Source organism: Rhodoferax sp. TS-BS-61-7 (genome assembly GCF_002943465.1).
In the GTDB taxonomy this organism is placed as follows: Bacteria; Pseudomonadota; Gammaproteobacteria; order Burkholderiales; family Burkholderiaceae_C; genus Allorhodoferax.
On the sequence record NZ_PTQY01000006.1, the window covers coordinates 53,635 to 166,574 of the forward strand.

The 112,940-nt window shown below is 62.7% G+C and carries 104 protein-coding genes, 1 tRNA gene and 1 riboswitch (2 of these 106 only partly in view); of the genes, 54 read left to right on the plus strand and 51 right to left on the minus strand.

Features of this window, described 5'->3' with window-relative positions; all coding sequences use genetic code 11:
- Window positions 1-351, minus strand: the beginning of a protein-coding gene (locus C5F53_RS15715; protein WP_236635399.1) for a glutaminase. It extends 606 nt beyond the left edge of the window; the window shows 351 of its 957 coding nt (coding positions 1-351); it begins with the start codon at window positions 349-351; the stop codon falls past the left edge of the window.
- Between the two features lie 61 nt (window positions 352-412).
- Between C5F53_RS15715 and C5F53_RS15720 the strand changes: the two genes are divergently transcribed.
- Window positions 413-1,531 carry a DUF2157 domain-containing protein gene (locus C5F53_RS15720; RefSeq protein WP_201740871.1) on the plus strand — a complete coding sequence of 373 codons (1,119 nt, stop codon included), beginning with the start codon at window positions 413-415 and terminating at the stop codon, window positions 1,529-1,531.
- A 100-nt stretch (window positions 1,532-1,631) separates the two neighbouring features.
- Here C5F53_RS15720 and C5F53_RS15725 read toward each other — a convergent pair whose 3' ends face one another.
- From C5F53_RS15725 to C5F53_RS15770, 10 genes are all read right to left on the minus strand, one after another.
- A complete protein-coding gene (locus C5F53_RS15725) occupies window positions 1,632-2,774 on the minus strand; it encodes a branched-chain amino acid ABC transporter substrate-binding protein (RefSeq protein ID WP_105262347.1) in 1,143 nt (380 codons plus the stop codon).
- A gap of 215 nt (window positions 2,775-2,989) precedes the next feature.
- Window positions 2,990-3,580, minus strand: a complete 591-nt coding sequence (locus tag C5F53_RS15730; RefSeq protein ID WP_105262348.1) for a hypothetical protein — start codon at window positions 3,578-3,580, stop codon at window positions 2,990-2,992.
- Between the two features lie 24 nt (window positions 3,581-3,604).
- A complete protein-coding gene (locus tag C5F53_RS15735; protein WP_105262349.1) occupies window positions 3,605-4,765 on the minus strand; it encodes a branched-chain amino acid ABC transporter substrate-binding protein in 1,161 nt (386 codons plus the stop codon).
- A 122-nt stretch (window positions 4,766-4,887) separates the two neighbouring features.
- Window positions 4,888-5,619: an ABC transporter substrate-binding protein gene (locus C5F53_RS15740; RefSeq protein WP_105262350.1), complete on the minus strand. Its 732-nt coding sequence runs from the start codon at window positions 5,617-5,619 to the stop codon at window positions 4,888-4,890.
- A 26-nt stretch (window positions 5,620-5,645) separates the two neighbouring features.
- On the minus strand, window positions 5,646-6,476 hold the full coding sequence (locus C5F53_RS15745; protein ID WP_105262351.1) for a LytTR family DNA-binding domain-containing protein: 831 nt from the start codon (window positions 6,474-6,476) through the stop codon (window positions 5,646-5,648).
- Window positions 6,473-7,507 (minus strand): sensor histidine kinase, encoded by a 1,035-nt coding sequence (locus tag C5F53_RS15750; RefSeq protein WP_105262352.1) that lies wholly within the window; start codon window positions 7,505-7,507, stop codon window positions 6,473-6,475. Before C5F53_RS15750 ends, C5F53_RS15745 begins: the two co-directional genes overlap by 4 nt.
- Window positions 7,504-7,926 (minus strand): DUF2306 domain-containing protein, encoded by a 423-nt coding sequence (locus C5F53_RS15755; RefSeq protein WP_105262353.1) that lies wholly within the window; start codon window positions 7,924-7,926, stop codon window positions 7,504-7,506. The genes C5F53_RS15750 and C5F53_RS15755 overlap by 4 nt, the downstream gene beginning before the upstream one ends.
- Window positions 7,927-7,942: 16 nt before the next feature.
- Window positions 7,943-8,581 (minus strand): DUF2306 domain-containing protein, encoded by a 639-nt coding sequence (locus C5F53_RS15760; protein ID WP_105262354.1) that lies wholly within the window; start codon window positions 8,579-8,581, stop codon window positions 7,943-7,945.
- Between the two features lie 26 nt (window positions 8,582-8,607).
- Window positions 8,608-9,405, minus strand: coding sequence for a MipA/OmpV family protein (locus tag C5F53_RS15765; protein ID WP_105262355.1), 798 nt, complete (start codon window positions 9,403-9,405; stop codon window positions 8,608-8,610).
- A 12-nt stretch (window positions 9,406-9,417) separates the two neighbouring features.
- Complete coding sequence (locus tag C5F53_RS15770) at window positions 9,418-9,954, minus strand: DUF6622 family protein (RefSeq protein WP_105262356.1); 537 nt, start codon at window positions 9,952-9,954, stop codon at window positions 9,418-9,420.
- A 178-nt stretch (window positions 9,955-10,132) separates the two neighbouring features.
- Between C5F53_RS15770 and C5F53_RS15775 the strand changes: the two genes are divergently transcribed.
- From C5F53_RS15775 to C5F53_RS15790, 4 genes are all read left to right on the plus strand, one after another.
- Window positions 10,133-11,425 (plus strand): efflux RND transporter periplasmic adaptor subunit, encoded by a 1,293-nt coding sequence (locus tag C5F53_RS15775; protein WP_201740872.1) that lies wholly within the window; start codon window positions 10,133-10,135, stop codon window positions 11,423-11,425.
- 12 nt (window positions 11,426-11,437) lie between these two features.
- Window positions 11,438-12,142 (plus strand): ABC transporter ATP-binding protein, encoded by a 705-nt coding sequence (locus C5F53_RS15780; protein ID WP_370446740.1) that lies wholly within the window; start codon window positions 11,438-11,440, stop codon window positions 12,140-12,142.
- Window positions 12,139-13,374 (plus strand): ABC transporter permease, encoded by a 1,236-nt coding sequence (locus tag C5F53_RS15785; protein WP_105262358.1) that lies wholly within the window; start codon window positions 12,139-12,141, stop codon window positions 13,372-13,374. Before C5F53_RS15780 ends, C5F53_RS15785 begins: the two co-directional genes overlap by 4 nt.
- Window positions 13,375-13,440: 66 nt before the next feature.
- Window positions 13,441-14,277 carry an undecaprenyl-diphosphate phosphatase gene (locus tag C5F53_RS15790; RefSeq protein ID WP_105262359.1) on the plus strand — a complete coding sequence of 279 codons (837 nt, stop codon included), beginning with the start codon at window positions 13,441-13,443 and terminating at the stop codon, window positions 14,275-14,277.
- 423 nt (window positions 14,278-14,700) lie between these two features.
- Here the strand turns inward: C5F53_RS15790 and C5F53_RS15795 are convergent, their stop codons facing one another.
- Genes C5F53_RS15795 through mutS form a run of 5 tightly spaced genes read right to left on the minus strand, consistent with a single transcriptional unit; the run spans window position 14,701 to window position 22,495 of the window.
- Window positions 14,701-16,407 carry a bifunctional diguanylate cyclase/phosphodiesterase gene (locus C5F53_RS15795; protein WP_105262360.1) on the minus strand — a complete coding sequence of 569 codons (1,707 nt, stop codon included), beginning with the start codon at window positions 16,405-16,407 and terminating at the stop codon, window positions 14,701-14,703.
- 4 nt (window positions 16,408-16,411) lie between these two features.
- Window positions 16,412-18,202 (minus strand): GAF domain-containing sensor histidine kinase, encoded by a 1,791-nt coding sequence (locus tag C5F53_RS15800; protein WP_105262361.1) that lies wholly within the window; start codon window positions 18,200-18,202, stop codon window positions 16,412-16,414.
- Window positions 18,203-18,208: 6 nt separating this feature from the next.
- Window positions 18,209-19,012: an alpha/beta fold hydrolase gene (locus C5F53_RS15805; RefSeq protein ID WP_105262362.1), complete on the minus strand. Its 804-nt coding sequence runs from the start codon at window positions 19,010-19,012 to the stop codon at window positions 18,209-18,211.
- An 11-nt stretch (window positions 19,013-19,023) separates the two neighbouring features.
- Entirely contained in the window at window positions 19,024-19,851 is an 828-nt protein-coding gene (locus C5F53_RS15810; RefSeq protein ID WP_105262363.1) for a proteasome-type protease, read from the minus strand.
- A gap of 46 nt (window positions 19,852-19,897) precedes the next feature.
- Window positions 19,898-22,495, minus strand: a complete 2,598-nt coding sequence (mutS, locus tag C5F53_RS15815; RefSeq protein WP_105262364.1) for a DNA mismatch repair protein MutS — start codon at window positions 22,493-22,495, stop codon at window positions 19,898-19,900.
- A 121-nt stretch (window positions 22,496-22,616) separates the two neighbouring features.
- On the opposite strand from mutS, the gene C5F53_RS15820 reads away from it, so the two are divergent.
- Window positions 22,617-25,544: an EAL domain-containing protein gene (locus tag C5F53_RS15820; RefSeq protein ID WP_161499951.1), complete on the plus strand. Its 2,928-nt coding sequence runs from the start codon at window positions 22,617-22,619 to the stop codon at window positions 25,542-25,544.
- The gene (locus C5F53_RS15825) at window positions 25,541-28,522 is read left to right on the plus strand and encodes an EAL domain-containing protein (protein WP_105262366.1); all 2,982 of its coding nucleotides are present in this window, start codon (window positions 25,541-25,543) and stop codon (window positions 28,520-28,522) included. The genes C5F53_RS15820 and C5F53_RS15825 overlap by 4 nt, the downstream gene beginning before the upstream one ends.
- Here the strand turns inward: C5F53_RS15825 and C5F53_RS15830 are convergent, their stop codons facing one another.
- Window positions 28,523-29,431, minus strand: coding sequence for an inositol monophosphatase family protein (locus C5F53_RS15830; RefSeq protein WP_105262367.1), 909 nt, complete (start codon window positions 29,429-29,431; stop codon window positions 28,523-28,525).
- Between the two features lie 141 nt (window positions 29,432-29,572).
- Between C5F53_RS15830 and C5F53_RS15835 the strand changes: the two genes are divergently transcribed.
- Together C5F53_RS15835 and cysE are read left to right on the plus strand one after the other, a co-directional pair.
- On the plus strand, window positions 29,573-30,403 hold the full coding sequence (locus C5F53_RS15835) for an RNA methyltransferase (RefSeq protein WP_105262368.1): 831 nt from the start codon (window positions 29,573-29,575) through the stop codon (window positions 30,401-30,403).
- Between the two features lie 10 nt (window positions 30,404-30,413).
- Window positions 30,414-31,187, plus strand: coding sequence for a serine O-acetyltransferase (gene cysE / locus C5F53_RS15840; protein WP_105262369.1), 774 nt, complete (start codon window positions 30,414-30,416; stop codon window positions 31,185-31,187).
- A gap of 38 nt (window positions 31,188-31,225) precedes the next feature.
- Here the strand turns inward: cysE and mog are convergent, their stop codons facing one another.
- Both mog and yjgA read right to left on the minus strand, forming a co-directional pair.
- Window positions 31,226-31,822 (minus strand): molybdopterin adenylyltransferase, encoded by a 597-nt coding sequence (mog, locus tag C5F53_RS15845; protein ID WP_236635400.1) that lies wholly within the window; start codon window positions 31,820-31,822, stop codon window positions 31,226-31,228.
- Between the two features lie 83 nt (window positions 31,823-31,905).
- Window positions 31,906-32,568: a ribosome biogenesis factor YjgA gene (yjgA, locus tag C5F53_RS15850; RefSeq protein ID WP_105262371.1), complete on the minus strand. Its 663-nt coding sequence runs from the start codon at window positions 32,566-32,568 to the stop codon at window positions 31,906-31,908.
- A 23-nt stretch (window positions 32,569-32,591) separates the two neighbouring features.
- Here yjgA and pmbA point away from each other — a divergent pair, with 23 nt between their 5' ends.
- Window positions 32,592-34,013, plus strand: coding sequence for a metalloprotease PmbA (gene pmbA / locus C5F53_RS15855; RefSeq protein WP_105262372.1), 1,422 nt, complete (start codon window positions 32,592-32,594; stop codon window positions 34,011-34,013).
- Window positions 34,014-34,023: 10 nt separating this feature from the next.
- The gene (locus C5F53_RS15860; RefSeq protein ID WP_105262373.1) at window positions 34,024-34,821 is read left to right on the plus strand and encodes a DUF4399 domain-containing protein; all 798 of its coding nucleotides are present in this window, start codon (window positions 34,024-34,026) and stop codon (window positions 34,819-34,821) included.
- A gap of 9 nt (window positions 34,822-34,830) precedes the next feature.
- Here the strand turns inward: C5F53_RS15860 and C5F53_RS15865 are convergent, their stop codons facing one another.
- The 10 genes from C5F53_RS15865 to nirB all read right to left on the minus strand — a co-directional run bounded on the left by C5F53_RS15865 (window position 34,831) and on the right by nirB (window position 46,303).
- The gene (locus tag C5F53_RS15865; RefSeq protein WP_105262374.1) at window positions 34,831-35,277 is read right to left on the minus strand and encodes a GatB/YqeY domain-containing protein; all 447 of its coding nucleotides are present in this window, start codon (window positions 35,275-35,277) and stop codon (window positions 34,831-34,833) included.
- Between the two features lie 118 nt (window positions 35,278-35,395).
- Window positions 35,396-35,608: a 30S ribosomal protein S21 gene (gene rpsU / locus C5F53_RS15870; protein WP_105262375.1), complete on the minus strand. Its 213-nt coding sequence runs from the start codon at window positions 35,606-35,608 to the stop codon at window positions 35,396-35,398.
- A gap of 226 nt (window positions 35,609-35,834) precedes the next feature.
- Window positions 35,835-37,073 carry an NAD(P)/FAD-dependent oxidoreductase gene (locus C5F53_RS15875; protein WP_105262376.1) on the minus strand — a complete coding sequence of 413 codons (1,239 nt, stop codon included), beginning with the start codon at window positions 37,071-37,073 and terminating at the stop codon, window positions 35,835-35,837.
- A 183-nt stretch (window positions 37,074-37,256) separates the two neighbouring features.
- Entirely contained in the window at window positions 37,257-37,976 is a 720-nt protein-coding gene (locus C5F53_RS15880) for a methyl-accepting chemotaxis protein (protein ID WP_236635401.1), read from the minus strand.
- Window positions 37,977-38,024: 48 nt separating this feature from the next.
- Entirely contained in the window at window positions 38,025-38,813 is a 789-nt protein-coding gene (gene cobA, locus C5F53_RS15885) for a uroporphyrinogen-III C-methyltransferase (protein ID WP_105262377.1), read from the minus strand.
- Window positions 38,810-39,715 carry a DNA-binding protein YbiB gene (ybiB, locus tag C5F53_RS15890; RefSeq protein WP_105262378.1) on the minus strand — a complete coding sequence of 302 codons (906 nt, stop codon included), beginning with the start codon at window positions 39,713-39,715 and terminating at the stop codon, window positions 38,810-38,812. The genes cobA and ybiB overlap by 4 nt, the downstream gene beginning before the upstream one ends.
- A 42-nt stretch (window positions 39,716-39,757) precedes the next feature.
- Entirely contained in the window at window positions 39,758-42,571 is a 2,814-nt protein-coding gene (locus C5F53_RS15895) for a nitrate reductase (RefSeq protein WP_105262379.1), read from the minus strand.
- Between the two features lie 29 nt (window positions 42,572-42,600).
- Window positions 42,601-42,984, minus strand: coding sequence for a nitrite reductase small subunit NirD (gene nirD, locus C5F53_RS15900; RefSeq protein ID WP_105262380.1), 384 nt, complete (start codon window positions 42,982-42,984; stop codon window positions 42,601-42,603).
- Window positions 42,985-43,062: 78 nt separating this feature from the next.
- Window positions 43,063-43,854, minus strand: a complete 792-nt coding sequence (locus C5F53_RS15905; RefSeq protein ID WP_105262381.1) for a type IV pili methyl-accepting chemotaxis transducer N-terminal domain-containing protein — start codon at window positions 43,852-43,854, stop codon at window positions 43,063-43,065.
- 10 nt (window positions 43,855-43,864) lie between these two features.
- Window positions 43,865-46,303, minus strand: coding sequence for a nitrite reductase large subunit NirB (nirB, locus tag C5F53_RS15910; protein WP_105262382.1), 2,439 nt, complete (start codon window positions 46,301-46,303; stop codon window positions 43,865-43,867).
- Window positions 46,304-46,634: 331 nt separating this feature from the next.
- On the opposite strand from nirB, the gene C5F53_RS15915 reads away from it, so the two are divergent.
- Window positions 46,635-47,936, plus strand: a complete 1,302-nt coding sequence (locus tag C5F53_RS15915) for a type IV pili methyl-accepting chemotaxis transducer N-terminal domain-containing protein (RefSeq protein ID WP_105262383.1) — start codon at window positions 46,635-46,637, stop codon at window positions 47,934-47,936.
- A 59-nt stretch (window positions 47,937-47,995) separates the two neighbouring features.
- Complete coding sequence (locus tag C5F53_RS15920) at window positions 47,996-49,756, plus strand: bifunctional protein-serine/threonine kinase/phosphatase (RefSeq protein ID WP_105262384.1); 1,761 nt, start codon at window positions 47,996-47,998, stop codon at window positions 49,754-49,756.
- A gap of 16 nt (window positions 49,757-49,772) precedes the next feature.
- On the opposite strand, the gene katG is transcribed toward C5F53_RS15920, so the two are convergent.
- Complete coding sequence (gene katG, locus C5F53_RS15925) at window positions 49,773-51,977, minus strand: catalase/peroxidase HPI (RefSeq protein ID WP_105262385.1); 2,205 nt, start codon at window positions 51,975-51,977, stop codon at window positions 49,773-49,775.
- A 536-nt stretch (window positions 51,978-52,513) separates the two neighbouring features.
- On the opposite strand from katG, the gene C5F53_RS15930 reads away from it, so the two are divergent.
- Window positions 52,514-53,011 (plus strand): hypothetical protein, encoded by a 498-nt coding sequence (locus C5F53_RS15930; RefSeq protein ID WP_105262386.1) that lies wholly within the window; start codon window positions 52,514-52,516, stop codon window positions 53,009-53,011.
- 18 nt (window positions 53,012-53,029) lie between these two features.
- A complete protein-coding gene (locus C5F53_RS15935) occupies window positions 53,030-53,812 on the plus strand; it encodes a DUF3750 domain-containing protein (protein WP_201740873.1) in 783 nt (260 codons plus the stop codon).
- Between the two features lie 31 nt (window positions 53,813-53,843).
- On the opposite strand, the gene C5F53_RS15940 is transcribed toward C5F53_RS15935, so the two are convergent.
- The 6 genes from C5F53_RS15940 to C5F53_RS15965 all read right to left on the minus strand — a co-directional run bounded on the left by C5F53_RS15940 (window position 53,844) and on the right by C5F53_RS15965 (window position 59,865).
- Window positions 53,844-55,058 (minus strand): nitrate/nitrite transporter, encoded by a 1,215-nt coding sequence (locus C5F53_RS15940; RefSeq protein WP_105262387.1) that lies wholly within the window; start codon window positions 55,056-55,058, stop codon window positions 53,844-53,846.
- A 186-nt stretch (window positions 55,059-55,244) separates the two neighbouring features.
- Window positions 55,245-56,066: an ABC transporter ATP-binding protein gene (locus C5F53_RS15945; protein WP_105262388.1), complete on the minus strand. Its 822-nt coding sequence runs from the start codon at window positions 56,064-56,066 to the stop codon at window positions 55,245-55,247.
- A 52-nt stretch (window positions 56,067-56,118) separates the two neighbouring features.
- Complete coding sequence (ntrB, locus tag C5F53_RS15950; RefSeq protein WP_105262389.1) at window positions 56,119-57,048, minus strand: nitrate ABC transporter permease; 930 nt, start codon at window positions 57,046-57,048, stop codon at window positions 56,119-56,121.
- A gap of 26 nt (window positions 57,049-57,074) precedes the next feature.
- Window positions 57,075-58,319: a CmpA/NrtA family ABC transporter substrate-binding protein gene (locus C5F53_RS15955; protein WP_105262390.1), complete on the minus strand. Its 1,245-nt coding sequence runs from the start codon at window positions 58,317-58,319 to the stop codon at window positions 57,075-57,077.
- Window positions 58,320-58,701: 382 nt separating this feature from the next.
- Window positions 58,702-59,151 (minus strand): hypothetical protein, encoded by a 450-nt coding sequence (locus C5F53_RS15960; protein WP_146097380.1) that lies wholly within the window; start codon window positions 59,149-59,151, stop codon window positions 58,702-58,704.
- Window positions 59,152-59,217: 66 nt separating this feature from the next.
- Complete coding sequence (locus C5F53_RS15965) at window positions 59,218-59,865, minus strand: ANTAR domain-containing response regulator (RefSeq protein ID WP_105262392.1); 648 nt, start codon at window positions 59,863-59,865, stop codon at window positions 59,218-59,220.
- Window positions 59,866-59,993: 128 nt separating this feature from the next.
- Between C5F53_RS15965 and tsaD the strand changes: the two genes are divergently transcribed.
- Entirely contained in the window at window positions 59,994-61,049 is a 1,056-nt protein-coding gene (gene tsaD / locus C5F53_RS15970; RefSeq protein WP_105262393.1) for a tRNA (adenosine(37)-N6)-threonylcarbamoyltransferase complex transferase subunit TsaD, read from the plus strand.
- 69 nt (window positions 61,050-61,118) lie between these two features.
- Here the strand turns inward: tsaD and C5F53_RS15975 are convergent, their stop codons facing one another.
- Window positions 61,119-61,502 carry an Hsp20/alpha crystallin family protein gene (locus tag C5F53_RS15975; RefSeq protein WP_105262394.1) on the minus strand — a complete coding sequence of 128 codons (384 nt, stop codon included), beginning with the start codon at window positions 61,500-61,502 and terminating at the stop codon, window positions 61,119-61,121.
- Window positions 61,503-61,595: 93 nt separating this feature from the next.
- On the opposite strand from C5F53_RS15975, the gene C5F53_RS15980 reads away from it, so the two are divergent.
- From C5F53_RS15980 to C5F53_RS16095, 24 genes are all read left to right on the plus strand, one after another.
- Window positions 61,596-62,909: a branched-chain amino acid ABC transporter substrate-binding protein gene (locus tag C5F53_RS15980; RefSeq protein WP_105262395.1), complete on the plus strand. Its 1,314-nt coding sequence runs from the start codon at window positions 61,596-61,598 to the stop codon at window positions 62,907-62,909.
- Window positions 62,910-63,039: 130 nt separating this feature from the next.
- Complete coding sequence (gene rpsO / locus C5F53_RS15985; RefSeq protein WP_094478006.1) at window positions 63,040-63,306, plus strand: 30S ribosomal protein S15; 267 nt, start codon at window positions 63,040-63,042, stop codon at window positions 63,304-63,306.
- Between the two features lie 220 nt (window positions 63,307-63,526).
- Window positions 63,527-65,644 carry a polyribonucleotide nucleotidyltransferase gene (gene pnp, locus C5F53_RS15990; protein WP_105262396.1) on the plus strand — a complete coding sequence of 706 codons (2,118 nt, stop codon included), beginning with the start codon at window positions 63,527-63,529 and terminating at the stop codon, window positions 65,642-65,644.
- A gap of 66 nt (window positions 65,645-65,710) precedes the next feature.
- Window positions 65,711-66,706: an NAD(P)H-quinone oxidoreductase gene (locus C5F53_RS15995; RefSeq protein ID WP_105262397.1), complete on the plus strand. Its 996-nt coding sequence runs from the start codon at window positions 65,711-65,713 to the stop codon at window positions 66,704-66,706.
- Window positions 66,703-67,446, plus strand: a complete 744-nt coding sequence (gene tpiA / locus C5F53_RS16000; RefSeq protein ID WP_105262398.1) for a triose-phosphate isomerase — start codon at window positions 66,703-66,705, stop codon at window positions 67,444-67,446. Before C5F53_RS15995 ends, tpiA begins: the two co-directional genes overlap by 4 nt.
- Window positions 67,447-67,480: 34 nt before the next feature.
- Window positions 67,481-67,843, plus strand: a complete 363-nt coding sequence (gene secG, locus C5F53_RS16005; protein ID WP_105262399.1) for a preprotein translocase subunit SecG — start codon at window positions 67,481-67,483, stop codon at window positions 67,841-67,843.
- A 116-nt stretch (window positions 67,844-67,959) separates the two neighbouring features.
- Window positions 67,960-68,044 (plus strand) — tRNA-Leu (locus tag C5F53_RS16010).
- A gap of 65 nt (window positions 68,045-68,109) precedes the next feature.
- Window positions 68,110-68,469 (plus strand): NADH-quinone oxidoreductase subunit A, encoded by a 360-nt coding sequence (locus C5F53_RS16015; protein WP_105262400.1) that lies wholly within the window; start codon window positions 68,110-68,112, stop codon window positions 68,467-68,469.
- A gap of 4 nt (window positions 68,470-68,473) precedes the next feature.
- Window positions 68,474-68,953 carry an NADH-quinone oxidoreductase subunit B family protein gene (locus tag C5F53_RS16020; RefSeq protein ID WP_094478019.1) on the plus strand — a complete coding sequence of 160 codons (480 nt, stop codon included), beginning with the start codon at window positions 68,474-68,476 and terminating at the stop codon, window positions 68,951-68,953.
- Window positions 68,954-68,961: 8 nt separating this feature from the next.
- Complete coding sequence (locus tag C5F53_RS16025) at window positions 68,962-69,570, plus strand: NADH-quinone oxidoreductase subunit C (protein ID WP_105262401.1); 609 nt, start codon at window positions 68,962-68,964, stop codon at window positions 69,568-69,570.
- 12 nt (window positions 69,571-69,582) lie between these two features.
- Window positions 69,583-70,836, plus strand: a complete 1,254-nt coding sequence (locus C5F53_RS16030) for an NADH-quinone oxidoreductase subunit D (protein WP_105262402.1) — start codon at window positions 69,583-69,585, stop codon at window positions 70,834-70,836.
- Window positions 70,833-71,321, plus strand: coding sequence for an NADH-quinone oxidoreductase subunit NuoE (gene nuoE, locus C5F53_RS16035; protein WP_105262403.1), 489 nt, complete (start codon window positions 70,833-70,835; stop codon window positions 71,319-71,321). Before C5F53_RS16030 ends, nuoE begins: the two co-directional genes overlap by 4 nt.
- A complete protein-coding gene (gene nuoF / locus C5F53_RS16040; RefSeq protein WP_105262404.1) occupies window positions 71,321-72,694 on the plus strand; it encodes an NADH-quinone oxidoreductase subunit NuoF in 1,374 nt (457 codons plus the stop codon). Before nuoE ends, nuoF begins: the two co-directional genes overlap by 1 nt.
- A gap of 12 nt (window positions 72,695-72,706) precedes the next feature.
- Window positions 72,707-74,845, plus strand: a complete 2,139-nt coding sequence (gene nuoG / locus C5F53_RS16045) for an NADH-quinone oxidoreductase subunit NuoG (protein ID WP_105262405.1) — start codon at window positions 72,707-72,709, stop codon at window positions 74,843-74,845.
- Complete coding sequence (gene nuoH / locus C5F53_RS16050; RefSeq protein ID WP_105262406.1) at window positions 74,842-75,918, plus strand: NADH-quinone oxidoreductase subunit NuoH; 1,077 nt, start codon at window positions 74,842-74,844, stop codon at window positions 75,916-75,918. The genes nuoG and nuoH overlap by 4 nt, the downstream gene beginning before the upstream one ends.
- A 17-nt stretch (window positions 75,919-75,935) precedes the next feature.
- The gene (gene nuoI, locus C5F53_RS16055) at window positions 75,936-76,454 is read left to right on the plus strand and encodes an NADH-quinone oxidoreductase subunit NuoI (protein WP_105262511.1); all 519 of its coding nucleotides are present in this window, start codon (window positions 75,936-75,938) and stop codon (window positions 76,452-76,454) included.
- 25 nt (window positions 76,455-76,479) lie between these two features.
- Window positions 76,480-77,118: an NADH-quinone oxidoreductase subunit J gene (locus C5F53_RS16060; protein ID WP_105262407.1), complete on the plus strand. Its 639-nt coding sequence runs from the start codon at window positions 76,480-76,482 to the stop codon at window positions 77,116-77,118.
- Complete coding sequence (nuoK, locus tag C5F53_RS16065) at window positions 77,115-77,423, plus strand: NADH-quinone oxidoreductase subunit NuoK (protein ID WP_094478035.1); 309 nt, start codon at window positions 77,115-77,117, stop codon at window positions 77,421-77,423. The genes C5F53_RS16060 and nuoK overlap by 4 nt, the downstream gene beginning before the upstream one ends.
- A gap of 5 nt (window positions 77,424-77,428) precedes the next feature.
- Window positions 77,429-79,447 carry an NADH-quinone oxidoreductase subunit L gene (gene nuoL / locus C5F53_RS16070; RefSeq protein WP_161499952.1) on the plus strand — a complete coding sequence of 673 codons (2,019 nt, stop codon included), beginning with the start codon at window positions 77,429-77,431 and terminating at the stop codon, window positions 79,445-79,447.
- Between the two features lie 12 nt (window positions 79,448-79,459).
- Entirely contained in the window at window positions 79,460-80,935 is a 1,476-nt protein-coding gene (locus C5F53_RS16075; RefSeq protein ID WP_105262408.1) for an NADH-quinone oxidoreductase subunit M, read from the plus strand.
- Between the two features lie 24 nt (window positions 80,936-80,959).
- The gene (nuoN, locus tag C5F53_RS16080) at window positions 80,960-82,447 is read left to right on the plus strand and encodes an NADH-quinone oxidoreductase subunit NuoN (protein WP_105262409.1); all 1,488 of its coding nucleotides are present in this window, start codon (window positions 80,960-80,962) and stop codon (window positions 82,445-82,447) included.
- Window positions 82,448-82,490: 43 nt separating this feature from the next.
- Window positions 82,491-82,793 (plus strand): DUF2818 family protein, encoded by a 303-nt coding sequence (locus C5F53_RS16085; RefSeq protein WP_105262410.1) that lies wholly within the window; start codon window positions 82,491-82,493, stop codon window positions 82,791-82,793.
- Between the two features lie 13 nt (window positions 82,794-82,806).
- The gene (locus C5F53_RS16090; protein ID WP_105262411.1) at window positions 82,807-83,403 is read left to right on the plus strand and encodes an NUDIX domain-containing protein; all 597 of its coding nucleotides are present in this window, start codon (window positions 82,807-82,809) and stop codon (window positions 83,401-83,403) included.
- 15 nt (window positions 83,404-83,418) lie between these two features.
- On the plus strand, window positions 83,419-83,895 hold the full coding sequence (locus C5F53_RS16095; RefSeq protein WP_105262412.1) for a DUF1178 family protein: 477 nt from the start codon (window positions 83,419-83,421) through the stop codon (window positions 83,893-83,895).
- A 24-nt stretch (window positions 83,896-83,919) separates the two neighbouring features.
- On the opposite strand, the gene C5F53_RS16100 is transcribed toward C5F53_RS16095, so the two are convergent.
- The 8 genes from C5F53_RS16100 to C5F53_RS16135 all read right to left on the minus strand — a co-directional run bounded on the left by C5F53_RS16100 (window position 83,920) and on the right by C5F53_RS16135 (window position 91,644).
- Window positions 83,920-85,245, minus strand: coding sequence for a Glu/Leu/Phe/Val dehydrogenase (locus C5F53_RS16100; protein ID WP_105262413.1), 1,326 nt, complete (start codon window positions 85,243-85,245; stop codon window positions 83,920-83,922).
- A gap of 103 nt (window positions 85,246-85,348) precedes the next feature.
- Window positions 85,349-85,753, minus strand: coding sequence for a hypothetical protein (locus tag C5F53_RS16105; RefSeq protein WP_105262414.1), 405 nt, complete (start codon window positions 85,751-85,753; stop codon window positions 85,349-85,351).
- 21 nt (window positions 85,754-85,774) lie between these two features.
- On the minus strand, window positions 85,775-85,972 hold the full coding sequence (locus C5F53_RS16110; RefSeq protein ID WP_105262415.1) for a hypothetical protein: 198 nt from the start codon (window positions 85,970-85,972) through the stop codon (window positions 85,775-85,777).
- 85 nt (window positions 85,973-86,057) lie between these two features.
- The gene (locus tag C5F53_RS16115; protein WP_105262416.1) at window positions 86,058-87,836 is read right to left on the minus strand and encodes an ABC transporter transmembrane domain-containing protein; all 1,779 of its coding nucleotides are present in this window, start codon (window positions 87,834-87,836) and stop codon (window positions 86,058-86,060) included.
- Between the two features lie 148 nt (window positions 87,837-87,984).
- Window positions 87,985-89,073 (minus strand): lipocalin-like domain-containing protein, encoded by a 1,089-nt coding sequence (locus C5F53_RS16120; protein ID WP_105262417.1) that lies wholly within the window; start codon window positions 89,071-89,073, stop codon window positions 87,985-87,987.
- Between the two features lie 17 nt (window positions 89,074-89,090).
- The gene (locus C5F53_RS16125) at window positions 89,091-90,011 is read right to left on the minus strand and encodes a M48 family metalloprotease (protein WP_105262418.1); all 921 of its coding nucleotides are present in this window, start codon (window positions 90,009-90,011) and stop codon (window positions 89,091-89,093) included.
- Window positions 90,008-90,583: an SH3 domain-containing protein gene (locus C5F53_RS16130; protein ID WP_161499953.1), complete on the minus strand. Its 576-nt coding sequence runs from the start codon at window positions 90,581-90,583 to the stop codon at window positions 90,008-90,010. The genes C5F53_RS16125 and C5F53_RS16130 overlap by 4 nt, the downstream gene beginning before the upstream one ends.
- 59 nt (window positions 90,584-90,642) lie before the next feature.
- Entirely contained in the window at window positions 90,643-91,644 is a 1,002-nt protein-coding gene (locus C5F53_RS16135) for a LysR substrate-binding domain-containing protein (protein WP_105262420.1), read from the minus strand.
- Between the two features lie 113 nt (window positions 91,645-91,757).
- Here C5F53_RS16135 and C5F53_RS16140 point away from each other — a divergent pair, with 113 nt between their 5' ends.
- Window positions 91,758-92,291 (plus strand): DUF2917 domain-containing protein, encoded by a 534-nt coding sequence (locus C5F53_RS16140; RefSeq protein ID WP_105262421.1) that lies wholly within the window; start codon window positions 91,758-91,760, stop codon window positions 92,289-92,291.
- Between the two features lie 4 nt (window positions 92,292-92,295).
- On the opposite strand, the gene C5F53_RS16145 is transcribed toward C5F53_RS16140, so the two are convergent.
- A complete protein-coding gene (locus tag C5F53_RS16145) occupies window positions 92,296-93,318 on the minus strand; it encodes a LacI family DNA-binding transcriptional regulator (RefSeq protein ID WP_105262422.1) in 1,023 nt (340 codons plus the stop codon).
- Window positions 93,319-93,496: 178 nt separating this feature from the next.
- On the opposite strand from C5F53_RS16145, the gene C5F53_RS16150 reads away from it, so the two are divergent.
- The 4 genes from C5F53_RS16150 to C5F53_RS16165 are packed head-to-tail and all read left to right on the plus strand — an operon-like array spanning window position 93,497 to window position 96,889.
- Window positions 93,497-94,000, plus strand: coding sequence for a gluconokinase (locus tag C5F53_RS16150; protein WP_236635402.1), 504 nt, complete (start codon window positions 93,497-93,499; stop codon window positions 93,998-94,000).
- Window positions 93,997-94,512: a TRAP transporter small permease gene (locus tag C5F53_RS16155; RefSeq protein ID WP_105262423.1), complete on the plus strand. Its 516-nt coding sequence runs from the start codon at window positions 93,997-93,999 to the stop codon at window positions 94,510-94,512. The genes C5F53_RS16150 and C5F53_RS16155 overlap by 4 nt, the downstream gene beginning before the upstream one ends.
- Before the next feature lie 4 nt (window positions 94,513-94,516).
- Window positions 94,517-95,809 carry a TRAP transporter large permease gene (locus C5F53_RS16160; RefSeq protein ID WP_105262424.1) on the plus strand — a complete coding sequence of 431 codons (1,293 nt, stop codon included), beginning with the start codon at window positions 94,517-94,519 and terminating at the stop codon, window positions 95,807-95,809.
- Window positions 95,810-95,857: 48 nt separating this feature from the next.
- On the plus strand, window positions 95,858-96,889 hold the full coding sequence (locus tag C5F53_RS16165; RefSeq protein ID WP_105262425.1) for a TRAP transporter substrate-binding protein: 1,032 nt from the start codon (window positions 95,858-95,860) through the stop codon (window positions 96,887-96,889).
- 28 nt (window positions 96,890-96,917) lie between these two features.
- Here the strand turns inward: C5F53_RS16165 and C5F53_RS16170 are convergent, their stop codons facing one another.
- On the minus strand, window positions 96,918-99,503 hold the full coding sequence (locus tag C5F53_RS16170; RefSeq protein WP_105262426.1) for an FtsX-like permease family protein: 2,586 nt from the start codon (window positions 99,501-99,503) through the stop codon (window positions 96,918-96,920).
- A gap of 82 nt (window positions 99,504-99,585) precedes the next feature.
- Between C5F53_RS16170 and C5F53_RS16175 the strand changes: the two genes are divergently transcribed.
- The 8 genes from C5F53_RS16175 (at window position 99,586) to C5F53_RS16210 (ending at window position 108,345) form a co-directional block, all read left to right on the plus strand.
- The gene (locus tag C5F53_RS16175) at window positions 99,586-101,394 is read left to right on the plus strand and encodes a DUF1800 family protein (protein WP_236635403.1); all 1,809 of its coding nucleotides are present in this window, start codon (window positions 99,586-99,588) and stop codon (window positions 101,392-101,394) included.
- A gap of 9 nt (window positions 101,395-101,403) precedes the next feature.
- Window positions 101,404-102,888: a DUF1501 domain-containing protein gene (locus C5F53_RS16180; RefSeq protein WP_105262428.1), complete on the plus strand. Its 1,485-nt coding sequence runs from the start codon at window positions 101,404-101,406 to the stop codon at window positions 102,886-102,888.
- 5 nt (window positions 102,889-102,893) lie between these two features.
- Window positions 102,894-104,003: a saccharopine dehydrogenase family protein gene (locus C5F53_RS16185; RefSeq protein WP_236635414.1), complete on the plus strand. Its 1,110-nt coding sequence runs from the start codon at window positions 102,894-102,896 to the stop codon at window positions 104,001-104,003.
- A gap of 3 nt (window positions 104,004-104,006) precedes the next feature.
- The gene (locus tag C5F53_RS16190) at window positions 104,007-104,372 is read left to right on the plus strand and encodes a DoxX-like family protein (RefSeq protein ID WP_105262430.1); all 366 of its coding nucleotides are present in this window, start codon (window positions 104,007-104,009) and stop codon (window positions 104,370-104,372) included.
- Window positions 104,369-104,845 carry a DUF2269 domain-containing protein gene (locus tag C5F53_RS16195; RefSeq protein ID WP_105262431.1) on the plus strand — a complete coding sequence of 159 codons (477 nt, stop codon included), beginning with the start codon at window positions 104,369-104,371 and terminating at the stop codon, window positions 104,843-104,845. Before C5F53_RS16190 ends, C5F53_RS16195 begins: the two co-directional genes overlap by 4 nt.
- Before the next feature lie 41 nt (window positions 104,846-104,886).
- A riboswitch (TPP riboswitch) is annotated at window positions 104,887-104,980 on the plus strand.
- Window positions 104,981-105,040: 60 nt separating this feature from the next.
- Window positions 105,041-106,072, plus strand: coding sequence for a thiamine ABC transporter substrate binding subunit (locus C5F53_RS16200; protein ID WP_105262514.1), 1,032 nt, complete (start codon window positions 105,041-105,043; stop codon window positions 106,070-106,072).
- A 31-nt stretch (window positions 106,073-106,103) separates the two neighbouring features.
- Window positions 106,104-107,684, plus strand: a complete 1,581-nt coding sequence (locus C5F53_RS16205) for an iron ABC transporter permease (protein WP_201740874.1) — start codon at window positions 106,104-106,106, stop codon at window positions 107,682-107,684.
- A complete protein-coding gene (locus C5F53_RS16210; protein WP_105262432.1) occupies window positions 107,677-108,345 on the plus strand; it encodes an ABC transporter ATP-binding protein in 669 nt (222 codons plus the stop codon). The genes C5F53_RS16205 and C5F53_RS16210 overlap by 8 nt, the downstream gene beginning before the upstream one ends.
- Window positions 108,346-108,360: 15 nt before the next feature.
- On the opposite strand, the gene C5F53_RS16215 is transcribed toward C5F53_RS16210, so the two are convergent.
- The gene (locus C5F53_RS16215; protein WP_236635404.1) at window positions 108,361-109,098 is read right to left on the minus strand and encodes an ABC transporter substrate-binding protein; all 738 of its coding nucleotides are present in this window, start codon (window positions 109,096-109,098) and stop codon (window positions 108,361-108,363) included.
- 279 nt (window positions 109,099-109,377) lie between these two features.
- Here C5F53_RS16215 and C5F53_RS20610 point away from each other — a divergent pair, with 279 nt between their 5' ends.
- Window positions 109,378-110,115, plus strand: a complete 738-nt coding sequence (locus C5F53_RS20610) for a PEP-CTERM sorting domain-containing protein (protein WP_236635405.1) — start codon at window positions 109,378-109,380, stop codon at window positions 110,113-110,115.
- A gap of 65 nt (window positions 110,116-110,180) precedes the next feature.
- Here the strand turns inward: C5F53_RS20610 and C5F53_RS16225 are convergent, their stop codons facing one another.
- The 3 genes in view from C5F53_RS16225 to C5F53_RS16235 are tightly spaced (each overlapping or abutting the next) and all read right to left on the minus strand, a layout consistent with a single transcriptional unit that may run on beyond the window.
- Window positions 110,181-110,831, minus strand: a complete 651-nt coding sequence (locus C5F53_RS16225) for an ABC transporter ATP-binding protein (protein ID WP_105262434.1) — start codon at window positions 110,829-110,831, stop codon at window positions 110,181-110,183.
- Entirely contained in the window at window positions 110,828-111,799 is a 972-nt protein-coding gene (gene miaA / locus C5F53_RS16230; protein ID WP_105262435.1) for a tRNA (adenosine(37)-N6)-dimethylallyltransferase MiaA, read from the minus strand. Before miaA ends, C5F53_RS16225 begins: the two co-directional genes overlap by 4 nt.
- Window positions 111,796-112,940, minus strand: the 3' portion of a protein-coding gene (locus tag C5F53_RS16235) for an MATE family efflux transporter (RefSeq protein WP_236635406.1). It continues 271 nt past the right edge of the window; the window shows 1,145 of its 1,416 coding nt (coding positions 272-1,416); its start codon lies beyond the right edge, outside the window; the stop codon is at window positions 111,796-111,798. The genes miaA and C5F53_RS16235 overlap by 4 nt, the downstream gene beginning before the upstream one ends.

Here is a 112,940-nt window from a genome sequence, read left to right on the forward strand (position 1 = left end):
TGGAATGCCTTTTTCGGTTTCCAGTTGCACCATGGAGTTAAACGCCGCGCCGGACGGCTCGCGACCCACACGCCGCCACAGGTCGTCGCCCACCGTTTTGAGCGCCAGCACAAAGGTAAACAGCTTGGTGATGCTCTGCAGCGAAAACGGCGTGTGTGCATCGCCCACGTTGCAGGTGCTGCCGTCCACCAGCGCTACGGCCATGCCGAACTGGCGCGGCGCCACCTCGGCCAGCGCCGGAATGTAGCTGGCCACGCGGCCCTGGCCAAACAGAGCCTGGGCTTCGGTGTGGATCTGGTCCAGGATGGCGGGCAGGTCAGCGGTGTGGGCTGCGGGCATTGGGGTTTGCATGGGCGGATTCTAGGAGCCTGGCTGTGGTACATATGCGGCCAAACCACAGCAGGTATGCACCATGCACATCAAAGACTTTACGGACACCACCAATCTGGTGGTGGAGCTGCGTTTACAGGACCTGAAGGAGGCCGCCCGCGACGGCCTGGTCACCGAGGCCCAGGCCCAGAGCCTGTGGCAGCGCTGGAGCCACAGCGCCCCCGCGCACACCCAGCCGCCAGAGCGCACCGGCCCCACACCGGGGCCTGCGTTTGGCTTTGTGAACGTGCTGTATTACTTTGGCGGGCTGGTGGCCATTGGTGCCATGAGTCTCTTTATGACGCTGGGCTTCCAGTCGCTGGGGGCCGGCGCCTTGTTGGCGATTGCGCTGGGCTATATGGTGGCGTGCCTCAAGGTGGCAGACCATTTCAAGGCGCGTGGTCTGCATGTGCCTGCGGGCTTGTTGGCCACGCTGGCGGTATTTCTGGTGCCGCTGGCCGTGTGGAGCGCGCAGAGCCTAGCAGGGCTGTGGCCACCGGGTGGCTCCGATGTGTTTGCCAGCTACCACACGCGCATTGACTGGCGCTGGCTCACGCTGGAATTTGCCACGCTGGCCGCTGGTGTGGTGATGCTGTGGCGCTACCGCCTGCCTTTTATGGTGATGCCACTGGCCCTCACGCTCTGGTACATGAGCATGGATGTTGCCAACGCCCTGCTGAACGACCACGGCTGGGAATGGGAGTTCATGCGCGATGTGTCGCTGGTGTTTGGCATTGGCACCGTGGCGGTGGCGCTGTGGGTGGATGTGCGCAGCCGCCTGTCGCTGACCGCCGAGTGGCGGCAGGACTTTGCGTTTTGGCTCTACATTTTTGGCACCACCATGTTCTGGTGTGGCCTGAGCCTGCATGACTCCGATTCGGAGCTGGGCAAGTTCATTTACGCGTTGATCAACCTGGCGCTGGTGCTGGTGGGCGCGGCCATTGGGCGGCGCGTGTTCACTGTGTTTGGTGCACTGGGCGTGGCGCTGTACCTGGGCCACCTGTCGCACGAGGTGTTCCGCGACAGCCTGTTGTTCCCGCTGGCGCTGACGCTGCTGGGCTTGGGGGTGGTGGCGCTGGGCGTGTGGTGGCAACGGCACGAGGCAGCCATTGCTGCGCGGCTGGCGCGTTATGTGCCGCAGGGGCTGCAGCCGCGCAGCTGATGCCGTAAACAGGCATTGAAATGGGCATAAAAAAAGCGCACTGCAGGCAGTGCGCTTTTTTTGCGTCTGGCAACTTGCGTTGCCAGTGCAGTGAGGCGAATTAACGAATCACAGCCAGGTCGGTCAGCTTGCCGCCCTTGATGGTCTTCAGGGTCAAAGCGCCGTTCAGGATGTCGCCCTTGTTGTCAAAGGAGATGTTGCCTGTCACGCCTTTGTAGTCCTTAGTAGCGGCCAACACGGGCAGGTACTTGGCGGGGTCAGAAGAACCAGCCTTGACCATGGCAGCAACCATGACCTTCACGCCGTCGTACACGTAGGGTGCGTACACCTGAACGTCGGTACCGAACTTGGCTTTGAACTTGGTCTTGAATGCGTCCATGCCGACTTTGGCCTGGCCTTCAACGCCACCAGCTTCAGCGCAGAACACTTGGTTGTCAGACACTGCGTCGCCAGCCAGCTTCACCAGTTCGGTAGAGCAGATGCCGTCGCCGCCCATGAACTTGGCGTTGATGCCCAGAGACTTCATCTGGCGCAGCATGGGGCCGGCCACAGCGTCCATACCGCCGAAGAACACGACGTCAGCTTTCTTGCCCTTGATGGTGGTCAAGATGGCGTTGAAGTCGGTGGCTTTGTCGGTAGTGAATTCCTTGGCAACCACGGTGCCGCCAGCGGCTTCCACAGCCTTGGCAAACTCTTGTGCCACGCCTTGGCCGTACGCGGTACGGTCGTCGATCACGGCGATGGCCTTGCCCTTCAGGGTAGACACAGCGTACTTGCCCAGAGTGCCACCCAGTTGGGTGTCATCAGCCACCAGACGGAAGGCTGTCTTGAAGCCTTGGCGGGTGTACTTGGGGTTGGTAGCGGAAGGAGAAACTTGGGGGATGCCGGCTTCGGAGTAGATGCTGGAAGCGGGGATGGTGGTGCCGGAGTTCAGGTGACCGATCACGCCGGACACTTTGGCATCAGCCAGCTTTTGGGCGACTGCAGTGCCTTGCTTGGGGTCAGCAGCGTCGTCTTCGGTCATCAGCTTCAGGGTGACCTTTTTGCCTGCAATGGTCACGCCAGCGGCGTTGAGTTCTTCAACGGCCAAGATGGCGCCGTTTTCGTTGTCTTTACCCAGGTGGGCGATCGCGCCGCTGGTAGGGCCAACGTGAGCGATGGTGACAACAGCGTTTTGCGCAAATGCCATGCCGGTAGACAGAGCGATAGCTGCTGCTGCGACGGTTTTCAACTTCATCAACATAAGAACTCCAGGTAAAAAAATCGTGAATTAATTTCCACAACGCGGACGTTAGCGCAAGTCGCAGGTACTGGACATGAGGCTTGTACTTAGGACCTTGTTGTATTCAAAGATCTAATGATGCATGAATTTCATTACTCCCAAAAGCGGGATTGATAGGTAAAAACCCGTATTCATTTGGTGCCTCCGCCACTGCCGTGCACTGCACTAGTGCATGCTCATGCGAGCAGGGTTTTTGCAAAGGCGTTGATGGATTCCACATCGGGTGTCAGCGCGGTGTAGTGCAGGCCTTCGCGGACCAGCATGGCGCGCAAGCCGCGGTCCACATCGCGGGCCTGGTCTTCGTCCTGAAAGCGGCCGGTGTGCACATACTTCTTGTCGCCGCGCTCAACGAACACATTGATGTTGTCGTGCTGCCGGTACCACTCCAGAATTTGCGCGCGCGTCTTGGCCACGTCGCAGATGTTCTCGGGGTAGTTTTCGTTGTAGTACAGCACCTGGGGCAGCGAGCATTCGGTGATGAGGAACTGCACCTGCCCGTCCAGCAGATTGAGCATCTCGTACTGGCGCTGGGCAATGAAGTACTGGTTTTTGAGCACTTCAAAGTTTTGCTGCCACACCAGCGACTTGGCGAAGTCGGGGATGGTCTCTACCGTCTTGGTGTGCAGGTGCAAGTACAGGATGATGGCCGAGGAGATGAGCGATTTGTCACACCCTGGCCCACCGATGACGTTGATGACCTTGGTGGGGTACAGGCGCATCTTGGTTTCATGCAAGGTGTTGGGCACTGTGGTGTAACGCAAGGTCATGGGGTGTCTCCCGTTGGCTGGGGCTTACCAGTTGTCTGAGCGCATCTGCGATTCCCACAGACCGCCGTTGGCACTGTACACCCCAATCACGCCGTAGCGCTGCTCGCCCTGCGCATCCCACTTCATGGAGCCTGTCACGGGGGCGTAGCCGTCGATCTTCTTCAGTGTGGCGGTGATGTCTTTGGGCTTGGCCGATTCGGCACGGCGGATGGCGGCTGCCAACACGTACATGGCGTCGTAGGTGTAGTGGCCAGCGTAGGCGGGGTCGATCTTGTACTTGGCGCGGTACTTGTCGAGGAAGGCGCCACCGGCGGTGAACTCGCGCGCCTCCAGGATGGGGGAGGTGGCAAACAGGCCGCTGGCCACGCCTGCGCCCTTGAGCATCAGCGTGGTCTTGATGGTGTCGCCACCCAGCACCTTGATGTTGGTGTAGCTGATGGCCTTGAGCGCATCGAGCAGCGCCACGATCTGGAAGTCATTGAGGGTGGAAACCACCACTTCCACGCCGGTTTCCTTGATCTTGGCGGCCACTTCTTCAAACTTGGTGGTCTTGTCGTCAAACGACTGTTGCAGCACCACTTCTTTCTTGGCGGCTTTGAGCTGAGCACCAGCGCCGGCGGCCAGGTCTTTGCCGTAGGGGGTGCCATCGTCCAGCAGGGCGAACTTGGTGCCCGAGAACTGCGAGGCCGAGTAACTGCCAATGGCCTTGGCCTGCAGGGTGTCGTTGGCCACCAGGCGGAAGGTGGTGTCCAGGCCCAGTTGGGTGTACTTGGGGTTGGTAGAGATGGCCAGCTGGGCGATGCCCTTTTCGGCGTAAATGGGGGCGGCGGCAATGCTGACGCCCGAGTTCAGGTGGCCAATGACGGCCACTACGCCGGCGTCCACCAACTGCTGGGCCACTTCTTTGCCGGTGTCGGCGTTGGCGCGGTCGTCCACGGCCACCACCTCAAAGGTCACGGTCTTGCCTTTGACTTTGTAACCTTCCTTGTTGAGTTCTTCTACGGCCAGGTTCACACCGTTGAGCAAGTCCTGCCCGAGGGCCGAAAGGTTGCCTGTGAGTGGCTGGGCCACGCCAATCTTGATGACAGAGGGGACAGAATCGCAACCCTGGAGCAGGGCGCTGGAGAGAACGGCAGACAGGGCCAGCAGGCGCACAGCGCTGCGGCGCGAGAGATTCAGTTGCATCGTGGGGTTCCTAGTAGGAGAAGGGGGACATTGTAGGGAGCCGCCCTGTTCACGCAACCACCGTGCCACGCTTCCCCGCCTGTGGTTAACCCCTAGAGCCGCGGTGCGGGTCGTGGCGCAATTTAGCCGCACTGGGCCTGAAATTCCTTCAACGCGGCGGCTTGGATCTTCTTGATGCTGCCATCGCCCTCCATCTTGCGCAGCACCGCGGTGATGCGGGGCACCAGTGCCGCATGTTTGTTGTGCACAAAGTGGTAACCCGCCAGCACCTCCAGCGAGGGTTGCAGCAAGACCACCTTGTTCAGCCCCAGTTGCCGGACCAGGCAGCCGTTGAAACGCGACTCCACCGCCACATCGGTGCGGCCCAGTTCCAGTTTGCGAAACAGCGCCTCCAGGTTGGGCGCGGGGTCGGTGCGCATGCCCTGCAGGCGGTGCTCGAAATAACGGATGCCGGCGATATGGCCAACCAGAAAAGGTTGCAGCGAGGCAAAACCGTTGGGCACAAGATCCCGTCGCGTGGCCCAGACCGCGGTTTCTTCGTAAGAGATGGGCACATCAATCCGTAACAGGTTGGGCGCCAGCTCCAACGTCACGGTCATGCCCAGGCCGTCGACTTCTCCCGCCTCGGCTTGGGCATAGCCCCGCCGTATAGGCAAGGGCATAAACGCCACGTCGATCCCCAGCTCTTTGTAGGCGGCGCTGAGTACGCGCTGGGCCATCGTTTTGCTGAAGCGATCGTCAGTGGTGACTGCAAAAACCAGGCTGTTGCCCTGAGCCTGGGCTAGGGGGGTAGCAAGGCTGGTCAGCGCGGCCAGCACAACCAACCATATCCGTGCACTACGGAGCAGTGCCATGGGTCTCCTCCTTGTGATGTCGGCGCCTACATCGCCTTGAAGCGATGGGCATACAGCCGACTGACCGGGAGTTTTTCACTTCTGTGATGCAAGGTCAAGCTCAGGCGCCCAGCCTCGTCGCGGTTCACGCTGCGAATGGCCTGCACCCGCACCACGGTGCCGCGGTGGGTTTGCCAGAACAGCTGGGCGTCCAGCTGGGGCAGCAGCTCCTTGAGCGGGGTGCGCAGCAGGTACTCCTGCGTGGCGGTGAGCACGCGCAAGTACTTGTCGGCCGCTTCCAGGTACAGCACTTCGCCCACCGGGATGATGTGGATGCTGTTGCCGATGCTGGCTTGCAGCACCTGCAGGGGCGCACCGGCCAGCGTGCTGGCGGTGGGCGCCAGCAAACTGCGCAACTGGGCCAGTGTGGCTTCCAGTGCCGCATCATTTGCTCCTGTTTTAGGAGCTGCTTGCGCAGCATTGGTAAGGGCTAGCCGCAGTTTTGATACAGTTTTTTGCAGGCGGGCGCTTTGCACCGGTTTGAGCAGGTAGTCCACCGCCTGGGCCTCGAACGCCTGCACGGCGTACTGGTCATAGGCCGTGACAAACACCAGCGCAGGAAACGGTTTGGCCTGGGGCCCGTCGGTAGGCCAGGCGTCCACCAGCTCGGCCGCGGCCTCCAGGCCACTTTGGCCCGGCATGCGGATGTCAAAAAACAGCACGTCGGGCTGCAGCGCCAGCGCGGCCTCCACGGCCGAGGTCCCGTCGCCCACGGTACGCAGCACCTGCAGGGCGGGCCAGGCCTGGGCCAGCTCGGCCTGCAGGGCCTGCGCCAGCAGCGGTTCGTCTTCGGCAATCAGGGCGGTGGGCTGGTTCATGTTTTTAAAGGAAAAGTGATGCTAACTCTCGTCCCTTCTGCGCTGCTAGCTCCTATTTTGATAGTGCCTAAGGCGCCAAAGGTGGTGCTGAGCCGCTCGCGCACCTGCTGCAGGCCAAAGCCCGGGCGGTGGGTGTCGGCGGGGGGCAAGCCCAGTCCGGTGTCTTCCACCTCCAGGCACAGCAGCTCGCCCTGGCGGCTGGCGCTCACGCGAATGCTGCCGCCCTCCACCTTGGGCTCCAGCCCGTGCTGGATGCTGTTTTCCACCAGCGGCTGCAACAGCAGGGGCGGCACGGCTTGCTGGCGCAGGGCTTCGGGCAGGTCCAGCGTGTAGTGCAGGCGCGGCCCCATGCGGATGGCCATGAGCTCCAGGTAGTCCTGCAGGCGGGCAAATTCGTCTTCCAGGGTGTGCGGACGGTTCGGGTCAGTGCGGGAGGCGCTGAGCGTGGCGCGCAGGTAGGCAATCATGTGGTCCAGCATGGTCTGGGCGCGCGGCGGGTCCAGGGTGATGAGTGCCCGCAGATTGGCCAGGGTGTTGAACAGCATGTGCGGCTCCAACTGGGTCTCCAGCAGGCGCAACTGGGCCTCGCTGGCCTGGCGGCGTGCGGCCTCCGCTTTTTCGCGTTCAACCGCCAATACTTCGCGGCTGACAAATTCGTGGGTCAGTACGGCACCCGCCACCAGGCTCAGAAACAACATGCCCCAAGCCTTGTGGGGCGAGACCACCCAGTACTGGAAAGCGCTGCCGCCCAGCAGCCAGTCGGCCACAAAGTTGCCGAAGAAAAAGCCCAGCACCACCCCTACGGGAACAATGCCCACCAGGCGGCGCATCTGGGTGCGCCAGTCTTGGATAAAGAGAAAGCGGCCCGCATCAATGGCGGCGCCGATGCTCAGACCGATGCAGTGGGAGTAGACCAGGTTGCTCCAAAACCCGTGGTCGCCAAATAGGGTGATACCAATGGCAATCACGGTATTGATCGTGAGGGTCTTCCACAGGCCGTAGCCCAGTGTGGTGTAGTGGCGGCGGGTCATGCAGGCAAGTATGCCGCCAGCCACTGGCCCCAGACCAACTGGCCCAAGTAACGGCCCGGCAGCAGGGTGAACACACCGGCGCCCACGCAGGCCCCGAAGTAAAGCTGTTGCATGGTTTTGCGGTGGCCTACGATGTTTTTGCGCGCCAGAAACCAGAACGCACCGCACAGCGAAAACAGGGTGAAAGGCACCAGCAGGTGAATGGGCGTGTAGCCCGCGATATTGGGCAACTGAAAGTCGCGGATGAACAGGGCAGACACCGCAGTCACCACCATCAGCACCACCCAGGTGTAGCCCGCCATGCGATGCAGACGCGGGCGCTGGGTGGCGCCCTTGCGCGCCCACAGCGCAACCGGGCCAATGGCCAGCGCAGCCAGTGCAGCGCCCATGTGCAGGGCAATGACGGGGGTGAGTTGCATGGGGTGTCTCGCGGGTTCAGGCGGTGGCTGTGCTGCGCAGGCGGCGAATCAGCCACTCCGCCAGCAGCAGGTTGGGCACCCAGCACAACCAGGCGATGGCGCGGTAGGCATCTTCAAACGGCAGGCCGGCAATCTGGCTGGAGGGGATATAGATGCGCAGCGTGATGGCGGCCAGCGTGAGCGCGTAGCTGCGCAGCATCCAGTCACGGTGGGTGTTGCGCGCGCCACGGCGCATGGCCACAAAACCCAGGCTGGTGCTGAGGAGCCACAGCACTGCCAGCAGCCCAAAGCCCCATTCGGAGACCGGCCCGCCTTGGGCTTCAAACGCCATGGACAGGCCGCTGGCACCGCCCAGCAGGACCGCCAGCACATACAGGCGGCCCAGCCAGCGGTGCAGCACCAGGTGGCGGGTGCGAATGGCGCGGTTGACCTGCAAGGCCCCAGCCACCAGCGCCACTGGGCTGCACACCATGTGCACCAGCGCGCCCACGGGATGGCGGACAAACAGGCTCGCGGCAAAATCTGGCCGCTCGCTTGCCACCAGCAACCACAGGGCGTAGCCTGCCACGCCCAGCGCAAGCAGCATCAGGGTGGACCAGCCGGTCCATTGCGCCATGCCATACGGCGCAGGATGGAGGTGGGTTGCAGGGGTCATGGCAGAGGTCTTTCAGGGGCGGGGTTTCAGAAGGCGTAGGTCAGGGCCAGCACGGCCGCATTGGCATTGCTGCTGCGGGCGATGGGGCTGTTTTTGGCGCCATCGCCCAGCGTGCTGCCCGAGACGGCCGCCGTGACGAAGGTGCGCGGGTTGATGGCGTAGGTGAGGGATAGGCCCAGGCGTGTATCACGCAGGCCCGCGTCGGGCGTGTAGAGCGCATAGCCGCTGCGGGCGGCTTGCTGCACGTCCACCCCAAAGTAACTTTGCATGTACTGGCGGTCCACCAGCGTGGTGCCCAGCTTGGCGCCCAGGCGCCACTGGGGCGCCAGCGCCACCGAGTAGCCCACGCCCAGGTCCACCACCGTGCCATTGCTGCTCTGGCCCGAGCCCCAACGCACCGAGCCGGTGAAGGCCAGGCCGTCGGCAGTGGCATAGGTCACAAAACCGCCAAGTTCGGGCTTGGCGTCCACATCCCCCATGCCCCGCAGGGCGGTGCTGTCGCCGCTCTGGCGGCCCATGTCGGCCGTCAGGCGCAGGCCGTAATGCAGCGCTGGGTTTTTGGAAAAGTTGTAACCCACTCCGTTGTCCAGACCGGCAAACCAGCCATTGGCCCACTGGTAGCTGACGTTGGGGAACACCTGGGTTTTGCGCTGGTCACCGCCCAGGTACTCGGGGGTGGACACCGCGACCAGGCCCAGGCTGCCACCGTCGGCGCCGGGCGGGGTGTTGCGCAGTTGCACCGATTCAAAGGACTGGGCCATGGCCAGCGGGGTGGCGCCCAGCAGGGCGGTGGAGAGGGCGAGGCAGGGGAAGCGTGTTTTCATGGAAGGAACTCCTTAAGCCGTTGCACGGGGTGTATGGCCGCCATGGTGCCACTGGGCGTCGGTCTGTGCAGCCAGTTTCCACAGCCGCAGGCTGCGGCCCAGCAGCACGCCGCTGCACAGGCCATACAGCGCGGCAATGCCGTTGGCGGCAAGCGTGGTCTGCAGCAGTGCCGGTGCCAGGGCTTGGGTGGCACCCACGGCGTATTTGGTCAAGAAAATACCCATCATCAGCGCCAGGGGCACGGCGCTGCCCGGCACGGTGAAGCGCTGGTGGGCCAGGTCGTAGTGGGCACCGGCAGGCAGGCGCTGGCGCAGCACCAGGGTGGCCGCACCCAGCGCCACCAGGGCCCACAACAGCAGGGCCGCACCGGGTGCGCCGGCTATGGCCAGCGTGCCGTACACCGACAGGCCCACCAGCACCAGCGGCAGCACGGTCATCCGCATCCAGCTCATCTGCTGGGTCCGGGTTTGGCGCAGGCCCAGCACCAGCAAGCCCAGCAGCAGCGGCCAGACCCAGATGGGGGTGTTCGAGAGAAAAAGAGAGATCACAGCACGACTCCTTGGAAGTTCAACACGCGCAACAAGCGATGGGCGGACTGTGCCGGCCGGACGCCGCCCATGCGAGCGGCTTGCGACGAAATGACGCTTGGGCAGCGCCAAATGCCGGAAAACGGGGCCTTTGTGCCGCTGCCATCGTGCTGCCACCGTGGCTTTCTAGAATCGGGGGATGAACAGAACATTGATAGGTGGCGCTGCGGTGCTGGTCGCGGCGCTGGGTGGTGCGGCGTGGTGGGGCTTGTATGCCAGCGCGGGCAGCCAGGTGGAATACCGCAGTGCGGCCATCAGCCGCGGTAACTTGCAAGCCACGGTGGCGGCAAGCGGCGCCGTGAGCCCGGTGGCGCAGGTGAGTGTGGGCACCCAGGTGAGCGGGCAGATCCGCGAGGTGCTGGTGGACTTCAACAGCGAGGTGAGGGCCGGCCAGCTGATTGCCCAGATTGACCCCGAGACCTTTGAATACCGCGTGCGCTCGGCCCAGGCCGATGTGGACGCCGCCCGCGCCGCCGTGCTGACGGCCCAGGCCAATGTGGTGGCGGTGCAAACCCAGGTGTCGCGCGCACAGGTGGACCTGAACGAGGCCCAGCGCGACTTTGAGCGCAAACAAAGCCTGGTGGAAAAACAGTTCATCACCCAGAGCGAGGCCGACAAGGCGCGCGCGCTGGTGAACACCAGCACCGAGGCGATGAAGGCGGTGCAAGCCCAGGTGGGGGTGGCCCAGGCGCAGGTAAAAACCGCGCAGGCCAATGTGGCGCAGCGCGAGGCTGCGCTGGCCCAGGCCCGCATTGACCTGGCGCGTACACGCATCACTTCGCCGGTGAACGGCATTGTCATCAAACGCACCATCGAGCGCGGCCAGACCGTGGCCAGCAGCCTGCAGTCGCCTGAGTTGTTTGTGATTGCGCAAAACCTGTCGGACATGCAGGTGGAGGCCGCGATTGACGAAAGTGATGTGGGCCGCCTGCAGCCGGGGCAAAAGGCCAGTTTCAATGTGGACGCGTTTCCGGGCCAAACCTTTGAAGGCGAGATTCGCCAGGTGCGCAAGGCCGCCACCAATGTGGCCAATGTGGTGACCTATGTGGCCATCGTGCGTTTTGCCAATGTGCAGGGCAAGCTGTTGCCGGGCATGACGGCCAATGTGCGCGTGGTGACCGAGCAGCGCGAAAACGTGCTGAAAGTGCCCAACGCGGCGCTGCGCTTGCGTATCGAAGGGGTGGAACCTGCGGCACCCGCCGAAGCCCGCGGGGCCAGCCGTGGCCGGGTGTATGTGCTGGGTGCCGATGGCAAGCCGCAGGCGTTTGCCGTGCGTTCCGGTGTGTCGGACGGCAGCAACACCGAACTGATCCTGCCACCCGACTCACCGGCCGCCACGGCGCTGCGCGAGGGGGTGGAGGTGTTGGTGGGCACCAAGCCGCAGGGCGCCGCCAGTGCGCCGCGCAGCAACGGCCCGCGGCCACCGTTTTAAGGCGCACGCACTGTGCCGCAAACAGCATCCTTAGCGCCTGCGTTGATCCAGGCGCGCGACCTGACCAAGGCCTACACCATGGGCGACCAGACGGTGCACGCGCTGCGGGGTGTGTCGCTGGACATTGCCGAGGGCGAAATGGTGGCCATCATGGGCGCCTCGGGTTCGGGCAAGTCCACGCTGATGAACATTCTGGGCTGTCTGGACCAGCCCAGCGCCGGCAGCTACCGGCTGGCCGGTGAGCCGGTGCAGGACATGGCGCCCGACGCACTGGCCAGCATCCGCAACCGGCGCATCGGGTTTGTGTTCCAGCAGTTCAACCTGCTACCGCGCACCAGCGCACTGGAAAACGTGGAGCTGCCGATGGTGTACGCCGGCGTGCCCGCCGCCCAACGCCACCAGCGTGCACGCGCAGCGCTGGAGCGTGTGGGCCTGGGCCAGCGCACCCACCACACGCCGGCCGAGCTGTCGGGCGGGCAGCAGCAGCGTGTGGCGATTGCCCGCGCACTCGTCAACCACCCGCAACTCATCCTGGCCGACGAGCCCACGGGTGCACTCGACTCGCAGACCAGCGAAGACATCATGCAGCTGCTGACCGAGCTGAACCGCCAGGGCATGACCGTGGTGCTGGTCACGCACGAGGCCGACATAGCGGCCTGGGCGCGGCGCACCTTGGTGTTCAAGGACGGACACATCGTGGAGGACACGTTGCGATGAACACACTTGCCGCACTGCGCAGCGCGCTCAGATCGCTGGCGGCTAATACGTTGCGCAGCATCCTCACCATGCTGGGCATCATCATTGGCGTGGCCGCGGTCATCACCATGGTCGCCGTGGGGCAGGGCGCTACCAACCGCGTGCAGGAACAAATGAAGGGCCTGGGCTCCAACATCATGCTGGTGCTGCCTGGTGGGGTGTCGCAGGCCGGTGTGCGCCTGGGCGCACAAACCCGCCAGCGCCTGACCGAAGAAGACGCCACCGCCATCGCGCTGGAGATTCCCGAGGTGCAGGTGGCCGCGCCCACGTCCCGCACCAGCGGGCAGCTGGTGTTTGGCAATACCAACTGGGGCAGTAGCATCATTGGCGTGAACAACGACTACTTGGAGGCGCGCGACTGGCCGCTGGCCAGCGGGCGTGTGTTTGATGCGGCGGAGCTGTCGGGTTCGGCCAAGGTGGCCTGGATTGGCAGCACCGTGGCGCGCGAGCTGTTTGGTGAGCAGGACCCGGTGGACCAGGTGATCCGCGTGCGCAACATCCCCATCACCGTGATCGGCGTACTCGCACCCAAGGGCCAAAACTCCATGGGCCAGGACCAGGACGATGTGGTGATGATTCCGCTGGGCACGCTGCGCAACCGCATCTGGGGTGGTGACGCCACCAGCCGCCTCAAACGTGTGGGCGCCATCAGCGTGAAGGTGCGTGACGGCCAGGACATGAAGGCGGTGGAAGAGAACATCAAGGACCTGCTGCGCCAGCGTTTCAAGGTGCAGGAAAGCGGCGGGGATCCCTTTGTGGTGCGCAACCTCACAGAAATTTTGCAGGCGCAGGAAGAGTCCAGCCATGTGATGACGCTGTTGCTGGCCGCAGTGGCCGGCATCAGCCTGGTGATTGGCGGCATCGGCATCATGAACATCATGCTGGTCAGCGTGACCGAACGCACGCGCGAGATTGGCCTGCGCATGGCGGTGGGCGCACGCGGGCGCGACATCCTGGCGCAGTTCTTGATTGAAGCGGTGACGCTCAGTGTGCTGGGCGGTGCTGTGGGCGTGGTGCTGGGCGCGCTGGCCACCTGGGGCGTGGGCCACTTTGCGGGGTGGCAGGTGTCGCTGAGTGCTGGGGCGGTGTTGTTGGCGGTGGGATTTTCGGGCGTGGTGGGTGTGTTTTTTGGCTACTACCCAGCGCGGCGGGCCTCCAAACTGTTACCTATTCAGGCGTTGCGCTATGAATAAGTGAGCTGCTCGCGCAGATAATATGCGCCTTCTGGCTATTAATCGCTTATAAAAAGGGAGTGTGTTTTGGACATTACATTGCTGATCAAAGCGGCCATCATGGGCGTGGTCGAGGGGTTGACGGAGTTTCTGCCCATTTCCAGCACCGGCCATTTGATTCTGGCGGGCGCGCTGCTGGACTTTCTGGACCACGACAAACGCCAGGTGTTTGAAATCGCCATCCAGACCGGTGCCATCTTTGCCGTCATCCTGGTCTACTGGCAAAAGATCCGCGACACGCTGGTGGCCCTGCCGACCGAAAAACAGGCGCAGCGCTTTGCCTTGAATGTGGCCATTGGTTTTCTGCCCGCGGTGGTGCTGGGCCTCCTGTTTGGCAAGTTCATCAAGGCGCACCTGTTTACCCCCACCATCGTCGCCACCACCTTCATCGTGGGCGGATTCATCATCCTCTGGGCCGAGCGCCGCCAGGCCAACAACCCCAAGACCGTGCGTGTGGCCGAGGTGGACGACATGACGCCGCTGGATGCGCTGAAGGTGGGCCTGGTGCAGTGCCTGGCCATGGTGCCCGGCACCAGCCGCAGCGGCGCCACCATCATCGGCGGCATGCTGCTGGGCCTGTCGCGCAAAGCCGCCACCGACTTTTCATTCTTCCTCGCCATCCCCACCTTGATTGGAGCGGGGGTGTACAGCCTGTACAAGGAGCGTGCGCTGCTGTCGGTGGCCGATGTGCCGCTGTTTGGTGTGGGGCTGGTGTTCTCTTTTATCAGCGCGTGGTTGTGTGTGCGCTGGCTGCTGCGGTTTATCTCTACGCACAGCTTTGTGGGGTTTGCGTATTACCGCATCGTGTTTGGGGTTGTGGTGTTGGTTACTGCCTGGACTGGGGTGGTTACCTGGGCGGCCTGACGGGTTGCTTTTCTTTTGCGCCTGCACCGCTTTTTTAGACACCCACTCCCCCAGCCCCTCGCCCCGTCGGCGAGGGGAGCCTTTAACAGCCATATTTTTTGGTGGCACTCCGGCTACGGCGCTACACAAGAGCGGTTGCCAACGGGTGGGGGCGCCACGGCCCGTGCCAGCGGTTGTGGTGAGCGCCAATGGGCAGGGGCGGAGCCGCTGGCGGGAGCAGCCGCCAGCCGTGCCGAGTCGATATCTCCGAAGTTCCACAACCGTAGGCATTGGCCGTGGAGTGAGCCAACAGTGGCAACGTTACCCTTGTAGTCCGCGTCCGGCGCGCAGCCCAAAGATATGGCTGTTAAAGGCTCCCCTCGCCGACGGGGCGAGGGGCTGGGGGAGTGGGTGTTAAAAAAAGAAACTACCCGAAAACCAAAGCTACCCCCGATACCCCCCAAAACACTTCACTGCTTCCTCCGCAGGCACAGGCTTGCTAAAGAGATAGCCCTGAAACTCTTCGCAGTGCAGCCCGCGCAGAAACTCCAGCTGCTCCGCCGTTTCCACCCCCTCGGCCACCACCGTCATGCCAAAACTGTGCGCCATCGCCACAATCGCCTTGGTGATGGCCGCATCGCCCGCGTCCTGCGTGATGTTGCGGGTGAAGGCCTGGTCTATCTTCAGGGCGTCCAGCGGGTACTGCTTGAGGTAGGCCAGGCTGGAGTAGCCGGTGCCGAAGTCGTCCATCGCCAGCTTCACGCCCAGCGCTTTGCAGGCATGCAGCGTGGCCAGCGTGGAGGCCACGCTTTGCAGCGCCATGCTTTCGGTCACTTCCAGCTCCAGCATGTGGGCGGGCAAGCCGGTGCTCTGCAGCACCTGGGCCACCAGCGCCGGTAGCTCTTTGCCGGCAAACTGGCGCACCGACAAATTCACCGCCATACGGAAGTGGGTGTGGCCTTGGGCCAGCCACTGTGCAGCCTGGGCGGCGGCCGTGTGCATGACCCATTGGCCCAGTTGCACGATGACACCGCTTTGCTCGGCAATCGGGATGAACTCGGACGGCGGAATCCAGCCCAGCGTGGCATGGTTCCAGCGCAGCAGCGCCTCAAAACCGACGACAGCGCCACTTTGGATGTTGACTTGCGGTTGGTAATAAACCTGCAGGTCGCCCTGGGCCATGGCGCGGTGCAGCTCGTTGTGGATTTGCAGGGAGCGCGCCACCTGGCGGTTCATGGCGGCGTCGAAATACACATAGGTACCCGGGCCCGCAGGCTTGGCGTGGTGCAGGGCCGATTCGGCGTTGAGCAGCAGGGCGTGCGCGCTGTCGGCCTGCGCAGGGTAGAGGCTGGCACCCGCGCTGGCGGTGAGGAAGAGCGTGTGGCCGCTCACCTGGTAGGGCTGCGCTAAGCGGCGCAGCAGTTCGGCGGCACGCTCGCCAAGGGTGTCCTCATGGGCCAGGCCGGCCATACACACCGCAAACTGGTCGCCCCCGATGCGGCCCACCACGTCGTGGGCGCTGGGATGTTCCCATTGGGCGGAGTAGAGGTTCAGGCGTTTGCCCACCTCACGCAGCACCAGGTCGCCCACGCCGGTGCCCAGCGATTCGTTGATCTTGGCAAAACCGTCCAGGCCCAGGCACAGCAGGGCCACGCCAGCGTGATGTTGCAACGCCGATTCCAGTTGCTGCTCAAACAGGTCGCGCCCCGGCAGGGCCGTGAGCGTGTCGATCTGCATGGCGTAGCGGGTTTCGTTTTGCAGGCGCTGGGCCGCTTGTTCGAGGCTGCTGCTGCGCTGCAGGCGGGCCTGCACGGCTTCCAGCAGTTCGTCGCGCCGGCAGGGTTTGGTCAGGTAGTCGTCGGCGCCCAGGTTCATGCCGGCGCGTACATCGGCGCGGTCGGCCTTGGCCGTCAGCATGATGATGGGCACGGTGGCGGTGCGGGCGTCTTCGCGCAGCGCACGCACCAGGCCATAGCCATCCAGCGTGGGCATCATCACATCGGTCAGCACCAGGTCGGGCCGCAGGGCTTGCGCCTGGGCATAGGCGTCAGCACCATCACAGGCGGCCATCACCTCGTAGCCCTCCAGCTCCAGCATCCACTGCAGATTCTCGCGCAGCGAGGGCTCGTCTTCGGCAATCAGGATGCGCATGGCCTCAGTCCTCGGGGGTGCAGGGGTGGGTGGGCAGGGTGACGGTGAAGGTGCTGCCCTGGCCCACCGTGCTGTCGACACGGATGTCGCCCAGGTGGCAGGTCACGGCCTCTTTGACAATCGACAGGCCCAGGCCGGTGCCGGCAATCGGCCCCACATTGCTGGCGCGGTGAAAGCTCACAAACAGTGCGGCCTGGTCGGCCTCGGGGATGCCAATGCCCTGGTCGGACACGGTAAACACCAGCGCATCACCCTGGTCGCGCACGGCAAAGTGCACATCGCCGCCCTGTGGCGAGTACTTGATGGCGTTGGACAGCAAGTTGCCCACGATGTTGCGGATCAGGGTGTCGTCCAGCCAGAACAGTTGCTCGGCCGGTGGCAGCTCCAGCTGTAGCCGCACGCCCACCAGTTGGCGTGCCATGGCACTGCGCAGTTCGTCTACCAGGCCGTGGCAGAAGGTGGTGACGCTGAGTGTGCGTGGTTTGAATTCGAGCCGGCCGGCGTCGGTACGGCCAATTACCAGCACGTTTTCCAGCATGTGGGTCATGCGCTCCACCGCGTCGTCAATCTTCTGCAGGGTGTGCAGCTTCTTGTCGGCGGGCATACGGTCTTCGTAGTGCTGCAGCAGCTCCACCGAGCCGTGGATGGTGGCCAGCGGCGTGCGGAACTCGTGCGAGGCCATGGTGATGAAACGCGCCTTCATGTCGTTGAGCGCAATTTGCTGCTGCAGGGCGATCTGTTGGTTTTCTTCGGCTTGCATTCTGGCCGTGGCGTCGACGACGAACAGCAGCGTTGCGTCGCGCTGGCTCCACTGGATCAGAACGGCCGAGAGCTCCAGCGTGCGCACCTGCCCGGCTTCGGTGATGACGCGGAAGTTGTAGTTCACCTCCACCGCTTCCCCACGCAGGCGGCGTTGGTGGCGCTCCATCACCACGGGGACGTCCTCAGGGTGGATGGTGGCGGTAAAGGGATGCGCCAGCAGGTACACCAGCGAATGCCCGACGATGCGCACCATGCTGGGGTTGGCAAACACCATGCGTCCGTCCTGCACCACCACCACACCCACGCCCACGTTCTCAATCACCGAGCGATAGCGCGCTTCGGAGTTGCGTATTTCTTCCATGGCCTGCTGCCGCTCCAGTGCAGCGCCCACGTGGTTGGCCACAAAGCCCAGAATATCGGCATCGTTTTCGGTGTAGTGCACATGGGGCTCGTAGCCCTGCACCACCAGCACGCCGCGTACGCGCCCCTGCATTTGCATGGGCACGCCCAGCCAACTGCTGAAGGTCAGGTCACCCGAGGCCTGGGTGATTTCACCGCTGCTCTGCAGCTGCACAAAACGCGCAGCGTCAATCAGCTCCGGCTGTGCGGTGCGCAGCACAAACTCGGTCATACCGCGCTTGCGTGGCACGCCGTAGCGCTGCATGGTGTCGCCGTCTTTCTCGTCCTCGTAGTAGGGGTAGTCCACCGTGTTTTTGGACGGATGGCTCAGGCAGACATAGAAGTTTTTGGCATACAGCAGCTCGCCCAGCAGCTGGTGCACGGTTTTCAGAAAGTCGTAAAGCGTGAGCCCGGCGGTGGCCCGTTCTGCAATGCGGTAGAACACGCTTTGCAGTGCTTCTGCTTTCTTTTGTTCCAAGGCCTCGGCCTGCAGCTCGCGCGTGCGGCGCTCTACCCACTGGCTGGCCAGGGTTTGCTGTTCATCCAAGGCCGCTTGCAGCTGCCGGTTTTTGGCCTGCAAGGCCTGAACCTGCTCTTGCAGTCGGTCCAGTGGTGCTTGCGGGCTGTTGGACATCGGGCGTCAGCGCACCATATTGCGCAAGGCGGCTTCAATCGCCGCGGCGGTGGCCAGCGGCTTTTCCATGGGGAAGAGGTGGCTGCCGTCCAGCATCATGATGCGGCCCTTGGTCACCTTCTCGGTCATGGCCATGCCGACCTGTTTCATCTCGGCCGACTGGTCGCCACCGATGAAGGTCACCGGGCACTTCACCGGGTGGCGCGCCAGCAGGCGGTCCAGGTTGTCGGGCAGGGTGTTGTAGAAGGCGGTTTCCACTGCACGGTCAAAGGCCAGGCTGCGTTTGCCATCGGCGTCTTCGGCAAAGGCGTCCACATAGTCCATCAGCACCTGGGCATCCCACTGGGCAAAGACCTTTTTGTGGCGGAAGTGCTCAAACGCGGCCTGCACGCTGGGCCAGCTATGGCGTCGCTGGCGGCTCACCGCGCCGGGCGAGATGGAGCCCACCAGCTGCGTGGTTTTGGCCAGGCCTAGGGCCTTGGAGCGCCAGCCGCCCAGGATGGGCGAGTCGATCAGCACCACGCCCTTGGCCAGCTCGGGGTGGCGGGCTGCCGCCATCAGGCTCAAGAACCCGCCCAGCGAGTGGCCCACCAGCCACACGGGCTCGCCCACCTTGTCCACCACGCGTGTGGCGTAGTCCACCAGTTGCTGCACCACATGGGGCCAGTTGTCGGTCACCGGGAAGCGCGGGTCGTGGCCATATTTGTCGATGGCCTTCACGGCGTAGCCGCGGGCCCGCAGGCTCTTGAACAGCACCTTGTAGGTGCTGGCGGGAAAGCTATTGGCGTGGGAAAAAACGATGGTGGACATCAAGAACCGATTTAGATCAGTTTTTCATCAGGGGTGGTGATCTTTTTCAGCGGCAAGCTACGGGTGCTGGGCACCAGCAGGGGCACCGAGGTCTGGCCGCCGTTCCACATCGGGTCTTCAATGCTGTCAAACACCTCGCGCAGTTTTTGGCCCCAGCTGTTGTGCAGCATGGCGAAGTAGGGGTTGTTCTCGTCAATGCAGACCACCTTGTCGGTGGCAAAGCTGTTGGCCTCGTACACCACCATGTCCAGCGGCAGGCCGACCGAGAGGTTGGACTTGAGCGTGGAGTCCATGGACACCAGCGCGCACTTGGCGGCCTCGTCCAGCGGGGTGTGGGGGGTGATCACGCGGTCCAGCACCGGTTTGCCGTATTTGGACTCGCCGACCTGGAAGTAGGGCGTCTCGGGCGTGGCTTCAATGAAGTTGCCGGCCGAATAAACCTGGAACAGGCGCATGCCTTCGCCCTGGATCTGGCCACCAAAAATCAGCGACACGTTGAAGTCCACGCCCGCGTTTTTAAGGGCGGCGCCATCACGCTCCTGCACCTTGCGGATGGCCGAGCCGAGCACGCGCGCGGCGTCGAACATGCTCTTGGCATTCCAGATCGTGATGCCTTCGTCGTCTTCGTGGTCCTTTAGCCGCTCGATCTGCAAAATCTCGCGCACCGACTGCGAAATGCTGAGGTTGCCCGCCGAGAGCAAGACCATGAAGCGGTCGTTGGGCTTCTCGTACACGATCATCTTGCGGAAGGTGCTGATCTGGTCGAGTCCTGCGTTCGTGCGCGAGTCGGAGAGGAACACCAGTCCGGCGTTGAGTTTGATGGCGACGCAGTAGGTCATTTTTTCGTTCTGGAAGGCGTAAAGCTAGAGTGTATCGGGGGTGGGGCTAGCCTTTGGCCGCCAGCGCCTTCAACTGGTACAGCGCCTCCATGGCCTCCCGCGGGCTCAATGCATCAGGATTAATGCCTGAAAGCGCCGTCTCTACTGCGCTGCTAGCTTCCATTTCGATAGCAGGCGGTGCCGCAAACAGGTCCACCTGGGCCTGCGATGCCGTGGCCTGGGTCTCCAGCGCCTCCAGCGTGTGGCGGGCCTGGTTCACCACCGCAGCGGGCATGCCGGCCAGACGGGCCACCTGGATGCCGTAGCTGCGGCTGGCCGGGCCGGGTTCGATGGCGTGCAAGAACACGATGTCACGCCCTGCCTCGGCCGCGCTCACGTGCACGTTCATGGCGGCATGGTGGGTGGCCGGGAACTCGGTCAGCTCAAAGTAATGCGTAGCAAACAGCGTGAAGGCCTGCGTCTTGTCGTGCAGCTGGGTGGCAATGGCACTGGCCAGGGCCAGACCGTCAAAGGTGCTGGTGCCGCGGCCAATCTCGTCCATCAGCACCAGGCTGTGTGGCGTGGCGCTGTGCAGAATCTGCGCGGCCTCGGTCATCTCCAGCATGAAGGTGGACTGGGCGTTGGCCAAATCATCTGCCGCGCCAATGCGGGTGTGGATGGCGTCGATGGGCCCCAGGCGGCAGGCCTTGGCGGGCACATAACTCCCCATGCTGGCCAGCAGCACGATGATGGCGACCTGGCGCATGTAGGTGGACTTACCGCCCATGTTGGGGCCGGTGATGATCTGCATGCGCTGGCGGGCGCCGAGGCGGGAGTCGTTGGCAATGAAGTTGCCACTGGAGAGTTCTGCCAGGCGCGCCTGCACCACCGGGTGGCGGCCGGCTTCGATGTCGATACAAGGCTCGGCCACAAACTGCGGGGCGCTCCAGTCCAAAGTGAGCGCACGCTCGGTCAGTGCACACAGCGCATCCAGCGCGGCCAGCGCACGGGCTACGCGGGTCAGCTGTGGAATGTGGGCCTGCAACTGGTCCAGTACCTGCTCAAACAAATACTTCTCGCGTGCCAGGGCGCGTTCCTGCGCGCTCAGGGCTTTGTCTTCAAAGGCCTTGAGTTCGGGCGTGATGAAACGCTCGGCGTTTTTGAGCGTTTGGCGGCGGCGGTAGTCGTCGGGCACCTTGTCCACCTGGCCGGTGGTGACCTCGATGTAGAAGCCGTGCACCTTGTTGAACTGCACGCGCAGGTTGGCAATGCCGGTGCGGGCCTTCTCGCGCACTTCCAGGTCCAGCAAAAAGGCATCGCAGTTGGTCTGGATGGCGCGCAGCTCGTCCAGGTCGGCGTCAAAGCCACCGGCGATCACACCACCGTCGCGCACCAGCGCCGCGGGCTCGGGGTCAATCGCGCGAGCCAGCAGGGCGGTGGCGTCGCCGGGCGGCAGCAAATGTTCTGCAATATGGGCCAAATAGCCATCCAGTCCGCGTAGATGTTGCGCGAGCAGCTCTGTTTTTTGTAGCGTTACTACCAAGGCCACGAGTTCACGCGGGCGCACCTGGCGCAGTGCGGTGCGCGCGGTGATGCGTTCCACATCTGCGCAACCCTTGAGCTGGCCGCGCAGGGTTTGCCACAGGTTATTGCGTAAAACCCCAATGGCCTGCAGGCGGTGTTGCGCCTCGGTGCGGTCGCGCTGCGGCTCCAGCAGCCAGCTCTTGAGCATGCGGCTGCCCATGCCGGTCATGCAGGTGTCCAGCAGGCTGAACAGGGTGGGACTGTCTTCGCCGCGCAGGGTCTGCACCAGCTCCAGGTTGCGGCGCGTGGTGGTGGGCAGGTCGATCAGTGCGTCGTTGCGCTGCACCTGCACGCTGTGGATGTGGGTCAGCGCTCGGCCTTGCGTGTGCTCGGCATAGCCCAGCAGCGCGGCGCTGGCGGCGTGGGCCAGCGGCAGGTCTTGCGCGTTCCAACTGCTGAGGCTGGCGGCTTGCAGCGCGTCCAGCAGCTTGCGCTGGCCCAGTGCGCTGTCAAACTGCCACTCGGGCCGGGCCGTCAGGTACAGCGCGTGGCTGGTGGAGCGCAGGCGCTTGAGTTTGTCTTCAAAACTGGTGGTGCAGCCCGCGCTGTAGGTCAGCTCGCTGGGCGCCACGCGGGTGATCCAGCCGTTCACTTCATCGGGCGCACATTCAGCCAAAAACACCACACCCTGGGTGACCGACAACCAAGCCAGGCCGCAGCGGTTGCGCGGGCCCTGGTGCACGGCCATCAAGATGGATTCAGATTTTTCGTTCAGCAGCTCCGCATCGGTCAGCGTGCCGGGGGTGACGACGCGCACCACCTTGCGCTCCACCGGGCCCTTGTTGATCCCCACTTCGCCGGTCTGCTCGCAGATGGCCACGGACTCGCCATGGCGGATCAATTTGGCCAGGTAGCCCTCCATCGCGTGGAAGGGCACACCGGCCATCACCACGGGCTGGCCGGCGGACTGGCCGCGCTGCGTCAGTGTGATGTCGAGCAGCCGCGCAGCCTTCTCGGCATCGGCATAAAACATCTCGTAAAAATCCCCCATGCGGTAGAACAGCAGGGTGCCGGGGTACTGGGCTTTGAGGCCCAGGTACTGGATCATCATCGGGGTGTGGGGAGGGGCCGGTTCGCTCATCCCAAGAAGTCTATCAACTTCACTGGTCCGGCCGGGTCCACTAGGGGTTGCCCAGCGTGGCGGGCACCGCTTTGAGGCTCTATGATGGAAACACCCTTCACTCTGGCTAGCCCCTTTGCCCGTGTTGCCTTCACCCGAACAGCCCCAGTCGGCCTTGCCCGGCGCGCAGCCCGCGGTGCCTGGTGCGGCTTGGGGCGTGACCGATGGGGTGTTCAAAACCATTTTTGACCGCAGCCCGGAAGCGATTGCCCTGATACGGGAGCGCGACGGTGTGCTGGTGGAGGTCAACACCGAGTGGCTGCACCTGACCGGCTATTCCCGTGCTGAGGCACTGGGCCGGACGGCGGTGGACATGGGCCACTGGCTGGACCCGCAAGAGCGCAAGCGCGTGTTTGCTCCCTTGCATGAGGGGGGGCGTGTGGTGGATACCGATGTCACCCTGGTCATGAAAGACCGCAACCCCCGTGTGGTGCGCATGAACGCGGCACTGGTGCACGAGCAGGGCGAGGCCTACATCCTGCTGTACCTGCGTGACGTGACGGCCGAGCGCCTGGCCCACGAGGCTTTGCGGGCCGGCGAGCAGGCGCTGGAGCAGGCCAATGACAAGCTCAACCGCCAGGTCAAGCTCTACGAGCTGACCGAGTCCTTGGCCAAGGTAGGCCACTGGGTGGCCTACCCCGACTCACCGGACTTGCAGATATCGCGCGGTGCGGCCCACATTGGCGGCATGGATACCCAGACCCTGTTGCAACGCGGGCAGCTCATCCAGAGCCTGCAAGCCGAGGACCGGGCCCAGGTGGAACAGGCGCTGCAACGCATGGATGGTGAGGTGGTGGAGTACCGCTGGCGCCGGTCCGATGGGCAGCTGATCTGGGTGCGTGCGCGTTTTTACCGCCAAATGAAGGACGGTGTGATTCAGGCCGAGATGGGGGTGATCCAGGAGTTCACCGACGAGCATCGGGTGCGACAGAACCTGGAGAACCAGCTGGCCTTCATCCACAAGATCACCAGCCGTGCGCCGGGGTTGGTCTACGAGTACCAGATGTGGCCTGACGGGAAGTATGTGTTCCCCTTTGTCAGTGCGGGTGTGCAGCAGATTTATGGCGTGACGCCCGAGCAGGCCTATGCCGATCCGGTGTCCGTGTTCCAGTGCATCCACCCAGAAGACATGCGCCTGGTCATCAAGAGCACCTGGGCCGCCATGGGGGCGGTGGAGCCCTGGCGCTGCGAGTTTCGCGTGGGCCGGCCTGGCGAGCCCGATCGCTGGATGCTGGGCAACTCCTTGCCGGAGTTGCAGCCTGATGGGTCGGTGTTGTTCTGTGGTTCCATCACCGACATCACGGCCCAGAAAGAGGCGCTGGCCCGCTTGCAGGTCAGTGAGGAGCGTTTCCGCAGCCTGTCGGCCCTGTCCTCCGACTGGTATTGGGAGCAGGATGCGGACTTTCGCTTTGTCCGTATTGACGGCAATGGCTTGAGCAGCGCCAAGCTGGCCTCGGACGCGGCCATCGGCAAGACGCGCTGGGAGTCCGGCGCCCTGGGCGTGAGCCCGATGCAATGGGCGGCGCACAAGGCGCAGTTGCAGGCGCACGAGACCTTCCATGACTTCGAGATGCAGCGCATCCTGAAAGACGGCACTTACATGTGGGCGGCCATCAGTGGTGCGCCCATCTTTGATGCTGAGGGTGTGTTCTGCGGCTACCGGGGTACCGGGCGTGACATTTCGGCGCGCAAGCAGGCCGAGGCCGAAATCGAACGCCTGGCCTTCTTCGATGCGCTGACCAGCCTGCCCAACCGGCGCATGCTGATCGACCGGCTGGAGCATGCCGTGGCTGCCAGCGCACGCCATGGCCACCACGGTGCCCTGCTGTTCATTGACCTGGACAATTTCAAAATCCTCAACGACACCTTGGGCCACCACATGGGGGACCTGCTGCTCAAGCAGGTGGCCGCGCGCTTGCAGGAATGTGTGCGGGATGTGGACACCGTCGCCCGCTTGGGCGGGGACGAGTTTGTGGTCATGCTCGAAGAGCTGGGTGCGGTGGACACCGAGGCGGCCAGCCAGGCCGAGATGGTGTCCAAAAAAATCCTGCAAGCCCTGAACCAGCAGTTCGCGCTGGGCAGCCACCAGTTGCACAGCTCGCCCAGCATTGGCGTCACGCTGTTTTACCAGCACACCCACACGGTGGACGAGCTGCTCAAACGTGCCGACCTGGCCATGTACCAGGCCAAGGCTGCGGGGCGCAACACCCTGCGCTTTTTTGACCCCGAGATGCAGGCTGCCGCCTCGGCCCGGGCCGCCATCGAGGCCGACCTCCGCCAAGGCCTGCTGCGCAACGAGTTCATGCTGTATTACCAGCCCGTGGTGGACGATCAGGGCCACACCACCGGGGTGGAGGCCCTGCTGCGCTGGAAGCACCCCGAGCGCGGGCTGGTGCCGCCGGGAGAGTTCATCCCTGTGGCGGAGCAGACCGGGCTGATCTTGCCGCTGGGCCAGTGGGTGCTGGAGGCGGCCTGTGCGCAGCTGGTGGCCTGGAGTGCCAAGCCCCACACCCAGCGCCTGACCATGGCCGTCAACGTGAGTGCACGCCAGTTCAAACACCCCGATTTTTCCAACCACATCTTGAGCCTGCTACGCCTTTCGGGGGCCAACCCCTACCGGCTCAAGCTGGAGCTGACCGAGAGCCTGCTGCTGTCCGACTTTGACGAGGTGATCGTCAAGATGAGTGAGCTGCGCTCCATTGGTGTGGGTTTCTCGCTAGACGACTTTGGCACCGGCTACTCGTCGCTGGCCTACCTCAAGCGCCTGCCGCTGGACCAGCTCAAGATTGACCAGTCGTTTGTGCGCGATGTGTTGACCGACCCCAACGACGCGGCCATTGCGCGCACCATCCTCAACTTGGCGCGCAGCCTGGACTTGGGCGTGGTGGCCGAGGGCGTGGAAACTGCAGGCCAGCGGGACTTTTTGCTGCGCAACGGCTGCAAGGCCTTTCAGGGGTATTTCTTTGGTCGGCCGGTGCCGGTGGAACAGCTGGAGCTGCCCGCGCCATGAGTGCAGGGTTTGACTGGGCGCAGCGCACGGCTGCCGAGTGTGCACAGGAGATTGCACGGCTTGAGGACGCCCTGGCCTCTGCGGAATCGGGCGCGCGCCGACAGTACGACATGCTGGACGCGCTGTTTGTGCGCAGCCCGGCCGCGATTTCATTGACACGCATGAGCGATGGCTGTTTTGTGGATGTGAACGCGCATTGGGAGCAGGTCACCGGTTACCGCTGGGCCGATGCCGTGGGGAAAACGGCACTGGAGCTGGGCTTCTGGCCCAACGCTGCGGCGCGCGACGCGGCCTTTGCCCGCGCCGCGGAGCTGCGGGGCAAGCACCAGGTGGAGGTCCCTTTCACCACCCCGGACGGGCGCCAGGTCCTATTCCAGATGGAGGGCACCCGCCTGAGCCTGGCGGGGGAGTTGCATGTGGTGGTCTACCTGCACGACATCACGCTGCAGCGCCAGGCGCAGGAGGCGGTGCAGGTGAGTGAGCGGGCCCTGCAGCAGGCCAACCAGGAGTTGCGCGGACAGCTGGAGTTGTTTGAACTGACCGAGCGCCTGGCCCGGGTTGGCCACTGGACGGTGCCACAGGGCGCGAGCCGGCCGGTCTGGTCCAAAGGGCTGTATGCGCTGGCGGATCTGCCATGGCAGCCGGGCATGACCTTTGAGTCGGCGCGCCAGCACATCCACCCGGACGACCGGCCGGCTTTTTTGCAAGCGCGCGAGCGCATGGACGGCAGCGAGCTGGAGTACCGCTGGCTCAACCGGATTGGTGTGGTGCAGTGGTTGCGCACCCGCATGCGCCGCCAGCACCACGATGACGGATCTTTTGTCGACTTTGGGGTGGTGCAGGATTTTTCGGAAGAGGCACGTGCCAAGGAGGCCCTGCAGGAGCGGCTGGAGATGATCCAGCGCCTGACCAGCCGCCTGCCTGAGATGGTGTTCCAGTTTGTACGCCACAGCCCCACACATGGTGAGTTCACGTTTGTGAGCGATGCCTGTGAGGCGTTGTTTGGTGTCACGGCCCAGGAAGCCCGGTCCGACCCCCGCAGGGTGTTTCGCTGCGTGCACCCGGACGATCTGCCCGCCATGGTGGCCTCTATGAACGACACGGCCGAACACGGCGCCACTTGGGCCCACGAGTTTCGCGTGCACCGCCCTGACGGCACGGTGCGCTCGCTGTTCGGCAAGGCCATCACCATCTGGGAGCCTTCGGGTCACCACATTGCCTACGGCTCGGTGACCGACATCACGGCCATCAAGGCCTCCCAGGCCACGCTGATGGAAAGCGAGTCCCGCTTTCGCGCACTGACCGAGCTGTCCTCCGATTGGTACTGGGAGCAGGATGCGCAATTTCGTTTCGTGCGTTTTGATGGCAATTTGGCTGGTAAGTCGCAGCTGTACCGCATGGGCAAGACCCGGTGGGAGCTGGGGGCGCTGAACTTTAACGAGGCCGACTGGGAGGCGCACCGGCAGATCTTGCAGGACCGCCAGGTGTTTCGCGAACTGGAGTTGTGCGATCTGGATTCGCAGGGCAAACCCTACTGGGTGTCTGTCAGCGGGGCACCGTTTGTGGATGTCCAAGGCCAGTTTAGGGGCTACCGCGGTGTGGGCCGCGACATCACCGCACGCAAGCTGGCGGAAGAAAAGATCGAACGCCTGGCCTTCTACGATGTGTTGACCGGCCTTCCCAACCGCCGCTTGCTGATCGATCGCCTGCAACAGGCTTTGGCGCTGGCTGCCCGCGATGGTTTGCATGGCGCCCTGCTGTTCATTGACCTGGACAACTTCAAGGACCTCAATGACACACGGGGCCACGATGTGGGGGATTTGCTGCTGCAGCAGGTGGCGCAGCGCCTGCTGGCCTGCGTGCGCGGGGCTGACACCGTGGCGCGTTTGGGGGGGGATGAGTTTGTGGTGATGCTGCACAGCCTGGACGCCGACCCGGCCCAGGCCAGCGCCCATGTGGAGCTGGTGGGCAAAAAAGTGATCAGCAGCCTGAACCAGTCTTATGTGCTGGGTGCGGCAGAGCACCACAGCACGCCCAGCATCGGCATCACCCTGTTTGCGCAGCAGCATCAGACGGTGGACGAGCTGCTCAAGCAGGCCGATCTGGCACTGTACGAGGCCAAGGCCGCGGGGCGCAACACCATGCGCTTTTTTGACCCGGCCATGCAGGCGCTGGTGGCCCAGCGCACCGCGCTGGAGCTGGACCTGCGCCATGGCTTGCAGCGCCAGGAGCTGGTGGTGTACTACCAACCCGTGGTCGACGCTGCGCGCCGCATGGTAGGTGCCGAGGCACTGGTGCGCTGGCAGCACCCGCAGCGCGGCCTGGTGTCACCCATGGAGTTCATTCCGGTGGCGGAGCAGACCGGGCTCATCATTCCGCTGGGCGCCTGGGTGTTAGAGATGGCATGCCGGCAGTTGGCCCTGTGGGCACAGCAGGTGGAGACCGAGGCGCTCACGGTGGCAGTGAATGTGAGCGCACGCCAGTTCCGCCACCCCGATTTTGCCCAGCAGGTGCTGGACCTGGTGCACAAAACCGGCGCCAACCCGCAACGCCTGAAGCTGGAGCTGACCGAGAGCCTGCTGCTCAGCGATACGCAGGATGCGATCCTGAAAATGACTGCCCTGCAGGCTGCCGGAGTGGGTTTTGCGCTGGACGACTTTGGCACCGGTTACTCGTCCTTGTCGTACCTCAAGCTGCTGCCACTGCAGCAACTCAAGATCGACCAGTCCTTTGTGCGCGACGTATTGACCGACCCCAACGACGCGGCCATTGCCCGTACCGTGCTGGCGCTAGGCAAGAGCCTGGGCTTTAGCGTGGTGGCGGAAGGGGTGGAAACCGAAGGGCAGCGCGATTTCCTGTTGGACAATGGCTGCACCCTGTTTCAGGGCTATTTGTTTGGCCGCCCGGTGCCGGTTGCGCAGTTGCTGCTGTCACCCGAGGCGGCGGAAGCCGCATTGCCGCCCCTGTGGGAGATCTGATTACAGCAACGCGTCGCCTACGGAGCCGTTGTCGTCGGCGGCAGCAGCCGCCTCGGTCTGGGCCGCCGCGGCTTGGCGCAAGGCTGCTTTTTCACCGGCGGGGGCGAACTTGCTGTACTTGCCCAGGATGCTGACCATCTGGCCATAGATGCGGGGGCTGCCGGCCAGAATTTCGTTCTGTTCCAAAAACTCGGCCTCACCCGTGAAGTTGCCCACCAAGCCACCGGCCTCGGTCACCAGCAGGGAGCCCGCTGCCACGTCCCAGGGCTGCAGGCCCAGCTCAAAGAAGCCTTCGGTGTAACCCGCGGCCACATAGGCCAGGTCCAGCGCGGCGGAGCCGGGGCGGCGCAGGCCGGCGGTGCGCTGCATCACGTCACCCATCATCTGCAGGTATTGGTTGAAGTTGTCACCGGGGCGGAACGGAAAACCGGTGGAAATCAGTGCTTCGTTAAGCTGGGTGCGCTTGGAGACGCGCAGGCGGCGGTCGTTGAGGTAGGCGCCACGGCCCTTGGTGGCCGTGAACAGGTCGTTGCGGCTGGGGTCGTACACCACGGCTTGCTCGATCTTGCCTTTGACGGCCAGCGCGATGCTCACGCAGTACACGGGCAGGCCGTGGATGAAGTTGGTGGTGCCGTCCAGCGGATCGATGATCCAGACGAATTCGGAGTCTTTGGCGCCGTGTTCCTTGCCGGATTCTTCGGCCCAGATGCCGTGGCCGGGGTAGGCCGTCAGCAGGGTTTCAATGATCGCTTGTTCTGCAGCATGGTCCACTTCGGTAACGAAGTCGTTGGCCTTTTTTTGCGAAACGCGTACGGATTCGATGTCCAGCGCCGCGCGGTTGATGATATTTCCGGCAGTGCGGGCGGCCTTGATGGCCACATTGACCATGGGGTGCAGATTGAGCGTCATAGATTGTTGGGGGAAGAACTGGGAGGACCGGCTGGCGATGCAGGCGGCGACAATAGGCGTATTTTAACGGCAGGGCCTTGGTTGCGCACCCTAGCGGGCGCATATCACCCGCAACCTGCCTCTTTTGCCCCCATTTTTCGCATGCAAACCCGCTTCATCCTGATCAACACCAGCCACGCCGGCAATGTGGGCGCCGCCGCCCGCGCCATGAAAACCATGGGTTTTGACGACCTGGTGCTGGTAGCGCCACGCTGGGCCAATGTGCTGCGCCGCGAGGAAACCATCCAGCGCGCCAGCGGGGCGTTGGACGTGTTGGCCAAGTGCCGCATCGTGGACACGCTGGACGAGGCGCTGGACGGCATCAGCCACCTGTGCGCCACCGCCATGACACCGCGCGACTTTGGACCACCCACCACCACACCTCGTGAACACTTTGCGGCGCTATCAAAAGGTGAGCTGCTTGCGCAGGATCCACTTGGGCTAGAGGGCGATTTGGCATCAAAATCCACCCAATCCGGCGTAGGCTTCCTGTTTGGCTCCGAGCGTTTTGGCATGCGGAATGAAGACGTGTACCGCTGCCATGTCTGCCTCTCCATTCCCAGCAACCCGCTGTTTGGTTCGCTCAACATCGGCGCGGCGCTACAGGTGATCGCCTACGAGTGGCGACTGGCCTTGGGTGGCTTCGGCGTGGACGTGGCCGCCGCACCGAGCGCGCTTGCCGACGCAGCGCAGGTCAGCGGCATGCTCACGCACCTGGAGCAGTCGCTGGTGGCGCTGGGTTTTCTGGACCCGGCTGCGCCCAAAAAACTCATGCCCCGCCTGAACGCGTTGTTCAACCGCGCCCAGGTGACGCAGGAGGAGATTCACATCCTGCGCGGCATTGCCAAGGCCATCCTCCAGCAAAGCGGGCAAGCACCTGCCAAGGGTGCGGGTTTGGTGGCGATAGACGGCAAAGCAGACTTGAACGGGTAGACTCTTTCGCATGTTTTCCCGCATCCGCTCCGACATCCAGTGCATCCTCGACCGGGACCCGGCCGCCCGTACCACTTGGGAGGTCATCACCTGTTATCCGGGCCTGCATGCGGTGGTGGTGCACCGGGTGGCGCACTGGTGCTGGACGCACGGCCTCAAGTGGCTGGGGCGCTTTATCTCGCACCTGTCGCGTTTTTTTACCGGCATTGAAATCCACCCCGGCGCCAAGCTGGGCGAGCGCGTGTTCTTCGACCACGCCATGGGCACCGTGGTGGGCGAAACCGCCGAGATTGGCGACGGTTGCACGATCTACCAGGGCGTGACCCTGGGTGGCACCAGCCTGTACAAAGGCGCCAAACGCCACCCCACGCTGGGCAAGGATGTGGTGGTGAGCGCCGGTGCCAAGGTGCTGGGCGGTTTTGAGGTGGGTGATGGCGCCAAGATCGGCAGCAATGCCGTGGTCGTCAAACCCGTGCCCGCAGGCGCCACGGCGGTGGGCATTCCTGCGCGCATTCTCCCCAGCAAAGCCGGGGTGAGTGCTGATGTGACCACGGCCGACCGCAAGTTCACCGCCTACGGCATCACCCAGGAAGACGACCCGGTGAGCCAGGCACTGCGTGGGCTGGTGGATAGCGCCTCCAGCCAGGACCACCAGATCGCGCTGCTGTGGAAGGCCATCGAGCAACTGTCCGCCCGCGGTACAGCGGGCGACTGTGTGCCCAGCGATGCCTCGCGCAAAGAGTGTTTTGAGGCGGAGAAACTCAACCAGCTCATCGGAAAGTAAAAAAGGCCCCGAGGGGCCTTTTTTACGGCTGTGCGGTTTCAGCCGCGCGCGGGGCGCACCGCACTTTTGGGGCGGAAGCCCTTGCAGACCGCGTCCACGGTTTCCAGGTAGGGCCCGCCAATCAGGTCCACACAGTAGGGCACGGCGGCAAAGATGCCGGGCACGATCTGTTTGCCATCTGCGTCCTTCAGACCTTCCAGTGTTTCCGCAATCGCCTTGGGCTGGCCCGGCAGGTTGATGATCAGCGTCTGCTTGCGGATCACCGCCACCTGGCGCGACAGGATGGCCGTGGGCACAAAGTGCAGGCTGATGGCGCGCATCTGTTCGCCAAAACCTGGCATTTCCTTGTCGGCCACCGCCAGCGTGGCTTCGGGCGTCACATCGCGCAGGGCAGGGCCAGTGCCACCGGTGGTCAGCACCAGCGCGCAGCCTGCATCGGTCAGCGCGATCAGCGTGTCTTCAATGGTTGTTTGCTCGTCTGCGATCAGCCGGGCTTCGAACTGGATGGGGTTGTGCAGCGCACGCCCCAACCACTCTTGCAGGGCGGGCAGGCCCTTGTCTTCATAAACGCCGCTGGAGGCGCGGTCGCTGATGGAGACGATACCAATGCGCACCGGCTCAAATGATGCCCCCACGCTTGCCACTGCGTGTGCTGCGCTGCCCCCCGAGGGGGCCTTCGCGCCTTGGGACGGCCCGGCGGCACTCATCCCCGACCCACTCACGCCTCGTCCCCGTCGTAGTCGGCCTCATCGTCGGCGTCGTCAGCGCTGGGGCCATCCTGGTGGGCCTGCAGGGCCTCGCGCACCAGCTGAAAAATATCGCGGTAGGCGCGGCCATGGCGCAGGGCTTCGCCGGGTTTCTCGGGCTTGGCGTCCTTACGGGCCTGGCGCACCAGGGCACGCAGGTTCTGGCTGTCGGTGGCGGGGCTCAGGGTGATCCACTGGCCTACGGCATCGTCATCGGCAATCAGGCGGTCGCGCCATTGTTCGGCCTGGTGCAGCACCAGGGTCTCTTTGGCCGAAGGCATGTGCTGTTCTTCCAGCGCGGCACGGATTTCGTCCCATTTGGACGGCTCCAGTTTGCGCATCAGCTTGCCGATGAACTGCATCTGGCGGCGTTTGCCTTCGAAGTTGGTGATGCGTTTGGCTTCCGCCACGCCGTCCACCAGTTTGTCGGGCAGGTCCAACTTGGTCATGAGTTCGGTGCGCAACGTCAACAGGTCTTCGCCCAGCTTTTGCAGCTCGGTGCTTTCCTTTTTGAGGTCGGTGCGGGTCGGCTCATCCGTGCCCTTGAGTTCGCGCTTGTACTCCAAGTCCAGTGCGCTGCCTTCGGCGACGAACTGGCCCTTGACGTAATAGCCTTTTTTTAGTTTGCGTGACATAGCCAAGTATCATAGCCGTCGCCATGAAGAAACCCACCTCCGCCTCTGGGCGCACCTCCCCATCTCCTTCTTTGAAGGCCAAACCGGCCGATAGCGGCTTTGCCTACACCCGTGACTTTTTCGAGTCGCGCGTGGACGCCGCACTGGCCCAGGCCAAAAAACTGGGTGCGACGGACGCGGGCGCCGAAGTGTCGGAAGGCTGTGGGCTGAGCGTGTCCGTGCGCAATGGCGAGCTGGAAAACGTGGAGCGCAACCGCGACAAATCGCTGGGCGTGACCGTGTATGTGGGCAACCGCCGCGGCAATGCCAGCACCTCCGACTTTTCGGACGCGGCGATTGAGCAAACCGTGCGCGCGGCCTACGACATCGCGCGTTTTACCGCAGAAGACCCGTTTGCCAGCCTGCCCGACGCCGATGACATCGTGCCCGTTGCCGAGCGTGGCCGTAACCTCGATTTGTTCTTCCCCTGGGCCGTGACCAGCGAAGAAGCTGCCGAACTGGCCCTGGAATGTGAAGCCGCTGCCCTGGGCGTGAGCAAGCGCATCACCAATAGCGAAGGTGCGGCCGTATCGGCCCAGCAATCGCATTTTTTCAGCGCCCACACGCGTGGTTTTCGCGGTGGCTACGCCTCGTCGCGCCACTCGTTGTCGGTGTCGCCGATTGCGGGCAAAGGCCGTGACATGCAGCGCGACGCCTGGTACAGCTCCATGCGTTCTGCCGACGAACTGGCTTCGCCCCAGGCCGTAGGCCGCTATGCCGCTGAGCGTGCGCTGAGCCGCCTCAAGGCCCGCAAAATTGCCACGGTGGAATGTCCCGTGTTGTTCGAATCGCCGCTGGCGGCCGGGCTGGTGGGGGCGTTTGTGCAGGCCGTGAGCGGCGGTGCGCTGTACCGCAAGAGCACGTTTTTACTCGATTCACTGGGCAAACAGGTGCTGCCCAAACACATCGATATCCAGGAAGACCCGTTTGTGCTGCGCGGCAAGGGCAGCTCGCCGTTCGATGACGAAGGCGTGCGGGTGAAAGCCCGTAAGGTGGTGGATGCCGGCCGCGTGCAAGGTTACTTTTTGAGCAGTTATTCGGCCCGCAAACTGGGCATGCGCACCACCGGCAATTCGGGCGGTTCGCACAACCTGACCTTCACCTCGCGCCTGACCAAGGCCGGAGACGACCTGGACGCCATGCTGCAGAAGCTGGGTACCGGCCTGCTGGTGACCGAGCTCATGGGCCAGGGCGTGAACTATGTGACGGGTGACTATTCGCGCGGCGCCAGTGGCTTCTGGGTCGAGAAGGGCCGCATCGCTTTTCCGGTGCACGAAATCACCATCGCCGGCAATATGAAGGACATGCTCAAGGGCATCGAGGCGGTGGGCGCCGATACGTACAACTACGGTGCCAAAACCGTGGGTTCCGTGCTGATCAACCGCATGAAAGTGGCGGGAAGCTGAAGGAGCTTGTATGCGTACTTTTGTAAGCCTGATGTGCCTTGTCGTGTTGGCCGTCAGCGCCCGTTCGCAAACACCTGCGCCAGCCGCTCCCGCACGTGTGCTTCATCCTTGGCAGGCACCGATGCCTGCTGGTACGGCAGAGGCCTATTTCACCAACCTGAAGTCGGGCGACCGCATTGAAACGCCTTTTTTGCTGAAATTCGGTTTGTCGGGCGGCTGGGGCCTGGCGCCGATTGCCAAACCCCTGGGCGGCAAAAGCGGCCACCACCACCTGCTGGTGAACCGGGATTTGCCGCTGGATTTCAAGGCAGCCTTGCCCTTCAACGAACAGTACATCCACTTTGGCAAAGGCCAGATGGAGGCTGTGCTGACACTGGCACCCGGCACCTACACGCTGCGTATGTTGCTGGCGGACGATAAACACCTGCCGCACTTTGTTTACAGCAAGCCGCTCAAGGTTACGGTGACGAAGAAAAATGCGACGGATCCCAAGGCACTTGTTACCCAAGGTATTGCCATCCAAGTATCGGGCGCCGAAGTGAAAACGCCTTTTCGCGTCCAGTTCCATGCCTCGGGCCTGAATGTGGCCCATGCAGTGCAGCAGGAAAAAGACACGGGCCACTTCAAGCTCACGGTCGTCAGCAAGGCCGGTGCCGTGGCGGAAATGGATTTTGTGGAAGGCCAGACCGAGGCCTGGTTGGCCCCACCCGTGGGGGACTACACCCTCAAGCTGGAGTTTCTGGACAACCTGAACCCCAAACAGGTACTGGCCAGCGCCGCGCCCACGGCGGTGCGGGTCCAGCCCTAGTCGGGCAAATTAGCCAGCCAGCGCGGTCTTGACCGCGGCCGACACGGTGCCCATTTCGGCCTTGCCGGCCAGGCGGGTTTTCACCACGCCCATGACCTTGCCCATGTCGCCGGGTCCGGTAGCGCCCAGCTCGGCCACGATGGCTTTCACTTCAGCCAGCACTTCGTCGGCCGACATGCGTTGGGGCAGGTAGGCCTGCAGCACTTTCATTTCGGACGCTTCTTTGTCGGCCAGCTCTTGGCGCTCGGCCTTGACAAAGGCTTCGATGCTGTCCTTGCGCTGCTTGATCAGCTTGTCCACGATGGCGACCACCATCGCATCGTCCAGCTCCACACGTTCGTCCACTTCTTTTTGCTTGCAGGCGGCCAGCAGCAGGCGGATGGTGCCCAGGCGCTCGCTGTCCTTGGCGCGCATGGCGGTCTTCATGTCTTCGGTGATCTGGTCTTTGAGTGACATAACGGTGCTTCCTGAGAGAGGATGAAAGTGAGGCTACAGAATGAAAAAAGCCCGCCGGAGCGTCCCCAGGCGAGCTTTTTGTGGCCAGAAGCTGCGTACAGCTTCATGGGCCAGAAACTTAGAACAGTTTCTTGGGGAGCTGCATGCTGCGAATGCGCTTGTAGTTGCGCTTGACGGCGGCAGCCTTCTTGCGCTTGCGCTCTGCAGTGGGCTTCTCGTAGAACTCGCGGGCGCGCAAGTCGGTCAGCAAACCCAATTTTTCAATAGTGCGCTTGAAGCGACGCAGGGCGACGTCAAAGGGCTCGTTTTCTTTTACACGGATCGTTGTCATTACGTAATGAATTCCAAAATGTGCTGTCGCCAGTCATGGGGGGAGATCGAGACCCACATGCCACGTTCAGCGGTATTTCCCCATCTATAACTAGTATTGGCCGATGGGGAGACTGCCAGAATAGCCCGCGATTATAACGCGTTAATGCGCGCTGCCAAGCCCTGCCTGGGGCCGAATTGACCCCCTTGGGGGGCAGCGACCCGCGCAGCGGTGGAGCGTGGGGGCCTTATTGCCGCCGCTCGGCAAGTGCTTTTGCGCAAGCAAATGCACTTGCCCAGGCCCACTGGAAGTTGTAACCGCCCAGCCAGCCCGTCACATCGACCACTTCGCCAATGAAAAACAGGCCCGGTTGGCGGCTTTCCAGGGTCTGGCTGGACAGCACCTTGGTGTCCACGCCGCCGGCCGTTACCTCGGCCTTGCGGTAGCCCTCGGTGCCGGTGGGCGTGAGTTCCCAGCGGCTCAGGTGTTCTGCCAGGGCGTTCAGAGCCTTGTCGCTGGCCTCGTTCACCGGGCGCTGCCAGTCGTGGCCCCAGGTTTTGCCTTGCTCTACCCAGGTGTCCGCCAGGCGGCTGGGCACCAGGCCGGCCAGCTCGTTGGCAATGCGCTTGCGCGAGTTGGCTTTGGCCTCAGTCAGGTGCCGGGCCAGGTCGGTGGTGGGGGCCAGGTTCAGGCGAATCGTCGTACCTTCGGCCCAGTAGCTCGAGATTTGCAGCACACCCGGGCCACTGAGGCCGCGGTGGGTGAACAGCAGGTCCTCGCGAAAGGCCATGCTGGCCTTTTTGGCCCCGGTGGCAATGTCCACCGGCAGCGACAGGCCCGAGAGCTGGGAAAACGGGGCCCAGGCGCCTTCGTCAAAGGTCAGCGGCACCAGCGCGGGGCGCGGGGTGACCACAGGCAGGTCGAACTGCTTGGCCACGCGGTAACCAAAATCCGTCGCGCCAATCTTGGGGATGGACAAACCACCGGTGGCGATGACCACCGCCCCGCAGTGGATGGCACCGCGGTCGCTCTCAATTTCATAGCTGCTGGTGCATACGCCATATGGGTTAGAGGCTAAAAACCTTATATTTTTAACACTGCAGGGCTGCCAGCGCTCCACGCCGCCGGCGGTGCATTCGGCCAGCAGCATGGCAATCAAGTCTTCGGCCGAACGGTCGCAAAACAGCTGGCCTTTGTGCTTCTCGTGGAAGGCGATGTTGTGCTTTTTCACCAGGCTGATGAAGTCGGCCGGGGTGTAGCGCGAAAGGGCGGACTTGGCAAAGCGCGGGTTCTCGCTCAGGAAGTTGGCCGCGGTGACGTCTACATTGGTGAAGTTGCTGCGCCCGCCACCCGAGATGCGAATTTTTTCGGCCACCTTCTCGCTGTGGTCCAGCACCAGCACCTTGAGGCCCAACTGGCCCGCCACGCCGGCGCAAAACAAACCGGCAGCCCCGGCACCCACGATCACGACGTCAAAACTGTGCATGGCGGCAGTGTAGAGGACGTGACTTGCGCACACCACGTCGCAGCGTACCGGTGCCCGCAGTTCGGCGCGATTTTGCGACCAGCAGGGCGCCATGAGCGCCGGGCTGCGGGCACCGGCACGCTGCGACTTGGCCGGAGAAGAATGGGCTCAGGCGCGCTGCGACCCCTCCGGCGCGCGACCCCGTCAGGCGTGCTGCCGGTTCCGGTCCGCTAGGTCAATCGCCTTGCGGGACAAGCCATCAATTTCGGTGCTGATGCCCGAGAGCACATTGGCCACCACGGCAAACTCGCGGCCCTGCTGGCCCGCGCGTGCGGCCATCACCTGGGCGTTGAAGCTCACCACTTTGGCTTCGCGGGCGATGGTGTGGATGTCGGAAACGATGCCGGTGAGCTCCTTGAACAGCAGGTCAGCCTTGGCCTTGGTCACGGCGTCGAACACATTGGTGGCCGCGTTCAGTGCTTCGAGCACGGAGTCGGTGGTGTCCACAATGGCTTCGAGCACCGGCTGTATACGTGGCGACTGCCGAGCGATGTGGTCCAGCGCGCTGCGCATCAGCTCCATAAAAGCCTGGATCGTGGCGTTCACGCCCTGCGGGCCTTCGTACACCGCGTGCAGGCGCGCAGCGCTGGGCGTGTCGTAGTGCGACATGGTGCCCAGAAGCCGTGCATGGCTGTCGCAAAACAGCTGGAAGGTGGTGCGTGCCGCACTGAGCTGGCGTGCATCACCGCCGGCGGCCAGCAGGGTTTGCATGACCATGCGTTGCGACAGCATGCGCTGGCGGGCGGCGAGGTTCAGGTCGGAAATGGGGGCTGCCACGGCTGTTGTGGTGGGCCGGGTAAGGGGCTGCGTCTGCAGGGCCGTGGGGCGGGGAGAGGGGTTCTGGACTGGGGTAGGCATGAACATGGTGAACTCCTTTCGCGGTGGAGTTACACCAATGCAAAAACGATGCCGTTATGCCGCCTTGCTGTGGCTGGTTTCTACTGCGGCTTGCAGGCCCAGCACCACATCGCCCACCACGATCACGCTGGGGCTGGCCAGGTGCTCGCGGTGGATGGTGGCTTGCAGGGCCTGTAGGGTGCATGCCGCGTGGCGCTGCGTGGGCAGGCTCGCGTTCTGGATGATGGCCACCGGCGTGTCGGCGGGCAGGCCTTGCAGCAGGCCGGCTTCAATGTCGGCCGCACCACTCACGCCCATGTAGATCACCAGCGTGAGCTTGGCCTGCTTGGCCGCAGTGGCCAGGGCGGGCCAGTCGGTGCCCTTGTCGCCGGGCTTGGCGTGGCCGGTGACAAACACCACGCCGTGCGCATGCTCGCGGTGTGTGAGCGGCACGTTGAGCGACGTCACGGCAGCCAGGCCGGCGGTGATGCCGTTGATGACCGAGACGCGAATGCCCGCGGCTTGCAGGTGCTCCACCTCTTCGCCACCGCGGCCAAATATGAAGGGGTCGCCACCCTTGAGGCGCACCACGTTCTCACCCTCTTGGGCGGCGGTGATCATCAGGCGTTCGATGAAAGACTGGGGCGTGGACTTGCAGCCACCGCGCTTGCCCACATGCACCACGCGGGCAGTCGGGTTGGCGTGCGCCACGATGGCGTCGTTCACCAGGTCATCCACCAGCAGCACGGTGGCCTGCTGGATGGCCTTGAGCGCCTTGAGTGTGAGCAACTCCGGGTCGCCCGGGCCGGCGCCGACCAAGGTGACGTGGCCGCTGCTAAGGGTGCTGGAAAGATCGTGTGTCATAGGCTGCGGTGCAATTGCAAAATGTGCGCCACCTGGTGGGCAATGGGGGCTGGAACGGCCTGGCTGCCTGCCAGCACGGCCCCAATGTAGGCTGCGGTGCTGGCAGCGTCAATGGCGCCGGGGAGTTCGGGCAGTTCGGTCAGCGAGCCGGCCTGGTAGGCCTGCAAATCGGTGGCCTGGCCGGCCACAAAGGCCTGCATCTTGGGCGTGCGGCGCGGATCGGCCACCGACTCGCCTTCGGTGCCGCGGATCAGCAAGGCGTTGGCCTGCACCAGCGCAAAGGTGTCGGCCATGGAGATGGCGTACTCGGGGTGGGTGTAGCTGCTCACAAGGAGGGCGGGGCCGTTCACCGGGTTCATGAGCTTGACCAGGCTGTGCGCCGGGTTGCGCAGATTGACCACACGGCGCACGTCCAGCAGGCGCTGCAGGCCGGGGCTGAGCAGCGCCGTGGGCGCAAAGGCCACGCGGCCAGGTGCTATGGATTTGATAGCTTCTTGCGCATGTATATCAAGGGCTTCAAGCACTTTTGATACAAAAACACGGCGGTCCTCGGTGGCCGCGCCGTGGATCAGCACGGGCAGGCCTTCGCGCGCCAGCAGCAAGGCCAGCAGCGGCGTGAGCAGGGGCAGCTTGCGCGCACCGTTGTAGCTGGGAATCACCACCGTGGGCAGGGTGCTGGCGGGCAGCAAGGCCATGCGGCGGCGGGTGGCATCCAGAAAGCCGGCCATCTCTTCGGCTGTTTCGCCCTTGATGCGCATGGCCAGGCAGAAGGCGCCGACCTCCAGGTCGGTCACGCTGCCGTCCAGCACCTGGCCGAACAGATCGTCCGCCTGTTCGCGGGTGAGTGCACGGGCGCCGTCTTTGCCGCGCCCGATTTCCTTGATGTAGTTGCCAATAGCCATGGGGCGATTGTCTTTGATGCCAGATAACTTTCGGCTATGTGCTTATGCACCTGCCGCAGCCGGCGCCATGCTGGCACGCACCATGCGCTGCAACTGGGGCACACACGAGCCGCAATTGGTGCCGCACTTGAGCGTGCTTTGCAGCGTGGCCAGCCGGTCGGCGGCAAAACCGGTGCATTCGGCCAGCGTGGCGTCGATGGCGGTGTCGGTCACGTTGAAGCAGGTGCACACCGTTTTGCCACGCGACTGCACGGGCACGGGGGGTGTGGCACCGGGTGCCAGCAGCGCGCGGCCGTAACTTTGCGCGGGCTGCTCGTCCTGCAGCAGCGTGGTCATCCAGCTCTGCGCGCGGGTGTCACCGGCCAGCAAAAAACCTTCCAGCGTGGCGTTGGCCGTGCCGCGTTGCAGGCGCACGGCACGGCGCTGGCCGCGTTTTTTGTCGGCGTAACGCACCACATCGGCGCCGCCCAGTTGCAGCAGTGCTTCGATCTCCTGCAGCAGCGCATCGGGTGCGGCCTCCATGTCGGCCGCGCGGAACAACACACCACTGCGGCCATGGTCGTTGGCGGTGGCGTTGCCAAAGGGCACACAACTGGCGTAGGCAAAACGCTCCATCAGCGCCTGCAACTGGCCGCGCACCGCCAGCACGGTGTCGTCGGGCAGCCAGGCAATGGCCAGCAGGGTCCAGGGCATATCGGCCTTGAGCACCTTGACGGCAGCGTGTTTGAACTCGGGCTGTTTGGAGTCCGGGCAATAGGCCGAGGTGGTGAGCGCGTTGACACCCGCCAGGCGGGTGCCGGTGGCGCTCACGCCGCTCAAAAACTCTTCACCCCAGTGCATGGCCATGAAGACCTGGCTCAGGCCCACCTCGGGGCTGGCCTGCACCGGGACCAGGATGGAGCCACGCTTGCTGGTCACGTGCACCAGGTCGTTCTCGGCGATCAGGCGGCGCGCCATGTCCTGCGGGTGCATTTGCAACACGGGCTCGCGCACATGGCCAAACAGGCGGCCCAAGGTGCCGGTGCGGCTCATGCCGTGCCACTGGTCTCGCAGGCGGCCGGTGGTCAACGAAAACGGGTAGCGTGCCTCGCGCGGCTCGGCCACCGCTTTGTAGGCCACGTTGGCAAAACGGGCGCGGCCATCCGGGGTAGGAAACACGCCGTCTTCGTACAGGCGCACCTTGCCGGTGCTGGCGCCTGCGGGCATGGGCCATTGCAGGGGCGTGGCTTCCAGCTGGGCGTAGTCCATGCCGGTGATGTCCAGGTCGCGGCCGCGGGTGGATTCGCGGTGTTCGTTCCACACCGACTCGGCCGTGGGGTAGGGGAACAGTGTGGGCTGTGCGGGCGTGCGGCCCAGGGCGTGCTCCAAGCGCTGGGCAAAGTCGGTGGCAATGGCCCAGTCGTGCCGTGGTGCGGTGTCGGGTGCTCCAGGCGGCACTACGGCGGCGCGCACACGAGAGATGCGGCGTTCGCTGTTGGTGACCGTGCCTTCTTTTTCGCCCCAGGTGGTGGCGGGTAGCAGCAGGTCAGCGTAACGCGTGGTGGCGGTGGTGGCAAAGGCTTCCTGCACCACCACAAACTCGGCGCGCTCCAATGCGCGGCGCACGGTGGCCTGGTCGGGCATGCTTTGCGCGGGGTTGGTGCAGGCAATCCACAGCGCCTTGATCTCGCCATCGGCGGCGGCCTGGAACATCTCCACGGCGGTTTTGCCAGGCGTCTCGGGCACGCTGGGCACGCCCCACAACGCGGCCACTTCGGCGCGGTGGGCGGGGTTGGCCAGGTCGCGGTGGGCGCTCAGCAGGTTGGCCAGGCCGCCCACTTCGCGTCCGCCCATGGCATTGGGCTGGCCGGTGAGCGAGAACGGGCCGGCGCCGGCTTTGCCAATCTGGCCGGTGGCCAGGTGCAGGTTGATGAGCGCCGTGTTTTTGGCGGTGCCGCTGCTGGACTGGTTCAGGCCCTGGCAGTACAGGCTCAGCGTGGCCGGGCTCTGGGCAAACAGGCGTGCGGCTTCCAGCAGGTCGGCTTTGCTGATGCCGCAGGTCTGCGCCACCGCGTCGGGTGTGTAGTCGCGCACCGTGGCTTTGAGGTCGTCAAAACCTGTGGTGTGCGCGGCAATAAAAGCCGGGTTGATCCAGCCTTCCCACAGCATCAGGTGCAACATGCCGTGGAACAGCATCACGTCGGTGCCGGGCTGGATTTGCAAAAACAGGTCGGCCAGTTCCACCGTGTCGGTGCGGCGCACGTCGGCCACCACGATCTTCATGCCGGGGTTTTTGCGCTTGGCGTCTTCGATGCGGCGAAACAGGATGGGGTGGGCGAACGCGGTGTTGGAGCCGACGATAAAAATCGTCTGCGCGTGGTTCACATCGTCGTAACAGGAGGGCGGGGCGTCGGCGCCCAGTGTCTTCTTGTAGCCGGCCACGGCGCTGCTCATGCACAGGCGCGAGTTGGTGTCGATGTTGTTGGTGCCAATCAGGCCCTTGGCCAGTTTGTTGAAGACGTAGTAGTCCTCCGTCAGCAGCTGGCCGCTGACATAAAAGCCCACAGCGTCGGGGCCATGGTCGCGGATGATGCGGGCGAACTGGTCGGTGGCCAGCGACAGCGCGCTGTCCCAGGACAGGGGCTGGGGAGCCGCGCCGCGCTGCAGGCGCTGCAAGGGCTGGAGCAGGCGGGTTTGCAGCGTGACGGGGGCGCTGGCCGTGTGGTGCAGCGTGGAGCCCTTGGAGCACAGGCGCCCAAAGTTGGCCGGGTGGTCCGGGTCGCCGCGCACGCCGGTGATCTGCGCACCCTGGGACTCGATGATGACGCCACAGCCCACACCGCAGTAGGGGCAGGTAGAGCGTGTTTCCTTCTGCATGCAAAGACTCCCCGGACGGTTGTTCTTCTTCAGACGCTGGCGTTGCGGCGGGCGGGGCCAGCAATGGGGCGCACCAGGTCGGTGGCGTGACCTTGCAGTTCGGCCGACTTGAGAAACACCTGGCCGCCATCGACTTTGACTTCAAACTTGGGGGTGCAGCCTTCGTCGGGCGCGCTGGCCTGGCCGTCGCACAGGCCAATCGTCCAGTTGTGCAGCGGGCAAGCCACGCTGGTGCCAAACACAATACCCTGAGAGAGCGGGCCGCCCTTGTGGGGGCAGCGGTCCAGCAACGCAAACACTTCGTCCTGCGTGTTGCGGAACACCGCCACATCCAGACCCTGGGTGCGTTCCACACGGCGCGAGCCCAGCACGGGGATGTCTTCCAGCTTGCAGATGAGGGTCCATTCGGTCATTTTGTTCTTCCTAATGCTATTGTTTTAGTAGCTGCTTGCGCATATTCCATAAGCGCTAGAGGCCTGTTTTGCTTGTATTTACGTTTTGACGGCCGAATACAGGCCGGTCACCCGGTCCATCACGGTGAGCAGGTTTTCGCTGCTCACAAATACGTCGGCCATGGGTTTGGGGCGCTGGGTGCCTTCCTGCAGTTGCCGGAGCGCCATGTCAAAAAACACCCACTGCGCATCGGCCAGCAGCAACTCGTCCTTGATACGCAGCGTGGCTTCGGGTGCATTGCGCAGCAGCTCCATGGCGGCAGTGAATTCGCTGCGTGCCTTGCCAATCTCGGCGCTGGCCACCGCGGCGTCCACCGGCAGCGTGGCGGCCAGGTAAAACTTGGCCATGCGCTGGGTCAGCATGCGCTGGCGCCCAGCCACGTTGACCAGTTTGCCCACGGGTTTGGCCAAGGCGGCTTCGTATTGCACCGTGCCTTGGTGGGCCAGGGCCAGCACCTTGGCGTCCAGCTGCAGAAGGGCTGCTGCGCCGTCACGCGCGGGGGCTTTGCCCACCAGCGCGGTTTTGTAGTCGGACCAGGCGGCGTCCAGCTTGGTGTAGGTGGCCTGCACGTCGGGCGTGGGGGCAAAACCCTTGAGCTCGACCAGCTGGCGGTCAAACAGCGCCATGGATTTGTCCAGCACCATTTGGGCGCTGGTTTTTTCCACGTTTTGCAGCAGGGCCAGCCAGGCTTTGCCCATGCGCTGGCTCAGCATGCGCTGGCGCCCGGCCTTGTTGATGGCGTCGCTCAGGTCCGCCACCTGGGCGCGGGCGGGCAGGGCCAGGCCCACTGCGCCGGCAGCGGCCACAGACATCAGGGTTCTGCGTTGCATGGCGTGTGCCTCAGGCTTTGACGGCTTCGAACTGGCGGGTGTCGACCTGCGCGTCCTGGAAGTCAAACCAGGGATCGGGCTCACCGTCCAGCGCGAACAGCAGCTCCTCGTTCAGGGCCTTGCGGCCTTCGGCATCTTCCAGAATGCGCTTCTTCACATAGTCCAGGCCCACGCGGCTTACATAGTGCACCGTGCGTTCCAGGTACCAGCCTTCCTTGCGGTAGAGCTGCATGAAAGCGCCGGTGTACTCCAGCACTTCTTCGGTTGTTTTGAGCTTGACGAAGAAGTGCGCCACCTCGGTCTTGATACCACCGTTGCCGGCGATGTACATCTCCCAGCCGCTGTCCACGCCAATGATGCCCACGTCCTTGATGCCGGCCTCAGCGCAATTGCGCGGGCAGCCCGACACGGCGTACTTGACCTTGTGCGGTGCATACATGCGCCAGTGGGCGCGCTCCAGGTCCTTGCCCATCTGGGTGCTGTCCTGCGTGCCCATGCGGCACCACTCGGAGCCCACGCAGGTCTTCACCGTGCGCAGGGCCTTGGCGTAGGCGTGGCCGCTGGGCATGCCGATGTCCTTCCACACGCTCACCAGGTCTTCCTTCTTCACGCCCAGCAAGTCGATACGCTGGCCGCCGGTGACCTTGACGGTGGGGATCTTGTACTTGTCCACCGCGTCGGCAATCTTGCGCAGCTCGTTGGCCGTGGTTTCGCCGCCCCACATGCGTGGGATGACCGAGTAGGTGCCGTCCTTCTGGATGTTGGCGTGGCTGCGTTCGTTGATGAAGCGGCTTTGTGGGTCGTCTTTGGCTTGTTTGGGCCAGCTGCTGATCAGGTAATAGTTCAGCGCAGGGCGGCAGCTGGAGCAGCCGTTGGGGGTCTTCCAGCCCATGCCCTGTTGTACCGCGGCAATGGTGAGGTACTTGTTGGCGAAGATGGCATCGCGCACTTCCTGGTGGCTGTGCTCGGTGCAGCTGCACATGGCCTTCTTCTTGGGGGTGGCGGAGTAGTCACCACCGGCGGTGAACATGATGATCTGTTCCACCAGACCGGTGCAGGAGCCACACGATGCGCTGGCCTTGGTGTGCTTCTTCACCTCGTCCAGGGTGAACAGGCCTTTTTCCTTGATGGCCTTGCAGATGGTGCCCTTGTTCACGCCGTTGCAACCGCAGACTTCGTCGCTGTCGGCCATGGCGGCGGCCTTGTTCTGGCCCTGGTGGCCCACGTCACCAATGTTGGAGCCGCTTTCGCCAAACATCAGTTTGTCGCGGATGTCGGCAATGCTGCGGCCGTCGCGCAGCAGCTTGAAGTACCAGCTGCCGTCCACGGTGTCGCCGTACATGCAGGCGCCCACCAGTTTGTCGTTTTTGATGACCAGTTTTTTGTAGACGCCGCCAAAGGGGTCGCTCATCACAATTTCTTCGGTGCCTTCGCCGCCCTGGAATTCGCCGGCGCTGAACAGGTCGATGCCCGTGACTTTGAGCTTGGTGGAGGTGAGCGAGCCGGTGTAGCGGCCAATGCCGTACATGGCCAGGTGGTTGGCGGCCACTTTGGCCTGCTCAAACAGCGGGGCGACCAGACCGTAGGCAATGCCGCGGTGGGCGGCGCATTCACCCACGCTGTAGATACGGGCGTCGGTCACGGTTTGCATGGTGTCGGTCACCACAATGCCGCGGTCCACATGCAGACGCATGCTGGCGGCCAGTTCGGTGTTGGGGCGAATGCCCACGGCCATCACCACCAAGTCGGCCGGTACTTCGGTGCCGTCCTTGAACTTGATGGCCTTCACGCGGCCGTCTTCACCACCCACCAACTCCTGGGTTTGTGCACCCATCAGGAACTGCAGGCCACGCTCTTCCAGCGACTTGCGCAGCAGGCCACCGGCCACGGTGTCCAGCTGGCGTTCCATCAGCGTGGGCATCACGTGCACCACACTCACGGTCATGCCACGCAGCATCAGGCCGTTGGCCGCTTCCAGGCCCAGCAGGCCGCCGCCAATGACCACGGCATGTTTGTACTTGGTGGCCGCGTCGATCATCGCGTTGGTGTCGGCAATGTCGCGGTAGGCGATCACGCCTTGCAGGTCTTTGCCGGGGATGGGCAGGATGAAGGGGTTGGAGCCGGTGCAGATCAGCAGGCGGTCGTACTCGGCCTCAGTACCGTCGGATGCCTTGACGATGCGTTTGACGCGGTCCACTTCCACCACTTTTTTGCCGGCGTGCAGCGTGATGTTGTTCTCCGTGTACCACTCAAACGAGTTCAGCACGATCTCGTCCAGCGTCTGCTCGCCGGCCAGCACCGGGCTCAGCAGGATGCGGTTGTAGTTGGGGTGGGGTTCGGCGCCAAAGACGGTGATGTCGTACAGGTCCGGGGCCACCTTGAGCAATTCCTCAATGGTGCGCACGCCGGCCATGCCGTTGCCAATCATTACCAGTTTCGATTTTTTCATAGTGGCGACTCCAAAGAACGAGACAAACGCGGATGTGGCGGGGCCACATGCCAGAAATAAGGGGGTAGAGGAGATCCGCGCCTTAAGCAAAGGCGCACCAGCAAGCACTGGCCTTGGACAGCCCTGTGCTGCGCGACGTCGTTGTGCGCAGAACCTTGCCGGCTGTCATCTCGTTTGGACGCGTCGTTGCGCCCAGCTCAGCTAATGCAAGAGCTGTGCCATATGATCGGCGCCTGGCCACGCAGGCCTGCCACCCTGGCCCCCTGGTGCGCGAATTGCGTGACCTTGAGGGGCCGACCAGCCCCGTTTTCCCCAGCTACACCTGTTATTTATGACCTCCGCCCTGCTGTGCTCCTCCCGCCAAAAAACCGCACCCACGCTGGCCGCCGACCTGGCGGCGGCGGGCATTGCGGTGCTGGCCACGGTGGAGGATTGCAGCAAGTTGGTGCAGGCCTTGGTGCTGCACGCACCAGATGTGGTGATCTGCGACCTGCCGTTGCCCACGGCGGCCTGGCTCCAGGCGCTGCAGATGGTGGGGCAGACCGTACCCCGCCCGCTGATCGTTTTCACCCATGACACGGATGCCGCCCATATCCAGCAGGCCACCGACAGCGGGGTGCATGTGTACGTGGTGCACGGCTATGGCGCCAACCGCCTGCGCCCCCTGATCCACTTGGCGCAGGCCCGGTTTCAGAAAGAGCGGCAGCAGCGCGAGGCCTTTGAGGACATGGCCACCCGGTTTGAGGAGCGTAAGGCCGTAGACCGGGCCAAGGGCATCCTGATGCGGGCCCAGAGCCTGTCAGACGATGATGCTTTCCGCACGCTGCGCTCGGCCGCCATGAATTCCAACCAGCGCATGGGCCAGCTGTCGCAGCACATCATCCAGTCAGCCCACTTTGCCGAGGCGGTTAACCGCTCGGGCCAGTTGCGCATGTTGTCGCAGCGCCTGGTCAAGCTGCACCTGCTGCAAGCCGCGGGGGTGCAGCCGGTGCACCATGCGGCGCTGCTGAAAGACTCTTTGCAGTGGGTGGATAGCAACTTTGCCCTGTTGCGCAAAAACCTGTCCCAGCCCACCTATGGCGACCTGTTGGAGCAGGTGGCCCAAACCTGGGAGCTACTCAAGGCCGCCCTGGCCCAGGGCAGCACCGATGTGGTGGAGCAGCAGGCCGAGGCGCTGCTGCTGGGGGCCGAGCGCCTGACCACCAACCTGGAAAGCTCGGGCGCGGCAGCACCCCTGCATGTGCTGAACTTGGCCGGGCGCCAGCGCATGTTGTCCCAGCGCTATAGCAAATACGTGCTGCTGTCCCTGGTGGGCGAGGGCGCCGTGGTGGACCTGGCCCAGGCCAGCATGCGCGCCGCCCAGCGCGAGTTTGAAGACGCGCTCACGTACCTCAACGGCATTCCCCTGAGCACCCCCGACATCCATGGTGCGCTGGGTGCCGCCGGAGTGGCCTGGCTGCAAATGGTGGCTGCCGCCCAGGACGCGCAGCGCCTGGCGGGCAGCCCGCGCAGCGCACGCCTGCAAGAGCTGGCCACTGGCAGTGAGACCTTGCTGGGTCTGTTTGAACAGCTCTCCACCCATTACGAACGCAGCATGCAGATGCTGTTGGGTGAGCCGGAAGACAAGGGTTAACCCGCACAAATTTGGTGCGGTGCGGCATTCCTGGGCACCAAAATTGCTTATCTTGGTGCATGGCATTTGATATTGATATTGGTTTTGCTTCGCAAGCCGGGCGCAAGGCGCTGAACGAAGACTTTTGTGCGGCCATGTTGCCCACCCCAGGGCAAGAGGACCACGGCTCTATCGTGGCCATTGCCGATGGCGTGAGTGCCGGTGGCATGGGGCGCGAGGCGGCGCAGACCACGGTCACCAGTTTGGTGCGCGATTACTTTGGCACGCCCGAAACCTGGGACACCACGGTGGCGCTGGACCGCATCATTGCCGCGCAAAACGCCTGGTTGTGTGGCATCAACCGGCGCCGCCAGCCCGCCATGGGTCTGACCACACTCACCGCGCTGGTGCTGCGCGGCCAGTCTTACACGCTGGCCCATGTGGGCGACACCCGCTGTTACCTGGTGCGCGACGGTAAGGCCACCCAGCTCACGCAAGACCATGTGGTCAACCACCCCGATTTCAAGCACCAACTGCTGCGTTCTGTGGGCGCCGAAGACCGCTTGGTGGTGGACTACCTGCAAGGCGACCTGCAGGTGGGCGATGTGTTTATCTTGATGACGGACGGTGTGCACGGTGAGGTGTCTGCCCGGCGCCTGCCCGAGGTGGCCGCCATGCCGGACGCGCGCGAGGCCAGCGAAAAACTGGTGGACCAGGCCCTGACCAAGGGCAGCAACGACAACGTGTCTGCCATCGTGGTGCGTGTGCGCGGCTTGCAGGAGGCCACGCTGGCTGATGCCAACCGCATGGCCCAGGCCCTGCCGATTCCCCCGCGCCTGAAGGTGGCCGATGTGCTGGACGGCTTCACTGTGACGGCGCCCATTGCCGACAACGGCATCAATGTGCTGTACCAGATTCGTGACCCCGCGACCCAGACCTTGTACGCCCTCAAAACGCTGAACACGGCCCGCGCCCATGACCAGGAAGAACGCGCCATGTTGGCCCACGAGGCCTGGCTGGCGCAGCGCATGCAAAGCTCACGCGCGGCCGACAACCTGGTGGCGGTGCACGACACGCTGCCCACGGGCCGCGAGCGCTCGGCGTTTTATGTGTTGTACGACTGGCATGGTGGCGAAACACTGCAGCAGCTGCTGGACAAACAGACGCGTGTGGCGCCGGCCGTGGCACTGGGGTATGCCATGCAGGCCCTGCGCGCGCTGGGCCGCCTGCACCGCCAGGGTGTGGTGCACCGCGACATCAAACCCGCCAACCTGCACCTGGGCGACGACGGTGTGTTGCGTGTGCTGGACCTGGGCGTGGCCCTGAGCGGGCGCGAGCCCGCCGCCATGCGTGCGTTACACGCCGGCACGCCCAGCTACGTGAACCCAGAGCAGTGGGGCTTTCGCACCAAGGCGGCCAATGGCAAGGGCGAGGCGGAGGAGGGCGAGGCCCAACTGCCCAACGCGCAGAGCGACCTGTTTGCACTGGGCGTGACGCTGTACCAGCTGCTCACCGGCAAGCTGCCGTATGGCGAGGTGCTGCCCTACCAGGTGGGCCGCTACTACCGCGACCCCACCGCCCCCAGCCGCCACAACCCCGAGGTGCCGATCTGGCTGGACCACGTGTTGCAAAAAGCCGTGGCGCGCGACCAGCGCCAGCGCTTTGAGACCGCCGAAGAGTTTTTGCTGGCACTGGAGCGCGGTGCTTCACGCCCGCTCAACGCTCCCCAGGGCACGCCGCTGATGCAGCGTGACCCCAGCTTCGTCTGGAAGCTGGCCACTTTCGTGTTGGGGCTGGTCAATCTCTTGCTGGTGTACTGGCTGCTCTTCCTGCCCAAGTAGGCAGGAAGCGCTTGGTTTACGCCAGGTCGAAACGGTCCAGGTTCATCACCTTGGTCCAAGCCGCGGCAAAGTCGCGCACAAAGGATTGCTGTGCATCACTGCTGGCATAAACCTCGGCCAGCGCACGCAGCTGGGAGTTGGAGCCGAAGACCAAGTCGGCCACCGTGGCCGTCCATTTGACCTGGCCCGTTGCGCGGTCCCGCCCTTCCAGCACACCGGGGGCGGTGGTGGATTTTTGCCACTGTGTGCCCATGTCGAGCAGGTTGACAAAGAAGTCATTGCTCAGCACTCCGGCGCGTTGGGTGAAGACACCTTGCGGCCCCTGGCTCACACCCAGGGCACGCAGGCCCCCCACCAGCACTGTCATCTCGGGCGCGCTCAGGGTCAGCAGCTGGGCCTTGTCCACCAGCAGCTCCGCAGCCGAACCTTCCAGTCCTTTGCGAACGTAGTTGCGGAAACCGTCGGCGGCTGGCTCCAGCACGGCGAAGGACTCCACATCGGTCTGCTCCTGCGCCGCGTCCATGCGGCCCGGGGTGAACGGCACCTGCACCGGGTTGCCCGCCTGCTGGGCGGCGGCTTCGACGGCGGCGCCACCGGCCAGCACGATCAGGTCGGCCAAGGAGATGCGCTTGCCGCCCGATTGCGCGGCGTTGAATTCCTTCTGGATGGCTTCCAGTGCCGACAGTATCTTGGCCAGTTCGGCGGGCTGGTTGGCCTCCCAGTCTTTTTGTGGCGCCAGGCGGATGCGTGCGCCGTTGGCACCGCCCCGTTTGTCACTGCCCCGGAAGGTGGACGCCGAGGCCCAGGCCGTGCTCGCCAACTGGGAGATGGACAGGCCGGATGCCAGCACTTTGGCTTTCAAGGCGTCCACGTCCTGTGCATTCACCAGTGGGTGGTTCACAGCTGGAATCGGGTCTTGCCAGATCAGGGTTTCCTGGGGCACCAGCGGGCCAAGGTAGCGGGCCACCGGTCCCATGTCACGGTGGGTGAGCTTGAACCAGGCGCGCGCAAAGGCTTCGGCAAACTCGGCGGGGTTTTGGTGGAAGCGGCGCGAAATTTTTTCATAGGCCGGGTCAAAGCGCAGCGACAGGTCGGCCGTGGTCATCATGGGCGCGTGTTTCTTGGACGGATCGTGCGCATCGGGAATCATGTGCTCGGGCTTCACGTTTTTGGCCACCCACTGGTGCGCGCCGGCGGGGCTCTTGGTCAGCTCCCACTCGTAGCCCAGCAGCATGTCGAAATAGCCGTTGTCCCAGGTGGTGGGGTTGGGTTTCCAGGCACCTTCAATACCGCTGGTGGTGGTGTGCACACCCTTGCCGCTGCCCAGCTTGTTGATCCAGCCCAGGCCTTGTTCTTCGATGCCTGCAGCTTCGGGCTCGGGGCCTACCAACGTGGGGTCACCGGCGCCGTGCGCCTTGCCAAAGGTATGGCCGCCGGCCACCAAGGCCACAGTTTCTTCGTCGTTCATGGCCATGCGTGCAAAGGTCTCGCGCACGTCGCGGCCACTGGCCACCGGGTCGGGTTTGCCGTCCGGGCCTTCTGGGTTCACGTAGATCAGCCCCATCTGCACGGCAGCCAGCGGGTTCTCCAGATTGCGGTCACCGGAGTAACGGCTGTTGGGCTTGTCGCTGGTGGCCAGCCAGGTTTTTTCGGCGCCCCAGTAGATGTCTTCTTCAGGTTCCCAGATGTCGGGGCGGCCGCCGGCGAAACCAAAGGTCTTGAAGCCCATGGATTCGAGTGCCACATTGCCGGCCAGGATCATCAGGTCGGCCCAGGAAATCTTGCGGCCGTACTTTTGTTTGATGGGCCAGAGCAGGCGGCGTGCCTTGTCCAGGTTACCGTTGTCGGGCCAGCTGTTCAGCGGGGCAAAGCGCTGACTACCACTGCCTGCGCCGCCGCGGCCATCGGCCGTGCGGTAGGTGCCGGCCGAGTGCCAGGCCATGCGGATCATCAGGCCGCCGTAGTGGCCCCAGTCGGCCGGCCACCAGTCTTGCGAATCCGTCATCAGGGCATGCAGGTCCTTGACCACGGCATGCAGGTCCAGGCTCTTGAACTCTTCGGCATAGTTGAAAGCGTCGCCCATGGGGGTGGACTGAGCGGAGTGCTGGTGCAGGATGGTGAGCTTGAGCTGGTGGGGCCACCAGTTGGTATTGGACTGCGCGGCCACGGTGGTGGTGTTACGCGCTGCGTGGGGGAACGGGCACTTGGCTTCTGTCGACATGTTTATCTCCTTGGGCGGTTGAAAATCGTTTGGCCAAGTCAGTGTAGGGTTTGCGCATGAATCGCTCAAATAGGTTTTTCTAATGCGATTCATAGTGCGGCAGACGCACTGTTGGCGCCTGCACAGCGCGCTGCTGTGGTATCCGTGCGGCGCGTGTGGAGAGAACCCCACAGTTCCATGTCTCGCTTCAAAAACTTCGCTCACGGAGCATGGTTTTGTCAAAACAAGCCGCTAGGATGGACTCACCACTCGAAGGGACACAGCCAATGAGAAAAGTTCGGCAGCCTGTGAAATCCTTGACACCTCCGATGCAGCAGAAACAGCCGCGTCTGACGTCATTCCAGCGAGATTTGCAACGGCACATGAAGTGCAGCGCCCAAAGCGCCGCCTGGTTTGATGCCTTGCTGAGCCGAGAGAGCCCCTCCAAGCTGGACCACTGAGCGGTTTGGGGTTTTCGCTGTTGTGTGGGGGTGAGTGCCCGGCATGCGCTAAAGTGCTCCAACGCACTTTGGAGCCCCCGTATGCACCCTGACACGATGAAACACAAAGCGAGCCTCTGGTTCGGCGAGTTTGGTACTTCCGTGCACATCACCGATGTGCACTGGGAAGGTGACATCAGCCAACAGGAGCTGATCGCGGTTGCCGACCAGATTTCCCCGGATTGGCAGACGATTGATCTGGAGCTCGACCCTCACCACCCCTGCCACGGGCAGACCTACCGCCTGGCCCGCCCCTGGCCCAACCCCGAAGAGGCCGAAGATGCCCTGCGTGCCATCGAGATGGAGGACGCGCTGGATGGCCAGTACGTGTGGGTGCACTGCTGCCAGATCGTCATCGACCCGCGCGGCGAACTGATCGACGAAGCCGGGCGCGCATACCGCCAGAGTTTCAGCACCGTGATGTTTTGCACCGAGTTCACCTCGTTCGAGGACATTGCATTGCAATGTGACGAACACTTTGGCAAAGGCGAGTGGGACGAGTATGAGCTGTACCTGGACGACGAGTTGCCGACGCCCGTGGCCTCGTTTGGCTAACACCACACACAGGCCACTGTGAAACTGCTGTCGCGTCTGGGCCTTACGGTCTTTTTGGGGGGGCTGGTGTGGGTCGCCCAAGGGGTGCACGCACAACAGAACCCCACCCGCAACTGGGCGACGGCGCCCCGACATTCCTCGGGCATGGCACCAGACCCGGTGCAACAAGCCGGTCTGGCGATCGTGCAGGTGTATGCGGCGCCCACCTACGGCTGGCGGGGTAACTTTGCAGTGCACCCGTGGATCATTTACAAACGCAAGGGCGAGGTGGCCTACACCCGTTACGACGTGGTGGGGTGGCGTGCACCGCAGGTAGTGCAGCGCAACTATGCGATTCCCGACGGGCTCTGGTACGGCTCGGTCCCTGCGCTGCTGGTGGACCACCGGGGTGCGGAGGTGGAGGCCATGATTGATGGCATTGAAGCCGCCGTGGCCAGTTACCCCTTTTCCGACCAGTACCGCAGCTACCCGGGCCCCAACAGCAATACCTTTCTGGCCCACATCGGGCGCGAGGTGAAGGCGTTGCAGCTTGACCTGCCCGCCAACGCCATTGGCAAGGACTACCGGCCGCTGACCAACCCGGTGGGTGTATCGCCCTCGGGCTCCGGCCTGCAAATCTCTTTGCTTGGTTTGCTGGGCGTGAGTGTGGGGCTGCAGGAAGGCCTGGAGATGAATGTGCTGGGCCTGAATTTCGGCATTGACCTCAACGCGCCGGCACTGCGTTTGCCGTTTGTGGGGCGTATGGGTATGCGGGATACGCCTGCACCCGACGACACCGCCCGCGCGGCGGCGGGCGGTTAATTCCTGCGGTATCCGCTACAGCGAAACGTCCTCACGCCGTGCGCGCACGGCCTCCCTTTTCTGCCCAGGTGCGGGTCCAGCGCAGTTGCATGCTGCGCATCATGAACAGCACTGCCAGGGACAACACGGCAAACAAGGCAAAGCCCCAGAAATAGGTGCCGGTGTGCTGCTTGGACAGGCCCATGGCGTTGGGCACCAGGCCACCGCCCAGGGCGCCGATTTCACCAATCATGGAGCCGGCCACGGCGGTGGACAGCGGCCAGCGCAGCGGCACCAGTTGGAACAACGCGCCGTTGCCCGCACCCAGGGCCGCAAAACACAGCATGAGCAGCAGGGTGGTAAGCACCAGCGAGCCACCCGCCAGGCCACAGGCCAACAAGGACAGGGTGATGATGACCAACACCGCGGTGAGGGTGTTGATGCCGCCCCAGTGGTCAGAGATCCAGCCGCCAAACACACGCAGCGCAGCCCCCATGAAGGCCGCCAGCATGGTGAGTTGACCAGCCTGCACCTTGCTCACGCCAAACTGGTCGTAGTAGTAGCTAGGCAAAAAGGTGGTGAGGCCGATGAAGCCGCCGAAAGTGATGGCGTAAATGATGGAGAAGGCCCAGCCGTCTTTTTCGAACAGGCAGGCAATGTGTTCGCGAAAACTTGCGTGTTTGTCCACGTCATCGGGTTCTTTGGCAAACACCAGCATCACGATTACGGGAATCAGCAGGCCCACGGCAGCGATGCCGTACACCGTCTTCCAGCCATAGGCCTGGGCCAGCATGGGGGCAAGCAGGGCCGACACCGAGGTGCCTACGTTGCCCGCACCGACCAGGCCCATGGCCAGGCCCTTGTAACGCGCCGGGAAGGAGCCCGAGCCCAGCGAGAGCGCGACACCAAAACTGGCGCCGGCAATCCCCAGCAACACGCCCATGGCCAGCAGGTCGTTGAAGGTATCGACAAAAAAGTAGCCAAACAACAGGGCGATGGCAATGCCGCCCATCTCGACCAGGGTGGCGTTTTTGCGGCCAATGTACTGGGCCAGGATGCCCAGCGGGAAACGCATGAGGGCGCCCGCAAAAATGGGGATGGACAACATCAGCCCGATTTGCGAGGGGCTGAGGTTCAAGGACTCCTTGATGAAGGGCGCCATGGCGCCGTTGGTGACCCAGACACCGCAGCAGTAGGAGAAATAGACAAAGGCTGCGGCCAAGGTTGGTGCATGCCCTGATTTGAGAAAGGTGCGGAAGCCCGCCATGGTGCAAATCCTTCAAAAGGGAGTGGTATTCCCACAAACAGTGCAAAAAACGGGCCAACTTGGGGCGCAGTTTTGCGGTGTTTTGGAGCGATTTGCAGGCCTGAAATGGTGCGGCGCACAACTTGTGTGCGCCGCAATGGGAGGTGCCGTGCTGGCCTGGGGCATTTGCCGCGGGCCAGGAGGGGGTCAGGCTGCCTTTTCGACGTGGGCCTGGCGTGTATACAAAAAGTCGATCACGGCCTTGCGGTACTGCAGGTACTGCGGGCTGTCGGCCAGGGCCACGCGGTTGCGTGGGCGCGGCAGGTCCACACTCAGCACCTCGCCAATGGTGGCGGCCGGGCCGTTGGTCATCATCACGATCTTGTCGGACAGCAGCACGGCCTCGTCCACATCGTGTGTCACCATCACCACGGTGCTTTGGGTGCGCGCCACGATCTCCAGCAGCTCATCCTGCAGTTTGGCGCGGGTCAGGGCGTCCAGCGCACCAAAGGGCTCGTCCATCAGCAGCACCTTGGGCTCCATGGCCAGGGCGCGGGCAATGCCCACGCGCTGCTTCATGCCACCGCTGATTTCGCCCGGGCGTTTTTGCGCCGCAGCGGTCAGGCCCACCAGGGCCAGCGCGGCATCGGTGCGCGCCTTGAGCTGGGCCTTGTTTTCCGACGCTGCGCCGGTGCTCTTGGAGCCTGCACCAAACACGCGCTCCACGCCCAGGTAGACGTTCTCAAAACAGGTGAGCCACGGCAAGAGCGAATGGTTCTGGAACACCACCGCGCGTTCCGGGCCGGGGCCGGCGATTTCGCGGTTGGCGCACAGCAGGTTGCCAGCGGTGGGGGTGGTGAGGCCGGCAATCAGGTTCAGCAGCGTGGACTTGCCGCAGCCGCTGTGGCCGATCAGGGCCACAAACTCGCCTTTGGCGACGGTGAGGTTGATGTCGCGCAGTGCGGGGAACAGGCCCTTCTTGGTTTTGAAGGTTTGTTCGACGCCCTGGATTTCGATGTACTTTTGCATGGTTTTTCCTAATCAGTTGAGGACAGAGCTAAAGATCTGTCCCGCAAAGTTGCTAGCTTTTCACCTCTTCAAACGTAAATGCGGTAGCCAGTTTGATCAGGGCGTACTCCAGCAGCAGGCCCACGATGCCGATCACAAAGATCGCGATGATGATGTTCTTGACGTTCAGGTTGTTCCACTCGTCCCAGACCCAGAAGCCAATGCCCACGCCACCGGTCAGCATCTCGGCCGCCACAATCACCAGCCAGGCCGTGCCCACCGCCAGGCGCACGCCGGTCAGCATGTAGGGCAGCACCGAGGGGAACAGGATCTTGGTCACGATCTTCCACTCGCTCAGGTTCAACACACGCGCCACGTTCATGTAGTCCTGCGGTACGCGCTGCACACCCACCGCGGTGTTGATGATCATGGGCCAGATGGAGCAGATGAAGATGGTCCAGATGGCGGCGGGGTTGGCACCCTTGAACACCAGCAGGCCAATCGGCAACCAAGCCAGCGGCGACACCGGGCGCAGCAGGCTGATCAGCGGGTTGAACATACGGCTCAAGAATTCAAAGCGGCCGATCATGAAACCCGCAGGAATACCCACCGCAGCGGCCAGGCCAAAGCCCAGCGCCACACGTTCCAGCGAGAACAGCACGTTCCAGCCCACGCCCTGGTCGTTGGGGCCTTTGCTGTAGAACGGATCGCTGAACAAGACGACGGCTTGTTTCCAGGTCTCCAGCGGGCCGGGGATGCTGGCTCCGGTCCCCACACTCACCAGGGCCCAGATGCCGACCAGCAGGGCGATGCCACACAGGGGCGGTACCACCTGTAGCAGCAGGCCGCGCCAGTCAAAACCCGGTGTGCTCGGTTTGGAGGCCGCGGTTTGCACAGATTTTTGGGCTGCAGCCCTTGTCGTATCTGCGGGAGCAGCTTCTGTTTTGATAGCAGGCCCCTCGGCCGAGGCGGCCAGGGGAGAGTGAAAGACAGCACTGACCATGGTGGTCTCCTTGCAGTTGATTGGGCTTAGGCCTTGACCTTGAATCCGTCGGCGTACTTCTTGGGATCTTTGCCATCCCAGACCACACCGTCCATGAGCTTGCTGCTGCGCATATCGCTCTTGGGCACGGGTGTCTTGCTGGCAGTGGCGGCCTGTTTGTAGATGTCGATCTGGTTGATCTGTTTGGCCACGCCCAGGTAGTCGGGGTGGTCTTTCAGCAAGCCCCAACGCTTGTGCTGGGTCAGGAACCACATGCCGTCCGACAGGTAGGGGAAGTTCACCGCACCGTCGTTGTAAAACTTCATGTAGTTGGGGTCGTCCCAGGTCTTGCCCATGCCGTTTTGGTAGCGGCCCAAGATGCGCTGGTTGATCGCGTCCACACTGGTGTTCACGTAGCTCTTGTCGGCAATGGTTTCGGCCATCTTGTTTTTGTTGGACAGGCCTGCATCGATCCAGCGGCCGGCTTCCAGAATCGCGGCGGTCACGGCGCGTGCGGTGTTGGGGTACTTTTTGACGAAGTCGCCCGTGGTGCCCAGCACCTTTTCGGGGTGGTCTTTCCAGACGTCCTGGGTGGTGACTGCGGTCACACCAATGCCGTCGATGATGGCGCGGTGGTTCCAGGGTTCACCCACGCAGAAGCCGTCCATGTTGCCCACACGCATGTTGGCCACCATCTGGGGTGGCGGCACGGTGATGACCTTGGAGTCTTTCATGGGGTTGATGCCATGCGCAGCCATCCAGTAGTACAGCCACATGGCGTGGGTGCCGGTGGGGAAGGTTTGTGCAAAGGTGTATTCGCGCTTTTCGCTGGCCATGAGTTTGGCCAGGCCGGCACCGTCTACCGCGCCTTTTTCAGCCAGCTTCTTGGACAGGGTGATGGCCTGGCCGTTGTTGTTGAGCGTGGCCAGCACGGCCATGTCTTTCTTGGGGCCGCCAATACCCAGGTGCACGCCGTAGACCAGGCCGTACAACACGTGGGCAAAGTCCAGCTCGCCGTTGACCAGCTTGTCGCGCACACCGGCCCAGCTGGCTTCTTTGCTGGGGATGATGGTGACGCCATATTTCTTGTCGATGCCCAGCACCGAGGCCATGACCACGCTGGCGCAGTCGGTCAGCGGGATGAAGCCGATCTTGACTTCGGTTTTCTCGGGAGCGTCCGAACCCGCGGCGTACACCGCGGCGCGCAATGCAGGGTCGATGCCAATAGCACCTACGGCGGCAGTTTGCAGAACAGCACGGCGGCTGAGTTTGGCTTTCAAAAGGTCTGTCATGGCACAAGCTCCAAAAGTGAAAAACACAAAACGAAAAACAAAAAAGGCGTCCGCACTGGGTTCGCTGCGCGGTGCGCAAGTGAACCCGTGGGGACGCCTTTGTCCTGTTGCATGGAACCCACCCGCCGTTAGGTGGAGCCCGGTGCATGACCGTTGCCGGTCTCGCAGGGATTAACGCAATGTCTGTGCCAGCTTGTTTGGGTGTTGGGTTGCTATGAATTAAGGAGCTGCTTGCGCAATGAATACGGGCTCTAGAGGCCTATTTCATTTCAAAATGGGCGTGGTGCACCGGTTTTGTGCACTGCACCAAATCAGGAAAATGCCCCATGGGCAGGCGCCTACGCCGTAGTTTGGGGCGGGGGCGGGCGGGTACCTGGCGCGCTTAGCCGCGGTGTTCGGTGCGGCGGTCTGCGCGGCTGCGCTGCACCAGAATATGGACCAGCAGCGCGGCGGCTGCGGAGGTGGCCATCACTGGCGAGGCCATGACGACCCGGGCCAATCCGTCCAGCACATGCACACTGACCTGCTGCGCATAGTGCGTCAGCGCCACCACGTCCTGGGGTTCCACATTTTTCACATCGTCGGGCAACACCTGCACTTCGGGCCAGCCGCTGCGAAAGCGGATCTTGGCAAAGATGCCGTCGGCCACCGCCACCAGGGACAACACGCCCAACGGTTTCATCAGGTGCAGGATGAGTGTGCTGCGCACCGGGACGGGTGCGGTTTCGTAGATTTTTCCCACCAGTTGCGACACCATGCGTTCCTGCACTGCAGCGGGCGCGGCGTCGTACACCTCGGCGGCCAGTTGTTCAATGGGGATTTCGTGTGACATGGCTTCCAGCATAGTCCGCGAATGTTCCCGATGTGTTAACCAGGCGTAACCAGTTGTGTGCCCGTGTCAGGACAACAGGTCGGCCACATCCAGCATGCGCTGGGCCACTTCCACAATTTTGAGGTTTTTGTCCATGGCCGTTTTGCGCAACTTGGCGTAGGCGGCTTCTTCGCTGAGCTGCTGGCGCTGCATCAGCAGGGCCTTGGCGCGGTCAATTACCTTGCGGTCTTGCAGGGCGGCTGAGAGTTCGTGCAGTTCGCTGCGGGTGTTGGCCAGCTCCTGGCGCAAGGCCTGCTCATGCTGGAAGCGGGCCATGGCCACATCCAGAATCGGGCGGATGCGCTCGGCCTGCAGGCCTGCCACGATGTAGGCTGACACACCAGCCGCCACCGCGGCACGCGCGTTGCCACTGTCGTTGTCGTTGGTGAACATCACGATGGGGCGGCGTTCGTCGCGCGTGGCCATCACGACATGTTCCAGCGCGTCACGCGCGTCGCTTTCGGCGTCCACAATGATCATGTCCGGCTGCAACTGGGCCAGGCGCTCGGTCAGGTAGACATCGGCGGGCAGCGAGGCCACCAGATTGAAACCGTTTTCCAGCAGCCCGATGCGCAGGCTGCGCGAGCGTTCGGCCTGGTCCAGCGCGTGGGTGTCCTGCGGGTCGTCGACCTGCAAGTCTGAGTTGATCACGACGATGCGAAGCGGCTCGGTCATATGGGCATCATGGCATGCAAAAGTCGCGCCAGTCTGCGTTGCGGCGCACCAGTCTAGTGCGCAAGGCTGCGGTTTTGGGGCTGTGAAAGCCCATCCTCTAAACTCGGTGGCTCTGAAGGAAACAAGCAATGCTGGTGTTGGGAATCGAGTCCTCGTGTGACGAAACAGGCGTGGCCATGGTGCAGTCGCAAGGCATGGCCGTGCCCACGCTGCTGGCCCACGCGCTGCACAGCCAGATCGAGATGCACCAGGCCTATGGCGGCGTGGTGCCCGAGCTGGCCAGCCGTGACCATATTCGCCGCGTGTTGCCGCTGACCCAACAAGTGCTCAATGACAGCGGCCACAGCCTGCAGGACGTGGACGTGGTGGCCTACACACGTGGCCCTGGCTTGGCCGGTGCCTTGCTGGTGGGCGCCGGAGTGGCCTGCGCCCTGGGCGCGGCGCTCGACAAACCCGTGCTGGGCGTTCACCATCTGGAAGGGCATTTGCTCTCGCCTTTCCTGAGCGCAGATCCCCCCGAATTTCCGTTTGTGGCCTTGCTGGTGTCTGGCGGCCACACCCAGCTCATGCGCGTGGACGGCGTGGGCCGTTACGAGCTGCTGGGCGAAACCATTGACGATGCCGCGGGCGAAGCCTTCGACAAGTCCGCCAAACTCATGGGCCTGGCCTACCCCGGTGGGCCGTTGCTGTCCAAGCTGGCAGAGGAGGGCAGCCCCACGGCTTACCAGTTGCCACGCCCGCTGCTGCACAGTGGCAACCTGGACTTTTCATTTGCAGGCCTGAAGACCGCTGTGCTGGTGCAAAGCCAGCGTATGGTGGCTGCGGGTGCGGTCACGGTGTTCGACGCACTGCCGCGCCAGCAGCAGGCCGATTTGGCGGCCTCTACGCAGGCGGCGATTGTGGAAGTGCTGTTGAAAAAATCGATGGCGGCCATCAAACAAACCGGCCTGAAGCGCCTGGTGGTGGCCGGTGGCGTGGGCGCCAACCGCAAGCTGCGCGAACTGTTGAATGCCGAGTGCGCCAAACGCGGCGTACGCGTGCACTACCCCGAGCTGCACCTGTGCACCGACAACGGCGCCATGATTGCCATGGCTGCGGCGATGCGCCTGCAAAGTGGTTTGCAACAGGCCAGCAAGACCTACGCGTTTGATGTCAAACCGCGTTGGCCCCTGCATTCACTTTAAAAACAAGCTGTAGCCCCCGTGGAATAAGCGCCAGCAGCTATTCAATTCATAGCTGCTGGCGGTCGGGGTTTACTGGATGGTCAGTTCGGTGGCGTTGTTCACCGGTACTTTTTTGGCCAGCTTCAGGGTTAGTACGCCGTTTTCCAGCTTGGCTTCACTCAATGCGCTGTCCACGTCCTGGGGCAGTTCGTAAGCAGCGCGGTAGCGGCGGGGGGCGTCTTCCTTGCTCTGGATGCGAACGACCGCACCGTCGATGGCAATGCTGAGCTGCTCCTTGGCAATGCCGGGCATGTCCAGGGTCAGTGTGAAAGCGGTTTCATCCTGGGTGTAGGCGTTTTGGCGTGCGCCGAACATGGCGTCATCGAGAAAACGCTCGACGGAACGGCCTGCGTGGGCATAAGCTGGGCGGCGCACGGCGGACTGGAAAGCGGAAGGTGCAGAGGCAAAAAACATGGTGTGACTCCTAGTACACTGCGCGGCTCTCACAGCGATCGCCGCATGTTCCCAAGCTGAGCGCTTTCCCTCTCATTTCAAGAGAAATTTCCCATGTTTATTCTTTCCCGCAAGGCCTTGAAATTGGGCGCAGCAGCGCTATTTGCGTCCACTTTGTCGCTCGCCAGTGCCTTCGCCCAAACCCCCTCGGCCCTCAAGATCGCCATCATCGAAGGCTTTAGCGGCGCCAACGCCAGCGGTGGTGAAGCCGGGTTCCGCAACTTCGTCTGGGCGGTGGAGCGTGTGAATGCCCGCGGTGGTGTGAAACTGCCCGCCAGCGCCGGCGGCAACCAGCTGCTGCAGCTGGAGCGTTTTGACAGCAAGGGTCAGACTGAAGAGGCCTTGTCTGCCTTGCGCTCGGCCATCGATGGCGGCGCACGCGTCATCCTGCAGGGCAACTCGTCGGGCGTGGCGGCTTCGCTGATCGACGCCATCAACAAACACAACGAACGTGACCCGGCGCGCCGCGTGTTATTCCTCAACTACGCAGCCGTGTTGCCCGAGCTGACGAACGAAAAGTGCAGCTTCTGGCATTTCCGCTTCGACGCCCACTCCGACATGCGCATGGCGGCGCTCATGGATGTGCTCAAGGACGACAAGGCCCTCAAAAGCGTCTACATCATTGGCCAGGACTACAGCTTCGGCCAGGCCGTGGGCCGCGAGGCCAAACGCCAACTGGGTGTGTTGCGCCCCGATGTGCAGGTGGTGGGCGACGAACTGCACCCCCTGGGCCGTGTGAAAGACTTCTTGCCCTACGCGACCAAGATCAAAGCCAGCGGTGCGGGCGCCGTGATTACGGGCAACTTTGGCAACGACCTGAGCCTGTTGATCAAAGCCGCCAAAGACGTAGGTTTTGACGGCAAGTTCTACACCTTTTACGGCAACGCCCTGGGCGCCCCCGCCGCGATTGGTGATGCCGGCATTGGCAAGGTGGTGGCCGTGGCCGACTGGCTGCCCAATGTGCAGACCGCTGCCAGCGAGGCGTTTTACAAGTCTTTCCGCGTGCGTTACCCCAAGCCGGAAGACGACTATGTGCACATGCGCATGCAGTTGTTGGTCGAGGCGCTGGCCCAAAGCCTGGAGGCCGCCGGCAAGCAGGGCGGGGTGGGCGCCAATGGCGCTATCGATATGGTAGCTGTCGCCGCACAACTGGAGCGGACTAGCGTCACTTTCAGTGGTCAAACGGGCACCATGCGCGCTGCCGATCACCAATTCCAGCAAACGCTGGTGGTGGGCACGATGGAGCGCCAGGGTACGCCGGGCGTCAAATTTGACGTGGAAGGCTCGGGCTACGGATTTCGCGTGGTGAAAACCGTGCCCGCGGCGGCGGCCGAGCAGGCCACCAGCTGCAAGATGGTGCGTCCCTGACGCGACCGGGTTATAATCGAGCGGCTTTGCATTCGGCAGGGCGCACGCCAGGCGCAGTTCCAGCACCTGGCGCAAGTTGTACAAACCGGGGCGGCACTTGTGGTGCAGTCCCAAAATCTTAGGAAAACACATGATTGCATCTAGCATCAAAGCCGCTGTTGTCAAAGACAACGCACGTCAAGCTGGCGATACCGGCAGCCCCGAAGTCCAAGTGGCTTTGTTGACCGCCCGTATCAACGAACTGACCCCCCACTTCAAGACCCACGCCAAAGACCACCACGGTCGCCGCGGTCTGCTGCGCATGGTGAGCCGTCGCCGCAAGCTGCTGGACTACCTGAAGAGCAAAGACGCTGACCGCTACGTTGCTCTGATCGCCAAGCTGGGTCTGCGTAAGTAATCGGTCCCACGAATGTGAAGCGCCTGAGTTAGGTCACTAGCTCAGGCGTTTTTTACTTCGGAGACGGCAAAAACAGAACGAAGCTGTGTCATTCCAAAGCAATTCCAGTCAGAACTGGAGTTTTTCTGGAATGGCATCGTGGACTGTGATGTTGACTCCGGGCTCGGGTGAGGTGGCCCAAACCTCCCAAACATGACCCCTAACTCACAGGAGATAAGACATGAGTATTTTCAACAAAGTTACCAAGACCTTCCAATGGGGCCAACACACGGTCACTATGGAAACCGGCGAAATCGCTCGCCAGTCCACCGGCGCTGTACTGCTGGACATGGACGGTACCGTGGTGCTGGCCACTGTGGTCGCCAAGACTGAAGGCAAGCCCGGTCAAGACTTCTTCCCCCTGACGGTCGACTACCTGGAAAAGTCCTACGCCGCAGGCAAGATCCCCGGTTCCTTCTTCAAGCGCGAAGGCCGCCCCAGCGAGTTTGAAACGCTGACTTCCCGCCTGATCGACCGCCCGATCCGCCCTCTGTTCCCCGAAGGTTTCTTCAACGAAGTGCACGTGGTGATCCACACCGTGTCGTTGAACCCTGAAGTCGATGCCGACATCGCCGCCATGATCGCCGTGTCCGCCGCACTGTCCGTCTCTGGCGTTCCGTTCAACGGCCCCATCGGCGCAGCCCGCGTGGGTTACGTCAATGGCGAATATGTGTTGAACCCCGGCCAGACTGCTCGCAAAGACTCCATCATGGATCTGGTCGTTGCCGGTACCGAAGCCGCTGTGCTGATGGTCGAGTCCGAAGCGCAACAACTGTCCGAAGAAATCATGCTCGGCGCCGTGGTGTTCGGTCACGAACAAGGTGCGATCGCCATCAACGCGATCCACGAACTGGTGCGTGACGCTGGCAAGCCCGTGTGGGACTGGAAAGCCCCTGCCAAGGACGAAGCCCTGATCGCCAAGATCGACGGCCTGGCCAAGGACAAGCTGGTTGCTGCCTACCAAATCCGCAACAAGCAAGCCCGTACCCAAGCCTGCCGCGCTGCTTACTCCGAAGTCATGGCTGCCCTGAAGGCCGACGGCGCTGCATTTGACAGCGTGGCGGTGGAAGGTCTGCTGTTCGACATCGAAGCCAAGATCGTGCGTAGCCAGATTCTGGCCGGCGAACCCCGTATCGACGGCCGCGATACCCGCACCGTGCGCGCGATTGAAATCCGCAACGGCGTGCTGCCCCGCACCCACGGTTCCGCCCTGTTCACACGCGGCGAAACCCAGGCCCTGGTGATTGCCACCCTGGGCACCGAGCGCGATGCCCAGCGTATCGACGCTCTGAGCGGCGATTACGAAGACCGCTTCATGCTGCACTACAACATGCCTCCGTTCGCCACCGGCGAAACCGGTCGCGTGGGCACGCCCAAGCGCCGCGAAATCGGCCACGGCCGTCTGGCCAAGCGCGCACTGGTTGCCGTGTTGCCTACCAAAGAAGAGTTCCCTTACACCATGCGTGTGGTGTCGGAAATCACTGAATCCAATGGATCTTCGTCGATGGCTTCGGTGTGCGGCGGCTGCCTGTCCTTGATGGACGCTGGTGTGCCTTTGAAGGCGCACGTGGCCGGTATCGCCATGGGCCTGATCAAGGACGACAACCGCTTTGCCGTGTTGACCGACATTCTGGGTGACGAAGACCACCTGGGCGATATGGACTTCAAGGTCGCTGGTACCACCAACGGTATTACCGCGCTGCAGATGGACATCAAGATCCAGGGCATCACCAAGGAAATCATGCAAGTTGCGTTGGCCCAGGCCAAGGAAGCCCGCATGCACATCCTGGGTGAAATGCAAAGCGCCATGGCCGAAGCCAAGACCGAAGTGTCCAACTTCGCACCGCGCCTGTTCACCATGAAGATCAACCCCGAGAAGATCCGTGACGTGATCGGCAAGGGCGGCTCCGTGATCCGTGCGCTGACTGAAGAAACCGGCACGCAGATCAACATCGACGAAGACGGCACCATCACCATCGCATCCGCCGATCCAGCCAAGGCCGAAGAAGCCAAGCGCCGTATCGAGCAGATCACCGCTGAAGTGGAAATTGGCAAGGTCTACGAAGGCCCGATCACCAAGATCCTGGACTTCGGTGCACTGGTCAACTTGCTGCCCGGCAAAGACGGTCTGCTGCACATCAGCCAGATCGCCCACGAGCGTGTCGAGAAGGTCACCGACTACCTGTCCGAAGGCCAGATCGTCAAGGTCAAGGTCATGGAAACGGATGAGAAGGGCCGCATCAAGCTGTCCATGAAGGCACTGCTGGACCGTCCCGCCCACAACGGCGAGCAAGGTTAATCCACCTTGCTATTGAATTGGTAGCTACTCGCGCAATAAGCACGGGGGCTACCGGTTGATTTGGCTATGAAAGCTGTCGAAATCTCCTCCTTCGGTCCACCCGACGTTTTGCGTCTGGTGGACCGTCCTGCGCCTGTTGCCGGCGTGGGGGAGGTGTGCATTCGTGTAACCGCCAGCGGTATCAACCGGCCTGACGTATTGCAGCGTGCCGGACATTACCCGGCGCCCGCAGGAGCTTCCGACCTTCCGGGGTTGGAAGTGGCGGGGACCATTGTGTCGGGCGACGCCGAGGCCATGGGAGCTGCCGGCTTCCAGTTGGGGGACCGCGTGTGCGCCCTGGTGGCCGGTGGCGGTTATGCCGAGTTTTGCGTAGCGCCTGTAGGCCAGTGCCTGCCGGTGCCCGCGGGGTGGAGCGACGTGGAGGCGGCGAGCCTGCCCGAGACGCTGTTCACTGTGTGGAGCAATGTGTTCGATCGGGGCCGTTTGCAAGCCGGGGAAACCTTGCTGGTGCAGGGCGGAACCAGCGGCATTGGTGTGACCGCCATCCAGCTGGCCAAGGCTCTGGGTGCTACGGTGATTGCGACGGCGGGTAGCGACGAGAAGTGTGCGGCTTGCCTCGCGCTGGGCGCGGACCATGCCATCAACTACAAAACCCAGGATTTCCAGGCGGAGGCCTTGCGCCTCACGCAGGGGCGTGGCGTGGATGTGGTGCTGGACATGGTGGCAGGCGCTTATGTGGGCAAGGAAGTGCAGTGCCTGGCGGACGATGGCCGGCTGGTCATCATTGCCGTGCAGGGCGGTGTGCAGAGCGAGATCAACGCCGGGCTGGTGCTGCGCAAGCGGCTGACCATCACGGGGTCCACCTTGCGTGCGCGGCCGGTGGCGTTCAAGGCTGCGATTGCGGCCTCCTGTTTGCGCGTGGTCTGGCCTTTGTTGGTCGCCGGGCGCATCAAGGCGGTGATTCACAGTGTGTTTGCCCCAGCCGATGCAGCGAAAGCCCATGCGCTGATGGAGAGCAACCAGCACGTTGGCAAAATTGTTGTGAAGTGGGATGCAGCATGAAAAAGAAATTGATTGCGGGCAACTGGAAGATGAACGGCTCTACTGCCGTCAACGCCGCGCTGGTGCAGGAGCTGCTGGCCGGTGTGGGCCAGGCGGCCTGCGACATTGCTGTGTGTGTGCCTGCGCCGTATCTGGCAGAGGTGGGTGCCTTGGTAAAAGGCTCCGCCATTGCCGTCGGTGCGCAAGACGTGTCGGCGTACGATGCTGGCGCCTATACGGGTGAAGTGTCTGCTGGCATGTTGCGCGACCTGGGTGTGCGCTATGCCATCGTGGGCCACTCCGAGCGCCGCCAATACCATGGTGAGACCGATGCTGTGGTGGCCAACAAAGCCCAAAAGGCATTGGCCGCCGGTATCACGCCCATCGTGTGTGTGGGTGAGACGCTGCAGGAGCGCGAAGCTGGGCTGACCGAAGAGGTGGTGAAGCGCCAACTGGCTGCTGTCATCCACACTAACGGCCATTGCATCAGCGAGATCGTGGTGGCGTATGAGCCGGTGTGGGCCATTGGTACCGGCAAAACCGCCAGTCCCGAGCAGGCGCAGCAGGTGCATGCCGTGTTGCGTGCCCAGTTGCATGCCGCCACGGAGCATTCGGACCGCGTGCAGATCCTGTACGGTGGCAGCATGAATGCCGCCAATGCCGCCCAGTTGCTGGGCCAGGCAGACATTGACGGTGGGCTGGTGGGGGGGGCCTCGCTGAAGGCACCTGACTTCCTGTCCATCATTGCCGCAGCCGTTTGACGCTGCGCAGATTTTTTATATTGAGGAGTAGTTCATGAGTTTTATCGTCACCATCATCCTGACTGTGCAAATGCTGTCGGCCCTGGCCATGATTGGCCTGATTCTGGTTCAGCACGGCAAGGGTGCTGACATGGGTGCAGCCTTTGGCAGCGGCGGATCCGGCAGCCTGTTCGGCGCCAGCGGCAGTGCCAACTTCCTGTCGCGCACCACGGCCATCCTGGCCACAGTGTTTTTTGTGTGCACCTTGGCGCTGGCTTATTTTGGCAATTTGCGTCCTGCCAGTTCCGGTTCGGTGCTCGAAGGCGCTGCCGTGGTCGCTCCCGCTGCCGCGCCTGCTGCAGCCGAATCTGCACCTGCGGCGCCCGCAACCGGTGCCGCCCAAATTCCGGCCAAGTAACCGGGTTTTAAATGCCTTGTCCCTGCCGGCGGCAGGGTAAATTCAGGGTAAACTCTAGGGCTGGTGAATAAGCAAATGCCGCAAGGCTCCTCACGCAAATTCACCAACTGAGAGCCGCCTTCGTGGTGAAATTGGTAGACACGCTATCTTGAGGTGGTAGTGGCGAAAGCTGTGCGAGTTCGAGTCTCGCCGAAGGCACCAGAAAAATATCCGCTCAGCCAAGGCCTACTGCTTGGCTGGGCTGTAACGGTGATCAGAATCTCAAGATGAACCTTGATCAATATCTCCCCGTACTCTTGTTCATCCTGGTCGGTGTCGGTGTGGGCGTTGTGCCCCAGGTACTCGGCTACATCTTGGGGCCCAATCGCCCCGACCCTGCCAAAAACTCCCCCTACGAATGTGGCTTCGAAGCTTTCGAAGACGCACGCATGAAGTTCGATGTGCGCTACTACCTGGTGGCTATCCTCTTCATTTTGTTCGACCTTGAAACAGCTTTTCTGTTTCCGTGGGCCGTGTCCTTGAAAGAAACCGGAATGCTGGGTTTCCTCATCGGTGCAGAGTTTGTGGTGGTGCTCACCATCGGCTTCGTGTACATGTGGAAAAAAGGCGCGCTGGACTGGGAGTGATCCAATGATTGAAGGTGTTCTCAAAGAAGGGTTTGTCACCACGAGTTACGACTCGGTGATGAACTGGGCCAAAACGGGCTCCATTTGGCCGATGACGTTTGGCCTGGCGTGCTGTGCGGTGGAGATGATGCATGCTGCTGCAGCGCGTTATGACCTCTCGCGTTTCGGCTCGGAAGTGTTTCGCGCCAGCCCGCGCCAGTCCGATCTGATGATCGTGGCGGGTACCTTGTGCAACAAGATGGCTCCTGCCTTGCGCAAGGTCTACGACCAGATGTCCGAGCCACGCTGGGTGATCAGCATGGGTTCGTGCGCGAATGGTGGTGGTTACTACCACTACAGCTATTCCGTGGTGCGTGGCTGTGATCGCATTGTGCCGGTGGATGTGTATGTGCCTGGCTGCCCTCCCACTGCCGAGGCGCTGGTGTATGGCATCTTGCAGTTGCAGCAAAAAATCCGTCGCACTGAAACCATTGCCCGGGCCTGAGGATACATATGACTGTTTATTCCATTCGGCCTGAAGCGACGCAGGAAGCGGTGCAGCGTGTTTTGGGTGACAAGGTCAAACGATTGACCACTGCCTTGGGTGAAGTCGAGTTGGTGGTGTCTGCTGCCGACGTGCTGACGGTGGCCAAATTGTTGCGTGATGCGCCAGGATGCCAGTTTGAGCAATTGGTGGACCTGTGTGGTGTGGATTACTCTGACTACAAAGCCGGCGCGTACGAAGGTCCGCGTTTTGCCGTTGTCATGCACTTGCTGTCGGTGAGCTTGAATCAGCGCCTGCGTCTCAAGGTATTTGCACCCCATGACGACATGCCTTCTGTGTCTTCCGTCAACGAAATCTGGAATTCTGCGAACTGGTTCGAGCGCGAAGCCTTTGACCTGTTTGGCATTGTGTTCGAAGGCCATAACGACTTGCGTCGTATCCTGACCGACTACGGTTTTATCGGCCATCCTTTCCGCAAAGATTTCCCGACCACGGGCCATGTGGAGATGCGTTTTGATGCCGAGCAGGGCCGTGTGGTCTACCAGCCCGTCACCATTGAAGCCCGCGAAATCACGCCCCGCATCATCCGCGAAGACAATTACGGAGGCCTGCAGTAAGCAGTTGAATGCATGGCTGAAATTAAAAACTACACCCTGAACTTTGGTCCGCAGCATCCTGCCGCACACGGTGTGTTGCGCTTGGTGCTGGAGCTGGACGGCGAAGTCATCCAGCGCGCAGATCCGCATATCGGTTTGCTGCACCGTGCCACCGAAAAACTGGCCGAAAGCAAGACCTACATCCAGGCGCTGCCCTACATGGATCGTCTGGACTACGTGTCCATGATGTGCAACGAGCACGCGTACTGCTTGGCCATTGAAAAATTGCTGGGCATTGACGTGCCGGTGCGTGCGCAGTACATCCGCGTGATGTTCTCCGAAATCACACGCTTGCTGAACCACCTGATGTGGTTAGGTTCACACGGCAACGATTGCGGCAGCTCCACCATCCTGATCTACACCTTCCGCGAACGTGAAGACCTGTTTGACATGTATGAGGCGGCCAGTGGCGCGCGTATGCATGCGGCCTACTTCCGTCCCGGTGGTGTGTACCGTGATCTGCCTGACACCATGCCTCAGTTCAAGGCAAGCCGCGTGCGCAATGCCAAAGGTGTGGAAGAGCTGAACAAGAACCGCCAAGGTTCCTTGTTGGATTTTATCGAAGACTTCACACAGCGTTTCCCCGCGTGCTTGGAGGAATACCACACCCTGTTGACCGAGAACCGCATCTGGAAGCAGCGCACCGTGAATATCGGTGTGGTGACGCCAGAGCGTGCGCTGAACCTGGGCTTTACCGGTCCCATGTTGCGTGGCTCCGGTATTGCTTGGGACCTGCGCAAGAAGCAGCCCTATGAGGTCTACGACCAACTGGACTTTGACATTCCCGTGGGCAAGACCGGTGACGTGTACGACCGTTACTTGGTTCGCATGGAAGAGATGAAGCAGTCCAACCACATCATCAAGCAGTGTGTGGACTGGCTCAAGGCCAACCCTGGCCCGGTTATCACCGACAACCACAAGGTGGCACCACCTTCGCGCGAGTCCATGAAAACCAGCATGGAAGAGCTGATCCACCACTTCAAGCTGTTCACCGAAGGTTTTCGTGTGCCCGAAGGGGAAGCCTACGCGGCTGTGGAACACCCCAAGGGGGAGTTTGGCATTTACATCGTCAGCGATGGTGCCAACAAACCTTACCGCCTGAAGATTCGTCCGCCGGGCTTTGCCCATTTGGCGGGTCTGAACGAGATGGCCACTGGGCACATGATTGCCGATGCGGTGTCCATCATTGGCACCATGGACATTGTTTTTGGAGAGATTGACCGATGATCTCTGACGCTACCAAGGCGCGTTTTGACCGCGAAGTGGCCAAGTACCCGGCAGACCAAAAGCAGTCTGCGGTGATGGCTTGTTTGTCCATTGTTCAGCAAGAGCTGGGCTTTGTGAGTGCCGAGAGTGAGAAGGTGATTGCCGAGCATTTGGGCATGGCGCCCATGGCCGTGCACGAAGTGACCACCTTCTACAACATGTACAACCAGCGCCCGGTGGGCAAGTTCAAGCTGAACGTGTGCACCAACCTGCCATGCCAGCTGCGCGATGGCCAGAAGGCCTTGCACCATCTGGAGCACAAGCTGGGCATCCACATGGGGGAAACCACGGCCGACGGCCTGTTTACCCTGCAACAGAGTGAATGTTTGGGTGCCTGCGCCGACTCCCCCGTGATGCTGGTCAATGACCGCGCCATGTGCAGCTTCATGACCAACGACAAGCTGGACCAGTTGGTGGATGGCCTGCGTGCCACGGAGGGCAAGTGATGACCGTTGAGAACCTTCTCTCCCAGTTTCGCGCCACCGGCGTGCAAACCTGCTTCCATGATCGCCACATCAGCCCCCAGATCTACGCAGGACTGGACGGCAACAACTGGCGCCTGAAAGACTATGAAGCGCGCGGCGGCTACCAAGCCCTGCGCAAGATTTTGGGCAAAGACGGCGCGGCACCGAACGACGCTGGCGTCGTGGGCATGACCCAAGATCAGGTGATTGCTACGGTCAAAGAGTCCGCCTTGCGCGGCCGCGGCGGTGCCGGTTTTCCTACCGGCCTGAAGTGGAGCTTTATGCCGCGCCAGTTCCCGGGACAGAAGTACCTGGTGTGCAACTCGGACGAGGGTGAACCCGGTACCTGCAAGGACCGTGACATTCTGCAGTTCAACCCCCATATCGTGATCGAAGGTATGGCCATCGCGGCCTATGCCATGGGCATTAGTGTGGGCTACAACTACATCCACGGTGAAATCTTCTCGGCCTACGAGCGTTTTGAAGAAGCGCTGGAAGAAGCCCGTGCGGCAGGCTTGCTGGGTAACAACATTCAGGGCAGCAATTTCAGTTTCCAGCTGCATGCGGCCCACGGTTTTGGTGCCTACATCTGTGGCGAGGAAACCGCCTTGCTGGAATCGCTGGAAGGCAAAAAAGGCCAACCGCGTTTCAAGCCGCCGTTCCCTGCCAGTTTTGGCCTGTACGGCAAACCCACCACCATCAACAACACCGAAACCTTTGCGGCGGTCCCCTGGATCATCCGCAACGGCGGCCAGGCCTATCTGGAGTGTGGCAAGCCCAACAACGGTGGTACCAAGATCTATTCGATCAGCGGTGATGTAGAGCGCCCTGGCAACTACGAAATCCCCATGGGTACACCCTTTGCCAAGCTGTTGGAGCTGGCTGGCGGTGTGCGTGGTGGTAAGGCACTGAAGGCCGTGATCCCCGGTGGATCGTCGTCACCCGTGTTACCCGCTTCCATCATGATGGAATGCACCATGGACTACGACTCCATCGCCAAGGCGGGTTCGATGCTGGGTTCGGGTGCCGTGATCGTGATGGACGAAACCCGTTGCATGGTGACAGCTTTGCAGCGCCTGAGTTACTTCTACATGCATGAGTCCTGCGGCCAGTGCACGCCCTGCCGTGAAGGCACGGGTTGGCTGTCGCGTATGGTGGACCGTATTGTGGAGGGCCAAGGTCGCCCCAGCGATATGGCGCTTTTGGACAACGTGGCTGAGAACATCATGGGTCGCACCATTTGTGCCCTGGGTGATGCGGCAGCCATGCCTGTGCGCGCCATGATCAAACACTACCGACACGAATTTGAGCACCTCGTAGAGCACAAGACCAGCATGGTCGCGGCCTCCGTTTAAGCAAAGCCCAAGATGATTGAAATCGAACTCGACGGCAAGAAGGTGGACATTGTTGAAGGCAGCATGATCATGCATGCCGCCGACAAAGCGGGCACCTACATCCCCCACTTTTGTTACCACAAGAAATTGAGCATTGCGGCCAATTGCCGCATGTGCTTGGTCGATGTGGAAAAGATGCCTAAGCCGATGCCCGCCTGCGCTACGCCGGTGACCCAGGGAATGATTGTGCGCACCAAGAGCGACAAGGCAATCAAGGCCCAAAAGTCGGTCATGGAGTTTCTGCTGATTAACCACCCCCTGGATTGCCCGATTTGCGACCAGGGCGGCGAATGCCAGTTGCAGGATTTGGCCGTGGGTTATGGCGGCTCTTCTTCGCGTTACGAAGAAGAAAAACGCGTGGTCTTTCACAAGGATGTTGGTCCGCTGATTTCCATGGAGGAAATGAGCCGCTGCATCCATTGCACCCGTTGTGTGCGTTTTGGTCAAGAAGTTGCCGGTGTGATGGAGTTGGGCATGTCCCACCGTGGTGAGCATGCCGAGATCGAGACTTTCATCGGCGACACGGTGGACTCCGAGTTGTCCGGCAACATGATCGACATTTGTCCCGTGGGTGCCTTGACGAGCAAGCCTTTCCGCTACAGCGCCCGCACGTGGGAGCTGTCGCGTCGCAAATCGGTCAGTCCGCACGACTCCACCGGCGCTAACCTGATTGTTCAGGTCAAGAACCACAAAGTGCTGCGAGTGGTGCCGCTGGAGAACGAAGCCGTCAATGAATGCTGGATTGCAGACCGCGATCGTTTCTCGTACGAATCTTTGAACAGCGAAGAACGCTTGACCTCTCCCATGCTCAAGCAGGGCGGCGAGTGGAAAACGGTGGATTGGCAAACGGCTTTGGAGTATGTAGCCAACGGTCTAAAGCAGATCAAAACCAACCATGGCACTGCAAGCATTGGTGCGCTGGTCAGCCCGCACAGTACGCTGGAAGAGCTGCAATTGGCGGGTGCCTTGGTGCGTGGCTTGGGCAGTGACAACATCGATTACCGTCTGCGCAATAGCGAGTTTGCGCCTGCTGCGGGTGTGCGGTATCTTGGTACTGCTATTGCTTCCCTGTCGCAGTTGCAGCGTGTTTTGGTGGTCGGCTCCAACCTGCGCAAAGACCATCCTTTGTTTGCCCAGCGCATACGCCAGGCGGTCAAGCATGGCTGCGTTGTCAGTGCAGTGGTGTCCGAATCCAACGATTGGGCTTTGCCAGTGGCAAACCTTGCCACATCGCCTGCTGCGTCTTGGGTTCAAACATTGGCAGACATTGCCACGGCGATTGCCGCCGAGACCTCGGTTGCCGCGCCAGTAGCGGGAACCGCAACCCCTGCAGCCCAGGCCATTGCACGTTCCCTGTTGTCCGGAGAGCGCAAAGCGGTGCTGTTGGGCAATGCCGCTGCACACCATGCGAAGGCGTCCAGCCTCTTGGCCCTGGCCAACTGGATTGCTGCCCAAGTCGGCGCCACCGTGGGCTACCTCACCGAGGCTGCCAATACCGTGGGCGCCCAAGTGGCGGGTGCTGTGCCCCAAGGTAATGGGTTGAATGCGGCGCAAATGCTTTCTGGCGGTTTGAAAGCGGCCTTGCTGCTGAATACCGAGCCTGAGTTTGACAGTGCGTTGGGTCGCGATGCTCTGCTTGGCCTCGCCAAGGCAGAGATGGTGGTCACCCTGAGCCCCTTCAAGGCCAACCTCGACATCAGTGATGTGATTCTGCCGATCGCTCCTTTCACAGAAACCTCTGGTAGTTTTGTGAATGCCGAAGGACGCGTGCAGAGTTTCCATGCGGTGGTCAAACCTGCTGGTGAAGCGCGCCCTGCTTGGAAAGTGCTTCGTGTGTTGGCGAACCTGTTGGATGTGTCGGGTGTGGACTACGACGCGTCCCAGGATGTGCTCAAGGCGATGGCCCTGGAAGCGCAGGGTGACGCCCTGTTTGTGCCCGCCGCACGTTTGAGCAATGCATGCGACGCAACCATTGATACGCAGGCGGCGGAAGTTCTCCCCGTTGTGGCATCCATTTACCAACTGGATGGCATGGTTCGCCGTGCGACATCACTCCAATTGACCGCGGATGCGAAACGGGCCGCCCAATCGCAAGAAGAGGCTTTGTCATGATTGACATGATTTACAACACCGGTTTGGGCCTGAGCCCCGCAACTTGGTGGGCGGGCTTTCTCTGGCCCGTAATCTGGACCTTGTTAAAAATTGTAGTGGTGGTGTTGCCCTTGATGGGGGCCGTGGCCTACCTTACCTTGTGGGAGCGTAAGTTCCTTGGGTGGATGCAAGTGCGTGTGGGCCCCAACCGGGTTGGGCCTTGGGGTTTGCTGCAGCCTATTGCCGATGCCCTGAAGCTGCTCACCAAAGAAATTTTGGTGCCAACCCAGGCTAGCAAAGGGTTGTTTTTCATCGGACCGATTCTGACCATCATGCCGGCCATGGCTGCCTGGGCTGTGATCCCTTTCGGCCCGGATGTCGCCTTGGCAAATATCAATGCCGGCCTCTTGTTTGTGATGGCGATCACGTCCATGGAAGTTTATGGCGTGGTGATTGCTGGTTGGGCTTCCAATTCCAAGTATGCATTTTTGGGTGCGTTGCGGGCTTCTGCCCAGATGGTGAGTTACGAAATTGCCATGGGGTTTTGCCTGGTGATCGTTCTCATGATTTCCGGCAGCATGAACCTCACCGAAATCGTGATGGGGCAGGGCAAAGGGCAATTCGCTAACATGGGCTGGGGCTTTTTGTCTTGGAACTGGTTGCCCCTGCTGCCGATTTTTGTGGTGTATGTGATTTCCGGTTTGGCGGAAACCAACCGCCACCCCTTCGACGTGGTCGAGGGTGAAGCCGAGATTGTGGCTGGCCACATGGTGGAGTATTCCGGCATGTCCTACGCCATGTTCTATTTGGCCGAATACGCCAATATGTGGCTGATTTCTATTCTGGCCTCCATCATGTTCTTGGGTGGCTGGTTGTCGCCTTGGGCAGCGTTGGACTTCATCCCCGGTTGGATCTGGCTCGGTATCAAGACCTGTGCCGTGGTCAGCCTCTTCATCTGGGTGCGCGCCACCTTCCCGCGCTTTCGTTATGACCAGATCATGCGTCTGGGCTGGAAAGTGTTTATCCCTGTCACTTTGGTGTGGCTGCTGGTGGTGGGTGCCTGGATGCAAACCTCCTTCAACATCTGGCTGTGAAGGACTACACCATGACAATGTCCGCTGCTACCCGTACCCCTAGCCCCGCTTTTTCGCTGTGGGACTTTCTGTCCAGTTTTTTGCTGATCGAACTGTTCAAGGGCCTCGCGCTGACCGGTCGTTACCTGTTCCGTCGCAAGGTAACTGTGCAGTTTCCGGAAGAAAAAACCCCTTTGTCGCCACGGTTCCGTGGTCTGCACGCCTTGCGTCGCTACGAAAACGGTGAAGAGCGCTGTATTGCCTGCAAATTGTGCGAGGCTGTCTGCCCTGCGATGGCGATCACCATCGAATCCGATGTCCGTGACGATGGTTCACGTCGTACGACGCGTTACGACATTGATCTCACCAAGTGCATTTTCTGCGGCTTCTGCGAAGAAAGCTGCCCCGTCGACTCGATCGTGGAGACCCATATTCTGGAATACCACGGAGAGAAGCGGGGGGACCTGTATTTCACCAAGGAAATGCTGTTGGCCGTGGGTGACCGCTATGAGCCGGAAATTGCCGCCAACAAACAAGCGGACGCTAAGTACCGCTGATCTGTCGCAAGAAAGTGTTTGAATCATGAGTGTTACGACTGGTCTTTTTTATGCCTTCTCCGCGGTGCTGCTGTTTGCAGCCTTCCGCGTGATCACGGCGCGCAATCCGGTGCATGCTGCCCTGTATTTGGTACTGACCTTTTTTCAGGCCGCGCTGATCTGGATGCTGCTCAAGGCTGAGTTTTTGTCCATCGCACTGGTCCTGGTGTATGTGGGCGCGGTAATGGTGTTGTTCTTGTTTGTCGTGATGATGATGGACGTGAATGTGGAGAACTTGCGGCTCGGGTTTTGGAAACATTTCCCCTTGGCAGCCTTGGTGGGTGTAGTGATTGCGCTGGAGATGGCTGCCGTATTGATGGGCGGTTTCCGCATTATTGAGGATCCATCTGTGGTGGTGGCCCCAGGTAGTTCCAATACCAAAGAGCTTGGCATTTTGTTGTTTACCCAGTATTTGCTTCCACTGGAAGTCGCAGCAGCCATTTTGCTCGTGGCCATGATTGCCGCCATTGCCTTGACCCTGCGTGCTCGCAAGGATAGCAAATACGTGAGCCCCGGCGACCAAGTGCGTGTGAAGTCGCGTGATCGCATGACCGTGGTGAAAATGGCGGCCACGCAAGCAGCCCCGGCCGTGATTGCCGACGCAGATGCGGAGAAAAAACAATGACTTTGACTTTAGGACATTTCCTGTCGCTGGGAGCCATGCTCTTTGCGCTGTCGGTGGTGGGTATCTTCCTCAATCGCCGTAACCTTATCGTATTGCTCATGGCCATCGAATTGATGCTGCTCGCGGTCAACACCAATTTTGTAGCGTTCTCGCACTATCTCAATGATCTGCATGGCCAGATTTTTGTGTTGTTCATCATGACGGTGGCTGCCGCTGAGGCCGCGATTGGCCTGGCGATTTTGGTGCTCTTGTTCCGCAACAAGAACAGCATTAGCGTGGACGAACTCAATTCGCTCAAGGGTTAATCACAATGAGTCAAACCCTTTCTGCATCGACGTTGTTGGCCGTGCCCTTGGCCCCCTTGGTGGGGTCTGCGTTGGCCGGTATTTTTGGCACCCGATTTGGTGGTAACTGGATCGGCCGCAAGCTGAGCCACACGCTGACTATCCTCGGTGTGCTGGTGGCTTTTGTTCTGTCCGCCGCGACACTCAAATCGGTTGCCTTGGATGGTGCCCGCTTCAACGAGACCCTCTACACCTGGATGGTGGTGGGTGGGCTCAAGATGGAGGTCGGTTTTCTGGTCGACGGCCTGACCGCCATGATGATGTGTGTGGTGACCTTCGTCTCACTGATGGTGCACCTCTACACCGTGGGTTATATGGAAGAGGACGAAGGCTACAACCGCTTCTTCTCGTATATCTCCCTGTTCACCTTCTCCATGCTTATGCTGGTCATGAGCAACAACCTGCTGCAACTTTTCTTCGGTTGGGAGGCTGTGGGTCTGGTGTCGTATCTGCTGATTGGTTTCTGGTTCAACAAACCTACGGCCATCTTCGCCAATATGAAAGCCTTTCTGGTCAACCGCGTGGGTGACTTTGGCTTCATTTTGGGTATCGGCCTCATTGTGGCGTATGGGGGCACTCTGAATTACAGCGAGGTGTTTGCCAAGTCTGGTGAATTGGCCCAACTGGGCTTTCCGGGCACCGAGTGGATGCTGGTCACCGTGATCTGTATTTGCCTGTTTGTGGGCGCCATGGGCAAATCGGCCCAGTTCCCCTTGCATGTCTGGTTGCCAGACTCCATGGAGGGTCCTACGCCTATTTCTGCGCTGATTCACGCTGCAACGATGGTGACTGCCGGTATCTTTATGGTGGCCCGTATGTCGCCATTGTTCGAGCTCAGTGACACAGCCTTGAACTTCATTTTGGTCATCGGTTCCATCACGGCCTTGTTCATGGGTTTTCTGGGCATTATTCAGAACGACATCAAACGCGTGGTGGCCTACTCCACCCTGTCGCAGCTGGGTTACATGACTGTGGCTTTGGGTGCCTCCGCCTACTCGGTGGCAGTGTTTCATCTGATGACCCATGCGTTCTTTAAAGCCTTGCTGTTCCTCGGCGCAGGCTCGGTGATCATGGGGGTGCATCACAACCAGGACATTCGCTGGATGGGTGGTTTGCGTAAGTACATGCCTATTACCTGGATTACTTCCTTGCTCGGCTCGTTGGCGTTGATCGGAACCCCCCTGTTCGCTGGCTTCTACTCCAAAGACAGCATCATTGAAGCAGTGCATTTCAGCCAATTGCCCGCGGCTGGTTTTGCCAACTTTGCCGTGCTGGCGGGTGTGTTCGTGACCGCGTTTTATTCGTTCCGCATGTACTTCTTGGTGTTCCACGGCAAAGAGCGTTTTGACCAGAACCCTGACGCACACCATGATGACCACCACGGTCACCACGGGGATGCGCATCACCATCCGCATGAGTCGCCCTGGGTCGTCACCGTACCTCTGGTGTTGCTAGCCATTCCTTCGGTCCTGATCGGTTATCTGACGATTCAGCCCATGCTGTTTGGCGATTTCTTCAAAGACGTGATTTTTGTCAATGCTGAGAAGCACGGTGCAATGGCAGAACTAGCGGGCATCTTCCACGGCCCCTTGCAGATGGCGGTCCATGCCTTCTCCACGGCCCCTTTCTGGTTGGCGCTGGCAGGTGTTGTGACGTCTTACCTGATGTACATGGTGTTCCCCGCGGTTCCGACCGCGATCAAGCGTAACGTCATGCCACTGTTCAACTTGTTGGAAAACAAGTACTACCTGGACTGGATCAACGAAAACATCTTGGCCCGTGGCGCACGTGCGTTGGGCACTGGTCTCTGGAAGGTGGGTGACCAGGCGGTGATTGATGGCACTGTCGTGAATGGTTCCTGGAAGCTGGTGGGCTGGGTGTCCTCCATCGTTCGCAAGGGACAGTCGGGGTATTTGTACCACTATGCCTTGGTCATGATCCTTGGCATCTTTGTGCTGATGACGTACTTCGTTTGGCTCAAGTAGGAGAAAAATAAAATGGGTTTGTTGAGCCTCGCTATTTGGGTTCCCATCGCTTTCGGCGCGGTGTTGCTGGCCTGCGGTCGTGATGAACATGCCAAGGTGGTTCGCTGGATTGCTTTGGTCGGAGCCGTGATCAGCTTCCTACTGACCTTGCCCCTGTACGGCCAGTTTGACACCACGACCGCGGCCATGCAGTTTGTGGAGAAAGCGGGCTGGATCAGTCGCTTCAATGTCAATTACCACCTCGGTGTGGACGGCATTTCGTTCTGGTTCGTACCGCTGACGGCATTCATCACCGTGGTGGTGGTGATTGCAGGCTGGGAGGCCATTACCCAGCGCGTCAACCAGTACATGGGCGCCTTTCTGATCTTGAGTGGACTCATGATTGGTGTGTTCACCGCACTGGATGGCTTGCTGTTCTACGTGTTCTTCGAAGCCACACTGATTCCGATGTACCTCATCATCGGTATCTGGGGCGGTCCCAACAAGATCTACGCGGCGTTCAAGTTTTTCCTCTACACCTTGCTCGGCTCCTTGCTGATGCTGGTGGCCTTGATTTATCTGTACACCAAGTCGGGTGGCAGCTTTGACCTCGCCACCTGGCACGCACTGCCTTTGGGAAGCACGGCGCAGACTTTGTTGTTCTTTGCTTTCTTTGCGGCATTCGCCGTGAAGGTTCCCATGTGGCCAGTGCACACTTGGTTGCCCGATGTGCACGTGGAAGCGCCTACCGGCGGCTCTGCCGTGCTGGCCGCCATCATGCTGAAGTTGGGTGCATACGGCTTTCTGCGTTTCTCCATGCCTATTGCGCCCGATGCTGCCCACGAATGGGGTGGTTTCATGGTGGCGCTGTCCCTGATTGCCGTGGTCTACGTGGGCTTGGTGGCCATGGTGCAGCAAGACATGAAGAAGCTGGTGGCGTATTCGTCGGTGGCGCACATGGGTTTTGTTACATTGGGCTTCTTCATCTTCAATGACCTGGGTGTGTCCGGTGGTCTGGTGCAGATGATTGCGCACGGGTTTGTGTCCGGTGCCATGTTCCTGTCGATTGGTGTGTTGTATGACCGCGTGCATTCGCGCGAAATCTCCAGCTATGGTGGTGTGGTCAACACCATGCCCAAGTTCGCAGCCTTTGCCCTGTTGTTTGCCATGGCCAATTGCGGCTTGCCAGGCACCGCCGGTTTTGTGGGCGAATGGATGGTGATTTTGGGTGCGGTCAAATTCAACTTCTGGATCGGGTTTGCCGCCTCCAGTGCGCTGATTTTCGGTGCAGCCTACACGCTGTGGATGTTCAAACGCGTTTACCTGGGCCCGGTGACCAATGACGACGTGAAAGGCCTCTCGGATATCAATGCGCGTGAATTTTTCATGCTGACGCTTTTGGCGGTGGCCGTGCTCTACATGGGCCTGTACCCCAAACCCTTCACCGATGTGATGGACGTTTCTGTGGCCGAGCTGCTCAAGCACGTGGCCGTGTCCAAGTTGAACTGATCCAACTGAATTGCGAGACGAACGATGATAGACAAACTCAGTTTGATCACGGTACTGCCAGAGCTCATTTTGCTGATCATGGCGTGTGTCATTGCCCTGGTGGATTTGCGGGTGAAGTCCCCCCTGCGCGGTGTGACCCATGTGCTTACCTTGCTCACTTTGGCGGCAGTTGCTTTGTTGCAAGCGTCTTATGCCTCCACAGGCCAGACGCAATACGCCTTCAGTAACATGGTGGTCAGCGACTCCATGGGCAACTGGCTCAAGTGTTTTGCCACCTTGGCGGTGATGGTGACGTTGGTGTACGGGCGCTCTTACGCCAGCCAGCGCGACATGTTGCGCGGCGGTGAGCTGTTCACGTTGAGCATTTTTGCGCTGCTCGGCATGTTTGTCATGATCTCCGGCAACAACTTCCTGGTCATCTACATGGGCCTGGAGCTGCTGACCCTGTCCAGCTACGCCTTGGTGGCCCTGCGCCGTGACCATGTGGCTGCCACAGAGGCCGCCATGAAGTACTTCGTGCTCGGCGCCATGGCCTCGGGCTTCCTGTTGTACGGCATGTCCATGTTGTACGGTGCTACCGGTTCCCTGGACGTGAACGAAGTGTTCAAGGCCATTGCTTCGGGCCAGATTCGTCACATGGTGCTGGTGTTTGGCTTGGTATTTCTGGTGGCCGGCCTGGCGTTCAAGCTGGGTGTGGTGCCCTTCCACATGTGGATTCCCGATGTCTACCAGGGTGCACCTACTGCCGTGACTCTGATGATTGGTGGTGCGCCCAAATTGGCAGCCTTTGCCATCGTCATGCGCCTGCTGGTGGAGGGCATGTTGCCCCTGGCTGGTGACTGGCAGCAGATGCTGATGGTCTTGTCGATTGGCTCCTTGCTGATCGGTAACTTGGCTGCCATTGCGCAGACCAACATCAAACGCATGCTGGCGTTTTCCACCATCGCCCAGATGGGCTTTGTGCTGCTCGGGTTAATGTCCGGCGTGGTGAACGGCAACACCGCCTCTGGTGCCAATGCTTACAGCTCTGCCATGTTTTATGTGGTGAGTTATGTGCTCACCACCTTGGCCAGCTTCGGTGTGATCTTGCTGTTGTCACGCGATGGTTTCGAGAGTGAAGAAATCGCAGACTTTGCCGGCCTGAACCAGCGCAGCCCGCTGTACGCCGCCATCATGGCGATTTGCCTGTTCTCTCTGGCTGGCATTCCACCCATGGTGGGTTTTTACGCCAAGCTGTCGGTGTTGCAAGCCCTGATTGCGTCGGGTGACAATTTCTACTTGGCCTTGGCTGTGTTTGCGGTGTTGATGTCCCTCATCGGCGCCTTCTACTACCTGCGCCTCATCAAGGTTATGTACTTTGACGAGCCCACTACGACTGCCCCCGTGACAGCGCCCGCCGATGTGCGTGTGGTGTTGTGTCTCAACGGCGGTTTGGTGTTGTTGCTGGGTATCTTCCCCAGTGGCTTGATGACCGTGTGCGCCAATTCTGTGCGCCAAATGCTGGGCAGCTAAGCGCTGCGGCGCTTGGTTCCGGCATTGCCTTGGCGCATCACCGATGATGAATTCTTTTGCGGCAGGCTTGGTCGTTGTGTTGGCCTTGGTCTGTGCCAACCTTCCTTTTTTCACGGAGCGGCTGCTGGGTTTTTACCGCCTGGCGGCCGAGAAGTCGCTTGGCTGGCGTTTGCTCGAATTGTTGTTTCTGTACGCCGTGACCGGTGCCGTCGGCTTGGGTCTTGAGCATCGTGCTGGGCAGATCAGCCCACAGGGGTGGGAGTTTTATGCCATCACCTTTGCGCTGTTCGTCACCTTTGCCTTCCCCGGTTTTGTCTACCGCTACCTGCTCAAGCGGGCAGGGTAAACCGCGCACTGCCATGGAAGACGACAGCCACCTCATCGAACGCAAGACGTCTGGCGAGGAAATTTTCAAAGGCCATTTCCTCCATGCCTTTCGCGACCAGGTGTTGCTGCCTAGCGGCCGACCCGCGACGCGTGAGTATGTGGTGCACCCCGGTGCGGTGATGGTTATCCCCCTGCTGGACGATGGCAGTGGAGAGGTCAAGTTGGTGCTGGAACGCCAGTACCGTTACCCCGTAGCGCGGGTGATGATCGAGTTTCCGGCCGGCAAACTGGACGCAGGGGAAAGTGTGCAACGCTGTGCCCAACGCGAACTGCTGGAAGAAACTGGTTACACCGCACGCGCCTGGGCCCGGGCCGGCGTCATGCACCCGGTCATTTCGTATTCCACCGAATTCATTGACATTTGGTTCGCACGCGACTTGCAGTTGGGCGAGCGCAAGCTCGATGACGGGGAGTTCCTCGACGTGGTGACCGCCAGCCCCGCCGAATTTCTGCAATGGTGCCAGCAAGGTCTGGTGACCGATGCCAAAACCCTGGCCGGTGCACTCTGGGTACAGAACGTACTGCGTGGCGACTGGCCCCTGGAGTGGACCACTCCAGTGTCTGCCTGAGCGCAGCATTCCGCCATGAAAGTCCTGGACCTCCAATGCAGCCAGCACCACCTGTTTGAAGGCTGGTTTGCGTCGGAAGACGACTTCGTTTCACAGTGCCTGCGTGGCCTGGTGCAGTGCCCCGTGTGTGCAGACCCCACTGTGGTGAAAAAACTCAGCGCGCCGCGGCTGAACTTGTCGGGCGCCCGTGAGCCGCCAGCAGCCAAGTCAGAGCCCACACCATCCGCCAGTCCGGCGATGCCTGCGCGCATGGGTGAGGTGGAGACGGCTCTCGCTGCCGCCTGGATGGCCGTGGCCCGCCATGTGGTGGCCAACACCACCGACGTAGGTGGCCAGTTTGCCGAAGAGGCCCGCAAGATGCATTACGGCGAAGCCGAAGTTCGCAACATACGCGGGCAAACCACCCCGGAGCAAGCCAAAGAGTTGGTAGAGGAGGGCATTGAAGTCATGCCCCTCTTGTTACCCGAAGCACTGAAAGGGCCTTTGCAATAAGCTTGCAAAAGCCCTTGGCCTGCATCAGGGATACAAGCCGCGCAGTTCCCGCGCATGCAGTATGCGCTTGCAGGCCACGATAAAGGTGGCGGTGCGCAGACTCACCTTATGGTCCTGCGCCACATTCCAGACGCCGGCAAAGGCTTCTTTCATGATGCGCACCAGGCGGGCGTTGATCTCGTCTTCGCTCCAGAAGAAGCTGGAGAAATCCTGCACCCATTCAAAGTAGCTCACCGTCACACCACCCGCGTTGGCAATCACGTCGGGTAAGACCAGCACATTGCGTTCTTGCAGAATGTCATCTGCCTCGGGCGTGGTCGGGCCATTGGCGCCTTCGATCACCAGCTTGGCTTTGATGCGCCCTGCGTTGGCCTTGGTAATCTGCTGCTCCAGGGCCGCGGGAATCAGGATGTCGCAGTCCACATCCCAGAAGGTATCGTTGGTAATGGTCTCGGCCGGGGTGAAGCCCGCCACCGTGCCATGGGCCGCCACGTGGGCCAGCAGGGCCGGTACATCCAGGCCAGACTCTTGGTAGATGGTGCCACCATGGTCCTGCACGGCCACCACACGGGCCCCCGCTTGGGCAAACAGCTTGCCGGCGATACCGCCCACATTGCCGAAGCCCTGCACGGCCACGCGTGCTTTGGAAATATCCAGCCCAATGTGCTGCGCTGCTTCCACGCCCACGGTGTACACGCCGCGGCCCGTGGCCTCGCGTCGGCCCAGTGAGCCACCCAGGTCAATCGGCTTGCCCGTCACCACGCCGGTGGCGGTAGCGCCTTCGTTCATGGAGTAGGTGTCCATCATCCAGGCCATGATCTGCTCGTTGGTGTTCACGTCGGGCGCCGGGATGTCTTTGGTGGGGCCGATGATGATGCCGATCTCGCTGGTGTAGCGGCGCGTCAGGCGCTCCAATTCACCGCGTGACAGGGTCTTGGGATCGACGCGGATACCGCCCTTGGCGCCGCCGTAGGGCACGTTCACCGCCGCGTTTTTGATCGACATCCAGGCTGACAGCGCCATCACTTCAGACAGGGTCACGTCCTGGTGAAAACGCACACCGCCCTTGCCGGGGCCGCGTGAGGTGTTGTGCTGCACGCGGTAGCCTTCGAAGTGGGCCACGGTGCCGTTGTCCAGCTGGATCGGCACATCCACGATCAGCGCACGCTTGGGGCGTTTCAGCGTTTCGGCCCAACGTGCCAAGTGGCCCAGGTAGGGCGTGACGCGGTCGACCTGTTGCAGGTAAATGCCCCAGGGGCCGAGGTGGTCGGCCTGCAGGTAAGAGGGCAGCGCATGGGTGGTGGCTGCGGGGTGCGCGGGGGACGCCGGGTTAGCGTGGTGTTGCGACATGAATGCTCCTTGTGGTTGTCGTCATGGCCCGCAATGTAGGCTTGCCATGGCGACCTGTCCAAGGCCACTTCATTTGCAAACTATGCAAAAAATTAATAACGAGCTAGGCGCTGACGTCCAGGATGCGTCCGGTTGCCTGTCCTTGGCTGTTCACCACGGGCGCCGTGTCGCTGTCGGTTTTGAGGGCGTTGCCGCTGGCGGCAAACTTGGGGCTGACCGCGGTGTACATGCGCTCCAGAAAGTTCTGGGTCGCCGGTGGCACTTCGCTTTTCTGCTGGCGCAGGGCGCTGTCGTAGGTGCTGTCGCTGTTGGTACTGGCGGTGCTCAGCTTGCGGGCTGTCTGGTTGCGGTCCTGGGCCTCACGCTCGGCTTCGTCGGCCTGTGCACGCAGGTCGCTGGCCCGCGCTTCGGCAGAGTCGGCTTCGCGCCGTGCCTGCTCGATGCGCGTCTTGCTCAGCGTCGCCTGCAGAGAAGGCGATGCCGAGTTGGTGGCTGTGATGGCGACCATGGCCGCAGCTCCGGTGGCAGGTCAGGCTGTGACGTTGAGCAGGCGGCCGGTGGTTTGGCCTTGGGTGTTGACCACCGGTTGGGGTTTGGGCTCTTCGGTCTTTTTGGGTTCGGCCGCCTTGGCCTGCAGCTCGCGCTGCTGTGTTTCCCGCACTTCCTGGGTGCGTTTGGTGGCTTGGGCCTGTTGCACCTGCTGCGGCTTGGCTTTGCTGACGTCCATACGAGTCTCCAGGGGGTTGAATGCCTTGATTTTAGGTACTTCACTCCCGCATTTCAATGCTTTACACAGCTGCGTTTCTGCTAGCTCAGGCGTTAAATTGCAGCGCCGCCAGCCCGGCGTACACGCCGCCGCGTGCCACTAGCTCGGCGTGTGTGCCCTGTTCCACCAGCTTGCCGTGGTCCAGCACCACGATCAGGTCGGCCTTTTGCACCGTGGCAAGGCGGTGCGCGATGACCAGCGTGGTGCGGTCGCGCATGGCCGATTCGAGTGCGGCCTGCACCATGCGCTCGCTCTCGGCGTCCAGCGCGCTAGTGGCTTCGTCCAGCAGCAGCAGCGGCGGGTTTTTCAGCATAGCGCGCGCTATGGCAATGCGCTGGCGCTGACCGCCCGACAGGCGCACACCGCGCTCGCCCAGAAAGGTGTCGTAGCCCTGAGGCAGGGCGCTGATGAACTCGTGCGCGAATGCAGCTTGTGCTGCGGCCTTCACTTCAGCGTCAGTGGCATCCGGCTTGCCGTAGCGGATGTTTTCCAGCGCGCTGCTGGAGAAGATCACCGCGTCCTGTGGCACGATGCCCACGCGCTGGCGCAGTGCGTCCAGCGCCATGTCGCGCGTGCCCACGCCGTCCAGCACAATGCCGCCGCTTTGCGGGTCGTAGTAACGCAGCAGCAGCTGGAACACCGTGCTCTTGCCCGCCCCGCTGGGCCCGACGATGGCCACGGTCTGGCCGGGCTGCACATCCAGGCTGAAGTTGTGCAGTGCAGGCTGCAAGGGGCGCGAGGGGTAGTGGAAATCAATCGCTTCAAATTTGATAGCGCTTCCCGCAGTGGGCATGGGGGCTAGCAGTGGTTTTGAGGGTGAAGTGATGGGTGACTGGGTGCCCAGCAGCTCCATCAGGCGCTCGGTGGCACCGGCGGCACGCAGCAGGTCGCCATACACCTCGCCCAGCACCGCAAACGCGCTGGCCAGGATGATCACGTAGACCACGGTCTGGCCCAGGTGGCCGGCCGTGATGCGGCCTTCGGCCACGGCCTGCGTGCCCTGGTACAGGCCCCACAGCAGTGCCGCACTGGTGGCGATGATGATGAAGGCGACCAGCATCGAACGCATCAGGCTGCGTTTGGTGGCGGTCTCGAAGGCGTTGTCGGTGGAGGTGACAAAACGCGCGGTCTCGCGCCCCTCGGCGGTGTAGCTTTGCACCACGGGGATGGCGTTCAGCACCTCGGCGGCAATCGCGCTGGAGTCGGCAATGCGGTCTTGTGATGCACGGGAGAGCTTGCGCACACGCCGGCCAAACCACAGGCTGGGCAGCACCACCAAAACCAGCACCACCAGCACCTGCAGCATCACCACCGGGTTGGTCCACACCAGCACACCCAGGGCGCCAATACCCATCACCGCGTTGCGTAGCCCCATGCTGAGCGACGAGCCCACCACGGTTTGCACCAGCGTGGTGTCGGCCGACAGGCGCGAGAGCACCTCACCGGTTTGTGTGGTTTCAAAAAACTCGGGGCTTTGCTTGAGCACATGGCTGTAGACCGCGTTGCGCAGGTCGGCAGTCACGCGCTCACCCAGCCAACTCACCATGTAAAAGCGCGCCGCTGAAAACAGGCCCAAGGCGACGGCCACCGCGAACAGCGCCGCAAAGTGCTCGCGCAGCGCCATCACCTGCGCGCCCTTGTCGGCTTGCACCAGCCCGCCGTCAATCAGGCTGCGCAGCGCCAGCGGAAACGCGAGTGTGGCGCCCGCCGCCAGCACCAGAAACACCAGCGCCATGCCAATCCGGCCCCGGTAGGGCCGCAAAAACGGCAGCAGGCCAGAGAGAGATTTGGGGTTGGTGGCTTTGGGGCGGTCGGAAGAGTTCATGGCAGCCTAGGTGGGGGCGAGGGCGGTGGAGGCAAGGTGGGCCGAGAAATATAACCAAATATGCCTCTAGCGCCCGTGATTATTGCGCGAGCAGCTACTGAATTTGTAGCATCAAGTTTTCGGTTTGTTGCGGTTTGTTGCAGCGGTGTCAGAGTTTTAGCGCTGCCGCATAGCCCGTCATCTCCAGGTAACCGCGCCCGACCAATTTGCCGTTGCTGTCCCAGACTTCGCTCAGGCCTTCCCAGTAGATGGCGCCGGTGGAGCTGCGGCTGTCGAGCTCCTGGTTGTCGATGACAGCCTTGACCGTGTAGTAGTCGGCCGGGGTGCGCACCACCCATTCCACGGGGTAGCTGGCGCGGCTTAGCGGGCTGCGCCAGCTGCGCACGGGTTTGAACAGCACTTCACCGCGCGAGAACGCGTAGCGCACCCCTGCCGCGCTGCGGAAGGAGCCACCGTCCCACAACACGCCACCTTGGCGGTCGCGCAGCTGAAACGCGGTAAGCGCGCTGCCGTCGAACAGGTTGATGCCGATCCAGTCCCAGCCCTGGGCTTGTGGGTGCAGTACCTCCTGGCTCCATTCATGGTCCAGCCAGGCGGTGCTGCCGGTCTCCAGCATGCGCGTCTGACCCTGCAGCGCGATGCTGCCGCTCACCTGCAGCTGCGGCTGGCTGTAGTAATAACTTGCCTGTTTTGCTTCCGGCCCCTTGCGGGACAGGCCGTCTTTCCCCTGCAGCAGCACCGGCTGGGTAGCTTTGAAATTTAGGTTGAGCGCAAAGTCACCCGCAGGAATCTGCGCCTGCAGGTCTGCGCCCTGTCGCTGCAAGGACCAGTCGCGCAGCCGCACACCGGTGTCCTGCAGGCTGGCGGATGCCGTATCCGCCGGGTTGCTGCCCGCGGGCTCGCCAGACCAACGCGCAATGCGCTGGTCGTGCCAAAGTTTCTTGCCCGCCACGTCGGTGACGGCGGCATGGGCAAACAGCAGCTGTTTGGCCGCCAGACGCGACGGCATGGCTTGGGTGCTGGCGACGCGGCTGCGAAAAAACGTGACCTGAAAGCCCAGCGCCGCAGCCTGGCCCGCCACATGGGCGTAGCCCGTGAGGTACCACCACTCGGTGGCAAAGTCGTTGTGACTGCCCGCATCGCGCGGAAACGCAAGGCGTTTGGCGGGGAGCGCCCAGGCTGTGGGCAGCAAGCCGGCCAGCAGCGGTACGGCCAAGGCGGCGCGCCGCTGGAGCATGGCGGGGCGGCCCGCGCTCAGCGGTTACCCGCGCGCGCCAGGCGCTGTGCCACGGTGGGCGAGGGTTTGCCGGACAGTGCGTCCAGGCGCTGGCCCATGGCTGCCTCCAACTGGTCGAGCCGCACCTGCGTGGCGGGGTGGGTGCTCAGCGCCAGGGTGAACACGGGATTGTCGGGCTTGGCGGTGCGCAATTGTTGCAACACGGCTACCAGGCCATAGGGGTCAAAGCCCGCGCGCGCGGCCAGGGCCACACCGCTGCGGTCGGCGTCAAACTCATCGCCCTGGTCCAGACCCTTGGAATACACCTCACGTCCCAGCGCCAGCAGCTGGGCCGACAGCGCACCTTGGGCGTTGTTGCCGAGTTGCGAGGCAATGGCGCGGGTCAGCAAACCGGTCTGCGCGGATTTGCGCAGCGCGGCCAGGTGATGTTTGGCAATCACGTGGTGAATCTCATGCGCCAGGATGCCGGCCAGTTCCGACTCGTCGGCTACGGAGTCCACCAGTCCCTTGGTCACAAACACATACCCACCCGGCGCGGCAAAGGCGTTGTAGCCCGCGTCGTCCAGCACGGCAAAGGTCCAGGGCAGGTTGGGGCGCTCGGACTGCAGGCTGATCCAGCGGCCCAGGCGGTTCACATAACGCTGCAGTGCCACGTCTTTGTGCAGGGGTTTGGCGCCCAGCAGCACGGCCGAGAGCTGGCGGCCCATCTCGATTTCTTTGGGCTCGTCGATCTGCTCCATGGACTGCGACAGCAAGCCCACCAAATCACTGCTGTTGGCAGCGGCAGCGGGGGCGCTGTTGTTGCTAGCCACATTGGGTTTGAGCATGTTTTGCAGCAGGCCACCCAGCATCTTGCCGGGGTCCTGTGCCTGGGCAGACAAGGGCAGCGTGGCGCAGCAGACAGCAGCCAGGCTCAGGGCGATCAGGGGGCGCTTCATTGGGAATATCCTGAGGAGGGGGCATTCACCGGGGTGGGGGGCGCGGGCACGGGCAGGGGCTCCACGGCTTGCGGGCTCAGGCTGGCATCAGCGGCAAAACGTTTGGCCTGGGTTGCGTCCTGGCGTAGCCCCTCGGCCTGGGCTAGCGCCGCCAAGTTGGGTTGAGCGTTGGCAATGTCTTCGGCCCCCAGGCCGCGTATGCCTACGGTGGCGGTGGTGCCGCTGGTGTTCTGGTTTTGCGCGCTGCCACGGCTGAACAGGTTGGACAGGCCGCGCAGGGCTCCGGTGGCGGCACTGGCCACACTGCCTTGCTCGGTAGCGGTGCCCACGTCAAACAAGTGGATCCAGCCGCTGGCACCGGCCGCTGTTTTGACCTGCACCCAGGCGCCCTGGCGGGTGGGCTGGCGCGTCAGGGCGGTTTGGGCCGGCAGCGTGGCGATGGCGGCGGCGCTTTCGGTCGGGCCTTCGCGCAGCGTGGTCTGGCGCTTGGTGACCAGCGCCTCCTGGGCCTGGGCCGCAAGACTGCCTAGCAGCGCCAAGGCCAGCAGGGTAAGGGTGAGGGGTTTACGCATGGATGCCATTGTCAGGGAAGGGCTGCAACGCGGCAATGCCCGAGATCGCAAACAGGCACTCAGTCCGGGTGGGCCTGGGTTTCAGGGTCTGGCTCCTCACCAATGGCCTTGCGGGTGACAGCGGCCTGCGCCATCAACCAGGCACAAAAGGCCTGAATCTCCGGTCGAGTACGGCTGCGCGGGCCCACAATCAAAAAGTACACCAGTGGCGTGTCGATGCGGCCATTGGGCAGCACCTCCACCAGGTCACCGCTGGCCAGGCTGTCGGCCACCAGCGGCATGCGCGCCAGTGCCACGCCCTGGCCGGTGAGGGCGGCCTGCACGATCTGGTGGGCGTAGTTGAAATACATCCAGCGCTTGGGTTCCAGCTTGGGCAGGTCGTTGCCGTCCAGCCAGCGCCGCCAGGTCAACCATTCCAGGTTCTGGTGGCGGTGGCTGTCGCTGGCCTCCAGCAGCGCAAAGCGGTTGAGGTCGGCGGCCTTGCGCAGTGGTGGGCCGCTTTTGAGCAACCAGGGGCTGGCCACGGGTGTGAGCTGTTCACCAAACAGGCGCACCGCATCGGGCCCCGCGTTGCCGGGGCGGGTGTAACGGATGGCCAGGTCCACATCGCTGGTGTCCAAGTCCACCGGGTTGTCGGTGGCGTCCAGCCGGATGTCAATGTCGGGGTACTCGGCCTGGAAGGCTTCGAGCCGCGGGATCAGCCACATGGAGGCGAATGACGCCCAGGTGGAAATGGCCACACTCTTGCGCCCGGCGGTACGGCGGATCAGCCGCACCGCGCTGTCCACCCGCTCCAGCGAAGGCACCACGGCACGCAACAATTGGGCGCCTGCGCTGGTCAGTTCCACGGCGCGTGTGTGGCGCAAAAACAGGGGCACGCCTACCTCTTCCTCCAGCGACTGCACCTGGCGGCTCACCGCGCTTTGCGTCAGCGACAGCTCCTCGGCGGCCGCCCGAAAATTCAAGTGACGGGCCACTGCCTCCAGGGCACGCAGGTGGCCCACGGCAATCGGCCGGGTGCGCAGGCGGATTTCGGTGCTGGAGGGGGCAGTGTTGGACATGGCAGAAAACCGATTGATGCGGGAATGGAATGAATAGCATAGCCCGATTTCATTGGACGGTGGTGCAGCGTGGCGCGATCATTCATTGCCCAACCACCTAAACGGAGTCCACCATGCAAGCCCAAAGTCCCTCGCTACAACAGTCCCCACTATCGTCCCAGCTTCAACAACCCGCCGCTGACCTCCAGTACGGCGTGTTCTCCTTGTCCACCGATGCCCCCTGGGTGCTGGCCAAGGGCAAGGCTATCACCCTGCGTCCGCGCACGGCCGGCGTGTTGCGTGTGGTGTCGGGCCGTGCTTGGGCGACGGTAGATGTGTCCCGCAACACCCCGCTGCTGGAAACCGGTGACCATTTTGTGGCGTTGGGCCATGACTTGCAGTTGCGCGCCGGGCAGCGTGTGGTGGTGGAAGCGTGGCCGTACAAAGGGCAGGACGGGATTCAGTTGCAATGGGTGGCGCAGCCGCAGGCTTGCCTGGCGACGCGGTGGCAAACCAATGTGGTGGAGCCGGCGCGTGACATCGGGCACGGCCTGGCCCTGGTGGTGCGCGCGCTGTGGCGCCTGCTGGGTGGTTTGGCGGGTTACACCGATTTCCTGACCGCCGGCCGCGGCCGCGTGCTGCGCGGGCTGGAATCCAACGCCCCTTAATGGTTTAGGCGCTGTCTCGCAGTTGCAAGGTGTAGCCCAGATTGATGCAAGGCGACGCGACAGTTTCCCCTTGCATCAGCGCCACCAGCATCTGCCCCGCGGCTTGGCCGATTTCGGCACGGGGGGTACGCACCGTGGTCAGCGGCGGCAGCATCTGGTCGCTGCCGGTCAGGTCGTTAAAGCCCGCAATCGCCACGCGCTGCGGCACCGCCACTCCCAAACGCAACGCGGCCAGCAGCGCACCCTGGGCCAAGTCGTCGTTGCAGAAAAAAATCGCATCCACGGGAGGCTGTTGGCCGATGATTTGTTCAAACATGCGCGCCCCCAATGACAGCGAAGAGGCCGCCGGATTCAGCCACTCCAGCGTCGCGTCGTAGCGGCCTGCGGCCTGCAGGGCCTGGCGCCAGCCTTCCAGGCGCTGCAGGGTGCGCGGGTCCAGCTGGGCGGCGGCAAACGCAATGCGCTGGTGGCCCTGGTCCAGCAGGTGGCGGGTCAGGTCGTGGCCCGCATCGCGCTGAGAAAAACCCACACAGTAGGCGCCTTCGGGGGCCTGCGCCGTCATCAGGTGCACACAGGGCACACCGCTTTGGGCAATCAGGCTGCGCGTGGCTTCGTTGCGTTCCAGCCCGGTCACGATGAGCCCGGCCGGACGGTGCAGCAATTGCTCGCGCAGCAGGCTTTCTTCCTCGCTGGGGTCGTAGTGGGTGATACCGATTAGCGTTTGGTAACCGGCCTGGCGCAGGGTTTGTTGTAGGGCTTCCAGCACATCCACAAACAAGGCGTTCGACAACATGGGGATCAGCACCGCCACATGGCTGCTCTGGCCGGAGGCCAGCGCGCGTGCCGCCGGGTTGGGCACATAACCCAGTGTGTCAGCCGCGGCCTGCACTTTGGCCACCAGTTCGGCCGCCACGGCCCGCTCACCGCGCAGCGCGCGCGACACGGTGATGGGGCTGACCCCAGCCAGATGCGCCACGTCGGCCAGCGTGACGCGGCCGGTGGCACGGGGGCGGGTGGAGGCGGTCATGGACTAGGGAAACTACTGAATGGCATGTAAATATCTTCGCATAGGATAGCGCTATCCGACGTTTGACAGGCAGCAGGCAAACCCCTAAGCAGGAATTTCCCTCAGGGAATGGAGCTGCAATCTGTCAGGCGTCATTTTTTGATTATTTTTGGATAGCGCTATCCAATTCACAAAGTTTATGCATTCCATTGTCATCATGGGCGTCTCTGGCTGTGGCAAGTCCAGCCTGGGTGAGGCCGTGGCGCAAGCCACCGGCCTGCCGCTGGTGGAGGGTGACGACCACCACAGCCCGGCCAACCGCGACAAAATGGCCCGCGGCATTGCCCTGACCGATGCCGACCGTGCGGACTGGCTGGCCACCCTGGGTGCCCAGCTGCAGGCCCGGCCCGGTGGCGCGGTGGTCACCTGTTCAGCCCTCAAACGAGCCTACCGCGATCGCCTGCGCCAGGCAGCGCCAGGTTTGCGCTTTGTGTTTCTCGAGATTGGCAAGGCAGATGCGCAAGCCCGTGTGGGCGCGCGTGCATCACATTTCTTTTCCACCAGCTTGGTGGACAACCAGTTCGCCACGCTGGAATCCCCGGTGGGCGAGGCCGGTGTGCTGCGCCTGGATGCCATGCGTCCGCTGGCCCAGTTGCAGACCGCCACGACTGAGTGGCTGGCCGATACCCAGGAGCCCGCATGACGCAACCCGTGAAAGACCCGGCAACAACACCCAGCAAATTTGTCCACCTGACCCATGGACTCATGGCGCTGTGTCTGGGTGTGATGGCCGTGTCCGTGTTTGTGAACGTGGTGCTGCGTTACGGCTTTGGCAGCGGTGTGGCTGCCAGCGAAGAGCTGTCGCGCCTCTTGTTCGTTTGGATGGTATTCATTGGTGCCACCGCGGCCTACCCGGCGGGCGAGCACATGGCGTTTACCAGCCTAGTGGCCATGTTGCAAAAGAGGCCGCGGGCGCTGGCTGTGATGACTGTGGTGATCCGCCTGCTGGTGCTGCTGGCCTGTGTGTTGCTGGGGCGTGGTGCCTGGCAGCAGGTGGTGGTGGGGCTGGACAGTTATTCCGTGGTGATGGCTTACCCCACCGCATTGCTGCCCTTGCCGGCCCTGTTGTGCGCTACGGCGATTGGCGCCATGGCCCTGTGGGAACTCATACAACGCACGCCGCTGGACCTCGGTCACAGCGCAGAAGTGGAGTAGGGCCATGAGTAACGAAGCACTCGCTTTTATCGTCTTTTGCGTCGGCATGCTGGCGCTCATGGGCATTGGTATGAACATGGCCTTGTCGCTGGTGCTCACTGGTGCTGCCATGGCCTGGGTGCTGGACTTTTGGGACACGCAGTTGTTGGCCCAGAACCTGGTGGCCGGGGTGGACAGCTTTCCGCTGCTGGCCGTGCCTTTCTTCATTCTGGCGGGTGAGCTGATGAACAGCGGTGGCATCAGCCGGCGCATCATCACCATGGCGCAGGCTTGGGTGGGGCATATCAAAGGCGGTCTGGGTTTTGTGGCCATTGGGGCTGCGGTGCTCATGGCCAGCATGAGTGGTTCGGCCCTGGCCGATACCGCGGCGTTGGCCACCATCCTCATGCCCATGATGCGCCAGCAGGGCTACCCCATGCACACCTCGGCCGGGTTGATCGCCTCGGGCGGCATCATTGCGCCCATCATCCCGCCCAGCATGCCGTTTGTGATCTATGGCGTGACCACCAACACCTCCATCTCGGCGCTGTTTCTCTCGGGCATCGTGCCGGGTCTCATCATGGGCGCGGGCCTCATCGTGGCCTGGAAGCTGGTGTTGCGCGACATGGATTTGCCAGAAGGCCAACCGCTACCGCTGCGCGAGCGCCTGCAGGCCACGCGCAAAGCGTTTTGGGCGCTGCTGATGCCGCTGATCATCATCGGCGGCATGAAGAGCGGGGTGTTCACCCCCACCGAGGCCGCAGTGGTTGCTGCGTTTTATGCACTGGTGGTGGCCTTGTTCATCCACCGTGAGATGAAGGTGCCCGCGGTGTACGGCGTGCTGGTGCGGGCCGCCAAGACCACGGCCATCGTGATGTTCTTGTGTGCCGGCGCGCAAGTGGCCAGCTACATGATCACGCTGGCCGATCTGCCTGCCACGCTGACTGGCTGGCTGGGCCCGCTGGTGGAGAGCCCACGCCTCTTGATGGTGGTGATGATGCTGGTCCTGATTCTGGTGGGCACTGCGCTGGACCTCACTCCCACCATCCTGATCTTTGCACCGGTGATGCTGCCCATCGCCGTGAAAGCCGGCATCGACCCGGTCTACTTCGGCCTGATGTTTGTGCTCAACGGCGCCATTGGCCTCATCACGCCACCCGTGGGTACGGTGCTCAATGTGGTGGCCGGGGTGGGCCGGCTGCCGCTGCACCAGGTGATCAAGGGCGTGAATCCCTTCCTCATCACCTACACGCTGATCCTGTTCCTGTTTGTCCTATTTCCGCAAATCGTGACCGCGCCCGTGGCGTGGATGCGTTGAGTTCCGTCCCGTTTTCTTCCACAACAACATCTACCCAGGAGACATTCCATGAAGACTTCCACCACCCTCATCCGCCGCGCCGTACTGGCCGTGGCCGGTGCCGCCGTGTTCAGCGCTGCGCTGCCCGCGCTGGCCCAAGACATCAAACCGCGCCTGATCCGTTTTGGCTACGGCCTCAACGAACAAAGCAACCAGGGCCGTGCGTCCAAGGTGTTTGCCGAGGCCGTGGAAAAAGCCTCCGGCGGCAAGATGAAGGTGCGCACCATTGGCGCCTCCGCATTGGGCCCCGATGTGCAGATGCAGAACTCACTGATTGGTGGCGCGCAGGAAATGATGGTCGGCTCGACGGCCACGCTGGTGGGCATCACCAAAGAGATGGCGCTGTGGGACACGCCCTTTTTGATCAGCAACGCCAAGGAAGCCGATGCACTTTTGGACGGCCCGATTGGCGACAAGATCCGCGCCAAGCTGCAGGACAAGGGCCTGGTCGGCCTGGCCTATTGGGAGAATGGTTTTCGCAACCTGACCAACAGCAAACGCGCCATCAACAAGGTGGAGGACCTGGATGGCATCAAGCTGCGCGTGATGCAGAACAACGTGTTCCTCAACAGCTTCAAGACCCTGGGCGCCAATGCCGTGCCCATGGCGTTCTCAGAACTGTTCAGCGCGCTGGAAACCAACACCGTGGACGGCCAGGAAAACCCGTTCAACACCATCCTATCCAGCAAGTTTTACGAAGTGCAAAAGTACATGACGGTGACCAACCACGTGTACAGCCCCTGGATTGTGCTGGTCAGCAAGAAGTGGTGGGACCAACTGTCCAAAGACGAGCAAAAAATCTTGAGCGACGCCGCCAAGCTGAGTCGCGACTTTGAGCGCAAGGACACCCGCGACGAAGCCTCTCGCGCCGTGGCTGACCTCAAGGCCAAAGGCATGCAGGTCAACGAGCTGTCGCCCGCCGAGTCGGCCCGCATGCGCGACAAGCTGACCCGCGTCTACGCCCAGATTGGTGCCGACATTGGCATGGACCTGTGGAACGAAGCGCAGGCCGAGCTGGTGAAGATTCGCGCCAAGAAGTAAGCGCAGCCGTGTGGTGGCGAAGCGGGGCTTACCAGTCCTCTTTCACCGCCATCACCGCATCGCGCCCCGCAGCGGCCCGGCCTGACAGCCAGGCCGTTGTGGTTCCTGCCACCACGACGGCAGCCACTAGCGCCGCCAGCCGGCCCCAAGGCAGGGCCAGCTCCATGGTCCAGTGGAAGCTCTGCGGGTTCACCACATGCACCAGCACCACGGCCACGGCCAGGCCCAGCGCCACGCCGGCCAATGCGCCCAGCGTGGTCCAGCCCGCACCTTCCAGTGCCACCACGCGCAATATCTGTTTGCGCGTAAGCCCCAGGTGCACCAGCAGGCCAAACTCCTTGCGCCGCGCCAGCACCTGTGCACTGAAGCTGGCCGCCACGCCAAACAGGCCAATGCCGATGGCCACCGCCTGCAGCCAGTAGGTCACCGCAAAACTGCGGTCGAAAATCTTCAGGCTGGTCGCGCGGATCTCGCGGGCCGAGCCAAATTCCAGCAAGTTGCCCGCCGCGCCATCGGGTGTGTGGGCTAGCTGATTCGCCAGCGTGCGCAGCTGCTCTTGCACCTGCGGCACATCGGCTTCCGGGCGCAACCAGAAGGCGATGTCGTTGACCCGCGTGTCGGCGCTGTAGCGCGCAAAGTCGGCCGGGTCCATGGCCACGGTGCCAAACTGGCGGGCATAGTCGCGCCACACACCTGCTACAAAAAAAGTAGCTGGTTGCGCAATATCCACGGGAGCTGGAGGCCTAAAAGACGCTGAAAGTGCGGGTAGATCCTGCCCGACACGCGCACCATACAAGTCCAGCATGGCCTCGCTCACGTACACACCCACACGCCCGTTGGGCACCGGTACCGGATTGCCCACCAGCGGCAGGTTCAGTGCGCCGGTCTGGGCATCGCGCAGCGGGCGCACCAGCAATGCAATGGCCGGTTGGGCCGGGTCCAGCGTGAGCGACAGCGTGCGCTGGGTGCTCAGGCGCTCCACGCCCGGCAGCTGTGCGGCGCCCTGCACAAAGGCCGGGTCCAGGTAGGCCGTGTCGGCCGCGCTGCCGCTGGTGGCGGTGCGCACATACAGAGCCGCGGGCAGCACCGCGTCCAGCCAGTCGGTGACCGAAGTGCGAAAACTCGCCACCATCACGGTCAGCGCCACCGCCAGGCTTAGCGAGGCCACCACACCGCTCACGGCCACCGCGGCACTTTCGCGCACGCGGCGCGTGCGCTCCACCGCCAGCAGCGGCAGCGCGCGGCGTGCGACTAAGGGCGCTACGCCGTCCAGCACCCAACCCACGGCGGCGGGCAGGGCGGTGATCCCGCCCAGCAGCAAACACGCCACACTCAAATACGCCGCCAGCGGGATGTCCCACACCGGGGGCAGCAGCGCCAGCAGGCCACCGGCCACCAGCAGCGCCACACCGAGCCAGGCGCGGTGCTTGCCCGTATCCAGCGTGCCCAAACCTTTGAGCGTTTGCGCTGGTGGCAACTGCTGTGCCAGCCGGGCTGGCGCCCAGGCGCCCACCAGAGCGGCGGCCACACCCAGCAGGCCAAACACCAGCGCGGCTGTACCGCTCCACTGCAAGGGCGGCGCGCTGCCCGCAAAAAATCCGCCACCCAGATCACCGCCCAACAGGCGCAATGCCAGTGCAGCCAGCGCGCTGCCCAGCGCCAGACCCAATAGGCTACCCACACTGCCCAGTGCTCCGGCCTCCAGCATTACGAGTTGCAGCCGCTGCCGGCCGGTCAGGCCCAACACACCCAACAGTGCAAACTGCTGCGCCCGCCGCGCCACACTGAGCGCCAATACCGAAAACACGAGAAAGCCACCCGTGAACAGCGCCACCAGCGCCAGCACGGTCAGGTTCACCCGGTAGGCGCGCGACAGATTGCTGATGCGTTCTACCGCATCACCGGGCGGGCGCAGCGTGGCACCGGCCGGCCAATCGGCAGCGCCCGTGACGTCGCGCACAAACTTCGCGCGGTCCCCCCCCGCGCGCAGCCGCACATCCACGCGGCTCAGGTCGCTGCGGCCAAATAGGCTTTGCACGGCGGCAATGTCCATTACCGCCAGCGGCGCACCACCAGCGGCCACGCTGCCCGCCACCTGCAGGGTGTGCAGGCGCAGGCCGTGTTGCAGTTGCAGCGTGGCGCCCGGCAGGGCTTGGCGCGCCAGCGGGTTGAGAAACACCGCGTCGGGTGCGAAGAAGGCCAGGCGGTCTGCACCCGCGGCGGGCAGGGGCAACAGGTCTGGCGCCACGGCGGCCACCTGCAATGCGTCCACGCCCACCACGCGCAGCAGCGTTTTCTGGCCCGCGTGCACGGCGTAGGTGCTGAGCTCCAGCACCGGTGCGGCCACGGCCACATCGGGGTGGTGCAGCAGCCGGCCCCACAGCGCCAGGTCCACGCTGCTGGCGCTGCCAGCGGCGGTGCGCAGCTCCAGGTCGGGTTGGCCGCCAACCGAGCGCACGGCTTGCGAGAACTCGTCCAGCGCTGAGGCGTTGATCAGGTGCACCGCAAACGCTAGCGCCACCCCCAGCATGACCGACACCACCGCGGCCGCATTGCGCCACGGGTGCTGGCGTAGCTCTTGCCAGGAGAAAGTGGTAAGCAAAGGTAGCAACATGCCCAGAGACTAGCGCAAAGCGTCATGGCTGGTGGGTACCATGCGCGCAGAGGCGGCCATCTGCTGCCAGGGGGACAGTTTGATGACGTACGAAGACAGCGACACCCTTGCCACCGAAGCCGCCGCGGACCCGGTCGCGGAACGCTGGGTCCAGCGCGCCGCGCTGAGCGGCGTGGCAGGCCTGCTGGCCGCTTGCTCCACGCCCGGTGGTCGGCTTTTGCAACGCCCAGGCCAGCAGTACAGCCGTGCGAACACACCCGAAGAAGCCGCGCGCTTTCTGCTGCAAGCGCAGTTTTCGGCATCCGACGCCGAGATCGCCGCCGTGCAGCAGCACACCTATGCCGACTGGCTGGCCCAGCAGTTTGATGCGCCCCTGGGCCAGACCGGCTGGGACTGGCTCAATGCACGAGGCTACGGCCAGATTGACAACATCACGCGTTACTTCGACCACTTCTACCCCGGCGACTACATGGTCTGGAACCAGCTCATGACGGCGCCCGACGCCGTGCGCAAACGGCTGGCATTGGCCCTGTCGGAGTTTTTTGTGGTCTCGCTCACGGGGCTGGACTTTGCCTGGCGCAGCCACGCCATGGCGCACTACTGGGACACGCTGGCGCGCCACGCGCTGGGCAACTTCCGCGATCTGCTTGAAGAGGTAACGCTGAACCCCGCCATGGGCCACTACCTCAACACCAAGGGCAACCAGAAAGAAAATGCCGCCACCGGCCGTGTGCCCGACGAAAACTACGCGCGCGAAGTAATGCAGTTGTTCACCATCGGCCTGGTGCAACTGAATCCGGACGGCAGTGAAAAAACCGGCGCCAACGGCCAACGGCTCGAGACCTACACACAAAGCGACGTGACGCAGCTGGCCCGCGTGTTCACGGGTTATGACTTTGACCAGCGGCAAAACGTCACCGTGGTGATAGACCCGGAAGGCAAGCGCAAGGTCGGCAACACCAACTTTGCCAAACAACATATGGCCCTCACAGCCAACCGCCATTCGGAGCAGGAGGTGCGTTTTCTGGGCACCACCATTGCGCCCAAAACATCGGGTGCTGATGCGCTCAAGAAAGCCTTGGACACGCTGTTCCAGCACCCCAACGTAGGCCCCTTCTTTGGCAAGCAAATGATCCAGCGCCTGGTCACCAGCAACCCCAGCCCGGCCTATGTGGCACGTGTGAGTGCTGTCTTTGCCGACAACGGTGCAGGCGTGCGCGGAGACTTGCGCGCGGTGTTTGCCGCCATCCTGCTCGACGACGAGGCGCGCAGCCCTGCCGGCCTGAGCAATCCCCAGTTTGGCCGCCTGCGCGAGCCCATGCTGCGCCTGGTGCAATGGGGGCGCACCTTTGGCATCGCCTCGGCCCAGGGCAGCTGGAAGATCGGCGACCTCAGCAACCCGGCCACACAGCTGGGCCAAAGCCCGCTGCGCTCGCCCTCGGTGTTCAACTTCTTCCGCCCCGGCTATGTGCCACCGGCCACACAAATGGCGGCCAATGGTGCGTCAGCACCGGAGTTTCAGATCGTCACCGAAAGCAGCGTGGCGGGGTATATCAACTACCTGCAAGGCGTGGTGCGCAACGGCATTTACGTCAATGATCCGGACCTGCCTAACAACGTGAGCAACTCTAAAAATCCCAAGGCTGGTTTTGACATCAAGGCCAGCTACACCACTGAGATGACGTTGGCGCATGACGCCAAGGCTCTGGTGGCGCGGCTCAACCTCTTGTTGTGCGCGGGCCAGTTGCCTGCGGCCCTGCAGGCCCGCATGGTCACCGCTCTCAACGCGACACCACTCAACGCAACGAGTCCGCCCGACAAGCGCCTGGACCGTGTAGCCGCCGCCGTGTTGCTAACCATGGCCGCACCCCAGTATTTGGTTCAGAAATAGGCGCCCACCATGCACCTGCTCCAACCCGACCTTCACACCCGTCGTGCCTTTCTCAAGCGCAGCGGGCAACTGGCCCTTGCTGGCACCGCCTTGCCTACCGCGCTGAACTTGGCCGCGCTAGGCGAAGCCGCCGCGGCCACTGCCACCGACTACAAGGCGTTGGTCTGTGTCTTCCTCTACGGTGGCAACGACTATGCGAACACCGTGGTCACATTCGATCCCGCCAGTTACGCGCAGTACGCCGCCGTGCGTGGCGGTGCGGGCGATGCCGGTGGCGGCATTGCGCTGGCACACGCCGACTTGCAGCGCACCTTGCTGCAACCCGGCACGCCACTGGCTGACGGGCGGCAGTACGCACTGCACCCGGCCATGACCGGGCTGGCCGATCTGTTCAACGCAGGCCAAGCCGCGGTGCAGCTCAATGTCGGGCCGCTGGTGGTGCCGCTCACGCGTGCGCAGTTCAACAGCCCGGACCGCAAGACCTACCCACTGCCGCCCAAGCTGTTTTCGCACAACGACCAGCAGTCCATCTGGCAGTCGTCCTCACCCGAGGGCTCCACCGTGGGCTGGGGCGGGCACCTGGGCGACCTGGCTTTGCGCAGCAATGCCAAGTCTTTGTTCACCTGCATGTCGGTCACCGGCAATGCGGTGTTTCTGTCGGGTGATTCGGCGCTGCAGTACCAAGTCAGCACCGGTGGCGCGGTGCGCGTGCGGGCCGCCACGGATAACGCGGTGTACGGCTCCAAAGCGGTAAAGGAATTGATGTCGCAAATGATCTCGGAGTCCAGCGCCCATCCGTTGGAAAACGAATACGTGCGTGTGATGCAACGCTCGCGTGAGGCCGAGGTGCATGTGGCCGCCGCGTTGGCCAGTAGCCAAAGTGGTGGAGCCAAGCCACTTGCCACCGAGTTCCCGTCCAGCAACCCGCTAGCCGACCAGTTGAAGATGGTGGCGCGCCTGATCCAGGGCCGGGATGTGCTGGGCGCCAAACGCCAGGTGTTCATGGTGTCGCTGGGTGGCTTTGACCTGCATGACAACCTCATCGCGCAGCAGCCCGTGTTGATGGGTCGCGTAAGCGAGGCTATGGCGGCCTTTTACCGCGCCACGGTCGAGCTGGGCGTGGCGCAGAACGTGACCGCTTTTACGGCGTCCGACTTCGGCCGCACGCTGACGTCCAACGGCGATGGTTCCGACCACGGCTGGGGCGGCCACCACTTGGTGGTGGGGGGCGCCGTCAAGGGCCGCGCCTTCTACGGCGCGCCGCCCCCTGTCAGCGTGGGCAACACCGGCGCACCACAAGACCAATGGCATGTGGGTCAAGGCCGTCTGCTGCCCAGTACCTCGGTGGATCAGTACGCCGCCACACTGGCACGATGGTTTGGCGTCGGGCCACAAGAGATGAACACCATCCTGCCAAACCTGCGGCAGTTTGGAGCGGCCGCTGGGCGAGCCGACTATCCTGTGGATTTGGGATTTATGGGAATGTCTGCATGAGAGTGATGGTGTTGGGTGGGTACGGAAACTTTGGCGCTCGTATCTGTCGTGCCCTGGCTGCAGATCCCTCCATCACTTTGCTGGTTGCTGGACGGGATGAGAGGCGTGCTTCCGCCTTTGCTGGAGAGCTCAACCACGCGCATGGCGCGGGTGCCAGCGCTGCGGTGGTGGATTGCCAGAGCCCGGATTTTTCACAGGCGCTGCGCGAGCACCGGGTGGAACTGCTGATCCACACCGCAGGTCCGTTTCAGGGGCAAGACTATGCGGTGGCCCGGGCGTGTGCAGAGGCTGGTGCGCACTACATCGACCTGGCGGATGGTCGGCGTTTTGTCTGTGACTTTGCTTCGGCCATGCTGGGCCCGTTTGTGGCGGCCAACCGGGTGGCCATCACCGGCGCCAGCACGGTGCCCGCGCTGTCGTCGGCCGTGGTGGAGTTTCTGACCCGCGGTTGGCAGCGGGTGGACAGCATCGACATCTGCATTGCGCCGGCCCAAACGGCGCCGCGCGGCGTGGCCACGTTGGAGGCCGTGCTGAGCTACTGCGGTGTGCCCATCCCGGTGTGGCGCGGCGGGCGCTGGCAGGACCGGGCCGGCTGGGCCGATCTGCAGCGCGTGCAGTTTGCGCGCCTGCGGCCACGCCTGGGTGCGGTGTGCGACATCCCGGATCTGGAGTTGTTCCCCGCACACTACCGGGTGCAGGACCGCGTGGAGTTCCGCGCAGCGCTGGAAGTTGGCCTGTCCCAATGCGCGTTTGCGGTGCTGGCCTGGCTGCGGCAACGGGGTGTGCTCAAGAACCCTGCGTCCCTCGCGCGCCTGTTGAACGCAGGTGCCAAGGTCTTCGACCCCCTGGGCTCGGCCCTGGGCGGGATGGTGGTGCGCGTGGTGGGTGTGAATGCGGATGGCGTATTGGTGAAGCGTGCCTGGCACATCGCCGCCGATAACGACCACGGCCCCGAAATCCCCTGCATGGCCGCCATCCTGCTGGCCCGCCGCCTAGCAGCTGGTGAGCGCATGGAATCCGGTGCACGCGCTTGTGTGGGGCTGCACAAGTTGGAAGACTTCACCCCCGAGTTCGCCAAGTGGGGCATGGTCACGGATGTCGTGGAGGAGGGCTAAGCCATGGGATATGCTGAACTGCGGTGGCTGCGCTACAGCCTGGTTTTTGTCTGGCTGGCCACGGCGATCGTCAGTGTGCTGGAGCTGCGTGGGCAAAGCCGCATGCTGCTGGTGGCCAGTGGTGTGACCGACATGCGCATGGCCGATGCCCTGGTGTGGGCGGGTGCTGCGGTAGATGCGGTGCTGGGCCTGCTCTTGCTGGTGTGGCCGATACGGCGCGTCTACGGCCTGGCCTTGCTGGCGATGCTGGGCATGACGGTGGTGGCGACCTTCATGCAGCCTGCCCTGTGGCTGCACCCGTTGGGCCCGCTGACGAAGAACGTGCCCATCGCGGTGCTGTTGTGGATCCTGATGCGGAGGTCGCCGTGAGTCTGTATGTGTTTTTGAAGTGGGTGCACATCTTGTCCAGCGTGGTGCTGGTGGGCACCGGGTTTGGCATGGCGTTTTTCTTCTTCTACGCCAACCGAAGTGGCGTGGTTGCGGCGCAGGCCGTGGTGTCACGCCTGGTGGTGCGGGCCGACACCTGGTTCACCTCGCCCGCCGTGGTGATCCAGCCCATCACGGGCGTGTGGATGGCCTACCTGGCCGGTTACCCCTGGCACACGCCATGGTTGCTGGTGACGGTGGCGCTCTACCTGTTCACTGGCGCCTGCTGGACACCCGTGGTGGCGCTGCAGTTGCGCATGGCCGACATGGCGAAAGCGGCACATGAAAAGAACGAATCCTTGCCGGAGCTTTACTGGCAGTACGCGCGCCGCTGGGAAGCGCTGGGCTACCCCGCCTTCATCGCCATGCTGGCGGTGTTCTACCTGATGGTGGCCAAGCCGGCCCTGTGGGCATAGGCCTGCGCAGGCGGCCCACAGACGCAAAAGCCTACAATCCAAGCTTCCACCGGGGGTGTCCGTCACAGGACTGAGAAATACCCCATGTACCTGATCTGGGTTATGCCAGCGTAGGAAGTGTGAGAAGCCTGTCCCGTCTTGCGGGTGCCGGTTTTTGATGCGACCTTCTGCTGGCGCATTGAAAGCGAGCACACCATGCAACACGGGATTTTTTCGTTTCTGAAGACCACGCTGGGCGCTGCCCTGCTGACCGCGGGCCTGACGGCTGTCCACGCTGCCGACCTGCGCGTGCTGACGCACAGCTCCTTCACCGTGCCCAAGCCCCTGCTGGCGCAGTTTGAAAAAGACAATGGCGTGAAGCTGCGCATCACCAAGGCCGGTGACGCCGGCGAGATGCTGAACAAGCTCATCCTCACCAAGGCCAACCCGATTGCCGATGTGGTCTACGGCATCGACAACGCGCTGGCGCCCAAGGCCCTGGCCGCCGATGTGTTGGACAGCTACGCCGGTGCCGCCTCCAGCCGCAAGCCCACTGCCGAACTGCCCGCACCGCTTGTGCCCGTGGACTACGGCTACGTGACCTTGAACTACGACAAGGCCTGGTTTGCCAAGAACGGCGTGGCCGTGCCGAAGGCGCTGGACGACCTGGCCCAGCCTGCCTACGCCAAATTGCTCGTTGTGCAAAACCCCGCGACCAGCAGCCCCGGCTATGCCTTCCTCCTGGCCACCATTGGCGCCATGGGCGAGGACAAGGCCTTTGACTTCTGGGCCAAGCTGCGCGCCAACGGCCTGAAGGTGGCCAAAGGCTGGAGCGAGGCCTACTACACCGAGTTCAGCCAGAACGGCGGCAAACACCCCATCGTGGTGAGCTACGCCACCAGCCCGGCAGCAGAGTTGTTTTACAGCAAGACCAAGCTGGCTGAGCCACCCACCGCATCGCTGAGCCTGCCCGGCGCCGTGTTCCGTCAGGTGGAGGGCGTGGCGCTGGTCAAGGGCGGCAAGGAGCGCGTTGCGGCCGAGAAGTTTGTGGAATTCCTGCGCTCGCCCGCCGTGCAACAGGGCATGCAGACCGAGATGTGGATGTACCCCGCCGAAGCCGGTGTGGCCAAGTCCGACGCTTTCAAGTTCGCCCCCGAGCCCGCCGCCTTTAACGCCCCTAGCGATGCCGACATTGCCAGCAAGGGCGCCGGTTGGGTGGCGCGCTGGACCAAGGTGGTGCTGAAGTAATCCGCGGAAACCTGAGCCTGCGGAGTTGACCGTGCGCCACCGCAACCCGGCGCAGCCCTGGGCGGGCTGGGTGCTGCCCGTGCTGCCATTGGTGTTTTTGCTGGTGGTGTTGGTGGCGCCTGCACTGCGTCTGCTGGTGGAGGGCTGGCACGGCGATGCCGGTGTGGCCACCTTGTTCGCACCCTGGTTGGACCCGTATCTGCGCTGGCGCATGGCTTGGTCGTTCTGCCAGGCCACCATCACCTGCGTCGCCTCCCTCGTCCTCGGCCTGCCCATGGCCTGGGTGCTGGCGCGCTTTGATTTTCCCGGCCGCACGCTGATCCTGCGCGGGCTGATGCTGCCCTTTGTGGTGCCCACGCTGGTGGCCGCCATGGGGGTGTTGGCGCTGTTGGGGCCGCAGGGCCTGCTGGTGCGCCTGGGTGGGCCGGACCTGCAGGACACGCCCTGGCTGCTGCTCTACGGCAATCTGTTTTTCAACCTCTGCGTGGTGGTGCGCGCGGGCACGGACGCGCTGGGGCAGGTGAGTGCCTCGCGCGTGGCTGCGGCGCGCACGCTGGGCGCCACGCCCTGGCGTGCGTTCTGGCGCGTGGAGTGGCCGGCCATCGCGCCCTGGCTGGCTTCGGCGCTGTGCCTGGTGTTTCTGTATTGCTTTGCCGGCTTTGGCCTGGCGCTGGTGCTGGGCGGGCAAGATTACGCCACGGCCGAGGTGGAGATCTACACGCTGGTGGCGCACGAGCTGCAGCTGCAGCAGGCTGGCGTGCTGGCGGTGTGGATGTTGCTGCTGACCGCGCTGGTGGCGTTGGCCTATGCGGCCATCGAGCGCCGGCTGGCTGCGCCCGGCCGTGCGGACCGTGTACCACGTGTGCAACCCCGCGGCGCTGCGCAATGGGCTGCCGTGCTGGTCATGGTCGCAGTTTATATGCTGATTTGTGCGCTACCCCTCGTCGCCATTGCGCAAGGTGCTATACATTCAGGAGCGGAGGCCTGGGCCGTGCTGCTGGAGGATGACACGCTGGCCGCGCTCTACAACACCGCACGCTTCACCGCTTTGTCCCTGTTGCTGGCCACGGCGCTGGGCCTGGCGCATGCGCTGGCGGCGCGGCGCGTGTTGTGGCTGCGGGCGCTGGTGTTTTTGCCCTTCATGGTGTCACCCGTCATGGTGGCATTTGGCCTGTTGCTGCTGTACCCGGCGTGGACCGGCAGCTTCAGCCTGCTGGTGGCGGCCTATGCCTTGCTGGCCTACCCGTTTGTGGCCAAGTCCATTGCCTCCGCGCTGGACAGCCTGCCTGAGCATTACCTGGACGCCGCCCGCAGCCTGGGCGCCAGCCCGTGGCGGGCGTTTGTGCGCATCACGCTGCCGCTGTTGGCGCCCGCGCTGCGCCGTGGCATGGCGTTTGCCGCGGCCACCGCCGTGGGCGAGTTTGCGGTGACGCTGTTTTTGTCGCGCCCTGAATGGGCCACACTCACCACCCTGATCTACCAGCACCTGGGTCGCCCCGGTGCGGCCAACCGCAGCGCCGCGCTGGTGCTGGCCTGTGTGCTGATGGGGCTGGCGCTGCTGGCCTTTGTACTGATTGAATGGAAGCGCCCCGAGGACCCGGACCATGCTTGAGCTGCACGCGATCTGCAAATACTGGCAGCCCTATGCCCCCAAGCACGCCGCACCGCGCGTGCTGCTGCAGGACTTGGCGCTGCAGGTGCGCCCCGGCGAGACGGCGGCGCTCCTGGGCCCCTCGGGCAGCGGCAAGAGCACCCTGCTCAAGATCGTGGCCGGGCTGGAGCCGCCCGAGAGCGGGCGTGTACTGTTTGCGGGTCAAGACATCACCGACACCCCACCCGAGCGGCGTGGCTTTGCACTGATGTTCCAGGACTTCGCGCTGTTCCCGCACCTCAACGTGTTGGACAACGTGGCCTTTGGCCTGGTGGAGCAAGGCCAGCGCAAGGCAGAAGCGCGCGCGCAGGCCGTGGCCATGCTGGAGCGTTTTGGCCTGCAGGCCTTTGCCAAGTCCAAGGTGTGGCAACTATCCGGTGGTGAGCAGCAGCGCGTGGCGCTGGCGCGTGCGCTGATCACCCAGCCGCGTGTGTTGCTGCTGGATGAACCCTTCTCGGCGTTGGACGCCGAGCTGCGGCTGCAACTGCGCCAGGAGTTTGTGCAGCGTATTGCCGAATTCCAGATGGCGACGATTTTAGTGACGCATGACGAGACCGAGGCCCGCGCCATGGGCACACGCGGTTACCGGCTGGTGGGCGGGGCGCTGGCACCCCAGTGGTGAGCCGGTGCCCTGCGTCTATTTGCTGTCGCGCGGGCGAATGCTTTCCTTGAGCACATTGGCCGGATAGTAGGTCTGAAAACTCTTCCACAGCGTACTCGCCACGGTGGGGCGGTTCAGCAGGGCCAGCAGCGTGGCGCTGTCTTCTTTGCTGAGAGAGTTTTTGGAGATGTAAAGGCCGTTGTCTCCCCAGGGCAATTCCGCAATCGGGTCGAAGCGCAGCTTGTCCACCATGTCGCTAACCCGCGCATCGTCCTGGATAGCCCCCACCAGAATCACCGGCGCCATGATGGTGACATCCCCTGGGTTGGCCTTGAGCACCCGGGCTACGGCCAGCGGGTCAGATTCCAGCACCAGGCGGTTTTGCCGCTGCAGTGCCTCCGTCAGTTCCTGGTAGGCCACGCCGTAATCGAATCCACGCACCAGCACCACACGCACGTCCTTGCGCTCAATCAGGTCGTAGGCGCTCTTGAAGGGTGCTCGCTTCCCATCCAACGAAATCAGGGTGGCGCGGCTGCGGGTGAGCGGCACAAATATGCCGTGCTCGTCGCGTCGTTGGGTCTTGGTGGCCGGCACCAGCAGGTCCGCCTTGCCGGTTTCAAACAGCAGTTCCTGGCGTGCACGCGGCACCGGCGTCAGCACAAATTCACAACCATCTTTGCCACCCAGTGAACGCAGCAGTTCGGGGTAAATGCCGCTGATCTCGCCATCGCTGATGATCACACTTTGCCCCGTGGACGACATGGGGACTTGCATCGGGCGGGAGCAGTTCGCCATGGCTACCCCACCCGTGGCAAGGGCAATGCAAGTAGTCAACGTAGGCAAGAGAGTGGGCAGGCGCACGAGGAGCTTCCGGTTTGTTACAAATCAGTCTAGCGCAAGCCCCCTGTGCTGTCAGCGGTAAAAGCCAGAACCAGGGCCTGGCGCAGGGCCATGGCCTAGGGCCTATGACGGAGTGAGCCCAACGGACTATTGAGCCGGTCAGGTCGAGCCGTTAACCTTGTAACACTTTGATACAAGGTGAGGAAAAAACGTATGTCTTTCAAATTCTGGATGGTTGGCGCACTCAGCGCCACCTTGGCACTGGCCGCACAGGCCAGCACCCCCAATACCAACACCACCATTTACGGTGACAACTTCGGCACTGGCAGCAGCTACAGCACCACCTTTTTGAATGGTGTGACGGCTAATTTTGTTGCCAAGGTTGGTGGCAACGACGCCAACTTCAGCTTCAAGCCCGGTCAGGGCGGTTTCCAGGGCGTGGGCGTGTCGCCCAAGCGCGGTTCCGAGCGCACCCCGGGCGAAATCGACATTGGCGAGTCCATCACCGGCAGTTTCTCGGCCGGTATCAAGATCACCAGCTTCACGCTGGGCCTGTTGTTTGATGGCGGCGAATACCACGATGTGAACGAAGTCGCCAAGGTCAAGGCCTTCTACGAAGGTAGGTGGCACTCCTTCACGCTCAAGGCTACCGGTACCACCTTGGCGCTGTGGTCTGGCGTTGGCGCGACCATCACCAACCTGAGCGCAGCCGCTGATGGCCTGGGCGGTGTCTGGAATGTGGCAAACCCCTTTGGCGACAAGCTGGTCAGCAAGCTGGTTTTCACGGCGATTGAGGGCGACGCAGCCCGTGGTTGCCGCAACTGCACCAACCAGTCCGACTACACGCTGATCAGTGTGAGCGCCGTGCCCGAACCCGAAACCTATGCCTTGTTGCTGGCTGGTCTGGGCGCGGTGGGCATGGCAGCGCGCCGCCGCAAGCAGCAGCGCTGAGCGTTTGCGTTCCCCAACAAAAAACCGGCCTTGTGCCGGTTTTTTGTTGGGCGTCTGTCGGTGCATCAGGCCGGTGCAATGCCATCGACCCGCAGGTGCAGCACACGGTCGGCCTGCGCGGTAGCGGCCAACGAATGGGTGACCAGTACCAGCGCCGTGCCGTGCTGGCGGGTTTGCGCCACCAGGGCGTTCATCACCTTGGCGGCGGTGGTGGGGTCCAGGTTGCCCGTGGGTTCATCTGCCAGCAGCAGGGCCGGCTGGTGGACCAGTGCCCGCGCAATGGCTACACGCTGCAACTGCCCACCGCTGAGCTGCTGCGGCAGGCGCGCGCCCAGGCCGCCCAGGCCCACGGCCTCCAGCAGCGCCTCGACCCGTGCCGGGTCGGGCCGGTTCAACAGCAAGAGCGGCAGTGCTACGTTTTGCGCTACATCCAAATGCGGCAGCACATGGAAGGCCTGGAACACAAAACCCACGGCCCCGCGGCGCAGCAGGGCACGCGCGTCGTCGTTCAATGCAGCAAGGTTGTGCCCGGTCAGCTGGACACTGCCGCTGTCCCAGTGGTCCAGCCCGGCCATGCAGTTCAGCAGCGTGGACTTGCCCACGCCCGATTCGCCCACGATGGCGACAAACTCGCCGGGCGCCACGTCCAGCGACACGTTGGCAAACACGGGCGTGCTGCCGTAATGTTTGCTGAGGGCCTGGACGCGCAGGGTCATGGGGTGGGACGCTGGGCCAAGATGGTGTCGACCAGCGTCAGTACTTGCGCCAGTGCATCGGGCGCATCGGCCGCCACCACCTGGCGCTGCGGCATGGAGCGCAGCCAGGTGATCTGCCGCTTGGCGAGCTGGCGGGTGGCGAAGATCCCCTTGTCGCGCAGCTCGGCCATCGGCCACACACCATCGAGTGCCTCCCAGGCCTGGCGGTAGCCCACGCAGCGCACGCTGGGCAGGTCCAGGTGCAGGTCGCCGCGCGCGCGCAGGGTGTGCACCTCGTCCAGAAAACCCTGGGCCAGCATGGTGTCAAAGCGCTGGGCAATGCGGCCGTGGAGCCAGGCGCGGTCGGTGGGTTCCAAGGAAATTAGTGCTCTAGCCCCCGTGGAATCTGCGCGAGCAGCTTCTGTTTTGATAGCAGAGCCAGCCGCGTGGAAGTGCGACAGCGGCAAACCCGAGATGCGGTACACCTCCAGCGCACGCTGGATGCGCTGGCTGTCGGCCGGGGCCAGGCGGGCCGCGGTGATCGGGTCCACCAGCGCCAGCTCGGCGTGCATGGCGGGCCAGCCTTTCTCGGTCGCTTCGGCGTCCAGCGCGGCGCGCACCTCGGGGTTGGCGGCGGGCATGTCGTCCAGCCCGTCGAACAGGGCCTTGAAGTACAGCATGGTGCCGCCCACCAGCAGTGGCAGCTTGCCACGTGCGGCAATGTCCACGATTAGCGTTTGCGCGTCGCGCACAAATTCGGCGGCGCTGTAGGCATTCAGCGGGTCGTGGATGTCGATGAGGTGGTGCGGCACGGCTGCGAGCTCGGCGGCGCTGGGTTTGGCTGTGCCAATGTCCATGCTGCGGAACACGAGGGCCGAGTCCACGCTGATGATTTCGCACGGGTGGCGCTCTGCAATCGCCAGCGCGGCGGCCGTCTTGCCACTGGCCGTGGGGCCGGCCAGGCAGATGTGGAAGGGCAGCGTGCTCATGCAGTGCGCCCTTGCACGGGCAAGTGGTCCAGCGCCACCTTGCGCAGCAGCAGTACCAGGCCCACCGCGGCCACCGTCAGCCCTACCACCAGCGCAATCCAAAAGCCTTGTGCGCCCATGGCCTGGACCGGGTGCCAGGGCAGCCACTGCGGCGCCAGACCTAGCACACAGCCCAGCGGCAGCGAGAACACCCAGAAGGCAGTGAGGTGGATCACCATGGGGCTGCGGGTGACCTTGTAGCCGCGGATGGCGCAGCTGATCACCACCTGGGCCGAGTCCGACAGCTGAAACGCCGCGGCCAGCAACAGCAGGTTGGCGGCCAGGGCGGCTACGGCTGCGTCATTGGTATAGGCCCAGGCAATTTGGTGGGTAAACAGCGCCATGGCGATGGCGGACACCACACCAAACCCCAAGCCCGCATTCACCCCCACCCAGGCCCGAAAACGCGCCGCCACCGGGTCGCCTGCGCCCAGCGACTGGCCCACCCGGGTGAGCAAGGCAATGCCCAAACTCAGCGGCACCATAAAGACCAGCGAGGTGAAGTTCAGCGCAATCTGGTGTGCTGCCACCTCGCGGCTGCCAAACCCGGCAATCAGCAGGGCAATGAGGCCAAAGGCGCTGGTCTCGGCAAAGTAGGTCACGCCAATCGGAAAACCCAGTTTCCACAGTGCGCGCAGTTTGGCGGGGTGCGGCCATTCCCATTGGCCAAAGGGCCAGGTGCTGCGGTAGGTGGGCGCAAAGCGCATCCACAGCAGCAGGCCCAGAAAGTTGAGCCAGACGCACAGCAGCGTAGCCCAGGCGCAGCCCAGCCCGCCCAGGCGTGGGAAGGGGCCCACGCCAAACACCAGCAGCCAGTTCACCAGCACGTTGAGCCCCAGCGCGGCCAGCGACATGACCATGATGGGTTTGGTCTGGTTCAGGCTGGCGCTGTAGCCGTAGAGCACGCGGTAGCAGGTGAAGGCCGGCAGGCCAAAGCTGATGATGAAGACAAAACCGCTGGCCACCTCGCGCACATGGGGTTCGATGTCCATGTGGTCAAACACCCGCGCGGCCACGTTAACCAGCACCATGGCACACAGCCCTACGCCCAACGCCTTCCACAGGCCCTGGCGCACGAGGTGCGGCACCTTGTCAAATTCTT

Bases quoted from the DNA above. Each gene is read 5' to 3' on its own strand.
- cysE (WP_105262369.1), top strand. From the start codon at position 30,414: ATGTTTTCCCGCATCCGCTCCGACATCCAGTGCATCCTCGACCGGGAC.
- C5F53_RS16140 (WP_105262421.1), top strand. From the start codon at position 91,758: ATGCAAGCCCAAAGTCCCTCGCTACAACAGTCCCCACTATCGTCCCAG.
- C5F53_RS15930 (WP_105262386.1), top strand. From the start codon at position 52,514: ATGAAACACAAAGCGAGCCTCTGGTTCGGCGAGTTTGGTACTTCCGTG.
- C5F53_RS15800 (WP_105262361.1), bottom strand. From the start codon at position 18,202: ATGTCCAACAGCCCGCAAGCACCACTGGACCGACTGCAAGAGCAGGTT.
- C5F53_RS16200 (WP_105262514.1), top strand. From the start codon at position 105,041: ATGCAACACGGGATTTTTTCGTTTCTGAAGACCACGCTGGGCGCTGCC.
- C5F53_RS15830 (WP_105262367.1), bottom strand. From the start codon at position 29,431: ATGACGCTCAATCTGCACCCCATGGTCAATGTGGCCATCAAGGCCGCC.
- C5F53_RS15755 (WP_105262353.1), bottom strand. From the start codon at position 7,926: ATGCAACTCACCCCCGTCATTGCCCTGCACATGGGCGCTGCACTGGCT.
- nirD (WP_105262380.1), bottom strand. From the start codon at position 42,984: ATGACCGAATGGACCCTCATCTGCAAGCTGGAAGACATCCCCGTGCTG.
- nirB (WP_105262382.1), bottom strand. From the start codon at position 46,303: ATGAAAAAATCGAAACTGGTAATGATTGGCAACGGCATGGCCGGCGTG.
- C5F53_RS15725 (WP_105262347.1), bottom strand. From the start codon at position 2,774: ATGTTGATGAAGTTGAAAACCGTCGCAGCAGCAGCTATCGCTCTGTCT.
- C5F53_RS16135 (WP_105262420.1), bottom strand. From the start codon at position 91,644: ATGTCCAACACTGCCCCCTCCAGCACCGAAATCCGCCTGCGCACCCGG.
- C5F53_RS15740 (WP_105262350.1), bottom strand. From the start codon at position 5,619: ATGGCACTGCTCCGTAGTGCACGGATATGGTTGGTTGTGCTGGCCGCG.
- C5F53_RS15775 (WP_201740872.1), top strand. From the start codon at position 10,133: ATGAACAGAACATTGATAGGTGGCGCTGCGGTGCTGGTCGCGGCGCTG.
- C5F53_RS16190 (WP_105262430.1), top strand. From the start codon at position 104,007: ATGGGATATGCTGAACTGCGGTGGCTGCGCTACAGCCTGGTTTTTGTC.
- C5F53_RS15875 (WP_105262376.1), bottom strand. From the start codon at position 37,073: ATGCACAGTTTTGACGTCGTGATCGTGGGTGCCGGGGCTGCCGGTTTG.
- C5F53_RS15955 (WP_105262390.1), bottom strand. From the start codon at position 58,319: ATGACAGACCTTTTGAAAGCCAAACTCAGCCGCCGTGCTGTTCTGCAA.
- C5F53_RS16075 (WP_105262408.1), top strand. From the start codon at position 79,460: ATGGGTTTGTTGAGCCTCGCTATTTGGGTTCCCATCGCTTTCGGCGCG.
- C5F53_RS15810 (WP_105262363.1), bottom strand. From the start codon at position 19,851: ATGACCTACTGCGTCGCCATCAAACTCAACGCCGGACTGGTGTTCCTC.
- C5F53_RS15805 (WP_105262362.1), bottom strand. From the start codon at position 19,012: ATGTCCACCATCGTTTTTTCCCACGCCAATAGCTTTCCCGCCAGCACC.
- C5F53_RS15915 (WP_105262383.1), top strand. From the start codon at position 46,635: ATGACCTCCGCCCTGCTGTGCTCCTCCCGCCAAAAAACCGCACCCACG.
- C5F53_RS15795 (WP_105262360.1), bottom strand. From the start codon at position 16,407: ATGCGCATCCTGATTGCCGAAGACGAGCCCTCGCTGCGCGAGAATCTG.
- ybiB (WP_105262378.1), bottom strand. From the start codon at position 39,715: ATGGCTATTGGCAACTACATCAAGGAAATCGGGCGCGGCAAAGACGGC.
- C5F53_RS16030 (WP_105262402.1), top strand. From the start codon at position 69,583: ATGGCTGAAATTAAAAACTACACCCTGAACTTTGGTCCGCAGCATCCT.
- C5F53_RS16110 (WP_105262415.1), bottom strand. From the start codon at position 85,972: ATGGACGTCAGCAAAGCCAAGCCGCAGCAGGTGCAACAGGCCCAAGCC.
- C5F53_RS15945 (WP_105262388.1), bottom strand. From the start codon at position 56,066: ATGCAAAAGTACATCGAAATCCAGGGCGTCGAACAAACCTTCAAAACC.
- C5F53_RS15865 (WP_105262374.1), bottom strand. From the start codon at position 35,277: ATGTCACTCAAAGACCAGATCACCGAAGACATGAAGACCGCCATGCGC.
- C5F53_RS16175 (WP_236635403.1), top strand. From the start codon at position 99,586: ATGACGTACGAAGACAGCGACACCCTTGCCACCGAAGCCGCCGCGGAC.
- C5F53_RS16100 (WP_105262413.1), bottom strand. From the start codon at position 85,245: ATGTCGCAACACCACGCTAACCCGGCGTCCCCCGCGCACCCCGCAGCC.
- rpsO (WP_094478006.1), top strand. From the start codon at position 63,040: ATGATTGCATCTAGCATCAAAGCCGCTGTTGTCAAAGACAACGCACGT.
- C5F53_RS15750 (WP_105262352.1), bottom strand. From the start codon at position 7,507: ATGACCCGCCGCCACTACACCACACTGGGCTACGGCCTGTGGAAGACC.
- nuoI (WP_105262511.1), top strand. From the start codon at position 75,936: ATGTCCGCTGCTACCCGTACCCCTAGCCCCGCTTTTTCGCTGTGGGAC.
- C5F53_RS16130 (WP_161499953.1), bottom strand. From the start codon at position 90,583: ATGCGTAAACCCCTCACCCTTACCCTGCTGGCCTTGGCGCTGCTAGGC.
- pmbA (WP_105262372.1), top strand. From the start codon at position 32,592: ATGAAGAAACCCACCTCCGCCTCTGGGCGCACCTCCCCATCTCCTTCT.
- C5F53_RS16215 (WP_236635404.1), bottom strand. From the start codon at position 109,098: ATGCAAGTCCCCATGTCGTCCACGGGGCAAAGTGTGATCATCAGCGAT.
- secG (WP_105262399.1), top strand. From the start codon at position 67,481: ATGAGTTTTATCGTCACCATCATCCTGACTGTGCAAATGCTGTCGGCC.
- nuoK (WP_094478035.1), top strand. From the start codon at position 77,115: ATGACTTTGACTTTAGGACATTTCCTGTCGCTGGGAGCCATGCTCTTT.
- katG (WP_105262385.1), bottom strand. From the start codon at position 51,977: ATGTCGACAGAAGCCAAGTGCCCGTTCCCCCACGCAGCGCGTAACACC.
- C5F53_RS16180 (WP_105262428.1), top strand. From the start codon at position 101,404: ATGCACCTGCTCCAACCCGACCTTCACACCCGTCGTGCCTTTCTCAAG.
- C5F53_RS15880 (WP_236635401.1), bottom strand. From the start codon at position 37,976: ATGTTCATGCCTACCCCAGTCCAGAACCCCTCTCCCCGCCCCACGGCC.
- yjgA (WP_105262371.1), bottom strand. From the start codon at position 32,568: ATGTCACGCAAACTAAAAAAAGGCTATTACGTCAAGGGCCAGTTCGTC.
- nuoN (WP_105262409.1), top strand. From the start codon at position 80,960: ATGATAGACAAACTCAGTTTGATCACGGTACTGCCAGAGCTCATTTTG.
- C5F53_RS15785 (WP_105262358.1), top strand. From the start codon at position 12,139: ATGAACACACTTGCCGCACTGCGCAGCGCGCTCAGATCGCTGGCGGCT.
- pnp (WP_105262396.1), top strand. From the start codon at position 63,527: ATGAGTATTTTCAACAAAGTTACCAAGACCTTCCAATGGGGCCAACAC.
- C5F53_RS15735 (WP_105262349.1), bottom strand. From the start codon at position 4,765: ATGCAACTGAATCTCTCGCGCCGCAGCGCTGTGCGCCTGCTGGCCCTG.
- C5F53_RS16125 (WP_105262418.1), bottom strand. From the start codon at position 90,011: ATGAAGCGCCCCCTGATCGCCCTGAGCCTGGCTGCTGTCTGCTGCGCC.
- C5F53_RS16090 (WP_105262411.1), top strand. From the start codon at position 82,807: ATGGAAGACGACAGCCACCTCATCGAACGCAAGACGTCTGGCGAGGAA.
- C5F53_RS15965 (WP_105262392.1), bottom strand. From the start codon at position 59,865: ATGACCGAGCCGCTTCGCATCGTCGTGATCAACTCAGACTTGCAGGTC.
- C5F53_RS15960 (WP_146097380.1), bottom strand. From the start codon at position 59,151: ATGTCACACGAAATCCCCATTGAACAACTGGCCGCCGAGGTGTACGAC.
- C5F53_RS16120 (WP_105262417.1), bottom strand. From the start codon at position 89,073: ATGCTCCAGCGGCGCGCCGCCTTGGCCGTACCGCTGCTGGCCGGCTTG.
- C5F53_RS15975 (WP_105262394.1), bottom strand. From the start codon at position 61,502: ATGTTTTTTGCCTCTGCACCTTCCGCTTTCCAGTCCGCCGTGCGCCGC.
- tpiA (WP_105262398.1), top strand. From the start codon at position 66,703: ATGAAAAAGAAATTGATTGCGGGCAACTGGAAGATGAACGGCTCTACT.
- nuoL (WP_161499952.1), top strand. From the start codon at position 77,429: ATGAGTCAAACCCTTTCTGCATCGACGTTGTTGGCCGTGCCCTTGGCC.
- C5F53_RS16150 (WP_236635402.1), top strand. From the start codon at position 93,497: ATGCATTCCATTGTCATCATGGGCGTCTCTGGCTGTGGCAAGTCCAGC.
- C5F53_RS15980 (WP_105262395.1), top strand. From the start codon at position 61,596: ATGTTTATTCTTTCCCGCAAGGCCTTGAAATTGGGCGCAGCAGCGCTA.
- C5F53_RS16060 (WP_105262407.1), top strand. From the start codon at position 76,480: ATGAGTGTTACGACTGGTCTTTTTTATGCCTTCTCCGCGGTGCTGCTG.
- tsaD (WP_105262393.1), top strand. From the start codon at position 59,994: ATGCTGGTGTTGGGAATCGAGTCCTCGTGTGACGAAACAGGCGTGGCC.
- C5F53_RS16015 (WP_105262400.1), top strand. From the start codon at position 68,110: ATGAACCTTGATCAATATCTCCCCGTACTCTTGTTCATCCTGGTCGGT.
- C5F53_RS16095 (WP_105262412.1), top strand. From the start codon at position 83,419: ATGAAAGTCCTGGACCTCCAATGCAGCCAGCACCACCTGTTTGAAGGC.
- C5F53_RS15895 (WP_105262379.1), bottom strand. From the start codon at position 42,571: ATGCAGAAGGAAACACGCTCTACCTGCCCCTACTGCGGTGTGGGCTGT.
- C5F53_RS16020 (WP_094478019.1), top strand. From the start codon at position 68,474: ATGATTGAAGGTGTTCTCAAAGAAGGGTTTGTCACCACGAGTTACGAC.
- nuoE (WP_105262403.1), top strand. From the start codon at position 70,833: ATGATCTCTGACGCTACCAAGGCGCGTTTTGACCGCGAAGTGGCCAAG.
- C5F53_RS15940 (WP_105262387.1), bottom strand. From the start codon at position 55,058: ATGGCGGGCTTCCGCACCTTTCTCAAATCAGGGCATGCACCAACCTTG.
- ntrB (WP_105262389.1), bottom strand. From the start codon at position 57,048: ATGGTCAGTGCTGTCTTTCACTCTCCCCTGGCCGCCTCGGCCGAGGGG.
- C5F53_RS15745 (WP_105262351.1), bottom strand. From the start codon at position 6,476: ATGAACCAGCCCACCGCCCTGATTGCCGAAGACGAACCGCTGCTGGCG.
- C5F53_RS16155 (WP_105262423.1), top strand. From the start codon at position 93,997: ATGACGCAACCCGTGAAAGACCCGGCAACAACACCCAGCAAATTTGTC.
- C5F53_RS15905 (WP_105262381.1), bottom strand. From the start codon at position 43,854: ATGCAACGCAGAACCCTGATGTCTGTGGCCGCTGCCGGCGCAGTGGGC.
- C5F53_RS15730 (WP_105262348.1), bottom strand. From the start codon at position 3,580: ATGACCTTGCGTTACACCACAGTGCCCAACACCTTGCATGAAACCAAG.
- C5F53_RS15765 (WP_105262355.1), bottom strand. From the start codon at position 9,405: ATGAAAACACGCTTCCCCTGCCTCGCCCTCTCCACCGCCCTGCTGGGC.
- C5F53_RS20610 (WP_236635405.1), top strand. From the start codon at position 109,378: ATGTCTTTCAAATTCTGGATGGTTGGCGCACTCAGCGCCACCTTGGCA.
- cobA (WP_105262377.1), bottom strand. From the start codon at position 38,813: ATGACACACGATCTTTCCAGCACCCTTAGCAGCGGCCACGTCACCTTG.
- C5F53_RS15835 (WP_105262368.1), top strand. From the start codon at position 29,573: ATGCAAACCCGCTTCATCCTGATCAACACCAGCCACGCCGGCAATGTG.
- C5F53_RS16145 (WP_105262422.1), bottom strand. From the start codon at position 93,318: ATGACCGCCTCCACCCGCCCCCGTGCCACCGGCCGCGTCACGCTGGCC.
- C5F53_RS16160 (WP_105262424.1), top strand. From the start codon at position 94,517: ATGAGTAACGAAGCACTCGCTTTTATCGTCTTTTGCGTCGGCATGCTG.
- C5F53_RS15720 (WP_201740871.1), top strand. From the start codon at position 413: ATGCACATCAAAGACTTTACGGACACCACCAATCTGGTGGTGGAGCTG.
- C5F53_RS15860 (WP_105262373.1), top strand. From the start codon at position 34,024: ATGCGTACTTTTGTAAGCCTGATGTGCCTTGTCGTGTTGGCCGTCAGC.
- C5F53_RS16170 (WP_105262426.1), bottom strand. From the start codon at position 99,503: ATGTTGCTACCTTTGCTTACCACTTTCTCCTGGCAAGAGCTACGCCAG.
- nuoH (WP_105262406.1), top strand. From the start codon at position 74,842: ATGATTGACATGATTTACAACACCGGTTTGGGCCTGAGCCCCGCAACT.
- nuoF (WP_105262404.1), top strand. From the start codon at position 71,321: ATGACCGTTGAGAACCTTCTCTCCCAGTTTCGCGCCACCGGCGTGCAA.
- C5F53_RS16225 (WP_105262434.1), bottom strand. From the start codon at position 110,831: ATGACCCTGCGCGTCCAGGCCCTCAGCAAACATTACGGCAGCACGCCC.
- C5F53_RS16165 (WP_105262425.1), top strand. From the start codon at position 95,858: ATGAAGACTTCCACCACCCTCATCCGCCGCGCCGTACTGGCCGTGGCC.
- C5F53_RS16025 (WP_105262401.1), top strand. From the start codon at position 68,962: ATGACTGTTTATTCCATTCGGCCTGAAGCGACGCAGGAAGCGGTGCAG.
- C5F53_RS16105 (WP_105262414.1), bottom strand. From the start codon at position 85,753: ATGGTCGCCATCACAGCCACCAACTCGGCATCGCCTTCTCTGCAGGCG.
- C5F53_RS16085 (WP_105262410.1), top strand. From the start codon at position 82,491: ATGATGAATTCTTTTGCGGCAGGCTTGGTCGTTGTGTTGGCCTTGGTC.
- miaA (WP_105262435.1), bottom strand. From the start codon at position 111,799: ATGAGCACGCTGCCCTTCCACATCTGCCTGGCCGGCCCCACGGCCAGT.
- C5F53_RS15995 (WP_105262397.1), top strand. From the start codon at position 65,711: ATGAAAGCTGTCGAAATCTCCTCCTTCGGTCCACCCGACGTTTTGCGT.
- C5F53_RS15920 (WP_105262384.1), top strand. From the start codon at position 47,996: ATGGCATTTGATATTGATATTGGTTTTGCTTCGCAAGCCGGGCGCAAG.
- C5F53_RS15760 (WP_105262354.1), bottom strand. From the start codon at position 8,581: ATGACCCCTGCAACCCACCTCCATCCTGCGCCGTATGGCATGGCGCAA.
- mutS (WP_105262364.1), bottom strand. From the start codon at position 22,495: ATGAGCGAACCGGCCCCTCCCCACACCCCGATGATGATCCAGTACCTG.
- rpsU (WP_105262375.1), bottom strand. From the start codon at position 35,608: ATGACAACGATCCGTGTAAAAGAAAACGAGCCCTTTGACGTCGCCCTG.
- C5F53_RS15825 (WP_105262366.1), top strand. From the start codon at position 25,541: ATGAGTGCAGGGTTTGACTGGGCGCAGCGCACGGCTGCCGAGTGTGCA.
- C5F53_RS16115 (WP_105262416.1), bottom strand. From the start codon at position 87,836: ATGAACTCTTCCGACCGCCCCAAAGCCACCAACCCCAAATCTCTCTCT.
- C5F53_RS16210 (WP_105262432.1), top strand. From the start codon at position 107,677: ATGCTTGAGCTGCACGCGATCTGCAAATACTGGCAGCCCTATGCCCCC.
- nuoG (WP_105262405.1), top strand. From the start codon at position 72,707: ATGATTGAAATCGAACTCGACGGCAAGAAGGTGGACATTGTTGAAGGC.
- C5F53_RS16185 (WP_236635414.1), top strand. From the start codon at position 102,894: ATGGTGTTGGGTGGGTACGGAAACTTTGGCGCTCGTATCTGTCGTGCC.